We start from the raw sequence: 114862 nt of genomic DNA, 5'->3' as shown, positions 1-114862 counted from the left end.
TGTGGTGGTTGGTGTAGCTGGCCTCGTCGTGTACCTCCGCCATTACCACCAGATCCCGGTCCCGGTCGGCGTTTTCGAGTGCGTTGATGTCTCTCGTTAATTGGTCGCCGAGGATCAGAATCAGGTTGGCCATGGTGAGGAATTCTCCAGTCAGTATGCTGCGGGCTATGCCCACAAAGGGGTAAACCAAGTACGCCAAGAGCCCAAGGGTGGTTCAGTAACCGGACTGGTAAACTGAAACCATCAGTCACCTGACCCGAATCAAAAAACCAGTCAAAGGATTGCCCTAAAATGCCGGCAAATCCTGGATGCCCCCGTTTTACCCCAGAGCGCCTATTATGACCTCCACACCCGCACTCAAAGCCCAAGACTCAACACTGCCAGAATTCATCTGGGATGACGCCCTGATTCGCCGCTACGACCTCAGCGGCCCGAGGTACACCTCCTACCCCACGGCCGTGGAGTTCAACCAGAACTACCCCATTGAAGACATGGTCAAAGCTGCGGCTCGCAGCAAGGCCAGTGGCCGGCCGTTGTCGCTCTACACCCACCTGCCATTCTGCGCGCACCTTTGCTACTACTGCGCCTGCAACAAGGTCATCACCAAAAAGCGTGACAAGGCGATGCCCTATGTTGAGCGGGTGCTGAAAGAGGCGGCTATCCAGTCAAAACTGTTCGGGGCCGACCGGCCGGTGACACAGCTGCATTGGGGTGGCGGTACCCCCACGTTTTTGCCTAAAGATGTGATGGAACACCTGATGGCGGGATACGGGGAGCTGTTCAACCTGCAAACCGGCGATGAGCGGGATTACAGTGTAGAGATCGACCCGCGGGAAGTGGACCAGGATACCCTGCCAACCCTGTGGAACCTGGGCTTCAACCGGATCAGTCTGGGGGTACAGGATGTAAACCCGGAGGTTCAGAAAGCAGTGAACCGTATCCAGCCCCGGGCCATGACCGAAGCGGTGCTCAACGAGGCACGGCGCATCGGCTTCCGGTCCATCAACCTGGACCTGATTTACGGCCTGCCATACCAGACGCCGGAAAGCTTTGCCGAGACCCTGGAAGCGGTGATCGAGATGTCGCCGGACCGGCTGTCAGTGTTCAGCTATGCCCACCTGCCGGACCGTTTCTATCCGCAGACCCGGATTCAGGGCGACACCCTGCCCAGTCCGCAGCAGAAGCTGACCATCCTGCATAACACCATCAACCGTTTGCTGGACGCCGGGTACGAATACATTGGCATGGACCACTTCGCCAAGCCGGACGACAGCCTGGCGGTGGCGCAACGAGAAGGCCGTCTGCACCGGAATTTCCAGGGTTACACCACCCATTCCGAATGCGATCTGGTTTCCCTCGGCGTTTCCGCAATTGGTCAGACGGACGATGCCTATTTCCAGAACAATCACGACCTGCCTTCCTGGGAAGCATCCATTGATGCCGGCCAACTGGCCATCACCAAAGGCGTCAACCTGACCCGGGACGACCGAATCCGCCGCTGGGTGATCGGCCAGCTGATTTGCCAGTTCCGGCTGGACCGTCAGCTGTTTGCAGATGTCTGGCAGGAAGATCTGAACCGCTATTTTGCCGATGAGCTCAGCCGTTTGAAGCCCATGGTTCAGGATGAACTGATTGCCGATGACGGTAACGCGCTTCAGGTTCAGCCTGCAGGGCGGTTGCTGATCCGGGCGATCTGCCAGATTTTTGATTTGTACCGCAAAGAGGGCGCCAGCCAGCGGTTCTCGCGGATTATCTGATAGTAGCGGCATGGTCGGGGTCAGAAGAGTGCTTGCTTCTGACCCCATGTTCATTTGCAGAGCCAAAAAAGGGGCTGTCCGTTTCCGGAGAGCCCCTTTTGCGTCTTGCTAGTATCAGCTGTAGGCCGGCACCTTGAACTCGTTGGCAAGGTCCTGAAGGACCCTGGCCAGCCGTGCCTGCTCGCCGGTCACCTGGGTGATTTCCTGGGAGCCGGTCAGCGTCAGTATGGCGGCTTCACTGACTGATTCCATGCTGCCCGCCAGCTCCCGGGTAACCGCCACCTGCTCTTCAGAGGCGGTCGCAATCTGGCCGGCCATATCGGAGATGCTGTTCACGTCGGTCAGGATATCCGCGAAGGTCTGCTCCAGCTCGGACGCCTGCTCACTGGTGGCGTTAGCCAACTTATGGCTTTCGACAATCGAGCGGCTGGCATTGTCTGTAATGCTCTGAAAGCTGGTGATAATCTCCTCGATCTGGGTGGTGGATTCATGGGTCTGTTGCGCCAGAGTGCGGACTTCGTCGGCGACCACCGCAAACCCTCGACCATGCTCGCCGGCGCGGGCGGCTTCAATAGCCGCGTTCAGCGCCAGCAGGTTGGTCTGGTCGGCAACCTTCCGGATCACATCGACCACATCGGCGATGGTTGAGCTGCGGCTTTCCAGCTCTTCGATCACCTCGTTCACCTTCTGAACCGACCTGGCCAGCGACCGGATGCTCCTCACGCTTCCGTGCAATACCTGCTCGCCACTCCGGCTTTTTTCCATGGCACTGCGTGCGGCATCAGCAACCTGCTGGGTGTTCCGTGAGATTTCCTCGGAGGTGGCGGACATTTCTTCGGTCGCCGCCGCCACTTGCTCAATCTGTTGCTGCTGGTTCTTCACCTGGCTGGCGTTCTGACCGGCCGTAGAGCTGGTCTCTTCCGTGGCAGTGGCCAGCTGGACGCTGGATTTGTCGATGTGGAGCAGGGCATTGCCAAAGCGTCCGAACAGCTCGTTAATGGCCTTGCCAATGGTGCCCACCTCATCATGGCTGGAGATTTCAATCTCGCGGGTCAGGTCCTTGTTGTCCATGGCGAACCGGACAGCACTCAGCAGGCTGCCAACCTGTTGGTTGATGGCCCTGATAATGAACAGCATCAGTACCAGAACGATAAGGATTGAACCTGCGGCAATTCCCGACGCAGCGACCAGATCATTACGGGCATCGGTAACACCGTGTTCCACCAGTGAGCTTAGCTCTTCCAGTATGGACTGACGGATCCCGTTCAGACCCTCAATTCGATCGGTTGTGGTTGTAAACCACTCGGAAGCCTCCAGGGCATACATGCCCGATGGGCTGCTGAAAAGGGTTTGGCGCTTCTCTTCCAGCGATTGGCTTGCGAGTGTGTTCAATCCTTTTTTCAGGTTTTCGCGCAGTTCTGAGCCGGAAGCAAACATGGCGAGTGCCTGATTGAAGTAGCCCTCCTGCTGCCCGGCGAGGCCTGCGATTCGGCGCAGAGTTGGCAAGTCAAAATCGCCACTGCGAATCAGTGAGGCGCCGATTGCACGCTCCCGACCCGCCATCTCGGCCACTTCGGCGAGTGCATAGTAGGCATTAACTTCCCGGGTCAGTTCGGGATCGGTGGAACCGCGGATAATAAGCGGAATTCGATCCACCAGTCCCATGATCAGAGTGGTGTAGCGGGTGGCTGAATCACCCGCCGCGATACTACGGCTATCCACCGCGCGGCGCAGGGAATCGAGATTATCCAGGCCCTGGCGGACAGATTGTATGCTCGCTTCCACGCTGCTCTCAAAGCTGGCATCTGCCATGAGCGAGTTGATCCCCTGGTGATAGGCAGAGATACGGGCGTCGGTTTGGCGCCGTTGCTCGGCCAGATCCCTTTCAGCTTGTCGGGCAGCATCGGTTCCCGGTTCACTGGCAAAGAAGATCGCAGACCGGCCACGCTCTTTTTGCAGCGTTTCGGTGAGGGGATCGCCGGTTTCCGTGAGTTCCACCATGGAGTGCAATTGGCGCATGTCGTGCAGTTCGCCGTAGTTCAGAACTATGCTTTCAACCGCAAAATAGAGAATAACGAGCAGGGCCGGAACCACCAGAGTGGTCAGTTTGCCCCGCATGGAGAGGTTGTTGATGAGGTTCATAGCGGTGCCTTATTTGTCTGGTTATTGCATTCATTATCCTCGGCTATGCGGTGTGCTTTATATCGCCGTGAGGGGGTAGCTGAAGGGGTAGTTTCGGGCGTGTAAGTTGTTGTTATTGTTTGTTAACAACCTGATATGGATGACAAAAAACGGTGGTAAGTAAGAGTACGCAGAGTACTACTCACTAGGTAGTTTTCCTCGCTGGCCTGTCTGTGACAGCGCGTGGAGACAACTCCGGGTACGTTTTATACAAAAAGCCATTCCGACCTGTGCTGACAATGGTCAAGGCAGTTGCTGCGTAAGTGACGGTAAGGTAAAGGCATTCTTGCAGTGGAGGATGTCATGGAACTCGTGTGCCCCGCCGGCAGCCTGCCGGCACTGAAAACCGCAGTTGATAAAGGTGCCAACGCCGTGTATTTCGGTTTTAAAGACAGCACCAACGCTCGTCAGTTTGCCGGCCTGAACTTCAACGACAAGCGTGCTGCCGAAGGGATTGAGTACGCTCATCTCCGGGGCGCGAGAGTTTTTTGTGCCATCAATACCTACCCGCAGCCAGACGGTTGGGAGCAGTGGAAAGGAGCGGTGGATCGCGCAGCCAGTCTCGGCGTAGACGCCATCATCCTGGCCGATATGGGCCTGCTGGATTATGCCGCCAACCGATATCCGCATATCCCCCGGCATCTGTCGGTTCAGGGGTCTGCCACCAGCCACGAAGCGCTCTCCTTTTATAAGGACAACTTCGATATTCGCCGGGCCGTGCTGCCCCGGGTTCTGTCGCTGGACCAAGTGCGTGGTGTGGCCAAACACAGCCCGGTGGAACTGGAAGTGTTTGCCTTCGGTAGCCTGTGCATCATGGCTGAGGGCCGCTGCTACCTGTCTTCCTACCTGACCGATGAGTCCCCGAATACCCGGGGCGCCTGTTCCCCGGCCAAAGCTGTGCGTTGGCAGGAAACCCCGCAGGGGCTTGAGTCCCGCCTCAACGATGTCCTGATTGACCGTTATGGGCAGGGCGAATCCGCCGGCTACCCGACGCTGTGCAAAGGCCGTTTTGAGGTTGAGGGTCATGTTTACCACGCCATTGAGGAGCCGGTTAGCCTGAACACCCTGGACCTGTTGCCGGAGCTTCAGGCGCTGGGTATCAGTGCCGTGAAGATTGAGGGGCGCCAACGAAGCCCGGCCTACATCGCAGACGTAGCCAGAACCTGGCGCCATGCCCTGGACAATCTTGAAGCCGACACCGACGGCTTTACTGTTGAACCTCAATGGCAGCAGACACTGGCGGGGCTTTCCGAGGGCGGCCTGACAACGCTGGGCGCCTACCATCGCAAATGGAAATAAGGTTTCACCATCCATGCTGAAGTTATCCCTGGGGCCGATCCTGTGGTTCTGGTCCAGGCAGACCGTTTTCGATTTCTATGTCAATGCCGCCGAGTGGCCGGTGGATACCATCTATCTGGGCGAAGTGGTGTGTTCCCGCCGGCGGGAACTGAAACCGGATGACTGGCTGGATCTGGCCCGTGATCTGAAAGCCTGTGGCAAGAATGTGGTGCTCTCCACGCTCACGCTGATTGAGTCGGAGGCCGATTTGCGTCGCCTGCGCCGGTTCTGTGAGCAGAATGAATTCCTGGTAGAGGCCAACGATCAGAGCGCCCTGCAGGTGGCCATCCGGAACAGGATTCCGTTTGTCACCGGCCCGTCCATGAACATCTACAATACCGCTACCCTGAAAATCCTGGCAAAGCAGGGCTTGCAGGGCTGGAATCTGCCAGTGGAGCTGGGCAAGGAAACCCTCGAGCAACTCATCAAGGAGCTGAAAGGCGAGGAACTGGATTTGCCCGCTGAGGTGTTTTCCTGGGGCTTCCTGCCCCTGGCCTGGTCCTCCCGTTGCTTTACCGCCCGCCATTACAACCTGCCCAAAGACAACTGCGAGTTCCGCTGCCTGCAGCACCCGGACGGCATGGAGTTGCGCTCCCGGGAAAGCCAGGAGCTGTTCCGCATCAACGGCATTTCCACCTTGTCTGGCTCCCGTTACGACCTGATGCGGGAGTTGCCGGATATGGAGCGTATGGGGGTAAGCACCGTGCGCCTGAGCCCGGAGCATCAGGGCATGGAGGAAGTGGTCAGACGCTTTGATCAGATACGCCGGGGTGAATTGCCGGCCACCGATCCGCTGAATTTGGTGGAGGCGCCCCCCTGCAACGGGTACTGGTATGGCAAGCCGGGGATGGATCTGGTCCCGACTTGATCCAGATAAACCCGCTGCTGCGAAAGTTGCCGGCAATTTGTTAGCGTAATACAGCGGAATTGGTCGATATCCGGAATTCTATGATCTGGAACTTCCATGCGGAGAGCGCTGATGGATATTCGCCTGAAACGTGCCTATGAACAACCCGCCCGCTCAGACGGGCAGCGGGTACTGGTTGATCGTATCTGGCCTAGAGGGGTGGCCAAAGAAAATGCGCATATAGCCCATTGGCTGAAAGGATTGGCGCCGTCAACTGAACTGCGGAAGTGGTTCGGTCATGATCCGGGAAAATGGCCGGAGTTTCGGGAGCGGTACCTTGATGAGCTGACATCAGGTGATGCCAGCGAGGATCTTGAGGCATTCAGGAAACTGCTTGAGCAACATGACCGCATAACGCTTGTGTTTGCCGCGAAGGATACCGAGCACAACAATGCTGTGGCGCTCCGGGATTATATTTTGAACGACCAACTCTGAATAGTTAGAGGGTGGCGGACCTCGCCTTCCAGGCCGCCCAGATTGTTGAGAACGCTCGCCCCTTCTTGATCTGTTCGCGAACCTTATTCCTTGCTTAGCGCTTCCTGCGCCCACTGCCAGGCCGCTACCGTTGCCGGAAAGCCTATTGAATTCATACCCAGCACCAACGCGTGCTCAATTTCCTTGCGTGTGATGCCCAGTTCCAGACTCCGACGAATGTGGGACTTCAACGCGGATTCGCGACCTGCACCCACGCATACGCCGAGCTTGACCAGGGCACGCGACTTTTCATCCAGAGGGCCGGCATCGGCGAGGACTTTGCCAAGCTGCTGGTGCGCATCTTGAAGTTCTGGAAATCGATCGCTGAAAGCAACAAAGGTTTTGGGGAGTTCAGTCTTTTCTCTACTCATCAGATTATCCTCGATATTGGGTTTAACTTGCGTGCGTTAGTGCTGTTAGAAGACAGGCTCAATCGGGGCGGGTTCTCTGAGTGGCCGATTCCGCTGCCTCAACCCGGTCTCGACCATTGGTCTTGGCTCTGAATAAAGCCTTGTCCGCCCGAATCAACGCGTGGTGGGGCAGTTCTTCTGGTGAAACTTCTGCAACGCCAAGGCTAATTGTCAGGTGGCCTACCAGAGGAAAGGATGCTTCCTTGACTCTCTCGCGAAGGGCATCGGCCAATAGCAGCGCCCCTTCCAATGAAGTTTGCGGAAGTAGCAGTACAAATTCTTCTCCGCCCCATCGTGCCAGCCGGTCTGCCTGCCTCAGGCGCTGCTGTAGCTCGTCGGTCAAGATCTGTAAGGTTACATCCCCTGCGTCATGGCCGAATTGATCGTTGACCCTCTTAAAGTGGTCAATGTCGACAAGCACAAGGGAGTAGGGCTGGCTGTACCGGATTGCTTCTTCGTGAGTTTCCAGCAGCGATTGTTCGAAACGTCGCCGGTTCCATAGTCCGGTCAGGGGGTCGTGGAAGGCCTCGTGCTCAAGCTTGGCCATGGTCTTTTTGTGGTCGGTTATGTCCCAGTACTGCCAGAGGTGGCCAACGTAAGTCTGCTCATTGAAGACGGGGATATAGGTACGCTCCAGGATCCGTCCATCGGACAGATGCAGCTCATCTGTTTTCGTTTGCCTGGCAAGTAATGCGGCTTCAATACCTGCGATAAAAGAGTCTGGGTCGCGGAAGAAAGTCTTGCTCTGCTCTGCGGCGGCCGCACAGTCCATTCCATGAAGTGATTCCGGTGGCACAGGAATGCTGAAAATGTCACAGAAGCTCTGGTTGGCAAGCAGCATTTTTCGGTTTTCATCTTCCACCACAATCCCTCCCCGAAGGCTCTGCAGCAGAGCAGCTAATCGTTCGCGGGCGTTGATCAGGGCCGTTTCGCTTTCCATTCGGGCGGTTATGTCTATCTCACTGGCTAGTATGACGCGCTCACCTGTCGCAGGGTCGAGAGTACGTCGAAAATCCACCCGGTGCCAACGTTCCCCGGCGCTTGTCTGAACTGGTGCTTCCAGCGAGTAGCTTTCTGCATCGCTTTCCGCCCAGAGGCGCACGTCTTTCTTGTCTGACTGACGAGCGAAGCTGCTGGTTAAATCTGCGTCAGCCGACAGAATGGTCATAGCCGACGGATTACGGGTGAGCAAGTTGCCCTGCATATCAAAGGCGGACATAAGCGTTGGGGTATGACGCAGAGCTTCCTGGGCGCGAAGGGCCTGAATGTCTGGCTCTGTAACAGGCTGCGCCTCTACCAGCATTCCCTGGCCATTCTGCAGGGGAAAGCTGGAGCAGACGCAACGCATGGGCACAGGCTCACCGTTGGGGTAGAGGGTCCAGGTCTCGAGCACCGTTTCGCCGGCCTTGAATCGGGCCAGATAGTCTAGGAGGCGGGCTCGGGCGGAAACCGAAATTTCAGTAGCGAAATCCCTCGAAAGCAGTTCTTCCAGATTTTTGGCGCCCCATATCCTTACGCCGGCAGCGTTGGCCCAGCACATACCGAGGTTTTCAATATCGAAAACCCAGACAGGGGTTTTTAGACGGTCAGCAACGGCAAACGGTTCTGCTGAAAAAGGTGGAGCGCTGTTCATGGGATCTGGCGAATTTGCGTTGGAAAAATCATCGTTTGATTTTCACCCATTGCTGCGGAAGGCGCCATACCCAGGAAAGGCCTACCCCATCGGGAGTAGTTGCAGATTGCACTTGGTGGTTATGCCATTATTTTTAACTGTTTACTGTTCACTTTGCGCTACTCTCTCATTTTCGCCCCGTCCCGATGGCAGAATAACCAATAAGTCTGAAACATCATCGCATCAGCAGATAACGAAGGTGGAAACGCCATTCGATACTGTCCAATAGATTCTTGAGCGACAACCCCAGTTCGGTGTCGCCTTCAATGACCAGCCGACGCTGGAAAAACAACTGATCGGGATCCTGCCTGCGTTCCGCGAGCGTTCTGAAAGCAGCCAGTGAGCCGCGGATGGTTGCCTCGCCAGGGCCGTCGACCACCCTGAGGCGCGCGGCCCAGAAGCCAATGGTGATACCGGGTTGTCCGCCATGCACCTCGAGGCGAATACGCCGCCCTTCGAAGTCATCAAATTCTCCGTCTTCGATTGCCCGGGCAAAAATGCGATTAAGCGGCGCTTCTACGGCCAGCTGCTTCAGGGGCACCGGGACTCGGCGATCAATGGCGCCCAGCATGGGCACGGGGGAGGGCAGGTATTCCCGAAAGACCGAAAACGTTTGCTCCACGAGGGGAGAGTCCAGGGAGGTGATGGAAGCTAGTGGAAAAGCCATGCTTTACTCCGGGCGGTCAGTAACCGGCCTAGAGTAAAGCAAAGTTCTCCGGAAGGATTTGATATAACTCAGCCCTTGTGAAGGCCTTCCTCTACCGCCCAGACGGCCACTTCCACCCGGGAGCGCAGGTTGAGTTTCTTCAGCAGGTGCTTCACGTGCACCTTGACCGTTCCGTCACTGATGTCGAGTTTGCGGCCAATCATCTTGTTGGATAGTCCCTCGGCGATCAGGCGCAGGATATCCTTTTCCCTTGGGGTCAGGCTGTCAAAATCCGGGCGTGATGCCTGCTGGGGCTTGTGGGAGCGCAGGGCTTCGGCCAGCAGCGTGGTGAGTCGGTCGCTGATGACCATTTTGCCGACCGCCGCCTGATGGAGCTGGGTGATCATGTCTTCCGGCTCCATGTCCTTCAGCAGGTAACCGTCAGCGCCGGCCCGGAGAGCCGCTACCACGTCGTCTTCCTGATCAGAGACTGTGAACATGACAATGCGGGAACTGATGTTTTGTTCCCGCAACTTCTTGAGGGCTTCAATGCCGTCCATCTCCGGCATGTTCAGGTCCATCAGGATCAGGTCTGGCTCCAGCTCGGTTGCCAGCCGGATGCCGTCGGCAGCGTTGCTGGCCTCGCCAGCCACGACCATATCGTCTTCCATGTCGATCAGCTGTTTGATGCCCTGGCGAAGAAGCGGGTGATCATCGATCAGCAGAACACTTGCGGGTGACTCAGACATCAGGTTCTCTCTTGTTGTCAGGCATTTGATGCTTCTGTAGGAATCAGATTACGGCTTTTGGGGACGTAGCCCAGGGTGACTTCCACACCCCCTTCCTCCCGGTTGCTTACTTCGACTTTGCCGCCCAGCGTTCGGGCACGATCCTGCATGATGATCAGGCCGTAGTGATTGACGGGCTGATCACTGCCGGGCAGCCCCTTGCCATTGTCCCGAATCCGAACCCGCACCTGCGGTGATTCGAACAGGACATCCACGGTTATGTCTGTGGCATCCGCATGTTTAACCGCGTTGGCCAGACCTTCCCTCACGATCTGAAGGGTATGGATCTCCTCGTTTGGGGACAAGGTTTGCGGTGGCAGATTGTAGTGCAGCTCAACCGGTTTACCCAACCGCTCCGAGAACTCTTCAATGGTCTTTTGGAGGGCAGTAAACAGGTCCGGCGTATCAAGCTTCAGGCGGAAGGTAGCCAGCAGCTCCCTGAGCTGCCGGTAAGCACTGTTCAGGCCGTTACTCAGTTCATCGAGAATGGCCTCGTGAATCTCTTGCTTCTCGCCCTCAATATTGAGGCGGCGCAATCGGGCCACCTGCATTTTCAGGTATGAGAGCGACTGGGCCAGAGAATCATGAAGCTCCCGCGCGATCACGGTGCGCTCCTCGGCGAGGGTCTGCTGCTGCTCCTCGGTGATCTGACGTTCCAGAAAAATGGCGGTGGCCAGCTGGTCGCTGAGGGTTTCCAGCAGGCGGCGGTTGGTTTTTGACAGGCCTTCCTTGGCCGGGTACCAGACTTCCAAAGTACCCAGTAATTGCCCTGGGGTGCGAATTGGAAGCAGGAGTCTGCGACCGTCGTTGGCTTCCACGGGAAGCTCGTCATACGCCTCTGGTGTCACCAGGCAGGCATTGCAATGATGATCGCGGCAGTAGAAAGGGCGTTCCCGGGTGGCTGTCGTGATGGCTTCCACCGGTTCCGAGGACTGCTTGTCATGGAGAAAGAGGCGGATCGGCCCGATGCCCAGAAGCTGCTCAAGTTCCTGAAGCATGGGGATCGCCCCGTGACACAGATCGTGCTTGGCGAACAGGTCGCGGCTTGCCGAGTGCAGCAGCTGGAGGGCCGTGTGGCTTTTTTCGAGCTCTTCCGTTTTCAGGCGCGCCCGTTCCTCCAGCTCGTGGTAAGTCAATGCCAGCTCGCTGGTCATCTGGTCGAAGGCCTGGCCCAGTTGCGCGAGCTCGTCAGAGCCGGCCAGGTCGGCTCGGCGGGAGAAATCCTGTTCGCCAACGGCGTTGGCAATGCTCACCAGCTTGCGCAATGGCCGCAGAATCCGGTTTTTCAGGTCAATGAACAGCGCGACGATGATCAGGATTGAAAAGGCCAGACTGATGATCTGGATCAGGTGCAGCAGGTCAATGCGCGCCTCGGTGCGTTGTTCCAGCATCTTGACCAGCTGGTCCACGCGATCAACGTATTGTTGCGTTGAGGCGAGCATATTCACGGTTATGGGCGTGCCCTGATCGTGATTCTGCATGGCCGGCCGGAGCATGGTTTGCCAGGATTCCAGAATCATCTGGTACTGAATGGCAAGCGGATGCTCCCGGCTCTCGGGGATCGCATGGGTAATGCTCGAATCGGCCAGCTTGGCCTCGTAACGGTCGAGCATCTGCACGATGGAGTCTAACCCCGATGCCGGCGCTTCCGGGCCGGCACTCCGGGCCAGTAACTGGAATGCCCCCATGCGCAAGGCACCTGCCAGATTGATGGCAGTGGCATTGCCTTCAATGCTTTTGGAAACCGCAAGCGTGGTCGCCATGCTGACAATGGCTGTCAGCACCACGGCGCCAACAACGATGGCGATTCGGGTTACAAGCGGGCTTCTGGGTGTCATTGACTCTTTTGCGCATCGGTGTATTTGGCGGGACGGACTGAATTATGCCCGGCCCGGACAGTCCCTGATACCTCCTTGAGGATAGTCAATTACCCCAATGGTTGGTAACCCATCATAATCTTTGACCCTTTTATGATCAAAAGATGAAACTGAAAAGCAGGTTTTTAGCAGAGCAAAAGCAATGAAGTCCGAAAGGGATGGTGCAGAGGACCGGCTGGCGTCACTGGCGGTGGTACTGCCGCTGGCGATGGCGGGCTTCGTTGTTGCTGCCGGATGCTGGACCCTGTTCGCGGTAGCCGGAGTCCACCTGCGCCTGGAACTGGATCTCAGCGACATCCAGTTTGGCTTCCTGCTGGCGATGCCGATGGCGGTTGGGGCAGCACTCGCCGTTCCGGCAGGGATTGCTGCACAGAAATTCGGTGCCCGTCGGATCATGCTGATCTGTCTGGCCGGACTTGCCGCCTGCATGCTGATACTTTTAATCACCGACACCTTTCCAGGCTACCTGATCGCCGCTGGCGGATTGGGGCTGGCGGGCGGATTCTACAGTGCCGGGTTACAGTTCGTGACGGGACACTGTGAATCTCCACGCCTGGGCCTTGTCCTGGGGGTATTCGGTGCCGGAGTCACCGGCGCCGGATTCAACTACTACCTCGTGCCTCTATTTCATGAAGCTTTTTCCTGGCACGGGGTGCCGCTGGCGTACCTCATCGTCCTGGTGCTGGTTCTTGCCTTGCTGGTCATGCTGACCGATCCGGAAGACGCGGCGGCGGACCCGAGCGCTGAAACGTCAGTCAGGATTTTGTTGCGCCAGATGCAGTCAAAGAGAGCCGGTCAGCTCTGCGGCTATTTTGGCATTGTTGCCGGTAGTTTCTTTGCCCTGGCGCTGTGGCTGCCGGATTATCTGTCGTCACAGTTCGAGCTGCCGGTGGATTCCGGTGCCCGGCTGGCGCAATGGTTTGTTATTCCGGGAGCCCTGGCCCAGATCGCTGGCGGAGGTTTTTCCGATCGGTTCGGCAGTGCAAGAGTTGTCAGCCGGGCTCTGGTTGTCTGCCTGATTGCGCTGTTTGTTCTGTCCTACCCACCCATGACGCTCTTCATCCAGGGCGTCGACGCCATGATCCGTGTTGAATTTGCCCTGCCCATGCAGGTCGAGAGCGTGTTTGTGGTGACTCTCGGGCTGGCCATGGGTTGCACCATGGGGAGTCTCCAGCGGCTGGTCATTATCGAAAATCGGCCTGTGGCGGCCTTTGTTGCCGGGCTGCTTCTGGTTAGCGCCTGTTCCGTGGCGTTTCTTCTACCAGTGATCTTCAGCAGTGTGAACCACTGGCTGGGCATCCGCAGTGCGGTCTTCATGATTCTCTTCCTCTTACTTGTGGGCTGCCTGTTCCTGTTTGCCCGGGAAAGTCGCCGGCACGAGCGCGAGCACCTTCTCCACCCGGGGATATAGGCCGCCTACCCCCTGGGTGGTAGAAGCGGGTTATGAGGTAGTAACCACGCAGATTTCGCGGTTTTTCTCACACACAATGGTCTCAAATCGGAGCAACGATCCAGCAGACGGGTTGATGGAGAAAGAGACCATGAGTCATTTGATCGATAAACTGAATTACTTCAGGAAGAAGCGCGAGCCGTTCGCCAACGGCCATGGCGAAACCCACGAAGTCAGTCGCGAGTGGGAAGACAGCTACCGCCAGCGCTGGCAGCACGACAAGATCGTGCGTTCCACCCACGGCGTCAACTGCACCGGTTCCTGCAGCTGGAAAATCTACGTCAAGAACGGCCTGGTGACCTGGGAAACCCAGCAGACCGATTACCCCCGTACCCGTCCGGATCTGCCCAACCATGAACCCCGCGGTTGCCCACGTGGTGCCAGCTACTCCTGGTACATGTACAGCGCCAACCGCCTGAAGTACCCGTTGATGCGCAAGCACCTGATGAAGCTCTGGCGCGCGGCGAAAGTTGAGCACAAGGATCCGGTGGATGCCTGGGCGTCCATTGTTGAAGATCCCAAGAAAACGGCGGAGTACAAGCCGCGCCGGGGTATGGGCGGCTTCGTGCGTTCCAGCTGGGACGAAGTCAACGAGCTGATTGGCGCCTCCAACGTCTACACCGCCAAGAAGTATGGCCCGGACCGCATCATCGGCTTCTCGCCCATTCCTGCCATGTCCATGGTCTCCTACGCGGCTGGTAGCCGCTACCTGTCGATGATTGGCGGCGTTTGCATGAGCTTCTACGACTGGTACTGCGATCTGCCGCCGGCCTCCCCGCAAACCTGGGGCGAGCAGACCGACGTGCCTGAATCCGCGGACTGGTACAACTCCGGCTACATCATTGCCTGGGGCTCCAACGTGCCCCAGACCCGTACCCCCGATGCTCACTTCTTCACCGAAGTGCGCTACAAAGGCACCAAGACCGTTGCCATCACGCCGGACTACGCCGAAGTTTCCAAGCTGTCCGACGAGTGGATGAATCCGAAGCAGGGCACAGACGCCGCCCTGGGCATGGCCATGGGCCACGTCATCCTGAAAGAGTTCCACGTCGACAAGCCCAGTGAGTACTTCACCGACTACGTGCGTCGCTACACCGACATGCCTTACCTGGTCATGCTGGAAGAAAAGGACGACGGCAGCTTCGTGCCGGGCCGGTTCCTGCGCGCCAGTGACCTGGTAGACGGTCTGGGTGAAGAGAACAACCCCGAGTGGAAAACCATCGCCATTGATGAAGCCTCCGGTGAGCTGACGGCTCCCAATGGTTCCATTGGCTACCGCTGGGGTGAAAAGGGCAAGTGGAACCTGAAGCAGACCGCCAAAGGCTCCGACGTCAACCTGCAGCTGTCCATGGTCGAGAAGCACGATGAAGTTGTGGACGTCGCCTTCCCGTACTTCGGTGGTATCGAGCATGATCACTTCAAACACGTGGAAATCAAGGACATCCTCAAGCACAAGCTGGGTACCCGCAAAGTGCAGCTTGCGGACGGCTCCGAAGGACGTGTGGTTACCGTCTATGACCTGATGGTCGCCAACTACGGCATTAGCCGTGGCCTGGGCGAGGATGACGGTGCCACTTCCTATGACGAAGTTAAGCCTTACACCCCGGCCTGGCAGGAAAAGATCACCGGCGTCCCCGCCGAGAAAGTGATCCGCATTGCCCGTGAGTTCGCCGATAACGCCGACAAGACCAAGGGCCGTTCCATGGTCATCGTCGGTGCCGGTATGAACCACTGGTACCACATGGACATGAACTACCGCGGCCTGATCAACATGCTGATCATGTGTGGCTGCATCGGCCAGAGCGGTGGCGGTTGGGCTCACTACGTAGGCCAGGAAAAACTGCGTCCGCAGACCGGCTGGCAGCCCCTGGCCTTTGGTCTGGACTGGCAGCGTCCGCCCCGGCATATGAACTCCACCTCCTTCTTCTACGCCCATTCTGGCCAGTGGCGTTACGAGAAGCTGGGTGTCGACGAGATCCTGTCGCCGCTGGCGGACAAGTCCAAATTCGGCGGTAGCCTGATTGACTACAACGTGCGCGCCGAGCGCATGGGCTGGCTGCCGTCTGCCCCACAGCTCAACCGCAACCCGTTGGGTATTGCTGCTGAGGCAGAAAAAGCCGGAATGGAAGTGTCGGACTATGTGGCGCAGTCCATGAAAGACGGCTCCCTGGCGTTTGCCAGTGAGGATCCGGAAGCGCCCCAGAACCATCCGCGCAATATGTTTATCTGGCGATCCAACCTGCTGGGGTCCTCCGGTAAGGGCCACGAGTACATGCTCAAGTACCTGCTGGGTACCAAGAGCGGCCTGCAGGGCAAGGATCTGGGCCACGAAGGTGGCGCCAAGCCGAAAGAGGTCAAATGGCATGACGAAGCGCCGGAAGGCAAACTCGACCTGCTGGTGACCCTTGACTTCCGCATGTCCACCACCTGTCTGTATTCCGACATCGTTCTGCCGACGGCCACCTGGTACGAGAAGAACGATCTGAATACCTCCGACATGCACCCGTTCATCCACCCGCTGACCGCCGCTACCGATCCGGCCTGGGAAGCGCGCAGTGACTGGGAGATCTACAAGGGCATCGCCAAGGCGTTCTCCAAAGCCACCGAAGGCCACCTGGGTGTCGAGAAAGACGTGGTTACCCTGCCGCTGCTGCACGACGCTCCGGCCGAGCTGGGCCAGCCGTTCGATGTGAAGGATTGGAAGCGGGGCGAGTGCGACCTGATCCCGGGCAAGACCGCGCCCAACTTCATCACCGTTGAGCGGGACTACCCGAACACCTACGCGCGCTTCACTTCGCTTGGTCCTTTGATGGACAAGCTGGGTAACGGTGGCAAGGGCATCAACTGGAACACCGAGAAAGAAGTGACGTTCCTGGGTGACCTGAACTACAAGCACATCGACGGAGCCAACGCCGGCCGTCCGAAGATTGAAAGCGCCATTGATGCCGCGGAAGTGATCCTGACCCTGGCCCCGGAAACCAACGGCCAGGTTGCGGTGAAAGCCTGGGCTGCGTTGTCAGAAATGACCGGTCTGGACCACACCCATCTGGCGAAGAACAAGGAAGAGGAGAAGATCCGCTTCCGGGACATCGTGGCGCAGCCGCGCAAGATCATCTCCAGCCCAACCTGGTCTGGTCTTGAAGACGAGCATGTCTCCTACAACGCGGGTTACACCAACGTCCATGAGCTGATCCCCTGGCGCACCCTGACTGGTCGTCAGCAGTTCTACCAGGACCACGAGTGGATGCGCGCCTTCGGCGAGAGCCTGCTTGTGTATCGCCCGCCGATCAACACCAAGACGGTCAGCAGCATGATCAACCAGCGCAGCAACGGCAACGCCGAGAAAGCGCTGAACTGGATCACGCCGCACCAGAAGTGGGGTATCCACAGCACCTACAGCGACAACCTGTTGATGCTCACCCTGTCCCGCGGTGGCCCGATTGTGTGGCTGAGTGAGGACGACGCCAAAGAACTGGCCATTGAGGACAACGACTGGATCGAGCTGTTCAACGCCAATGGCGCCATTGCAGCCCGGGCGGTTGTGAGTCAGCGGGTGATGCCCGGCATGGTGATGATGTACCACGCCCAGGAGCGGATCGTGAACATTCCGGGCTCGGAAATCACCGGTACCCGTGGCGGTATCCACAACTCGGTCACCCGGGTGTGCCCGAAGCCGACCCACATGATCGGCGGCTACGCCCAGTATTCCTACGGCTTCAACTACTACGGAACCGTAGGTTCCAACCGCGACGAATTCGTGGTGGTTCGCAAGATGCACAACGTCGACTGGCTCGACGGTGAAGGCAATGACACTGTTCAGGAGGCTGTAAAATGAAGATCCGTTCCCAAGTCGGCATGGTGCTGAACCTGGACAAGTGCATCGGTTGCCACACCTGTTCAGTCACCTGCAAAAACGTATGGACCAGCCGTGAAGGCATGGAATACGCCTGGTTCAACAACGTCGAGACCAAGCCCGGTATCGGCTACCCGAAAGAGTGGGAGAACCAGGACAAGTGGAAGGGCGGCTGGATGCGTGACAGCTCCGGCAAGATCCGCCCGAAGATCGGTGGCCGTTTCCGGGTACTGGCGAACATCTTCGCCAACCCGGACCTGCCCCAGATTGACGACTACTACGAGCCGTTCGATTTCGACTACCAGCACCTGCACACCGCTGGCGACAGCAAGCACCAGCCGGTTGCCCGGCCGCGCTCGCTGATCTCCGGCCAGCGCATGCAGAAAATCGAATGGGGTCCGAACTGGGAGGAAATCCTCGGTACCGAATTCGCCAAGCGCCGCAAGGACAAGAACTTTGACCAGGTGCAGGCGGACATCTACGGCCAGTTCGAAAACACCTTCATGATGTACCTGCCGCGCCTGTGCGAGCACTGCCTGAACCCGGCGTGTGTTGCCAGCTGCCCGAGTGGTGCCATTTACAAGCGTGAGGAAGACGGCATCGTCTTGATCGACCAGGACAAGTGCCGTGGCTGGCGGATGTGTGTCTCCGGCTGCCCGTACAAGAAGATCTACTTCAACTGGAAAACCGGCAAGTCCGAGAAGTGCATTTTCTGCTACCCGCGGATCGAAGCCGGCATGCCCACCGTGTGCTCCGAGACCTGTGTTGGCCGGATTCGCTACCTCGGTGTGCTGCTGTACGACGCAGACCGCATCGAGGAAGTGGCCAGCGCCCCGGGCGAGCATGAACTCTATGAAAAGCAGCTGGAAATCTTCCTGGACCCGTTCGACCCGAAAGTGATCGAGCAGGCGAAGAAAGATGGCATCCCGATGAACGTGATCGAAGCCGCCCAGCAGAGCCCGGTGTACAAGATGGCGGTGGACTGGAAACTGGCCCTGCCGCTGCACCCGGAATACCGCACCCTGCCCATGGTCTGGTACGTGCCGCCCCTGAGCCCGATCCAGTCCGCGGCGGAAGCCGGCAAGGTCGAATTCGACGGCATACTGCCGAAGATCGAAAGCTTGCGGATCCCGGTGAAGTATCTGGCCAACCTGCTTACAGCTGGTGACGAGAAGCCGATTGTCCGGGCTCTCAAGCGGATCATGGCCATGCGTCTGTACAAGCGTGCCGAGACCGTTGAAGGCAAGGAAGACCTGCGCGCCCTTGAAGAAGCCGGTCTGACCAAGGCCCAGGCGGACGAGATGTACCGCTACCTGGCCATCGCCAACTACGAGGACCGCTTCGTGATTCCCACCAGCCACCGCGAGCTGGCGAAAGAAGCCTTCCCCGATGCCACCGCCCATGGCGAGCGCAACGGTTGCGGCTTCAGCTTCGGTGAAGGCTGCAACGGCGACAGCAAGTTCAACATGTTCGGTGGCCGCAAACAGACCACCAGCATGGTCCAGAAGCTGTCGACCGTGAAGCAGGTTGACCCGAAACAGCTGCAGGAATAAGGAGGCCAAGATGCAACTCTTAAAAGTACTGGCCCGGGTGCTCGAGTACCCGACCGAAGAACTCCAGGCCTCCAAAGATGCCCTGATTGCCGCTGTCCTTGAGGACAGCCGGCTGCCGAGGCAGAACAAGGAGCAACTGCTGCGCTGCGTGGAAATGGTCTGCGATGGCGACCTTCTGGACATGCAGGAGAACTACGTGGGTATGTTCGACAAGGGCCGGGCCACGTCCCTGCTGCTGTTCGAGCACGTGCACGGGGAATCCCGCGACCGTGGCCAGGCCATGGTGGACCTGATGGAAGAATATCGCAGCAACGGTCTGGAAATCGACGCCAGGGAACTGCCGGACTACCTGCCACTGTTCCTGGAATACCTCTCAACCCGACCCTGGGACGAGATCCGGAACTGGTTGGAGGACATCCACCACATCCTGGGCTTGCTGGGTGAGCGTCTGTACCAGCGGGAAAGCTTCTATCACGTGGTGATGGACTCGCTGCTGACCCTCTCCGGGCGTGCGGCAAACCGCCAGGAGCTGGCCCGGATCGTCGCCTCGGAAGAGCGCGACGACACCCCGGAGGCTCTGGACAAGGTCTGGGAAGAGGAAATGGTGAAGTTTGTTGATGATCAGGGCAGCTCCTGCAGTACCGGCAGTGTTGTAGGCCAACGCCGCCGGGAACTGGAACAGACCCAGACCATTCACCTGAGTGATCAGCTGATGACGGACGCAACACCCCGTCAGGCAGGGCGCGCCTGAGGGCGCAGGAGGAAACGGAAATGATGTCCTATCTCAATACACTACTGTTCGGGGTTTATCCCTACATTGCTATCGCGATCCTCGTGATCGGCACCTGGGCCCGTTACGACCAGGGCCAGTTCACCTGGAAAGCCCATTCCAGCCAGATGTTGCGCAAGAAAAACATGGTGATGGCCAGCGTGCTGTTCCACGTCGGCGTACTGGTGATCTTCTTCGGCCATCTGGTGGGCCTGCTGACACCGCACGCGTTCTACGAGCCGTTCATGACACCCGGCACCAAGCAGATCATGGCGATCGTGGTGGGTGGTATTGCCGGCATCATGGCTATCATTGGCGGCGGCATGCTCGCCTGGCGTCGTCTGACTGATCCACGTATCAAGGCCAGCAGCACCTTTGCGGACAACATGATCATCGTCATCCTTGTCATTCAGCTGGCACTCGGCCTGCTGACCATTCTGCCCACCATGGGTCACCTGGATGGCAGCACCATGCTCAAGTTCTCTGCCTGGGCCCAGGGCATTGTCACCCTCCAGGGCGGCGTGGCCGGCTACATTGCCGACGTGCACTGGATCTACAAGACCCACATCTTCCTGGGCCTGACCATCTTCGTACTCTTCCCGTTTACCCGACTGGTGCACATGCTCAGTGTGCCGGTGGAGTATTTCGGACGGAAGTACCAGGTGGTTCGCAAGCGCGCTTGATGCAAATGAAAACGGGGTCAGATGAAAGCGTTCGTCTGACCCCATGTTTACCGAGGTTATTGCTATGCAACTCATCCCCGTCGGCGACGCCGAAAAGCCCAGAAACCAGTTCCCGCCGGTCACCGTGGGTGAAACCCTCATCGGCGAAGACGACATCGCCCGGGAAATGCAGCACCACCCGGCCGAAGAAGTGGCCGAAGCCTGGCACGACGCTGCCAGAAGCCTCGTCATCCGCGAGCTCCTCCTGCAACAGGCCAGCCGCCTCAAGCTCGACGACATTGCCGACGAAGAAGACCGCATTGTCCGTGTCCTGGAACTCGAACTCAACGTACCGGACCCAACCGAAGAGGACTGCGAACGCTTCTACAAGGCCAATCCGGCCCGCTTCCGCAGCCCCACACTGATGGCCGTCAGCCACATCCTTCTTGCCGCCGCCCCGGACGACGTCCAGGAACGCATCCGCCAGGAAGAAGCCGGCCAACAGTTGCTGTCGTCCCTCATCAACGGCCGCTCCCAGTTCGCCGAACTGGCCAAACAATACTCCGCCTGCGAGTCCCGCCATCAGGGCGGCAGCCTCGGCCAGATCAGCAAGGGCCAGACAGTGGAAGAATTCGAGCGCCCCGTCCTGTCCCTGGAAGAAGGCCTCAACCCGGAACTGATCGAAACCCGCTACGGCTGGCACATCGTCCGCGTCGACCAGCGAATCGACGGCCAGCAGCTCCCGTATGAGCACGTCAAACCCCAGATCCGACAGTATCTGAGCGAGAGTGTAACCAGACGGGCATTCCGTCAGTACCTGCAGGTTCTGGCAGCGGAAACCGGGGTAGAAGGAGTAGATCTCGAGCTGCCCGACTCGCCACTAATGCAGTAAGCAGGATGATCTGAAGGTTAACTCTTCGGTTTGGAGGATGGTGGGCCGATTAGCTTTCCAAAACTGTGCGGAGCCATGGATGGCGGAGCCCAAGCGTCACAGGGATGTGCCGCAAGGAGCGTGTTTTGGAAAGCTAATCGGCCCACCATCCTGTGCTCCCAAGTCTAAGTTTTAGCCTCCGAATAGATAGCAACAAAACACATTGAGTTAGATCAATTACTCCCGAATAACCCCCCCAACTACCCCCATGGGGGGAGCGATTTTCACCGAGTATCCTTCTACTATTTAAAACATGATTTAGCATGCATGAATATGCAGAGAGGATACACCAATGGCACTGACCCAAACGGCCGAAACCCGCTACACCAAACCCGTGCTCGTCGCCGTCAACAAACCCTTTGACGACGAAGACGGCCTCCAGGCCCTGCGCAGCCATCCACTGTTCTCGGAACTCAATGGCAAAGACCTGCAGCACCTGATCCAGCAATCTCGAAGAATCCGCCTTGGCCATCACCAGCTGCTCTATCGCCAGGACATGCCGGCGCACCATTTCTTCTTCGTGATCTCCGGCCGCTTGCGTCTTTACCGCCTGGACTCCTCCGGCATCGACCGAACCCTCGACAGCATCGCCCCTGGCGACTGCTTCGCCGAAGTCATGATCTATGCCGATCCGCCCCGGTATGCCTGCTACGCCGAGGCCCTGAAATCCAGCGAGGTTCTGATGATCCCCGTGAAAGCCTACCAGGACATGCTGGAAAGCAACCCGAAATACGCCCAGGCAGCCCTGCGGCATTACGCCAAACGCGCGGTTTCCCGGTTCCACGACCTGGAAATCATGACCGTACAGAACGCCCGTGACCGCCTGATCCGCTACCTGATCGACCTGCTGCCCAATGGCGCAGATGAGGGTGGAGAAGTCGAGTTGCCGCTACCCAAGTGCCTGGTGGCCTCCAGGCTGGCCATGCAGCCGGAGACTTTCTCCCGGATTCTGGCGGACCTGAAAGCCAACGGCCTGGTGCGGGTCAACCGCAGCCGACTGTTCATCTCGGATCCGCAGCGTCTGATTGAGATCAGCCAGTAACGGATCACATTCAAACCTCCAGGCTTTTTGGAAAGGGGGACAAGTGACATCGAGAAAGCAACGTCCACTGATTTACTCATGTTCCGGCTGCTCTGATGTGGCGCAGCTGGCCAACAATGTGGCGGTAAGGCTCGATCATGCCGGTGAGTTCGAAATGTCCTGCATCTCCGGCGTCGGCGGCAAGGTGCCGTCCCTGGTGAAAACAGCCAGGTCCGGTCGCCCGATCACCGTTATTGATGGCTGCCCATTGCACTGTGCCCGGGCCTGCCTCGAGAACATCGGTGTTGAGCCCGATGAGCATGTCCGGCTCTACGAATTCGGCTTCAAGAAACATTATGGACAGAGCTACGGCGAAGATGCCGTGGAAGAAGTGTGCGACGAAGTCCGCAGGCTAACCTCGTCCGACCAGCTCATTGCCCGCCAGGCGTAAATCGCAGCGGCCCGGTACCAGTAAGGATTCACCAAAATGATCAGCAGTTACAGTGACCTGATTCAGGCCTCCTATAGCCAGCAGGAACCCCAGCGTCTGCTATTCGTGTTCTGTCGGGCGGAGTTGCCGGATGAGGCCTCCCCGGAGGAAAAAGCCGCTTTTGAACGCGGCGAAGGCGGCGCCCTGACGCCGGTGGTCTGCGTCGATAAAACCCCTGATGAAGCACCGGATTTCGATGTCCTGCATGAAGAATCCCGTGCCACCGGCCAAGCCTGGGATGTGGTGTTCGTTGCCGCCATGTCCGGCCGGGGAGGCACGCCTCCATCCAGTGATGAAGCGCAGCAGCCACTGACCATGATGGTGGAGTCTATCCGCCTCGGCCATATCAGTAATTACCTCCCGCTCGATTCAAACGGAAACGCTGTCAGCCTGGGCTGACAGCGGGTATCTGATCGATTCGTCAGCCAGGTGTATTCAATAAGAGGTATTTGATTTTCCTCTAATTTGCCTAGGCTTAAGCAATAAGGCGCTTTTTTTCAGGGAGTCTTCAGTGTCCGTTTTTTCCCGCTTCGTTTTTCTCTTTTTCGCATTGATCATGGCCATGGCCCTGAATGCAGCGCCTTTGGCCAAGTATGAGCCCGTTGCCGGTCGTCAGGTTATCAAGCAGGCGTTTCCGGATGTCACCCGGGTCATTCCCCGCAAAGGCAATCGAGCGATCCAGGAGCTCTATGCCCGCAAGGAACTGGTGGGCTATGCCTATCAGTCCCTGGATTTTGTCCAGACGCCCGCCTACTCAGGAAAGCCGGTCAATGCCATGGTGGTGCTGGATATCGAAGGCACCATCAAGGCTGCCAAGGTCATCCACCATGACGAACCCATTCTTCTGGTGGGTATACCTGAAAGTAAGATGCACGCCTTTACCAATCAGTACACGGGCCTCAAAGCCGACCAGCGGGTAACCGTGGGCGGAACCTCTTCGGAACGAAAGGTGGCCGTTGACGGATTGTCCGGGGCCACTGTGACCGTGATGGTGATCAATGAAGTGATCATGCGCACTGCCCACCGGGTGGGAGTGGAACTGGGCATGGTTGAAGGCGAGGATGGAACCCGTCCGCCTCTGGCGACCGTCGACAAACAGGCCTTTGAACAGAAAACCTGGCAGGAACTGACCGGTGACGGCTCGGTGCGCCGGTTAATGCTTACCAAGGGCCAGGTGGATGATTCCTTCAAGGGGACGGAAGCCGAAGGCGTTGATACCGCGGGCCCGGAGGAACGCAAAGAGCCGCTGATTGATCTGTATGCCGCTTACCTGGATGCGCCCACCATCGGCCGGAATCTGCTGGGCGAGAGCCAGTACCAGTGGCTGACATCCGAGCTGGAGGAGGGCGAGCATGCCATTGCCGTGATGGCCAACGGTGAATACTCCTTCAAAGGATCGGGTTACGTTCGCGGCGGCATCTTCGACCGTATCCAGATTCGCCAGTTTGGTGACACCTTTAACTTCCGTGACCTGGACTTCTACCGGCTGAGTGATGTCTATGCCGAGGGCATGCCGGAGTTCACCGAGATGGCGATCTTCATCATTCGCCAGCAGTACAACTTCGATCCCGGTACACCCTGGACACTCGAACTCACTGTGAAGCGCCAGACCGGCCCGCTGGACAGCGAATTCCAGGTCTTTCCCCTTGAGTATCAGTTGCCCGAGCAGTATTACACCCGTCCAGAGCCCATGCTGACCGAGGAAGAGTGGCTGGAAAGCCAGCCCATGTGGGTGCAGGTGTGGTATCAGCGGGAGTTCCAGATTGTGGTGCTCGGCATCGGTATCGGCGTGCTGATGTTTATCCTGTTTTTCCAGGATTGGCTGGTGAAAAAGCCGAAGATGATGCGTTGGATTCGTCATGCCTTCCTGACTTATACCCTGTTCTTCATCGGCTGGTACGCCATGGGGCAGCTTTCCATCGTCAACGTGCTTACGTTCGTAAACAGCCTGATCAGTGGCTTCAGCTGGCAGACCTTCCTGATCGATCCCGTGATTTTTATTCTCTGGGCTGTAGTCGCTGGCATCATCCTTCTTTGGGGGCGGGCCGTCTACTGTGGCTGGCTGTGTCCGTTCGGGGCGCTGCAGGAGTTGCTTAACGAGATCGCCCGCAAGTTGAAGGTTCCCCAGTACACCGTGCCGTTTGCCGTCCACGAGCGGCTTTGGGCCATCAAATACATCATCCTGCTGGTGCTGTTCGGTGTGTCCCTGGACTCCATGGCAACCGCCGAGCGCCTGGCCGAGGTGGAGCCGTTCAAGACCGCGATCACGCTCAAGTTTGATCGTAGCTGGCCCTTCGTGACCTACGCCGTCCTGCTGCTGGTGGTCAACCTGTTCACCCGCAAAGTGTTCTGCCGCTATATGTGCCCGCTGGGTGCGGCTTTGGCACTGCCGACCAAACTGCGAGTGTTCGACTGGCTCAAACGGCGCAAGGAGTGTGGCAATCCCTGCCGGTTGTGTGATCACGAGTGTGAAGTCCAGGCGATCCACCCGGACGGCCACATCAACTACATGGAATGCCATTACTGCCTCGATTGCCAGATGACCTATTTCGATGACCACAAGTGTCCGCCGCTGATCGTCAAGCGACGCGGCAAGCGCCGGGGTCATAACGCACCGGGCCACCCGGAGGAAATACCCGTGGTTCAGGTGTCTTGAGTAGTCCGATAAAAAGAAAGCATGAGAAGTAAAACCGCCATTACCAATAACGGAGTTGGATGTTATGAAAAAAAGAGATGATCTGACCAAAGACCTGCCGGAGCTTCCGGAAAGCGGCCAGAGCCGCCGTCGGTTTATGGGGGCTGCTGCGCTTGCGGGAGTCGCCGGTGCAGCCGGCCTGGGTACTGCCGTGATGTCGCGGGAGTCCTTTGCGGCTGCCGCCGAGGAGGCCCGTAACAAGTTCGTGGTGCATCCCGGCGAGCTCGACGAATACTACGGGTTCTGGAGTGGTGGTCACTCCGGTGAAGTACGGGTTCTGGGTGTACCGTCCATGAGGGAACTGATGCGCATCCCCGTGTTCAATGTGGATTCTGCCACCGGTTGGGGGATCAGCAATGAAAGCAAGGACGTGCTGGGCCATGACAATACCCACCTGAACGGCGATTCCCATCACCCCCACATTTCCATGACGGATGGTCGTTATGACGGCAAATACCTGTTCATTAACGACAAGGCCAACACTCGTGTAGCCCGGATCCGCCTGGACATCATGAAGTGCGACAAGATCACCACCATTCCGAATGTTCAGGCCATTCACGGCCTGCGTCTTCAGAAGGTTCCCAAGACCAAGTACGTGTTCTGTAACGCCGAGTATGTCATCCCCCATCCGAACGATGGCAGCGACACCAGCCTTGAAAGCAGCTTCACCATGTTCAACGCGGTGGACGCGGAAACCATGGAAGTGGCCTTCCAGGTGATTGTGGATGGCAACCTGGACAACACCGATGCCGACTACACCGGCAAATACGCCTGTGCCACCTGCTACAACTCGGAGAAGGCACTGGATCTGGCCGGCACCATGCGCAACGATCGGGATTGGGCCGTCGTGTTCAACATCGAGCGCATCGAGAAGGCAGTCCGGGACGGTAACTACAAGACCTTGGGCGACTCCAAGGTGCCTGTGGTAGACGGTCGTGCAGGCTCGGACCTGACCCGCTACATCCCGGTTCCCAAGAACCCGCATGGCCTGAATACCTCCCCGGACGGCAAGTACTTTATTGCCAATGGCAAGTTGTCGCCAACGGTCACCATTATTTCGATCGAGAAGCTGGATGACCTGTTCGACGGAGCGATTGAGCCCCGTGATACCGTGGTGGGTGAGCCAGAGCTGGGTCTTGGGCCCCTGCACACCACATACGACGGTCGGGGTAACGCCTACACCACTCTGTTTATCGACAGCCAGGTGTGCAAGTGGAACATTGCCGATGCCATCAGGCACTACAACGGCGAGGACGTGAACTACATCCGCCAGAAGCTGGATGTGCATTATCAGCCGGGCCACAACCACGCGTCTCTGACCGAATCCCGGGATGCCGATGGCAAGTGGCTGGTGGTGCTGTCGAAGTTCTCCAAGGACCGGTTCCTGCCGGTTGGACCTTTGCATGCGGAGAACGACCAGCTGATCGATATCTCCGGTGAGGAAATGAAGCTGGTTCATGATGGCCCGACCTTCGCCGAGCCTCACGATTGCATTCTGGTGCGTCGTGATCAGATCAAGACCAAGAAGATCTACGACCGTGACGATCCGTTCTTTGCCTCTGCCGTTGAGCAGGCCAAGAAAGATGGCGTGACTCTGGAAGCCGACAACAAGGTTATCCGCGATGGCAACAAGGTTCGTGTTTACATGACCTCAATTGCGCCGCAGTACGGGATGACGGAGTTCAAGGTGAAGCAGGGTGATGAGGTGACGGTGTACGTGACCAACCTGGACACCATTGAGGATGTGACCCACGGTTTCTGTATGGTGAACCATGGTGTCAGCATGGAGGTCAGTCCGCAGCAGACCTCTTCTGTGACCTTCAAGGCAGATCGTCCCGGGGTGCACTGGTACTACTGCAACTGGTTCTGTCATGCGCTGCATATGGAGATGCGGGGTCGCATGATTGTAGAGAAAGCCTGATCCACTGAGGTTCTTGCCGGGGTTCATTAATGGGCCCTGGCAAGGCCGCAGGCTTGGGTGTGGCAAACCGATGGTAAAGGGCTTTCCGAAACACGCCCGCGAGTACGTCCCTGTAGGGCTCGAATCGGGCCATCCATGGCCCTCAACGGTTTCGGAAAGCCCTTTACCATCGATTTGCACCAAACTCGGTGCAGTCCTCCTTCATCCTGACTTTTGAGAAAACATTGATGTATCGAATCATGCGTTATGGAGTGGCCCTGACCGTCGCTCTGTTATCGCTGACCGCGCAAGCGGAGCTGCAAGAACAGCTTGATGCCCTGGAACCGGGCGCGAGCTTTGAGCTTCCCCCTGAGCAGATTTCGTCTCTGGCAATCCGGGTGCCCGGGGTGTCTGTGTCTTGCCATGCCGAGACGGTGATTGACCCGGGCGGTCAGGGCAATGCGGTGGATATCATCGCCGAGGGGGTGACGTTTTCCGGCTGTACCGTTCGTAACTGGGGCAGCAATCTGAATGAGCTGGATGCTGGGGTTTTTGTGGCCCGGGAGGCCAGGGGCGCCGTGGTTAAGAACAACCGTTTGCAGGGGCCGGCGTTCGGGGTGTGGCTGGACGCAACGCCGGATGCGACGGTCCGCGATAATAGGATTCGCGGTGATGACAGTCTGCGTCCGAATGACCGGGGCAATGGGATTCATCTGTTCAATACCACCGGCGCGCTGATTGAGGGCAATGACATCCGTCGGACGCGGGATGCGATTTATATCGAGACGGCGAATAACAATACGATCCGGGGCAATGAGATGGCGGATCTGCGTTATGGCATTCATTACATGTACTCGATGAATAATCTGCTGGAGAACAATGTCACCCGTAACACGCGAACCGGTTATGCGCTGATGCAGAGCAAGCGTCTGACGGTGATTAACAACCGGTCGGTGAATGATGAGAACTACGGGATTCTGATGAATTTCATTACCCAGTCGGAGCTGCGGGGCAATGTGGTGACGGGTGTGTCCCAGGGGCAGACCGCCGGTGTTGCCATTGAGGGGGCTGAAGGCAAGGCGGTGTTTATCTACAACTCGCTGTACAACACCTTTGAAGGCAATGTCTTTGCCGACAGTAATATCGGCATTCATCTGACCGCGGGCTCGGAAGACAACGAGGTTTTTGACAACGCGTTCGTGAATAATCAGCGCCAGGTCAAGTATGTCGCCACCCGCACCCAGGAGTGGTCAAAAGGGAAGAAGGGCAATTACTGGAGTGATTATCTGGGCTGGGACCGGAATCAGGACGGCGTTGGCGATGTGCCCTATGAGCCCAATGACAACGTGGACCGGCTACTTTGGAAATACCCGGAAGCGAAGGTTCTGATGTTCAGCCCGGCGGTGGATACTCTGCGCTGGGTGCAGGATGCGTTTCCGGTGGTCAAGTCCGCCGGTGTGACCGATTCCCATCCCCTGATGCGGATGCCCGCAGAGCTTCAACCGGAGAACCGATGAGCTGTTTTCACCTTGATAATGTGAGTTACCGGTACGATAAGAGCCCGGTCCTTACGGGGATCGACCTGACTCTGGAGCCGGGGGAAATTCTTGGGTTGTTCGGCCATAACGGGGCCGGTAAGACAACCTGTATCAAGCTGATCCTGGGGCTTATGACCCCTAACCAGGGATCGGTTTCCGTGCTTGGTGGTCACGCCGGTGATCCGCAGGTAACCCAGCATATCGGTTACCTGCCGGAGAATGTGATGTTCTATCCGCAGCTGACCGGTCGGGAGATTCTGAACCATTTCGCACGGCTGAAGGGCGCCTCCCTGCAACAGGTGCCTCAACTGCTGGAACAGGTTGGCCTTGGCGATGCCATGGATGCTCGTACGAAGACATACTCGAAAGGCATGCGTCAGCGTCTTGGTCTGGCGCAGGCGCTGTTGGGCAAGCCGAAGCTGCTGATGCTGGACGAGCCTACCGTTGGTCTGGATCCGGTCGCCACGGCAGATCTGTACCGGCTGCTCCGGGAACTGTGTGAGGGAGGCACCGGCATTGTGCTGTGTTCCCATGTCCTGCCCGGTGTCGAACCTTATATTGACCGTGCAGCCATTCTCACCGATGGCGCACTGAAGGCTGCCGGCGATCTGGCGGCATTAAGGCGACAGGCCAATATGCCGGTAACCCTGTCTCTGGATCCCGCCAACAGTATCTCGGCGCTGGAACATGTGATCGACAGCGCTTCGAGCAGCAGTGGCCTGATCATCAAGTCCGATAGCGGGCGCCTGCGGGTGGATGTGCAGCCAAGGGATAAAATGGCCTTGCTGCATGCAGTGATGGCGTCGGGTGAAGTGGCAGATATCAGCATTCATCAACCCAGCCTGGAAGACATCTACGTGCACTTTATCGGTTCGGGTGGCCTGGCCCACCGGGGAGGCAGCCAATGAACAGTATCTGGACCATTGCCCGCAAGGAACTCAGTGACAGCCTGCGCAACCGCTGGCTGATGGCCATTTCCCTGGTTTTCGCCACCCTGGCTTTGGGCATCGCCTGGTTTGGCGCCGCCGCCTCAGGGCAGGTGGGATATGCCTCCACGCCGGCCACCATTGCCAGCCTTGCGAGCCTTGGAATCTTCCTGATCCCGTTGATTGCACTGTTGCTGGCCTACGATGCCATCGTCGGGGAAGAAGAGGGTGGAACCCTGCTGTTACTGTTGACCTACCCTCTCAGCCGCAGCCAGTTGCTGCTCGGCAAGTTCCTGGGCCATGGCCTGACCCTGGCTTTCGCCACTGTGATTGGCTTCGGCGTCGCCGGCGTGGCCATTGCGGTGCTGGTGGAAAACGTTGCCATTGCCAGTCTCGCAGCAGCCATGCTGCGGTTTATTGGCTCCACCGTGCTTCTGGGGTGGGGCTTCATTGCCCTTGCCTACGTGATCAGTGTCCGGGTCAGCGAAAAGCCCATCGCCGCCGGCCTGGCCCTGGCGATCTGGTTCTTCTTCGTGCTGATCTTCGATCTGATGCTGCTGGGTACCCTCGTGGCGAGTGAAGGCCAGTTCAGCGCGGAACTGTTGCCCTGGCTGTTGATGCTCAATCCCACGGATATCTACCGCCTGCTCAATATCGTTGCCTTCGGCGACAGCGCCCAGCTCAGTGGCGTCCTCAGCCTCGGTGCCGATCTGCCCATCGGCGCCGCTGGCCTCTGGATTGGTCTGGTGCTGTGGTTCGCTATCCCGCTGGCGGGTGCCTTGTTACTTTTCCGAAACCGTCGTATCTGAACGGAGTTATCCCGATGAACAGAAGTAAACTCAACTGGCTCCTCGCCGCTCTGGCAGCCATAACCCTCACCGCCTGTTCGGGCAATGAGGAGCAGACCATGGCCAAACCCGAACCGGTGCATTTCGAAAGCGGCGATGAATGCCACGTCTGCGGCATGGTGATCTCCAATTTCCCGGGCCCCAAGGGTGAGGCCATAACCGAGAAAGAGCAGCACGTCCGTAAGTTCTGCTCCACCAAGGACATGTTCGCCTGGATGCTCCAGCCGGAGAATGAAAACCGTGATCACACCCTCTACGTCCACGACATGACCCAGACCGAGTGGGAGCATCCGGACGACACCGCCCTGATCGACGCCCGGGACGCTTTCTTCGTGGTTGGCTCTGACCGCTCGGGCGCCATGGGGCCGACGCTTGCCTCCTTTGCGACCGAGGAAGCCGCCCACGGGTTCATGATGGAACATGGCGGTGAGGTTCTGAAATACAGTTCGATCACCATGGAGCATCTGAATACCGGCATGGCGAAGCATGGTATGGATGGTATGGACGGAATGGACCACTAGAAATGAAAAAGGGTCAGATGAAAGCTTTCATCTGACCCTTTTGTTGTGCTGGTTGCTGTGCCGGCCGCTTAGCCGCCGGTCATGTTCATGAACCGGAGGATCTGCACATCCCCGTTGCTGGAGAAGTGATGCCGCTCCGGCTTCAGATCCATGGCATTGATAATGGTTTCCCGCAACTTGTCATCAGTCACCGGATTGCCCCGTAGCACCCTGCGCAGATCCACCGAGTGCTCGTTACCCAGGCACAGCAGCAGCCGACCTTCGACGGTCACCCGCACCCGATTACAGGTAGAACAGAAGTTGTGGGAATGGGGAGAAATGAAACCGACCCGGGTCTCGCTGTCTTCCATGCGGTAATAACGGGCGGGACCGCCGGAATCCTCGGTAGCGGGCACCAGCTCGTGATGCTTGCGGATGATGTCCCGAACTTCTTCGCTGGTGCAAAGCGCCAGGCCCCGATCGTGTTCGGAAATCTCACCCAACGGCATCTCTTCGATAAAGCTGATATCCACCTTTTTCTTGCGGGCGAACTCGATCAGCTCCGGGATCTCCTCGTCGTTGCGGCCCTTCATCACCACTGTATTGATCTTGATGCCCCGGAAGCCAGCTTCCCGGGCAGCATCAATACCGTCCAGCACATGTGACAGTTTGCCGGTGCGGGTGATGTTGCGGAATTTGTCGGCGTCCAGGGAATCCAGGCTGATGTTCAGGCGATGCATCCCCGCCTTGCGCAGAGGCTCGGCCATGGTGGTGAGCTGGCTTCCATTGGTGGTCATGGCAAAGTCGCGCAGACCGTAAGTGCCAATCTCCTTTACCAGCTCCAGGATATCCTTGCGTATCAGCGGCTCGCCGCCGGTCAGACGAATTTTTTCGGTACCCAGGTCAACGAAGTTGCGGGCAACGCGGGCGATTTCTTCCAGGGTGAGAACCTGCTGGCGGGGCAGGAAAGTCATGTCCTCGGCCATACAGTACACGCAGCGGAAATCGCACCGGTCAGTGACGGACAGACGCACGTAGTTGACGGTGCGACCAAAACGGTCTGTCAGCTTGTTCTGGGGCATCGGGTTGGTCCTGTTGCCGATTGTTTTTTAACCTGAGTATAGACCAAGTATTGCAGATCGGATCACCAATTCCGATACCCCTCGGGAGGTAAGCCTGCTGTCAGGTAATTCAGAGTGGGCCGTCCCTGGCCCGGGCTCTTTTTTTCAGGCGCTGAGCTCGCTGGTTGCGCCGCTTTCATCGGTTTCGAGGGCAACCGGCTCCAGATCCGGGAAGAAAACGCCCTTCACGATTTGCCAGGTGACGGCGAGGGCGCCGACGATGAAGACCACGTCGCCAATGGTTCTCACCCAGCGCAGGGTTTGCAGGATATCGCTCTGCATGAAGGCTTCGCTGCGTGCGTACCACAGGCCCTCGCTGGCGCTGGCAATGAACTGGATGATGCCGACGGGCAACAGGCTGGTGAACAGCATCAGCACCAGCCAGAACACGATGCCGAGGAACTTGCCAATCTGCCAGAGGCGGCCAAGGTCTACATACTCGTAACCCTGGTGGCCCAGCATGACCTGGAAGGTGAACAGGCCAACCACCAGCAAAAGGTATTTGCCCAGTGCTTTTTGCGAAGGCGTCAGCCCAACCTCGCTGAGCGGGTCCTTGAGTGGGGCCTGTGGTTCTTCATCTTCTTTGCGAAGGAAGGCCCAGGCCCAGACCAGGCAGTCCAGAAGAAAAACTCGGTCATCCGCTCGCGCCGCTCGGCGCTGGGCAGGGTGTTTTCCTTCATGGCGTAGTTTTCGCGGGTTGACTGCAGTTCCGGAGCGTCGCTGAACAGTCGGCTGTAGTAGTCGGCTGTTCTGGCAATAGCTTCGCTCCTGCGCTCGGAAAGGTGCAGAGTGCTGGTAGCGGCGTCGTAGGTATTGGTGCGGTACTCGGTTTTCAGGTCGTACTGCAGGGCGTTCTGCTGCTGCCCGCTGAGGCTGTGCCATTCCTGCCCGTACTCTTCCTGGGCTGCGATTTCCAGCCAGGTTTCCAGTTCACGGTGCAGCCAGTCGGCGGTCCAGTCCGGTGCCTGGTAGGCACCGTGGCCCCAGATCGAGCCAAGCTGCATGCCTCCGACGGACTGCCAGGCAGTTTGTCCATCAAGAATGCTTTCCTCGGTCATCAGGGTGTCGCCGTCGGCGGACACAACGCGATCCGGGATGGGCGGTGCTTCGCGGTACACCTCGGCACCGAAATACCCCAGGAGCGTGAAGGTTACTGCCAGGATTCCGATCAGCAAAAACCAGAGGCGGCGGTACTTAGCCATGGTGCGCTCCTCCCAGTCGGGTCGGGTAGGCGTCTTTCTGTTTCATAACACTGTCTCCTCATTAAACATTTATTTAAGATAAATCTTTATGCAGGAATTTTGATTTGATGCATTTAAGGTGTCAAATTTATTTTGTGGGTATATCGGAAGTCGTAGATGGGCAAGGGAAGGTTTTTAGGTGGGTGACTTTCTACGGTTTGATTTTTTTCTGGTGCCGGCTTAGCATTAAGATGTATTTATAGTAAATGTTATAGGTGGATTCATGAGTGAATACGAAAAGTGGCTTTTCACAGCAAACAGCACCCTGGGACTGTCAGTGTTGGGTTTGATGGTTACAATTCTGCTTGCATACCCGTTGGCGGGCGCGCTTGCACTGTCTGTGCAAATTGCTGCCCATATCGGAACCCTGGTTTTTGCGGTCGGTATCAAGGTGGCCTATGTGGCGCGTCTGGTTTTTCTCAGCCGTTTGGGCAGACCTGTCCATTGAATCCCGGTAGAATAGATGCAGTTATGAACCTTGGTGAGAACCCCGTGATGGGCGATCGTTTTGGGAAAACCGGATTTCGTATTCTTGCGTATATCTCGATTACGCTGGCTGCTGCAGGAGTGGTTCTGCCGTTGTTGCCCACAACACCCTTCGTTCTGCTGGCCGCATTTTTTGCCAGCAAGGGGTCTCCGGCTTTTGCTCAGTGGCTTGAAGACCATCCCAGGTTTGGTCCTGCCATTGATCAGTGGCGTACACGCAGGGCAGTGCCGGCACGGGCGAAGGTGCTGGCGTGCAGCATGATGGCCCTGAGTTGGGGGATGCTGTTTGCGTTGGGAGCGTCAGCGATGGTGTTGGGCATTTCTGGCGTATTTTTGTGCGGCACCGCCTGTTATCTGGTAACCCGACCTTCTTATTGAACGATTGCACACACGACTGGAGTATTGAATGCACATCACCCGTTACACGGATTACTCACTTCGCGTACTGATCTATCTGGCAGTGCAGGGTGATCGTCTGGCGACCATTCAGGAAATCGCCGATAGCTATGATATCTCCAAAAACCACCTTATGAAGGTGGTGCATCAGCTGAACAAAAAGGGCTACATCGAAACCATCCGGGGTAAGAAGGGCGGGATGCGTCTGCATCGTGCGCCGTCGGATATTAACGTCGGTATCCTGGTACGGGAAACCGAGCAGGACCTGAGCATCGTGGAGTGCTTTTCCTCCAAGAACGCCTGCAAGATAACCCCCGTGTGTGGCCTGAAATCGATGTTCGGTGAGGCGTTGAAGGCCTTCCTGGAAGTGCTGGATAAGTACACCCTGGCCGATGTTATCCAGGATCAGCACAGGCCCCAGCTCTTGAGATTACTTCAGATAGCCTGACGCGGCCAGGCGCGCCCTTGGCGCCTGGCCGCTCCAGCCCTGTCAGGCCGCTCTGGCCATTCCCATCAACTTCTCCGGCAGTGAATGTCGGAGTATGCGTTTGACTACCGTGCCGTACTGCTTGGCAAAACTGCCGGTGTTGTAGTGAATGCCGTGCTTTCGACACACCGCCTGTACCTTCCCGGAAATCTCCGGATACCGGTGGGCGGGCAGGTCCGGGAACACGTGGTGTTCCACCTGGTAGCTAAGATGGCCGCTCAGAATATGAAGCCAGCGGCCCCCGGTGAAGTTTGAGGACCCCGTGAGCTGGCGCAAATACCAGTGGCCCTTGCTCTCGCCCTCGCATTCCTCCTCTGTGAAGGTTTCCGCATCCTGGGTAAAGTGGCCACAAAAAATCACCGTGGATGACCAGAGATTACGGATCAGGTTGGCGCCCACATTCCCCGCCAGAACAATCGGAGCCACCGGAAAGGTAAGCAGCGGGAAGAAAACGTAGTCCTTGAAGGCCTGGCGGCCACCCTTGCGGGCGAATTGCTTCAGGAACGGCAGTTTTTCCCGCCAGCTTATTTCCCGGCTTCGCAGCTTCTCGGTTTCAAGTTCGTGCAGGCCCACGCCCCATTGGAAGAACACGCTCAGCAGAATGTAATTGATGAACTGCAGCGTGTGCCAGGGTTTCCAGGGCTCGTCATCGGTCAGTCGTAAGACGGCGTAGCCGTAGTCACGGTCCTTGCCGATGATGTTGGTGTAGGTGTGATGTTCATAGTTATGGGTACGGCGCCAGGAGTCACCTGTGCAGACCGTATCCCACTCGTAGGTCTGGGAATTCAGGCTCGGGTCGTTCATCCAGTCATACTGGCCGTGCATGACATTGTGACCGATCTCCATATTTTCCAGGATCTTGGCAATGCCGAGGGTTGCCGTGGCAGCAACGAACACCGGCGGAAGGAAGCCGAATGGCATCATGATCCGGCCACCGGCCTCAAGACTCCGGTGCAGCCGGATCATTCTCCGGATGTAACGTGCGTCCCGTTCTCCGAGGTCCGCCAGAACCTCCTCCCGGATCGCGTTCAGATCGGTTTCAAGTTCTGCGAGTTGCGCTTCGGTCATCTTTTTCATGGTCATACTCCCTGCGGTGCGCTCAGGCCCCGCAATAAAATCGGATGTGGGTTCTTAAAGGTCGAGTGAGACCGGGCCGCGGGGAACGGAGATACAAAGTTGGACAGTCTCCTCGCCGGGGCCGGAAGTTTGGCCGGTCAGACGGTTGATGACGGTACCCGTGGTTTTCCGGCAACTGCACTGGTGGCAGATGCCCATGCGGCATCCGTGGCGCGGTGTCAGTCCGGCGGCCTCGGCGATTTCCAGCAGGGTGGCATCGCCCTCGGAACCGACCATCATCTGGCTGCTCTCAAACTGAACCTCACCACCGAGTGTTTCGTTTCCAAGGTTGGCACTTGGCACTGAAAAGAACGTGCTGTGGATATCCGCGTCAGCAAAGCCTCTCTCGGAGAGGAGGCCTTGGGCCAGATCCATCAGGCCTTTGGGGCCGCAGAGATAGACCTGCCGAGCCTTGATGCCTGGCACTGTGTCCAGATCCTGGCCACGCAGGTAGCGGGGTTCCCTGGACTCGTTGGTGGCGATGATATTAAGCGTGAGGGCGCTATAGCGTGCCTTCAGGGCCAACAGTTTCTCCCGGGCAATAACGTCATCACGGGTTCTGACGAAATACAGCAGAGTCACCGGTGCCCGGTAATCCTGGGCCGCCATGGTCTCAAGCTGGCTCAACACTGGCGTGATGCCGCTGCCACCGGCAATAAACAGCACCGGTTGGGCCGGTTCTGGTATCAGAAAATCACCAAAGGCTTCGCCCAGACCGATTACCGCCCCAGTTTGCAGGTGATCGTGAAGCCAGTTGGTCACCAGACCGCCGGGAAGGCGTTTGATGGTCAGGGTGACCAATCCCTGTTCCCGCCAGAGCAGGGGTGAACTCGAGAGGCTGAATGTGCGGTTGCGGCGGACTCCATCAACTTCAACACAGATGTGCACATGTTGGCCGGCACTGAAGCCGGACCAGCGTCGGGCTGGTTTCAGAACCAGGGTTTTGGTGTCATGGGTTTCAGAGAGAACCTGCTCCACTCGAGCCGGTGTGTACTCTTGTACCCACATTGGATTGATGTGCTCGAGCAGAGGATCGAAAAATGCCTCTGGATCGTTCCGGTTGAACAGCTGCCTGCCGAGCCATTGCAGTGCTTTGTGCTGGGTGTTTCTCACTAACATGCTGACTGCCTCCCTGAGGCTTTCGGTTATTCATGTGTACAAGTGTTCACTAATGTGTACGACTGTACACACGGAGAATTAAAGTGACAACGGATCAGCTGGTAATGGCTCGAAATGACAAGCATTCTGTACTTTTATTTTTTCGGATGTGTACACTTGTGAACCATTCGTTGACGGCAGGCGGTACGGACAAAAGATGGCGGAAAAACAACGCAGAAAGCCCGGTGAAACCCGCGAGAAACTGATGACCGCGGCATTGACCCTGGTCGGCAAGGGGCGGCATTTCGCCAGCTTGGGTATCCGGGAAGTGACCCGTCAGGCGGGCGTGGTACCAACCTCGTTTTACCGGCATTTCCGCAATATGGACGATCTGGGGCTTCAGTTGGTGGATGAGCTGGGACTGGTGTTGCGCAGGATGATGCGAGAAGCCCGCGCGAATGTGTTGCAGGCGGACAAACTGATTGAAGAATCGGTGGCCATCTTTATCAGCCACGCGCAGGCCAACCGGAGTTTCTTTCTGTTCATGGCCCAGGGGCTGGCCGGTGAGAGCAGGGCAGTGCAGGAAGGTATCCGGAGCGAGATGCGTTTCTTTGCCAGTGAGCTTGCGAATGATCTGCGCAGGTTGAGGCTGGTAGACCATCTGACCGATCAGGATCTGGACATGACCTGTGACCTGGTGGTTCGCAGTGTCGCCTTCAGCCTGACTGATCTGCTCGGCGTATCCGCCGACGACGACTACCAGATCGAGCAGATCAGGAAGCGGACCACCCGCTTCCTGCAACTGATTTTCGTGGGCGCCGCTCACTGGCAAAGCGCGGGCTGATTGTCCGTTGTATCAGTCCGCTTTACTCTTTTTCGTTGGCTGTTTGCGTGGCGCACTGGGCTTGGCCACAGCTTTCGGTTTGGCCTTTGGCGGAAGAATCAGGCTTTCCAGTTCGTCCAGTGCTTCACCCGTGTAAACCGCAAGTCTCTGCATGCTTGGCAGGGTATCCCTGCAGCCCGTATAGCCGAAGTTCAGTGAACCGTCATAGCTCAGGCAGGTGATGTTCAAAGCGCCACCGTGAGTAATCAGCGAGACAGGGTACATGGCTTCCAGTTTCGCGCCCTCGTAGTAAAGCGTTCTCTGGGGCCCCGGCACATTGGAGATCGTAACGTTAAATACCGGCCGCATGCGACCGCCAAGGCCGGACATCAGCTGCAGTATATAAGGCGACATCAGGAGCATGGTGTACTGGGTGAGCGCGCTTTTGGGCAGCTTCTGCAAATGCTCTTTGGCCCTTCGCGTTGACGCCTTGATGTTTTGCAGGCGGGTCAGCGGATCGGCTTCGTCGGTCGCAAGCGAAGAGATCATGAAACTGATCTGGGTGCCTGTCCCTTCGTCATCGGACGGCCGGATGTTGACCGGTATGCCGGCGGTGAGGGGAGCGTCCGGCAGTTCATTCTGTTCCAGCAGAAAACGCCTGAGGGCAGTTCCGCACAGGTACAGAACGATATCGTTGAGGGAAGCGCCGGAAACGTGGGCAAGTTCCTTGATCCTGTCGAGCTGATAATGCTGGGTGGCAAACCGGCGCTGGCCGGTGACCCGATGATTGATCTTGGAGACGGGCCCGGTGAACGGCGCCGTCAGACCGTCCTCGGGGTGGCGGACCGAATGCACCAGCCGGTTGCCCGCCTGCAGCAGACGCGGTGCCATATCTGCCTGCAGTTTCAGGGCATCCATGGCCTGTGAAACCGCACCGGGCACGCTGGCCTCGGAATCGGATTTGCTGCCGCGACGGCGCTCCGGCCGAACCGACCAGGGTGGCGGCATGTCCCGTTTGTCGGGATCGGTTGTCAGTACCCGTTGCATCAGGCGTACACCACTGATGCCATCAATCATGGAATGATGCATCTTGGTGTAGAGCGCAAAACGGTTGTTCTCGAGGCCCTCGATAACGTGGCATTCCCAGAGTGGGCGGGCAAAATCCAGGGGGTTGGAGTGCAGGCGCGATACCAGTATGCCCAGTTCCCGTTCACCGCCGGGGCGCGGGAGTGCCGAGTGACGCACGTGGTAATCCAGATCGATTTTCTTGTCGACTTTCCAGCCCGGCGCCAGTACCCGACCCAACAGCCCGGACCAGGCAAGCTTTAAACCCCAGGGGGGCGCGACATCGCCGGTTTCCTTCATGCGGGTCACCATGTCCCGGAGGAAGGTTTCAGGGGCGCCCTCCGGTAGCGAAAAGATCTGCAGGTTGCCCACATGCATGGGGGTGTCTTCAGATTCTACGGCCAGCCAAGAGGCATCCAGCGTTCCCAGGCGTTTCATTCCTTGTGCGTCTCCACCAGTATCCACGTATTTTAGTTATCTGCTGCAAGTATACTTGCAACTGCTTCGTGACACGATGTTTCAGGTCATAAAGTTCCCCGGTTTTGCAGTGCTTTATCGCCTCAAACGTTTGCCGTTTTAGTCTCCCGAAAGAGGCGAGTGTGTGCTACTTTTCATCGGTTGGTTGCAGTAAAAACAAAAACATCCGGAGGCGTTGTGGAATCCAGCCCGCTTATCTCGGCAGGTCTGCCGATTGCTCTGTTCATCATAATGATCGGTATCGGCATGACCCTGACGATACGAGACTTCCGCCAGGTGGCGGTGTATCCGAAAGGGATGATCGTCGGCACCATTGCCCAGATTCTCGTCATGCCCCTCATCGCCTTCATGCTGGCCACGTTGCTGGCGGTTCCGCCGGCCATAGCGGTCGGACTGGTGATCATCGCTGCCTGCCCTGGAGGCACCACCTCGAATCTGTTTGTGCTGCTCTCGCGGGGGAACATTGCCCTCTCCATAGTACTGACCGTCAGCGCCAGCCTGATCACCATTCTTACCCTGCCGCTGTTTACCAATATTGCCCTTCAGTACTACATGGGAACCGAGGAAGACATTGTGCTGCCGGTCTGGAAAACCGTGGGCATGCTGATTGGCATCGTGCTCTTCCCGGTCGCCATCGGGATGGTGGTTCGTACCCGCAAGCCGGAGGTTGCCCGCAAGGCAGAAAGCATTGTGAGTATCTTCGGCGGTATCGTGCTGGCGGTGCTGATCGTGGCGCTGGTGTACGGTGTTCGCGACCAGATCTGGGAGCTCCTGAAGCAGGCGGGGCCGGCAACCATCCTGTTGAATCTGGCCGGTATTGGTCTCGGCCTGGCGGCCGGCCGGATGGCGGGTCTGACCCAGCGGGAATCCCTGGCAGTGGCGGTGGAGCTGGGTGTAAAGAACGGCACCATTGCCCTCATGGTCACTCTGACTCTGCTGGAATCCAGCGCCATGTCGATCCCGGCTGCGGTCTACGGGGTGCTGATGTTCCCCATCGGCTTTGTTCTCGCCATGTATGGTCGAAGCATCATTCCCATTTCGACGGTACAGAGCAAAAACTGACTGGAGTCCTGCGTTATGCAGTTCCTGAACGGCATTACCCTTCTGCTTGTCTACCAGTTGATAGGGGAGATTACAGTTCGCTTGCTCGGTGTTCCCATCCCCGGGCCCGTACTTGGCATGGTGATGCTGTTCGTAACTTTGATGATACGGGGCAAGGCGCCGGAGTCTGTCGATCAGGCGTCCACGGCCTTGCTCAGTCATCTCTCGCTTCTTTTCGTTCCGGCGGGCGTGGGCATGATGGCGCATTTTGGCCGCATCGCCGACGAGTGGGTCCCCATAACCCTGGCGCTGCTGTTAAGTACCGTGATAACCATGGTCGCCACCGCGCTGATCATGCAGGTGACCACCCGCTGGTTTGCAAAGCCGCTGGCCGAAAAGGAGGGCGGCGATGAATGAGCCGGGTCTGAAAGACATCTGGGTCTACCTTTCGACGTCCCCGCTCCTCGGACTGACCATTACCCTGGTGGCCTATGGTCTGGCCTACCGGCTGTACCTGAAAACCAACTCCAATCCGCTGGCCAATCCGGTGGTCACATCGGTGGCCATGCTCATCATCCTGTTGCTGGCCACCGGCACCTCCTACAGTGACTATTTTGAAGGCGGTCAGTTCGTTCACTTTCTGCTGGGACCGGCGACGGTGGCGTTGGCCGTTCCCCTGTATCAGCAGTTTTCCAGGCTTCGACAACTCTGGTTGCCGGTAACGATTTCGCTCTTTTGCGGCGTTGTCATCGCCGCAGGCAGCTCTATCGGCCTGGCCCGGCTTCTGGGTGGGTCTACGGAGATCCAGATGTCCCTGGCCCCGAAATCGGCAACGGCGCCGGTGGCCATGGGGATTTCCGAAAAAATTGGCGGCCTTCCGTCGCTGACTGCCGTATTGGTTGTTATCACGGGCATCACCGGCGCCGTTCTGGGCACCAAGCTCTTTGAGTGGATCCGGGTTCGCGATGACACCGCCAGGGGCATTGCCATGGGTGTTGCAGCACACGGTATCGGGACCGCCCGGGCGTTTCAGGTAAGTTCGCAGATGGGTGCTTTTTCCGGGCTTGCGATGGCGCTTTCCGCCTTCGCTACCGCCTTGCTCGTGCCCTGGCTGGTCGATCTGCTTGAAGCCTGGATCCCCGCCTGAGCCGGCTCTTCCGATGGATTCAATGGGATAACTCCATTTCCCCATCGCTGGCGTACCCGTTATCAAGAGAAACCTTGATAAGCGAACCCTGAGGAGGCCCCTTGAGCAGGAATAACTACCTGGCAGTGCTTGTTCTGTCACCGGTGTGGATGTCGAGCTCGCTTCCGGCGATTGCACAGTCGTCATTGGACAACGATGAGGAGCTGGTGCTTCAAGTAACGTCACCAAGACTGGTTCGGGATCTGTACGAAACGCCCGCGGCAGTCTCGGTCATCAACGCACCCGATATCCGTGAGGGTCAGCAGCGTCTGCAACTGGATGAATCCCTCAATACCGTTCCGGGCCTGTTTTTTCAGAACCGCTACAACTTCGCCCAGAATCTCAGATTGTCTACTCGCGGATTTGGTGCCAGAGCGCCCTTCGGTATTCGGGGTATCCGGATTCAGGTGGATGGTATCCCCTACACGCTGCCCGATGGCCAGTCCCAGATCGATGCCATTGATCTGGATTCCGCCCAGCGAATCGAGGTCATTCGGGGGCCTGCCTCCGTTCAGTATGGGAATGCCGCGGGCGGTGTGATCGATATTTCCACTGCGTTGGGTGATGAGCTGCCCCAGGGCGGTCGGCTGCGGCTCGATGGCGGCAGTGACGACTATCGCAAGGCCGCGATACAGGGAAATGGCGTTGATGGTGATACCAGCGGCATAGCAACGCTTTCCTGGCTGACCTTTGATGGCCACCGGGAGCAGAGCAAGGCAGAGAAAGCACTGTTCAACGCCCGTGTGGCACGGGATCTGGATTCTGGACGGCGGATAACCGCCACATTCAACGCGCTGCATAACCCCAAATCCGAAGATCCGGGTGGGCTCACCCTGGCCCAGGCCGAAGAAGATCCGGAGCAGGCCACCGCATTGGCCAAGAGGCTGGACAGCAGCCAGACCGTGAACCAGCAGACCCTGGGTGTAAGATTTGAAGACTCGGGCGTCCTTCCCGGCCAACTCACCCTCGATACCTTCTACACTCACCGGGATTTCGCACAGCAGTTGCCGTTTCCCGGAAGCAGCCGCATAGCCTACGACCGGCACTTTTACGGCATCAGTTCCCAGTATCAGCAGGAATCGACGCTGGCCGGATTGCCTCTGGTGTGGGTAACCGGCCTGGATGTTCACCATCAGTCCGACGACCGGCGCCGCTATTCGGTGTCTATCGATGGCGATATCACCGGCCAGACCCAGGCGGAAAACCAGAGTGCTACCAATGTGGCGGTGTTTGGCCAGGGCGACCTGGCGCTGAGCGACGCACTCAACGTCTCCCTTGGCGTGCGGTTCGACCGGTTGCGTCTGGCCATTGACGACGACTGGCTGCAAGACGGTAACGATGATTCGGGCAACCGGACTTTCCGGGAATACAGTGGCGTTGCCGGTATCAGCTACAAGCTGGCACCGGCGCACCAGGTATACGCCACCCTCGGTACGGCGTTCGAGTCACCCACCTTTACCGAGTTTGCCAATCCGAATGGCGGCGGCTTCAATCCCGAGCTGGAGCCGCAGCAGGCATTGAATCGCGAGATGGGTATGCGCGGCATGCTTGGCCGTGGCCTCAGCTATGACATGGCCCTGTTCTCCATCCGGGTGGAGGACGAGATCCTGCCCTTTAACGTGGGCGATCAGACCTTCTACGAAAACGCCGGCGAAACCCGTCGCAATGGTTTTGAACTGGGTCTGGCCTGGGACCTTTCGTACGCCTGGCGGGTAACCAGCGCGCTGACCCTGGCGGATTACGAGCTAAGGGACTTTGTGGATGAGCAGGGCAACGACGCCAGCGGCAACGCTATTCCAGGTCTGCCGGAGCAACTCTGGGTGAGCGAGCTGGAGTGGCGCGGTGCAGCCGGTCGTTTCGCGGCTCTGGAGTGGCAGTATGTGGGCGAGTTCTACGCCGAAAACAGCAACCAGACCCTGGTGAGTGACTATTGGCTGGTCGGTATGCGTGCCGGCGATTCAGTACGGATGGCGGATCAGACCCTGAACCTGTATGCCGGAATCCGCAATCTGCTGGATCAGGACTACTTCAGTAACGTGCGGATAAATGCCAACGCGAACCGCCCTGTGGAAGACCGGGGCTATTTCGAACCCGCCCCGGGAAGAACTTTTTATGCGGGCCTGGAATGGGTATTCTGAGGGGCGATAACAACACAAACAGTAGGGATTTTTAATTCATGCAAACCAAGTTCCTTCTCGAAGAAAGCCAGATGCCGAAATACTGGTACAACCTGCAGGCGGATCTGCCTGAGCCGTTGCCCGCCGTGCTGCACCCGGGCACCCAGCAACCAGTGGGCCCGTCCGATCTTGAGCCGTTATTTCCGATGGCCTTGATTGAACAGGAAGTGACCACTGAGCGGGAAATCGAGATCCCTGAGCCGGTACGTGACGTTTACAACCTCTGGCGGCCGGCGCCTCTGTACCGGGCCCATCGTCTCGAGAAGGCCCTCGGCACACCGGCAAAGATCTTCTACAAATACGAAGGCGTCAGCCCGGCGGGCAGTCACAAACCGAATACTGCAATTCCCCAGGCTTTCTACAATCGTGAAGCGGGCATTCGCACCCTCACTACCGAAACCGGTGCAGGGCAGTGGGGCACATCGCTGTCCTTTGCCGGCTCTCTGTTCGATATCGACGTTACGGTGTTCCAGGTTAGGGTTTCCTACAACCAGAAGCCCTATCGCCGAGCGGTCATGGAAACCTACGGCGCCAAATGTGTGGCTTCGCCCTCGGAGCTGACCGAGTTTGGCCGCAAGGTGCTGGCAGAGACTCCGGACCACAATGGTAGTCTGGGCATCGCCATCTCCGAAGCGGTGGAACTGGCGGTCAAGGACCCGAACACCAAGTATGCCCTGGGCTCGGTTCTCAACCACGTATTGCTGCACCAGAGCATCATCGGCCTGGAAGCCATGCAGCAGATGGAAATGGCGAACTGCTGGCCCGATGTGATTGTGGGTTGTACTGGCGGTGGTTCCAACTTTGCCGGAATTGCTTTCCCGTTTATGGGGCACGCCCTGAGAGGCGGCGAGAAATCCCGGATTGTGGCGGTAGAGCCCTCGGCCTGTCCCACGCTGACCCGGGGCAAGTACGCCTACGATTACGGTGATACTGCCCACATGACCCCGCTGACCAAGATGCATACCCTGGGCTCCGGCTTTACACCGCCGGGCTTCCACGCCGGCGGTCTGCGGTACCACGGTATGGCACCCCTGGTTTCACATGCCAAGGAGCTGGGGCTGTTTGATGCGGTGTCCTACACTCAGCGGGAGTGCTTCGAGGCCGGCGTTCTGTTTGCGAGGAACGAAGGTATCGTGCCGGCTCCGGAGGCCAACCATGCGGTCAAGGGTGCCATTGACGAAGCCCTGCGCTGCAAGCGGGAAGGCAAGGATGAGGTGATCCTGTTCAACCTCTGCGGTCATGGCCATTTTGATATGGCAGCCTACACCTCCTACTTCGCCGGTGAACTGAGCGACCACGAGTACGACGAACAGGAACTGGCCATGGCCCTGTCCGGGCTGCCCTCGGTCAACGCCTGATCAGTCGTCTTTCGCCCGCTGTTTGAAAATCGTACCCCCGCCGCCGGCATCCAGTTGTCGGATGGCGGTGGGTGCGCCCTCGTCATCCAGTCGCACGTCTCCGATGCCCGCGCCGTTCCACAGCCGCTCGCCGGCCTCGCGGCCCTCGGGTAGCCTGGGGGAAATCCACATGCGCCGTCTCTTGGTGAACCAGTTAAGGGGCGACCAGGGTGCGAACAGCCAGCGATTGAGCCGGTCCAGCCATTCCAGCAGGGCGTTGGGGAATTCGTTCTTGATGCCGCTACTGGTGATCTGCCAGACGCGGGGACCGTTCTGTTTGTGGCGCACCCTCACATCGTAGGCAAACGAATAGTGAACATCGCCTGAGAGAATCACGAAGTGTCTGGGCGTTCGGGGGTGGCCGAAGATATTCAGTAGCACACTGGCCGCGCCCCGATGCGCCATCCAGTTTTCAGCATCCACCAACAGCGGCTTGCCAAAGAAGGTAAACACCCGCTGGATCATCTCGATGAGCTTTACCCCGAACATTGGCGCCGGCGAAACCACCACGACGGCATCCTCGCCCATGATTTCGTGTTGAAAATCGGTCAGTGATTCCCAGTCCATCAGTCCGGAGGGGTGACTGCGCCGGATTTCGCTCCGCCAGCGATGGGTGCGGGTGTCCAGCACCACCAGTCTGGGTGATGTTGGCAGGCTGAAGTGCCAGTGTTGAAAGTGGAACAGCTGGTCGATCAGATCATCCTGAATGGCCGTATCCAGCTCGTGTTGCCCGTTGCTGGACTCGAACAGCCTCTGACACTGTTCGATCAGTTGGCCGAAATTGCCAGGCTGGTTGCCCCAGCCCTGGCACAAAAGATAGCCCAGCAGGGCATTGCCAATAATGCGCCGGGAAAAGGGGTGTTCGTAAGCGGTGGTTTCCCAGAGCGCGGAGAGATTCCAGTCGTCCGTCACGTCATGATCGTCAAAGATCATATAGACGGACACGTTGGCCATGGCCCGCGCTGCCTGCGGAAGGCTCTTGCGGAACTCGTCGATGGCGGCCTGTTCTTTCCGATAGCGTGCCAGCTCGTCCGGGTCATCGACCGGCTCAGCACTGGTCACAAAAGCCCAGGGTTCCGGCGACCAGACCAGCAGATACATGGCCATAACCTCGGCAAAGGAAATCAGGTGATTGCCGGCATTGGCGGTGGTGAACACTGGTTTGCGGACGCCACCGAAGAAGCGCTCGGTCAGGTCTTCATTGAATTCGGATTCCGGCAGCAGTTCATCCCGGTGGTAATAGGCATTCGCCACCGAAGTCAGTTCCTTGCTGTGCGACAGCGAGGCGCCTTCCAGTACCTCCTGGTAAAGGCCCAGTTGGTGAATGACACACTGGATGGCATGTAACATCGGGCCGGCCACATCATCGGCGTAAACCTGGTCGCCGGTCATCAGGAGCAGAGACGGAACGTCCTCAAGCTTCTTTGCCTTCTGCAGCTCTTCATCCACTCGAACCAGCCCGTCAGGAGAGGGGTGGTGGGGTCTTCGGCAGGAGCCGTGGAGTATTCGGTCCAGCCTGGATTTCAGGGTAAAGCCCGGCCTCTCCCGGCCCTCGGGGCAGAGATGTGGAGCCCACGTCCGGATCCACTGGCAAGCCTCTGAGCCTTCGGCGGTGAGCCCCAGGTCGTATTCCAGCCGGGTGTCCTTTGGGAGAGTAGCCTCAGGCGTAATGGTCAGCAGGTTCAGCCAGGCTCGGGTACCAATTCTGAGTCGTGAAAACTCTGAATCGGCTAACGGACGATCCAGCAGGAGCTCTGTGCCTTTGAATACCTGAATTGCGAACTCTGACTGTTCGCTGGTTACCAGCCACAGAACAATAGAGTCCGGCGCGGCATGACGTAGAACCGGGCCGGCCAGTACCGGCCCGAATTTGTCACCAGGCTCCAGATTCAGTCCTCCTCAAATTCCCGGGGCGGGCAGTGGTGGTCTTCCACAACCGTGCCATCCTCTACGCTTTCCAGGTGCACATCAAAGCCCCACAGCCGGTGTACGTGACGCAGGACTTCGTCGGTTTCCTTGCCCAGGGGCACGCGGTCCACGGGAATGTGTCGAAGGGTCAGGGAGCGGTCGCCCCGCACATCCACATTCCACACCTGGATGTTGGGTTCCCGATAACTGAGATTGTACTGCCGCGCCAGTTTCTCGCGCAGATCCCGGTAGCCCGGCTCGTCGTGGATGGCGGTCACCCGGTAGACGTCTTCCTGATCGTCGTTCTGGATCGCGAAGAGTTTCAGATCCCGCATTACCTTGGGAGAGAGAAACTGCTGGATAAAGCTCTCGTCCTTGAAGTTCTTCATCGCGAAATGCAGGGTTTCCAGCCAGTCGCTGCCGGCGATGTCGGGGAACCATTCGCGGTCCTCGTCAGTAGGGTTCTCGCAGATCCTGCGCAGGTCCGTGAAGATCGAGAATCCGAGGGTGTAGGGGTTGAGGCCCGAATACCAGGGGCTGTTGAACGGCGGCTGATACACCACGGCTGAGTGACTCTGAAGAAACTCCAGCATGAAACCGTCGGTCACCAGACCCTTGTCGTACAAGCGGTGCAGCAGGGTGTAGTGCCAGAAGCTGGCCCAGCCCTCGTTCATCACCTGGGTCTGGCGCTGAGGATAGAAGTACTGGCCGAGCTTCCGAACGATGCGGATGATTTCCCGCTGCCAGGTTTCCAGCAAGGGGGCGTTCTTCTCAATGAAATAGAGAATGTTCTCCTGGGGCTCTTCCGGATAGCGTTTGCCGCGTCTTACCGGGTCATCGTCGTCGTCCGGTTTCGGAATGGTGCGCCAGAGATCGTTGATGCGCCGTTGCTGGTAATCTTCACGCTCTTTCTGGCGACGCATTTCTTCCGACGCCGATATCGGAGCCGGCCGCTTGTACCGGTCCACACCATAGTTCATCAGGGCATGGCAGGAATCCAGGATTTCCTCCACCGCATCGACGCCGTAGCGCTCCTCACACTCCGCCACGTAATGGCGGGCAAACACCAGGTAATCAATGATCGCACTGGCGTCGGTCCAGGTGCGGAACAGGTAGTTGCCCTTGAAGAATGAGTTGTGGCCGTAGGACGCGTGGGCAATGACCAGCGCCTGCATCGGCAGGGTGTTCTCCTCCATCAGATAGGCGATGCAGGGATTGGAGTTGATCACGATTTCGTAGGCCAGGCCCATCTGCCCGCGCTGATAGCCCTTGGATGTGCTGAGAAACTGCTTGCCGAAGGACCAGTGATGGTAGCCAACGGGCATGCCCACGGAGCTGTAGGCGTCCATCATCTGCTCGGCGCTGATCACCTCGATCTGGTTCGGGTAGGTGTCCAGACCGAACTCAGCGGCGCACTTGGCAATCTCGTCATCGTATTCCTGGATCAGCTCGAAGGTCCACTCAGAGCCTGTGGAGATTGGCTCCCGGGCCCTGGGCTGATCACTTCCCGGCATATTGGGGCGGTCCATGAGGTTGGTCATGCGGCTTTCCTCTCGAACAGCTGGCGGAATACCGGGTAGATTTCACCGGGGTCGGCGATCTGCTGCAGGGCAAAGCTCTGGGGGAATTGCTCCTGAATCTTCTCGTATTCATACCAGAGCATCTGGTGGTCCTGCGGCGTGATTTCCACATAGGCAAAGTACTGAACCAGCGGCAGGATATTGTCGGCCAGGATCTTGCCGCATACCGGGGAATCGTCGTTCCAGTTATCCCCGTCTGACGCCTGCGCTGCGTAGATGTTCCATTCTGCCGGGGAATAACGGGACTCAATAATCTTGTGCATCAGCTTGAGGGCGCTGGAGACGATCGTGCCCCCGGTTTCCCGCGAATAGAAGAACTCTTCCTCGTCCACTTCCTTGGCGCTGGTGTGATGTCGGATGAAGACCACTTCGATCTTCTTGTAGTTTTTCTTGAGGAACAGGTACAGCAGGATGAAAAACCGCTTGGCGATGTCCTTGTGCATCTGGGTCATGGATCCGGATACATCCATCAGGCAAAACATCACGGCGCTGGTGGCCGGCTGCGGTTTTTTCAGGTGCTGGCGATAGCGCAGGTCGATTTCATCAATGAAGGGAATGCGGCGAACGTTTGCTTTCAGTCGCGCGATTTCCTCCTCGAGTACCTGGATCTGATCCTCATGGCTGAACGCCGGGTCCAGATCTTCTGGCGCCGATTTCAGCGCTTCAAGCTGCTTTTCCAGATCCCGGATCTTCTTCTTGCGCGCCCCTCCCAGGCCCAGCCTGCGCGCGTGGGCCCCGCGCAATGAGCGCACTACATCAAGCTTGGCCGGCACCCCATCGGTGCTGAAGCCAGAGCGGACATATTTGAAGGCTTCGGTATCCTTGAGTTTCTTGCGGGCCAGGTTCGGCAGTTCGAGATCGTCGAACAGAAAATCCAGGAATTCTTCCTGGGTAATCTGGAAAGCGAACTCATCCATGCCTTCGCCGTCCGGGCTGGCCTGCCCCTGCCCGGAGCCCTGGCCCCCACCACCATCGGGCTTGGGAATGGTGTCACCGGCCACAAACTCCTGGTTGCCCGGATGCACCATCTCCCGCTTGCCGCCCTGGCCATGGTGAAAGATGGGTTCTTCAATGTCGCGAGACGGAATACTGACTTTCTCGCCCCGCTCTATATCGGTGATCGAGCGTTTCTGAACAGCATCCGACACCGCACGTTTGATGTGGTGTCGGTAACGGCGCAGGAACCGTTCACGGTTCACTGCGCTCTTGTTCTTACCGTTCAGTCGCCGGTCGACTATGTGGGTCATTCCCATGGCGTTACTCCAGCTCAGTGAATGGTCACTGACTTAGTGAGACTTGCGAACCCGCAGGTACCATTCAGCCAACAGCCGCACCTGCTTCTCCGTGTAGCCTCGGTCGACCATACGCTCGACGAACTGCTTGTGCTTGTTCTGATCTTCCTGACTCGCTTTCGGGTTGAAAGAAATCACAGGCAACAGATCCTCGGTGTTCGAGAACATTTTCTTCTCGATCACGGCGCGCAGTTTCTCGTAGCTGAGCCAGGACGGATTCTTGCCACCGTTGTTCGCCCGGGCCCGCAGGACGAAGTTGACCACTTCGTTGCGGAAATCCTTCGGGTTGGAAATGCCCGCCGGTTTCTCGATTTTTTCCAGCTCTTCGTTGATTGAGGAGCGGTCGAGGATCTCGCCGGTATCCGGATCCCGGTATTCCTGATCCTGAATCCAGAAATCGGCATAGGTGACATAACGGTCGAACAGGTTCTGGCCGTATTCGCTGTAGCTCTCGAGGTATGCGGTCTGGATTTCCTTGCCGATAAACTGCACATAGTGCGGTGCCAGGAATTCCTTGATGAACCGGAGATACTTCTCATGAGTTTCAGCAGGGAACTGCTCCTGTTCGATCTGTTTTTCAAGAACGTAGAGCAGATGCACCGGGTTGGCGGCCACTTCAGTGGTGTCGAAATTGAACACCTTGGACAGGATCTTGAAGGCGAAACGTGTGGAGAGCCCATCCATACCTTCCATCACGCCGGCGGCGTCACGGTACTCCTGGATCGATTTGGCTTTCGGGTCGGTGTCCTTGATGTTCTGGCCGTCATAAACTCGCATCTTGGAGAAGATGCTGGAGTTTTCCGGCTCCTTGATGCGCGACAATACCGAGAACTGGGCCAGCATATCCAAAGTGTCGGGCGCGCAGGGAGCACCTTCCAGGGAGCTGTTGCTCAGCAGTTTCTTGTAGATCTCGATTTCTTCCGTCACCCGAACACAGTAGGGCACCTTGACGATATAGACCCGGTCAAGGAACGCCTCGTTGTGTTTGTTGTTGCGGAAGGTCTGCCACTCTGATTCGTTGGAGTGGGCCAGGATCACGCCATCAAAGGGCACCGAGCCCATGCCTTCGGTGGTGTTGTAGTTGCCTTCCTGGGTCGCTGTCAGCAACGGATGCAGGACTTTGATGGGAGCCTTGAACATCTCCACGAACTCCATCAGGCCCTGGTTGGCCTTACACAGGCCACCGCTGAAGCTGTAGGCATCCGGATCATCCTGGGAGAAATCCTCCAGCATGCGGATGTTGACCTTGCCCACGAGGGCGGAAATGTCCTGGTTGTTGTCGTCCCCGGGTTCGGTCTTGGAGACAGCAACCTGGTCGAGTACCGACGGATACATCTTTACAACGCGGAACTGGCTGATGTCGCCGCCGAATTCGTGCAGCCGTTTAACGGCCCAGGGCGACATGATGTTTTTCAGGTAGCGAGCGGGGATGCCGTATTCTTCTTCCAGAATCTGGGCGTCTTCGGCCGGATCGAACAGGCCAAGTGGAGATTCGTTCACTGGCGAGCCCTTGATGGCGTAGAAGGGCACTTTTTGCATCAGTGACTTGAGCTTTTCCGCGAGGGACGATTTACCACCGCCCACGGGACCAAGCAGGTAAAGAATCTGTTTCTTTTCTTCCAGGCCCTGGGCAGCATGGCGGAAGAAGGAGACGATGTTTTCTACGGCGTCTTCCATGCCATAGAACTCGGAAAACTCGGGGTACCGCTTGATGACCTTGTTGGAAAATATCCTTGAAAGCCTCTGATCTTTCGAGGTGTCGACGAACTCTGGTTCGCCGATGGCAATTAACATTCTCTCAGCGGCCGTGGCGTAGGCCGTTGGGTCCTTTTTGCAGATCTCCAGGTATTCCTCAAGACTGTATTCTTCTTCCTGAGTACTCTCATACCGGTCTTTGAAGTGCTGCAGTATGCTCATAGATCGCCCTCGCTCGCTGTATCTTCAGCTTTCAGTTCACGCAATTTCCCCGTTGCAGTCAGTTCCGCCCGTCCGGGCGGTTTATTTAGTTATGGGTGGAAGGAATGGATACTTACAAGCCTGTGCACGATCTTGTCGAGGTCGGCTTGCTTACTGTGAGCTTAGTTCACGGTTCGGGAGTTGGACAGTGGGTGAGTGGTTAAGGTTCATTAAATTATGTTAGGCGGGTGTGTTGGTTTTGTAGCTTGCCGGGTTTGTGGGGGGACCGTGTGAGGGGGCTGGAGTGCACCGGGTGGCTTTCTGACAACGAATTGGCAACTCGCTTCGCTCAGACATCAAATTCGTTGTCAGAAAGCCACCCGATACACTCCGATCAGGCCTCCGGGGGGATGCCCCGGGAAGCTAGAGTTTGGTTAAACGGAAGACGCTTTCAGATGCGTTTTCCAGGCCTTTTCTCTTTGTAAACGGATGATCCTTGGCCAGGGTATTGGTCAGGATGTGCTCGATTTTATAGTCGTCCTGGTAAAGTTCCCGCACTTCCTCGTCACTGACGTTGAACGGCGGGCCCTTGATTTCGGTGTCGTAGTCCAGGGTGATGAGCAGGATTCTGGTGCCGTCGGGGATTATGGCGGTAAGGTGGTTTACGTAGTCTCTGCGCATGTGGGGCGGCAGGGCGATCAGGGCGGCCCGGTCGTAGACCAGTCGAACGTGTTTGAGGTCTTCCGGAACCAGTTGGAAGAAGTCGCCGCACCAGAGCTGCAGGTTGTCGTGTTTGAAGGTTATGAAGGGTTCGCCGGGGTGAACTTTGGCTTTCTCGCCGGCTTCTTCGAAGAAGTCCTTGCAGGCCAGTTCGCTCAGCTCTACACCGATGATCGGATGGCCGCGGTCGTGGAGCCACCACATGTCGTGGGCTTTGCCGCAGAGGGGCACGAAAACGGCGTCGGTGCCTTTGCCAGCCAGTTCCGGCCAATGGTCGTGGAGATACTGGTTAACCGTGCCCTCGTGGAAACCGATTTCTTTTTTGGCCCAGCGTTCGTGCCAGAATTCATGTTCCATGGTTCATACCCTGTTCGTGCTTGGACATGTTGAGTTTTGGACGTTTAACCAAGTCTACCCTAATCTGTGGCCATCTGGATTCAGGAGAAAAGTATGAAAGCTGTGTTTCTTGATGCCAAAACTCTTGGCGACGATGTGGATCTCTCGCCCATCGAGTCGGTGACCGGCGGGTTGGAAAAGTATGATCGGACCACGCCGGATCAGATCCTGGAACGCATCCGGGGGTTCGATACCGTGCTGGTCAATAAAGTAGTGCTCACCCGTGAGCATTTCGAGGCCTGCCCCGAACTCAAGACCATCGCCGTGGTGGCGACCGGATTGAATAACATCGATCAGGCGGCGGCGAAGGATCACGGCATCAAGGTCATGAACGTGACCAACTACGGCCGCTCAACGGTGGCGCAGCACACCATGGCGTTGATGCTGGCACTGGCCACTCGGCTTCTGGATTACACCCGCGATGTCCAGGCAGGGCGATGGGGCAAAAGTGACATGTTCTGCCTGATGGATCATCCGATCATGGAACTGGAGGGGCGCACTCTTGGTATTGTCGGTTACGGTGATCTGGGGCAGGGCGTGGCGGAGCGGGCTGCGGCCTTTGGTATGAAGGTTCTTCTTGGAGCTCGGCCCGGGCAGGAACCGGGTGTGGTCGATGGCTATTCGCGAATTCCACTGGACGAATTGCTACCCCAGGCAGACGTGCTCTCGCTGCACTGCCTGCTGACCGACGAGACCCGGGATCTGATCGGTGCCCGCGAACTGAAAATGATGAAGCCCGACTCGTTGCTCATCAACACCAGCCGCGGAGGCCTGGTAAACGAACAGGCGCTTGCGGACGCGCTGCGCGCCGGTGAGATCGGCGGTGCCGGTTTCGATGTGTTGACCGAGGAACCGCCCCGCAACGGCAACCCTTTGCTGGCGGACGATATTCCCAATCTGATTATGACCCCGCACTCGGCCTGGGCCAGTCGGGAAGCGCGGCAGAGGATCGTCGGCATCACCGCTGTCAATCTGAAATCTGTGCTGTAACAGGAAAGCCCCGGAAGATCCGGGGCTTTGCAGACTGGCCTTGGGAGATCAGTATTTCCAGCCCACGCTCACCGAGGCACCCAGCTGGTACATTTCCAGATCAATGGTCTGGTTCGGTGCCAGTGGGTTGGGTCCGGTCACTGTCTTGGCCGGGGAGTAAAAGGCCATGCCAGAGACATCGAGGTTTTCGGTGAAGCTGTGGGTGAATCCGCCAGTCAAGTGCCACTCCTGAACGCCCGGCGCCAGGATGTTGAACAGCACATCTTCGTCGGAGATAGGATTCTCTCCATAGCTGATGCCGGCCCGCCAGGCATGCGCCGGTGTTTGCTGCCACTGCCAACCCAGCTTGACGATGGTCATGTCGTCCCAGCCAAAGCCTGCGCCGTTATCATCGCCAAGCTGTGCGGTCTGCAGATTGGGCAGCAGCGGGTTGCCCACGCTGTTGATCTCGCTGTAACGGATGTGTTGGATATCCAGCAGGAACCAGTGGTTTTCAAGTCCGGACCAGGCGATGCCCGCGTTGAACATCTGGCGAATGTCGAAGTCGCCCTGTTCCGCAAAAAGGCCGCGGTATTTGTCGAATTCGTTCATCTTCAGAATGTTGCGCCAGCTCAGGCCGCCGCGGAGGGTGTCGGTGATTTCACCTTGCCAGCCGATCTGGTAACCGTAGCCCCAGGCATCGTCGGTGCCGTTGTTGGAAAGCGCGCCCGGGTCTGATGAGAATGGCGCGAAGCTCTGCAGGCCTTCAGCTTCGAAGCGCTGGTAGGCAATGACTGGTGAAATGCCGAAGGCCTGGTTGTCGGAGAACTCCCAGGACCAGGTCGGGGCAATAAAAAGCTGTTCGAGGTTTACGCCGGTACGGCCTGCATAGAAAGGCCCGCCACTTTCACCAGAGTAGTCGGTGTTCATGCCACGATTGGCATACACTGAAACCCCGAAACGTGTGGTGTCGGAAAGTTCCCGATTAAAGCCCAGGTGGGGGATAACGAAACCGTTGCGGCTGCTTTTGTATGTGCCCGGCTGCAATGAGAACGCAGGGGGAGGAGAGACTGGACCCTCTACGGTGTATTCCCGCCGGGGCGAAAAAACTTCGAACCCACCGTCAATCCGGTTCCCGACAAAAGCCATACCGGCCGGGTTGGTTGGCGCTGCAATGCTGTCCTGGGACAGCGCAGTGCCTGCGCCGGCCATGCCTTTGCTGATGGTGCCGTAGCCGTGACTGAAATAGCCGTTGGTGGCCAGGGCAGTCATCGGTGAGAAGGCGGTAAGTGCAGCAACGCCCAGAGCAAGTTTGATTCGCATAAGAAAATACCTGGTCAGAAAATACCATTTCTTGAATAGCGGCCTTTTTACAGAAGATCTGTTATAAGAGGAGGTAATAAATGATGATATGGTTATATTGGATGTGTGTCCCTCGCAAACTGCCGTTAATCGGCCATACTCTGGTTACACCGGATATCTGACTGATAATCTGAACAAAACATGGAACGACAGGACCTAAAGTGGCTTCATTCCAATTAAAAGACCGGCTTCAGGCAGCTGAGCGCTGGATTCTGGCGAATCCCAATCCGCCCCAGAGTTGGCCCTGGACCTGGTTGTACAAGGTCGGCCGCACTGCCTATGCGATGGCCCGGGATGTTCTCAGTGGACAATTGACTCTCCATGCCATGAGTCTTGTGTACACAACCCTGCTGAGTATCGTGCCTCTGCTTGCCCTTAGCTTCTCGGTGTTGAAGGCGCTGGGAGTGCATCAGCGAATGGAGCCGTTCCTGTTCCAGTTCTTTGAACCGCTGGGACCCCAGGGGATAGAGCTCGCCGAGCAGATTCTCGGATTCGTCGATAACATGAAAGTCGGAGTGCTCGGTTCTGTGGGGCTGGCGTTGTTGGTCTACACGGTGGTTTCCCTGCTGCAGAAAATAGAACGCTCCTTCAACATGATCTGGCGCGTCCCGGATATGCGCTCCATGGCGCAGCGCTTCAGTAACTACCTGAGCGTGATCATGGTGGGACCACTGCTGATGGTTTCGGCCATTGGCGTCAGCGCCACCATTTTTTCCTCAACCATTGTTCAGAAGCTCATAGAAATTGAGCCGTTTGGTTCGGTAATTCTTGTTGCCAGCCGTTTCACCCCATTTTTCCTGGTGGTTGGCGCATTCACGTTCGTTTACGTGTTCATGCCCAATACCCGGGTCAAGTTGCGTTATGCGGCCATCGGCGGTCTGGTGGCTGGTGTTTCCTGGCAGGCAGGCGGAATGCTGTTTGCCTCCTTTGTGGCGGGCTCTGCCAAGTACGCAGCAATCTATTCCAGTTTCGCCATCGGCATCATCCTGCTGATCTGGATCTATCTGAACTGGATGATCCTGCTTCTGGGTGCCAGCCTGGCGTTCTATCTGCAGAATCCGGGATCAGTGGCCAAGCGCCGGCAAGTGCAATTGGCGCCGGAACTGCAGGAGAATGTAGCGTTAGCGACCATGTGGCTGGTGGCCAAACCCTTCAGCGAGGGTAAGCCTGCACCCCAGCAGGAATTACTGGAATACCAGCTGAGGGTGCCGGGTGAGGTAACCCGGGCTCTCAGTGACAAACTGATCCGTGCCGGTTTACTGAGCCTGGCCGGGAGTCAGGGCGATCGACTGGTGCCCGGGCGGGCGCTGGATCTGATAACGATCGGAGACGTTCTCAGGGTTGTTCGCCATGACGAGGATCGGATTGTTGATCGGCTCCCGAAAGTGATTCCTGCCGAATTGGTGGGAGTCCGCAAGGTGGAGGAAACACGAACCTTTGCGGAGTTGTTGCGCGGCGACGAGGCAAAGGAAAAACCAGGAGCTGTGATGGAGAGCGAGCATGTCTCAACTTCTGACAGTTGAACGGCCGCCTTCCCGAAGCATCTTCTGCAGTGCGTTGCGAATGTTGCTGATCTGATCCGGGGTCAAGCGCACCACTTTCGGCAGGTCCTCTTCTGCGAGGTTGCGTTGATGGGCGTGCCTGAGTACTTCCCGTGTGCCAATAACCATGCCGTCCGTCAGCGGAGTGTGCTTCTGTTTTGGGGCTGGCCGTTCCGCGGCCAGCAGGTAGGCATGGTACTTGGGGGGAAGGTTCCATTCGTTCGCCAGGAGCTGGCAGGTAGCCCACTGGTATCTGGCCAGAGCATGCCGAATAAGCGCTGGCTCCGGTTCGCCGATTGCTGTGCGCGACCGGCAGATTCGCTGAAGTTCACGGCGGATCGTGATGTACGCCAGTGAGGGCAGCAGGCCTACCATAAAGTGTGCACTGGTGTCTTCGCCCTGGGTTCTGGCGATCAGTTCCGCCGCCCGGGCACAGGTCAGCCCCCAGCGCCAGCCACGCTGACCAAACAGCGCTTCCCGGCTGTTCCTTGCGGCCATCATGGGGCGCATAACTGCCGCGGAAATCACGTTCCGGATGCCATCTACCCCCAGTACAAATACCGCCTGGTCCACCGATTCAATGGCGTGGTCGCTGGTCCGGAAGTAGGGGCTGTTGGCAATCTGAAGCAATTGATCGGTCAACGAGGGATCACCAAGAATGATCTCCGTGAGCCGCTGGCGGTCTGTGGACTCGTCGGACAGGGCCCGCATGAGCATGGGCAGGCTCATGGGTTGGCGGGGCAGTTCCTCCATTTTGTTGCTGGTGAGCCGCTGATAAAGCTCCTTCAGCACTTCCTCGTAGGAAGAAAGATCAACACGCAGGGCTGCCGGCTCGGCATCCAGCAGCCAGCAGAACAGATGTTCCTCAAGCTGTTGGGCAAGCTCCGGGCTGGTGTCAGGGGTGTCGGTAGCCGGCTTCTCCGGGGATGGATTGAACAGCCGCGCTTCCGGAGCGGGTGGTGCAGATTGTTTGCTTGGGAATAATCCTGAAATCCAGGAGAGAAAACCTGGCATCCGTTGCCTCCGGGTCGAACCTGTTCGAAGTAATGAACCTCCGTTTCCGAGAGTATAGATGTACGACGCATCCTTGCACAGGTTTTAAGCCGGTGAATTATTGCAGGAATTTACAGGAACGACTCCCCGAACACGAACACCAGTTGGCATATGCCGGCGCCAAAGCCGAGGAATGCGCCCACCAGGATCAGTTTGATTTCATCCTCCTGGAAACAGGGCCGTAGCAAGTCCTGAAACTCTTCGGAAGACAGTGCAATCATCCGCTCGACCATGATCGATTCGACGGCTCTGGCCCGGTCCTTCTCGAACACCGGGTTGTTGAACGATGTCTGTGATATTTCGATGGCCTTCTCGCCAACCTTGTTCTTGAGCGTTGCAAAGCCAGTGGGTCCGAAGGCCATCTGGGTCAGCGCCTTGCCCATGCCGGCGGTTTCATCCACCAGCGGTTTGATGTGCTTCTTGACCATGTTGCGGGCGCGATCACCCTTGGGCCCATCAAGAATCGCGTTGATGATGTTGCCAACGGTGAGAATCTCGTGGGTCACGATGTGGCAGAATGACTCAGCCACGGCCGGCTGGCGTTTCAGGAAAAGACCCTGAATCCGGAAGGGGCCGACTTTTTTGGCGTGCAGCGGCCGGAAAATCACATTCAGGGCAATCCAGTTGGTTGCCCAACCCACCAGAAGACCGAAGAACGGCAGCACCCACCAGCTCGGATAGACATACCAGACTGCCATCTGGATCAGGCCGAACAAAAAGCCGAAGTAGAGCCCAGAGTTGATGATGAACCGGAATTCCACCTCACCGCACTCGATAAAGATCCGGTTCAGCAGCTCCTTGTCGCTGGCCAGGCGCTCAATGACCATGCCCTTGATATCCAGCAGGTCTTCAATGTTGTCGGAGACATCTTCCACCAGGTTGTCCACGAGCTGGGGCGTGGATTTGCGGACGCGATCGTAGACCATCTTCCTGGCCGAGGCCGGCAGGTTTTCCCAGAAGGTGGGGTATTCCTTGAGCATCATTTCGTCCACGTATTCCTCGATGCGGGGTTCGACGGAGTGAACGATATGGGTGGCGAGAACTTTCGGATCGATCTGCTGAAAGATCTCCCGAACGGTTCCGATCTTGGAAATCGTGGCATCGACACTGATGGCCGCCATTTTACGGGCCTTCGAGGGAATAATGCCTTGCCAGCCAAGCAGCGGTGGTTTGCCGATGAATTCCAGCGGGTAGAAGGTCATCTTGATGGCCAGCCAGTTGGTGGTCCAGCCAATCAGGGCGGCAATGACCGGGATACTGAGGTATTGCCAGAATTCTTGGGTGCTTAGCAGGCTTGTCATCCCGTTACTCGCGTGTGATCGTTTTTTTGCTTTCGGAGTCGACAGGGATAATGTTGTTGGCACCCCTTCATGTCAATGACTTGCGTGCCGACATGAGACGGCGGCACGGTCGGGATGGGTCAGCTGCCTATGTCACCCCAAAGCCATTGGCAAAGCGCCATGGCCGCAACTGGGGCGGTTTCCGTTCGCAGTACCCGGGGGCCGAGGGCCACCGGCAGGAAACCTTCTTTTTCCGCCTGGGCGATTTCCTCGGGGGAGAGGCCGCCTTCCGGGCCGATCATGAGAGCCACCCGTTCTGGGGGGATGATGGACTTCAGGGCGTGTTCGGTGCGGTGGTGGAGAACCAGGCGGACTTCGCAATCGCGGCTGTGTTCCAGCCACTCGGAAACCGTCATCACCGGCAGGATCTCTGGCACCCGGGCGCGCCCGCACTGCTCGGCGGCGCTGATGGCAACGGATTGCCAGTGGCGCAGGCGCTTGTCTTCCCGGTCGCCCTTCAGTTTTACGTCGCATCGTTCGGTGGTTAATGGCACGATGCGGGAAACACCCATTTCCACCGCTTTTTGCACTGCGTAGTCCATGCGGTCACCCTTGGAGAGGGTCTGGCCGAGAACGATTTCCAGTGGGGATTCGGTGGTGTTGGCTTCCGGGGTACCAACCTGGACTTCCACGTTCTTCTTGCTGGCACTGGAAATGGTGGCGGGGTAGTCGTTGCCATCACCGTTGAAAAGCAGCAGCTCCTGTCCCGGCTGCATGCGCAATACCCGGCCCACATGTTGTGCGGCGTTGTCATCAAGTGCTGCGGTGCCGCCCTCGGTGAGGGCGGAATCGGTGTAGATGCGGGGTATGCGCATGAGCTGGTCTCTCAGATTCCGGGCGGCTGTCAGTCGCGAACTGCGATCTCAATGCCTTCCGTCGCAACCTGGCCCAGATGGCGGATCTGTTCTTCGGTGATCACGTAAGGCGGCATGAAGTAAACCACATTACCCAGGGGGCGAAGCAAGGCCTGGCGGGTTAATGCATGCTGGTAAACACGAATGCCACGGCGCTCCTGCCAGGGGAAGGGCGTTTTCGACGCTTTATCTTTCACCATTTCCACCGCCATGGTCATGCCATGCTGGCGAATGTCGCCGACATTGGGGTGCTCCGCAAGATGGGCGACGGATTTGGCCATGCACGTGGAGAGCGCGCGGTTGCTCTCAATCACATTGTCATCCCGGAAGATGTCCAGGGTCGCCAACGCCACGGCGCAGCCAATGGGGTTGCCCGTGTAGCTGTGGCTGTGCAGAAACGCCTTGAGGGTCTCATAGTCGTCGTAGAAGGCGTTGTAGACATCATCGGTGGTCAGTACCACCGACAGAGGCAGGTAGCCGGCGGTGAGCCCCTTGGACAGGCACATGAAATCCGGAGTGATGCCCGACTGCTCACAGGCAAACAGGGTGCCGGTGCGGCCAAAACCAACGGCAATCTCATCGGCAATCAGGTGCACGCCATAACGGTCGCAGGCTTCCCGCAGTTTGGTGTGGTAGATGGGATGGTGCATGCGCATGCCGCCGGCGCACTGGATCAGCGGCTCCACCACCACGGCGCAGATTTCGTCGTGCTTCTCGGCCAGCAGCTTTTCCATGGCCTCAAACTGGCGCAATGCATAGGCTTCGTCGGTCTCACCCGGCTCCTTGTTGAAGGCGTCCGGTGAGGGGGCTGTCAGAACTTCCATCAGTAGCGGCTGATAGGTGTCCTTGTAAAGCGATACATCGCCGAGTGCGAGGGCGCCCAGGGTTTCACCGTGGTAGCTGTTGCTCAGGTTCACGAAGTTCTTCTTGCCCGGTTTGCCGTGGTTCTTCCAGTAGTGGAAGCTCATCTTCAGGGCCGCTTCGATGGCCGAGGAGCCGTTGTCGGCGTAAAAGACTTTGTTCAGGCCGGGTGGAGTAACCTCGATGAGTCGCTCGGACAGATTGACCACCGGCTCGTGGGTAAAACCCGCGAGGATGACGTGTTCCAACTCGCCAATCTGCTTCTGGATCGCTGCGTTGATTCTCGGATTGGCGTGGCCAAAGAGATTGACCCACCAGGAGCTGACGGCATCGATGAAGCGATTGCCTTCAAAGTCTTCCAGCCAGACACCCTCGCCCCGCTTGATGGGCACCAGGGGCACGGCGCCTTCGTGGTCTTTCATCTGGGTGCAGGGGTGCCACACGGACTTGAGGCCACGGGTGACGAGGTCAGCATTGCGCATGATAATTCTCCGTCAGACGGTCTGATTCTGGGTTGTCGCTGTTAACCTGTGCGGATATTACAGTTAACAGCGAATATCGGCCACCCGGATTTCGGGTCGACCTGGCCCTCTATGGTCTGGCGTTTTCCAACGGCTTGATCGCATCACAATCTGGGGTCGAACGATTTGGCCGGAAGAGTGCTTCAGTATAAACTGCCGGGTCACCCGCAACGGGCCAGGATGGCCCGGCAAATAACGCAAAGGACGCGACATGAGTAAAGCGATTGTTCTGCTCGGAGACCTCGGCTCCGATCACGAAGGTTTCCCGCCCACGCCGGTGATTGCCGGTTCCCCCGATGTGCTGATTGATGGCAGGCCCGTTGCCCGGGTAGGCGACCCGCTGGCACCCCATTCCAAACCCAAGCATCCACCCCATCCCCGCACCATCACCGGTGGTTCGTCCACCGTGATGATCAACGGCAAACCGGCGGCGGTGACAGGCGGGGCGATTTCGTGTGGCGGTGTGACTATTGGGTCGGGGTCGGTGGTTATTGGTGATACTCACACGCCGGCGTCATTTTCGGGAGTATCCAGCGCCCCTGCGAAGTTAGGCAGGATTTTTGATGCTGCAGAATCCAAGAGTGGAGTTGAGGGTCTTTTGGATGCAGAAATGAAGACTGGGCCATCTCAATTGCGAGACGGTAGTCGTGCCGATGACGCCGATTTGAAGCATAGTCAAGATTAGATTCTTACTCGTCCTAACAAGCGAGAGAAAGCTGGAAATTCGCTGAGAATAGGCATCTTCTTCGATGGAACTGCCAACCACAAAGACAACGACAAACACCTGCCAGATAGGGATATTACCAATGTCGCGAAGTTGTTTGATCTCTACGAGTCTGGAGCAAATTCAGAGCGGATTTACATCCCCGGGCCAGGAACGATTGCCGGGCATATCGCGCCAGACGGCTTTGACGCTCGCGAAGACATAATTGGTTTGGCCTTGGGGGTAGGTCCCGAAGGGGGCCACAAACGGATTCAGACAGCGATCACTGCACTCAACGACATTCTGGACGAAAGTAAGCCTGATGTAGTTGTGTTGGATGTATTCGGGTTTAGCAGGGGAGCCGCGCTGGCCCGGCATTTCGTGAATCTCGTTAATGAGTGGCCCGCCTCAATAATTTTGCCAGAGATAAATGAGCCGAGCCTGTCAACGTCGGTAGTTAGCTTTCGTAAGTTAAATGCGTTTCCTCGCGATATCACTGCAAGAGTCGGATTTATAGGATTATTCGATACTGTAGGAAGCTTCTATCTTCCCGGAAATCAAAATAACCTGGATTTTAATGTCAATCTCAGGCCGGACAGTGCCGACAGGATTGTTCATCTGACCGCTCATCATGAGATCCGTAGAAACTTCCCCCTTTCGAGTATCCGGGAACCTGCTGGACTTCCATCCAATTTCTCAGAGATAGCATTGCCGGGTGTCCACTCGGATGTTGGTGGGGGTTATGAAAATCCGGTTGGAGGTATCCAGAATCACGAAATCTTCACTGTCAGAGTCTTTTCTGGTCACGGTATGAATTATCGGACAATCCAGAGTGCCCAGAAAAAAATTGAAGCGCTTAACCGAAATGATCACCGCAACATCCAGGCTCGCGTTGAGGGCACGGATGTAATCGCGGAGGAGAGGCGAGCAACTCGAAAGGAATTGGCGATTCATGCTCTTCACCTTATGTATGAGGTGGCGGTATCAGAGGGCCTGCCCATGTCGCCTATGGATTTGTCAAACGCCAACCACAGAATCCCCGATGACCTTAAGAAAGCTATTGACGCTTGGCAGGAAGCTGGAGCCAACCTCTTTGCTGCTAGGAAGTATTTGGGGAAATACATGCATACCTCACATCGAGAGGATGTATTGCCTCACCTTCCTGAGAACTCTGGTAAGAGAAGGATCTTCTATAACAGGCCCTCGTTAGCCGTCCAACAACAAGAGGTCACTGCACGACCATGACAAAGCACGTTGCAAATTGTCTCGCCATCAGCCGCCAGATGGTGTTGTTGGTGTTGATCACTGGCCTTGTTGCCTGCTCTTCGGAGAGAAAAACCTATGAATACACCGTCATCGTCTCCGGGGGGCCATCCGGGTGGCCGGTCTGGGTTGAAGAGGTAACACTGAACGGCGACCGCAGAATACCCGGTGGAGCAATCAGTTACGGGTATGATCAAACGCCTCCAACTGGCGGCCGAATTGTTATAGACCCGGCACCAGTTCCGGAACGGGTCGAAGCCCGCTGGTTTTCGCACAGGGAGCAGAAATTTTACGAGGTCTCGCTACCCATGCCCGAGGAATTCAGTGAGACCGTTGCCGAGTGGTTCGAAGATTATCCGACGCCGAAGTATGGGCATTACTTTATCGTTGGCTTCTCAGGCAAAGGCCAGGCTCTGGCGTGGTGGCGAGCATCGTGTCGGGATTGCGCGGGTGACGAAGATTCAGGTTTTGCCGCCCCGGTAATCGACGAATTACGTGCTGAAGCTGCAAATGGTGACCCCTCCGGCTATCAAGCGCAGGTGCAGCATTACATTGACAAAGGGGTCATCCCTGCGCCCGCCAGGTAGGACGTTGAGCTGTCGTTACGCAAAAGAGAAATGCGTAGTGAAGGTGACTCCATGATGGGCACCAATATCACTTAGGTCATTGCTGATGATCGAGGCACTCACAGTTATTTCAGCGTTCTTGGGGATTGCCTCCATGATAGGCGGCTTACTGGGAATACTGTTTACAGTGACAGTAGCGTTTTCGAGGATACGCGTGGTAGAGGCCAAGATTGCCGCGCCCGGCGCCTACCTGGATATGACAAAAATTCTGTGGGGCGATGGCCCCTGGGGAAGGTGGATTCGTGCCATGAACGTCTGGGCCTTTTTCACCTACAGGAATCTCCCTGTGATCGGTAGCAAAGTTGCGTTGCGAATGGGTACAGAGGATAAGGCGACTCCCAGGAATTTAAAGCTGTGGGCGCTTATCCCTGTCAGCTTTACTTTTGTCTGCGCAATGATCTTTGCGTTGTCGGCAATTTTTTTGGTGATTGTTGAGTGAAAAGTCGCCCGCTGTGAACAGCCCCTTTTTTCTCTTACAAAACCGAGCTATGGGGCGAGCAACCGTGAGTGATGAATGGCGAATCTTTCCAGCACATGTGGTGGCTGGAGGCATTCTGCTGAACCTGTTGTTCATCTTTGTGATCGTGACCACGGGGTTTCGTTATGCCAAAAAAATAGAACAACGAGTCGCGACGCATTCTGGCAGTCTTTCCAGTATCAGCCAGATCTGGTCAGAGGCGCTTGTCGGTCGTCTCGTCAGGTGCAGCCATGTCTTTGCGTTCCTTGTTTTCCGTAATTGTTCGTCTCGTTTCTGGCACAGGCGAGCATCGACGTTGGGCGACCCAGATGTTCCGCTGCCAAAGCTCTGGCAAGCGTGGTGTCTCGTTCCTGTTCTGTCAATGTATGGAACGCTCGCCGTTGTTCTGGTGGCAGGTGTATTAATGCAGTCTGAATGAAGCGCTCCCGCCGATGGCAAACTGCTGGGCTTGCCGGCATCTGCCGCAGCGCAAGTGTCTGAGATTTTGAAGTTCTTGAGAACGTGCCAATAAATTAAAAACCAAAAAAGCAAGGAAGCTTAAATATGATCACAAAGACAATTCTCAACTTTACCGGCCTCTACGCCGCTCTCCAGCTCTGCATTATTACGATCGGTGAGGTATTCAACATCGATATGAATTCCGGCGTGCAAATCGGGGCGATGATCGGTGCCGCCTATGGCGCAATGGCCGCATCGGTTTCGGCGTTTGGTAGGGCGCCGACGCTCCGGGAGAACTGGATGATGTCCGTCTCTGTGAACATCAGTGCGCTGGTTGTCTCTTTCATTTCCCTCATCGCTCTGCTGTTCGTTTCAGCCGATGCCCCTGTGATTGATGACCTCATGATAGTTATCTCAGAGCTTCCAATGGGCCTTGTGATGATCGGTTTTGCGGTTGCCGTTCTATTGCAGACCCTCGTGTGCTTGCTGATCTTTGGCAAGGTGGCGCGCCGGTATCTCACGAAGCTCAATCCGGCCTAACTTTTCGATACAGCAAGGTTGTCATATGACAACCTTGCTGTATATGATTTGCCCAAGGAATGGCACGAGTGCCCCGCAAGAGACATGCGAACAAAGATATAGAAGCGGCGCTGGCCTGTGCAGAACTGACTCGCTAACGGAGTTGAAGACCATGAATCGTGAATACGACTTCACGCTTAAATATTCAGTTCCACAAGACTTTGCACATGACCAGCTCGAGAGCTCATTGTCTCAAGCGGGATGCGACGACGCCATCATCGGCCTCGGCCAAAAAGGCCGGCTCGCTCTGAACTTTACACGCGAGGCCGAGTCAGCAGAACAAGCCATGCTGAGCGCGCTGCAGGATGTGCAACGGGCGGTTCCTGAGGCCCGCCTGGTGGAGGCCGGGCCGGATTTTGTGGGTATTTCCGACATGGCGAGCCTGCTGATGTTTTCCCGCCAGAACATGCGAAAGCTCATTCAAACCCATCTGGCCAGTTTTCCAATGCCGGTCCATGAGGGCGCGTCAGCAATCTGGCATCTGTGTGATGTCCTTGCCTGGTTCTCCGAAACACAGAAGCGAGCGATTCCGGCTGATCTAATGGACGTGGCCCGAGTAAGCATGGGCGTGAATATGGTGCGAGAAGCAGGGCGGATCGATCATCGATTGCAGGCGCAGTTAAGACAACAAAGCGCTATCGATTAATGGTATCCAACAACGCCAACATCTCCCGCTGCGGCCAGATCGCGCCTTTGACTCCCTTAACCGTGCAGGGCCTTTCCGCCAGCCACGCGCCAGTTCTGTAGGGTGCAAGATCGCTGATTGAGAGCCGGTTATACCAGATCTGATGCTCAAGATCCTGCCCCATCCGGTTCATGGTCGCCTGCACGGAACGGTCGCACTCCAAGTCGCAAACCAGTTCTGCGAGGGCGCTTTCGGCAGCGTCCATCTGTGCCTGATTCGCGCCGGACTTGAGCAGCGTGTTCATCAATGCATCCTGAAACCACCAGTCCAGCTCCGCGAAGTCCGGTTTTGTCAGGCAGGTTGCCAGCAACGGAAAGCGGGTGCTGTCGTGAACAAAAAACACGCAGTTGCGGCGCTGGATTGTGAGCAGGTTGGCGTGCCAGCCGCTAAGCGGGCTCTCAGGCTCGTCATTAGCGGCATGTGGGATCGGCAGTTTGCGTTTGAGACGAGCGGACGAATCCAGCGGCAGCTTCGTATCAAGTTTCTTTGTGCAGTGGATGCGGATCATGGTTTTCTGGCTATATATTCTATCGAAGTCTTGTTTAGGCCGACTTTGATTTGCGGTGAAATTATAAGTGCATGAAATTACAGTCAGTTATGTATCCTTGTGTGCCGCAATGCGATTACTGATCAAATAAACTTGCCGGTTTATCTGCGCTTCCACAAGAAGAGAATATGGGATACGGTTGGGTCGTTCTACCGTGACCGTCAGCAACAAGATGTACCGTGGTTACTACCGAGAAAAAGGGAATTTCACACCTGTGTCCAGTTTGCCTCCCAATGAAGTCGAGATCGTCGAGGTGTTGCGCCGCTCGGAACACGGCATGACTCTGCCGTTCATCTGCAGGGGCGACGATGGAGAGATTTATTTCGTCAAAGGCAGCGGGGCGGGCAGACAGAGTCAGATTAACGAATGGATCTCTGGCAACCTCGCTCTGGCCATGGGAATTCCCGTAGCTCCGTTCAGACTTGTCGATGTTCCCGACGAGTTAACCGATGTATTATCAGCGGAAGATGCGCTTGCGTTGGGTCGCGGCCCGGCTTTTGGATCCGTGGAGCAGAGGATAACGGAGTTGGCTTTCTCCCAGATTCATGATGTCCCATCGGAAATGCGTGGCTCTCTCCTCGTTTTCGATTGGTGGATATCGAACGTTGATCGTCAATTGACGAAAAACGGCGGAAACGCCAATCTGTTCTGGGATGCGGAAACTCAGCGCCTCGTGGTCATTGACCACAACCAGGCGTTCGACCCTGATTTCGATGCCGACCAATTTTTTCGGTATCACGCCTTCAAGGACAGCGTGCCAGATGTGTTCGATGACTTGATTGAGCGCCAGCACTATACTGAAAGGCTGGAACAGGCTTTGAGGGAGTGGGACGGCATTATCCAGGCCATTCCCGAGGAGTGGTTTTACATAGACTCTGAGATGACGATGAAACTGGACTTTGATCCGGATTCATTCCTGACACACTTGCAGCGTTTTCGTAGCGACAACTTTTGGAACCGGAAATGACCAGGACAGCGTGCCAATACGCCATCGTGCGGTTTATGCCTTATATCGAGACGGGCGAGTTCGCCAACGTCGGTATTTTGCTGTGGGCACCGAAAACCCGCTACCTGGGCTTTAAACTGCTTCGGAAAAAGCATGCCCGTATCACCCAGTTCTTTGAGGAGCTGGACCGGGGACTGTACCTCAAAACCATGGCGAATCTGGATGCTGAGCTGCGCAGAGTACAGGGCATGCTCAAAGACCAGGTCGGCGAGTTTGGTGACAACGACCGGGATTATGGATTTCACAAAGGTCTGTTTCAGGAACTGATCCGACCCCGTGAAACCATCGTTCGTTTCAGCGAGCAGCGGGCAGTGCTGGCGGAGAATCCAGAGCAAACACTGGCTGAGCTCTACGAATATTACGTTGGCCGGAACTTCGTCACCAGGGAATATCAGGAGACCATTCTCGAGAAGGGCATCAAGCAACTCCTGGAACAGCGGGATCTGGCAAAGCGTTTTACCAAGCGTCGGATCGAAGATCAGCTATACGGAGTCACCTTCCCCTTCGTTGAGCAAAAGGACAACGAGGCCATTCGGGTAATCAAGCCCCTGTTCCTGGGGCAGACCGATTCCACGGCCATTATCGAACATGGTGGCAAGTGGAAGCTGAAAGTGGATCAGCTCCGCAAGCGGCATCTGCTGAAAGGCCCCGTGTTATTTCCGGTTAAAGGCCCGGAGCCTGGACAGGTTAATGACCTTCGTGTAGAGGCTTTCGAGGAAACCCTTGCCAACCTGGAGGGCGACGGTATCGAGATAACTCTGCACACTGAAAAAGACAGGATTCTCGAGTTTGCCGGAATGCACGCCCATTAGCGATCTCGGGCTCGTCGGCGGGTATGATTGCGCCTGCCGATTGCCCTCCCGAGGAGCTTGTAATTAATCCTTACAGGTTGCACCCCGAGCGGGTTGCAATTATCGGTACTGCAGGCGATCAGTATGCAGACAGGCTAGGTTACTTCCTCCACTTGCTCTCCCTCCTCCGGAACTTGCAGTTCGCCGGCGGGCATTCAGGAAAAAGCCTCCGCAAGCGGAGGCTTTCAAAGCTGGGTTTGGCTCAGTGCGCCAACACCCGCGAAAGAAACGCCTGGGTGCGCTCGTTCTGAGGGTTGTCGAACACATCGTCCGGTTTACCCTGTTCCACAATCTGGCCCTCGTGGATGTAGATCACGCGGTCGGCCACTTCCCGGGCGAAGCCCATCTCGTGGGTGACGACCATCATGGTCATGCCTTCCTTGGCCAGTTCCCGCATAACGTCCAGCACTTCACCGATCATTTCCGGGTCCAGGGCTGAGGTTGGCTCGTCGAACAGCATCAGGCGCGGTTCCATGGCCAGGGCCCGGGCGATCGCGACCCGCTGTTGCTGGCCGCCGGACAGTTGGCTGGGGTACTTGTCGGCCTGGTTGCCGATGCCTACCCGGTTTAGCAAACGCTCTGCGGTGGCGTTGGCAACGGTTTCCGGAGCATCCTTGACCTTCTTGGGCGCCAGCATGATGTTTCTCTTCACGGTGAGGTGAGGGAACAGGTTGAACTGCTGGAATACCATCCCGACTTCCTTGCGGATTTCAGCCAGAGCTTTCGGGTTGCCGCTCTTGGGCGCGAGCTGCTGGCCGTCCACTTCCAGTGTTCCGGATTCATATTCTTCAAGGCCGTTCACACAGCGAATCAGGGTGGATTTGCCGGAGCCGCTGGCGCCGATAATAACCACCACTTCGCCCTGTTCAACGGTAAGGTCAATATCTTTAAGGACATGCAGTTTCCCGAAGTACTTGTTCATGCCCTTCATTTTTACAATCTGAGTCATGGGTAACGTTCCTTCAGACAGAAGCCAGTCCGCGCCGCTCAACGAAGCGGAGAATGATGGACAGGGACAGGGTGATGGCCAGGTAGAGGATCGCCACCACAAAGTACACCTCAAATGCGGTAAAGGTGTTGGCGATGTAAATCTGACCCTGACGGACCAGTTCACCAACGCCAATCACCGAGAATAGAGATGTGTCCTTGATGCTGACAATGGCCTGGTTACCCAGCGGCGGAATCATCCGGCGGAAGGCCTGGGGCCAGACGACAGACCAGAATGTCTGGTTACGGGACAGCCCCAGGGAAAGCCCGGCTTCGGTCTGGCCCTTGTCGATGGACTGTACGCCACCGCGAACCACCTCGGAAATGTAGGCGCCGGAGTTCAGGGCGATGGCCGCAATACCGGCCGTCAGGGGATCAATGGGGCCACCGATAAGGTCGGGCAGGCCGTAGAAAATGAACAGGACCTGGACCAGGATCGGAGTGCCACGAAAGATTTCGATGTAGGCGGTTGCCGGCCACCGCAGGAACCACTTCTTGTTGATGCTCAGCAGGCCAAAGACAATGCCCAGAGCAAAACCGATAAGAAGACCGCCGAAGGAAATCAGCAGGGTGTAGGGGATCCCTTTTATCAGAAAAGGGATGGAGTCGATGGCTGCCTGCCAGTCGAACTGAAACTGGAATTCCACAGTGAAAGTCTCCGCAGAGTTTTGGAGTCACGAATTGCCGGGGCAATGGTGCCCCGGCACAGGGAATCAGACCACTGGGGTCCGGGAGCCCTTACATGCCCTCGGGCATTGGGCCAAACCACTTCTCGTAGATGGTTTTGTAGGTACCATCTTCCTTCATTGCGGCGAGGGCGTCGTTAACGTCATCAACCCACTCACTGCCATTTTTCAGGGCGATGCCGTATTGCTGGCCTTCATACAGCGGGCCAACGGTTTTTACCTTGCCTTCACCCTTGGTGCGGGCAAAGTAGCCCACGTTCGGGGCATCGTAGAAAACAGCATCGATGGAGCGTGACATCAGCGCCATGTACATATCGGAGCTGCCCGGGTAGGGGGTTACGCCGTCATCGGCTTCCAGGTTCTTGACCAGGTAATCGTAACTGGTGCTGCCGATCTTGGTGCCGATTTTCTTGCCTTCGAGGTCGTCGAATTCGCTGACATCGCCGTTACTCTCGCGAACCAGAATACGGAGACCCGAATCGTAGTACGGGTCTGAGAAATCGACGATCTCTTCACGCTCTTCGGTAATGGTGATGCCGGCAATGGCAATGTCTACATTACCGGTTTGCAGGGCCGGTATGATGCCGTTGAAATCCATGGTATTGAGGTCAATCTCGAAACCGGCACGGTCGGCCACCTCGCGGATGATTTCCATGTCGAAACCGATCATCTCACCGGTCTCCTGGTCCATCATTTCAAACGGAACGAAACTGGGGTCAGTGACGACGCGCAGGGTTTCTGCGCTGACGGTTCCTGCGGCAACGGTCAGTGCCAGACTGGCGCTTACGGTCTTCAGCCACTTCGTGCTCATACATTCTCCTTTTCTTTCTTATGAGGCTCCATTTGCCCGGTAAGGCAAGCCGGACCAATCACTGCTGTTGACTGCGATCTCCGGGGAGCGTTGATGGAACTGCATCACATACACTTTAGACTATTACGCAGATGTGCACAGGAAATCAAATGCTTGGCGGGGAGGTTGGCGGCTCAGGACGGGTGTTGGATTACGGTCCTTCGGACCTAATCCAACCTACGAAGGCTGGTAAGAACCGTAGGTCGATGAGATGGTCTCCTCCCCTCCTAATCGGCGTCGCAATGCGCCAGGATAGGGAAGGAGAATTTTCCTATCAGAAACGAGTGGGAGGAGACCATGAGTAAGGTTACAACGGTTGGCATTGATCTCGCAAAGAACACGTTTGTCCTTTTTGGGCTGGGCCCTAAAGGTCACAGCGGGTGGAAGCGCAAAGTGCGCCGCAAGCAGTTGCTGGAGCAGCTGGTGCGTTTGGAGCCTTGCACAGTCGCTCTTGAGGCGTGTGGGAGCTCGCACTATTGGGCTCGCCAGATACGAGCGTTAGGGCATCAGGTTGAGTTGTTACCGCCTCAACATGTGAAGGGCTATCTTCGAGGTCAGAAAAACGATTACAACGATGCTCAGGCCATTGCGGAGGCCAGTGAACATGGGCGAATTCGCCCGGTGCCGATCAAAGAGGTCGAGCAGCAGGATGATCAGATGCTGCACAAGCTGCGCCAGGGCGTGAGCAAGGATCGGGTACGAATCAGCAATCAGCTTCGAGGATTGCTGGCCGAGTACGGTGTGATCATGCCCCAGGGAATAGCGGCGCTGCGCCGGGAGCTGCCACTGGCACTGGAAGACGCTGACAACGGGTTGAGCGAGCGGGCCCGGCAGTTGTTGCACCGCCAGTATCAGCGTTTTCTGGAAGTAGAGCAGGAACTGGCCTGGTACGACCAACAAGTAAAGCAGAGATCGAGACAGGATGAGACCTGTCGGCGCCTGCAAGCGATACCGGGCGTTGGTGAAGTCGTCGCCAGTCTGCTGAAGGGCTGGATGGGTGATGGCCGCCAATTCCGGCGAGGCCGAGACGCTGGCGCAGCGCTGGGCCTGATCCCCCGTCAGAACAGCACCGGGGGCAAAGACGTCTTACTGGGAATCAGCAAGCGAGGCGACCCGTACGTACGCGCCCAACTGGTTCACGGGGCGAGAGCGGTGGTTGCCCGTGCGGACGGGAAAATGGACCGCCTCAGCCGATGGATCCAGCGACTCAAGGCAGAGCGAGGGTTCAACAAGGCAACCGTCGCATTGGCCAACAAGTTGGTTCGCATTGCCTGGGTGATTATCGCCCGAGGCGAGCACTACCAGCCATCGGAGCAACGGCTGGCGGTATGAATAAGTCAGGGATTGACTGAGCTAAATCACCGACGCGACGTCGGAAAGTAAAGCGGTTACCCTTCCCGCAGGTTGCGAGGGTCACAGCAATCGATGGCATAACAGGTCAGACCGGCCTGCCGAAAACCTGACTAATCCAAGGGCCCCAGAGGCCGTTAGGTCGATAAGGACGGCAGGCGCGGATCTTCCATCAAGGCCAGAGGCGACAAAGCCGCCTCATCAAACAGGCCGGATATACGGGCGCAAACCTGTCCCTGACATTGAGTGCTGAGACCTTGCAAACGGGGAGGAGACCATATACGGATTAGGCCCGAAGGGCCGTAATCCGACACAAAGCCAACCCAGAATCATTGCCGGTTGCCAGGAGTACTGTAGGTCGATGAGATGGTCTCCTCCCCTCCTAATCGGCGTCGCAATGCGCCAGGATAGGGAAGGAGAATTTTCCTATCAGAAACGAGTGGGAGGAGACCATGAGTAAGGTTACAACGGTTGGCATTGATCTCGCAAAGAACACGTTTGTCCTTTTTGGGCTGGGCCCTAAAGGTCACAGCGGGTGGAAGCGCAAAGTGCGCCGCAAGCAGTTGCTGGAGCAGCTGGTGCGTTTGGAGCCTTGCACAGTCGCTCTTGAGGCGTGTGGGAGCTCGCACTATTGGGCTCGCCAGATACGAGCGTTAGGGCATCAGGTTGAGTTGTTACCGCCTCAACATGTGAAGGGCTATCTTCGAGGTCAGAAAAACGATTACAACGATGCTCAGGCCATTGCGGAGGCCAGTGAACATGGGCGAATTCGCCCGGTGCCGATCAAAGAGGTCGAGCAGCAGGATGATCAGATGCTGCACAAGCTGCGCCAGGGCGTGAGCAAGGATCGGGTACGAATCAGCAATCAGCTTCGAGGATTGCTGGCCGAGTACGGTGTGATCATGCCCCAGGGAATAGCGGCGCTGCGCCGGGAGCTGCCACTGGCACTGGAAGACGCTGACAACGGGTTGAGCGAGCGGGCCCGGCAGTTGTTGCACCGCCAGTATCAGCGTTTTCTGGAAGTAGAGCAGGAACTGGCCTGGTACGACCAACAAGTAAAGCAGAGATCGAGACAGGATGAGACCTGTCGGCGCCTGCAAGCGATACCGGGCGTTGGTGAAGTCGTCGCCAGTCTGCTGAAGGGCTGGATGGGTGATGGCCGCCAATTCCGGCGAGGCCGAGACGCTGGCGCAGCGCTGGGCCTGATCCCCCGTCAGAACAGCACCGGGGGCAAAGACGTCTTACTGGGAATCAGCAAGCGAGGCGACCCGTACGTACGCGCCCAACTGGTTCACGGGGCGAGAGCGGTGGTTGCCCGTGCGGACGGGAAAATGGACCGCCTCAGCCGATGGATCCAGCGACTCAAGGCAGAGCGAGGGTTCAACAAGGCAACCGTCGCATTGGCCAACAAGTTGGTTCGCATTGCCTGGGTGATTATCGCCCGAGGCGAGCACTACCAGCCATCGGAGCAACGGCTGGCGGTATGAATAAGTCAGGGATTGACTGAGCTAAATCACCGACGCGACGTCGGAAAGTAAAGCGGTTACCCTTCCCGCAGGTTGCGAGGGTCACAGCAATCGATGGCATAACAGGTCAGACCGGCCTGCCGAAAACCTGACTAATCCAAGGGCCCCAGAGGCCGTTAGGTCGATAAGGACGGCAGGCGCGGATCTTCCATCAAGGCCAGAGGCGACAAAGCCGCCTCATCAAACAGGCCGGATATACGGGCGCAAACCTGTCCCTGACATTGAGTGCTGAGACCTTGCAAACGGGGAGGAGACCATATACGGATTAGGCCCAACGGGCCGTAATCCGACACCAGCAAACTACATCAGAAAGCAATCTTCTCCCGCTCACTGATGCCCAGGTTCTTCCAGATGCTGATACTGGGTTCCACCTGGTTCAGGGTATAGAAATGCAATCCCGGCGCGCCGGCCTTCAACAGCTTCTCGCACATCTCGGTGACCACTTCCTCACCGAACTTGCGGATGGAATCGCTGTCGTCGCCGTAGGCTTCGAGCTGTTTGCGAATCCAGCGAGGAATTTCCGCGCCGCACATGTCCGAGAAACGAACCAGGTTGGAGAAATTGACGATGGGCATGATGCCCGGGACCACCGGAATGGTAACGCCCATTTTCTCCAGCCGGTCGATGAAGTAGAAGTAGCTGTCCGCGTTGAAGAAGTACTGGGTGATGGCGCTGTTGGCACCGGCCTGAACCTTGCGGGCAAAGTTCTTCAGATCTTCTTCGGCGTTGCGGGCCTGAGGATGAAACTCAGGGTACGCGGCTACTTCCAGGTTAAACGTATCGCCGCTGTGCTCACGGATAAACTCCACCAGCTCGTTGGCGTAGCGCAGCTCACCGGCGGCACCCATACCGGAGGGCATGTCGCCCCGTAGGGCGACAATCCGGTTGATTCCGTGCTCCCGGTACAGATCCAGAAGCTCCCCGATTTCCTGGCGGGTGCCCCCGACGCAGGAAAGATGAGGTGCCGTGGAAATGCCCTGGCTATGCAGGTTGAGCACGGTCTCGATGGTGCGGTCCCGGGTGGAACCACCGGCGCCGAAGGTGACGGAGAAAAAGTCCGGATTCACCTCGGCCAGCTGGTTGCGCACGTTCTGCAGCTTTTCCTTGCCCTGGTCGGTCTTGGGCGGGAAAAACTCAAAGCTGAAACGACGCTTGAACTGTTTCTGGGATTGCATCTGTTTACCCGATCAGTACTTGTAGCTTTCTGGCTTGTACGGGCCTTCGACCGGTACACCGATGTATTTCGCCTGCTCCGGAGTCATCTTGGTGATCACGCCACCAAAGCCTTCCACCATGGCCCGGGCCACTTCCTCGTCCAGGTGCTTGGGCAGAACCTGAACGTATACGCCTTTCTCGCGGGCATCTTCCGGCAGATCGGCGAACTTGCGCTCGAACAGGTACATCTGGGCCAGAACCTGGTTGGCAAAGGAGCCATCCATGATCCGTGACGGGTGACCGGTGGCGTTGCCCAGATTCACCAGGCGGCCTTCGGACAGCAGGATCAGGTGGTCGTTGGTGGCCTTGTCGCGGTACACCACGTGCACCTGCGGCTTCACCTCGTCCCATTCCCAGTTCTTGCGCATGTAGGCGGTATCGATCTCGTTGTCGAAGTGACCGATGTTGCACACCACAGCACCGCTTTTCAGGGCTTTGAGCATGTGCGCGTCGCACACGTTCATGTTGCCGGTGGTGGTGACCAGCAGATCGGTGTTCTGCAGCAGGTCGCGGTTCACGGCAGACTCGGTACCGGTGTTCACGCCGTCAATGTACGGAGACACAACTTCGAATCCGTCCATGCAGGCTTGCATGGCACAGATGGGGTCGGCCTCGGTCACTTTTACAATCATGCCTTCCTGGCGCAGGGAAGCAGCAGAGCCCTTGCCTACATCACCATAGCCAATCACCAGGGCTTTCTTGCCTGCCATCAGGTGGTCGGTAGCGCGCTTGATGGCGTCATTCAGGCTGTGGCGACAACCGTATTTGTTGTCGTTCTTGGCCTTGGTGACCGCGTCGTTCACGTTGATGGCCGGCACCTTCAGAGTGCCCTCGCGCAGCATTTCCTGCAGACGATGCACACCGGTGGTGGTTTCTTCGGTCACGCCGTGGCAGTTAGCCAGGATTTCCGGGTACTTCTCATGGAGCAGGGCGGTCAGATCGCCGCCGTCGTCCAGAATCATGTTCGGTTCCCAGCCGTCTACATCGGCTCCGACCGTACGCTCCAGGCACCAGTCGTACTCTTCGTCGGTTTCGCCCTTCCAGGCAAACACGGGAATGCCCTGCGCGGCGATGGCGGCAGCGGCCTGGTCCTGGGTGGAGAAGATGTTGCACGAAGACCAGCGCACGTTCGCACCCAGTTCAATCAGCGTCTCGATCAACACGGCGGTCTGGATGGTCATGTGGATACAGCCCATCACATTGGCGCCTTTCAGCGGCTGCTCGGCTTTGTATTTCTCGCGGAGCTTCATCAGGGCCGGCATTTCGCCTTCAGCGATGTTGATTTCCTTGCGGCCCCAGCCGGCCAGGGAAATATCGCGAACTTTGTAGTCGTCAAAGCTGTTCAGCTTTTCTGCGGGAGTGCTCATGGTGTTCTCCTGTCAGTTCAATCAGTTTGGCTTGGGCGTATGCCTGATGACATACGCCCGAAATCGGTTTAGATACCAGCCGCATCTTTCAGGGCCGCGGCGCGATCGGTCTTCTCCCACGGGAAGGCGGTAAAGGTTTTGCCGCCAACCGTCATTTCATAGGGGTCGCGACCGAAGTGGCCGTAGGCGGCTGTTGCCCGATACATCGGATGCAGCAGATCGAGCATGTTGGTAATTGCGTAGGGCCGCAGGTCGAAGTTGTCGCGCACCAGTTCAATGATCTTGTCGTCGCTGATCTTGCCGGTGCCGAAAGTGTTCAGGGAGATCGACGTCGGCTGCGCCACACCGATGGCGTAGGACACCTGGATCTCACACTTGTCAGCCAGTCCGGCGGCGACGATGTTCTTGGCAACGTAGCGGCCGGCGTAGGCGGCGGAGCGGTCAACCTTGGACGGATCCTTTCCGGAGAAAGCACCGCCACCGTGGCGTGCCATGCCGCCGTACGTGTCTACGATGATCTTGCGGCCCGTCAGACCACAGTCGCCAACGGGGCCACCGATCACGAACTTGCCGGTCGGGTTGATGTGGAACTGGGTGTCCTTGTGCAGCAGTTCAGCTGGCAGCGCGTGCTTGACGATCAGCTCCATCACCGCTTCTTTCAGGTCTTCCTGGGTCACGTCTTCATCGTGCTGGGTGGACAGAACCACTGCGTCGATACCAGCAACCCGGCCGTTTTCGTAGCGGCAGGTAACCTGGCTCTTGGCGTCCGGGCGCAGCCACGGCAGCAGGCCGCTCTTGCGGGCTTCGGCCTGGCGCTGAACCAGACGATGAGAGAAGGTGATTGGCGCCGGCATCAGTACATCGGTTTCGTTGCTGGCATAGCCGAACATCAGGCCCTGGTCGCCGGCGCCCTGGTCTTCCGGCTTCTGGCGGTCGACGCCCTGGGCAATATCGACGGACTGCTTGCCGATAATGTTGATGATGCCGCAGGTGTCGCCGTCGTAGCCCACTTTCGAGGAGGTGTAGCCGATGTCCTTGATGACACCGCGCACCAGGTCTTCCAGATCCACCCAGGCGCTGGTGGTGATCTCACCGCCAACGATGGCCACACCGGTTTTTACCATGGTCTCGCAGGCAACGCGGGCATGGGGATCGTCGGTCAGGATGGCATCCAGCACGGCATCAGAGATCTGGTCTGCCAGTTTGTCCGGATGGCCTTCAGAGACCGATTCGGAAGTGAAGATGTTGTAGTCAGCCATAGCGCATGCTCCTCTGTGAGCGATTCAAATTCAGGCCGGTAAGCGGTTTTCTTAAAGCGCTTTCCGGTATCCGGTTTGTTGGTCTGTGTGAGGATACGTAAAACTACGTATCCGTATATCAAAATTTGTTGATATTGCGATCCAGGTCGTCAAATCTGACCGCTGTGTTTCCAGAATTCCCGAACCTGGATCTGGAACCCGTTCCGCAAGCCGATAAACAGCTGTTCTCCGGCAACCAGGCCGGCGTCCGCGGCCCAGGTGGTGAGCTCTTCCGGCTCAAACCCGAGCCAGAGATCACCGCAGTTTGCTTTTGCCCAGTCCTGGTCGTGACTGCACAGGTCGCTGATTACGAAGCAGCCGCCGTTGTTCATCAACGCCGCGGCATCAAGGAAGATGTCAGCGGGGCTGGGCACGTGATGCAGAACCATATTCGCAACGACCAGGTCGAAGGCGTCGCCCCTGGCCAGCAGGGTGTCGGTAACACCTTCTATCAGGTCGATGTTGTTCAGCCGTTCGTCAATGCAGGTGCGGGTGGCCTTGGCCAGCATGTCCCGGCTGTTATCCAGGGCAACCACATGCCCACAAAGCTCTGCCAGAACCGGTAGGAAGGCACCCTCGCCGGGGCCGATTTCCAGTGCGGCCTGCCATTGATGTTTGCGGGACCGTTTGCGGATCATTTCCGCGACCGGCTCTGCGTAAAGATCAAAAGCGGCGATCAGTTCCTGCTGCTCGCGGAACTGCTCTGCATGCCGGGCGAAGAAAGCCTGGGACTGGTCTGCGCGCTGAGTGCGAATGGCCTCAATGCGCTCCTGCAGATGTGGTGGCAGTGGCACCCGGTCTACCGCTTCAAATATCTGTCGGATGGTCTGGTCGGTTGGCTTGTCGCTGTCCAGGTGCAGCGGGCGGCGATAGAAAATCGCATTGCCTTCACGCTGGGGCTCAAGCAGACCAGCCTTGTTCATTACCTTCAGGTGGTGGCTCATACCGGACTGGCGCATATCAAACAACTGGCTGAGCTCCAGAACTCCGAACGTATCCCGTCTCAACACACGCAGAATCTCCAGCCGCAACGGATCCCCGCCCGCTTTGAAGATCGGGGCCAGTGCGTCCACGGAGGACAGGTTATCGGCGTATGTGTTCATGGATGTCATGGAAACGAAGTGTAGGGGGCTTCGGGTGGTCAATCAATAGGCATATCAAAAAATTTTGATATAGATTTATCGTTCTTTGAAATCAGACCTTTCGGAAATCCACAGGCAAACAATCGTGAAACAGGCACATGCCGATTTGCCCCGGCACACACTAATCGGCGAAAATACGCGCCTCATTTTGATCGCCCTTTAATCACTACGAATTCTTTTCCTGCAAAACACTGGAGAAACGTCAATGCCGTCTCGTAAAGATCTCGCCAACGCCATTCGCGCGCTGAGCATGGATGCGGTTCAGAAAGCCAAGTCCGGCCACCCGGGTGCGCCCATGGGTATGGCGGATATCGCCGAGGTTCTGTGGAACGATTACCTGAGCCACAACCCGGCCAACCCTCAGTGGGCCAACCGGGACCGCTTCGTGCTGTCCAACGGTCACGGCTCCATGCTGCAGTACTCCCTGCTGCACCTGAGCGGTTACGACGTTTCCATCGAAGACATCAAGAACTTCCGTCAGTTGCACTCCAAGACGCCGGGCCACCCCGAGTACGGCTACACCCCGGGTATCGAAACCACCACCGGCCCCCTGGGCCAGGGTATTGCCAACGCCGTTGGTTTCGCCATTGCCGAGAAGTCCCTGGCAGCGCAGTTCAACCGTCCGGGCCACGAGATCGTTGACCACTACACCTACGCGTTCCTCGGCGACGGCTGCCTGATGGAAGGCATCTCTCACGAAGTTGCCTCCCTGGCAGGCACCCTCGGCCTCGGCAAGCTTGTGTTCTTCTATGACGACAACGGCATCTCCATCGATGGCGAAGTGGATGGCTGGTTTACTGATAACACCCCGCAGCGTTTCGAGTCTTACGGCTGGCAGGTGATTCCCGCAGTCGACGGCCATGATGCTGACGCCATTCGCGCCGCGATCGAAGCCGCCCGTGCCAACACCGAACAGCCCACGCTGATCTGCTGCAAGACCATCATCGGCTTTGGTTCCCCGAACAAACAGGGCAAGGAAAGCTGTCACGGTGCCCCCCTGGGTGACGACGAAATCACCCTGACCCGCGAGCAGTTGGGCTGGCAGTACGGTCCGTTCGAAATTCCGGCCGACATCGCCAGTGCCTGGAACGCCCGTGAAAAAGGTGCCGCTGCCCAGTCCGAGTGGGAACAGAAGTTTGCCGCCTACGAAAAAGCGGAGCCGGAACTGGCGGCTGAGTTCAAGCGCCGCATGGCTGGCGACCTGCCCGCCGACTTTGCCGAGAAGGCCCAGGCTTACATCCAGGAATGCCAGGACAAGGCCGAGACTGTGGCTTCCCGCAAGGCGTCCCAGAACACTCTGAACGCTTACGGCCCGCTGCTGCCGGAACTGATGGGCGGCTCTGCCGACCTGGCCGGTTCCAACCTGACTATCTGGTCCGACACCAAGGGTCTGACCAAGGAAGATGCCAGCGGTAACTACATCTATTACGGTGTCCGTGAATTCGGCATGGCTGCGATCATGAACGGCATCGCCCTGCACGGCGGTTTCGTGCCCTACGGCGCGACCTTCCTGATCTTCATGGAATATTGCCGCAACGCCGTGCGCATGGCTGCGCTGATGAAGCAGCGTTCCATCTTCGTGTTCACCCACGACTCCATCGGCCTGGGTGAAGATGGCCCGACTCACCAGCCTATCGAGCAGATGGCCAGTCTGCGCACCACGCCCAACATGAGCATGTGGCGTCCGGCGGATACTGTTGAATCCGCAGTGGCCTGGAAAGCAGCTCTTGAGCGCACCGATGGCCCGACCGCCATGGTCTTCTCCCGTCAGGGGCTGCCGGCACAGCCGCGCGATGCCCAACAGCTGGCGGACGTAGCCAAGGGCGCCTATATCCTGTCAGACAGCGAAGGCACGCCGGACCTGATCCTGATTGCCACCGGCTCCGAAGTCGGCCTGGCGCAGGATGCGGCTGCCCAGCTTCGTGATCAGGGCAAGAACGTGCGCGTGGTTTCCATGCCGTCCACGGACGTGTTCGATGCCCAGAGCGCCGAGTACAAGCAGCAGGTCCTGCCGCTGGATGTCACCAACCGCATCGCCATTGAAGCCGGCATTGCCGATTACTGGTACAAGTACGTTGGCCTGGACGGTCGCATCATCGGCATGACCACCTTTGGTGAGTCCGCCCCGGCCGGTGAGCTGTTCAAGGAATTCGGCTTTACCGTCGACAATGTCCTGGAAGTGGCTGCTGAGCTTCTGGACGCCTGATGACGGACTCTGCGCCTTTTCGTGTCGCCATCAACGGGTACGGCCGAATCGGCCAGTGCGTGTTGCGTGCGCTTTATGAAAACGGCTTCCGCGATCACCTTCAGGTGGTCGCGATCAACGAGTTGTCGGATATCGACACCATTGCCCACCTGACCCGATACGATTCCACCCACGGGCGTTTCCAGGGTGACATTTCGGTATCGGGTCAGGACCTGATGGTCAATGGCGATGCCATCCGCGTGTTGAGTCACGCTGACCCGGCAGAGCTGCCCTGGCGCCTGCTTGATGTCGATCTGGTACTGGAATGTTCCGGCGCCTTCTCGGATCGTGCTACGGCCGAGAAGCACATCGATTCCGGGGCCAGACGCCTGCTCTTCTCGCAGCCGGCCGAGTCCGATGTGGACCGCACCGTTGTCTACGGGGTCAACCACGCTGATCTCACACCGGAAGACGTGATCGTTGCAGCCGCCTCCTGCACCACCAACTGCCTGGTGCCTGTGATCAAGGTGCTGGACGACGCCTTTGGCGTGCAGCAGGGCAGTACCACCACGATTCACGCGGCCATGAATGACCAGCCGGTTATCGATGCCTACCACCACCAGGATTTGCGACGAACCCGCAGCGCCCTGCACAACATCGTTCCGGTGGAAACCGGTCTTGCGAAAGGTATTGAGCGGTTGCTGCCGAGCATGGAAGGCAAGTTCAGTTCGGTCGCCATGCGGGTGCCGACCATGAATGTCTCCGCCATCGACATGGTGGTGAACGTGGGCAAAGCCACCAACGTGGCAGCGGTGAACAACCTGTTAGAAGAGGCCGCCAACGGCCCGTTAAAGAGCATACTCGGCTATACCGACGAACTGCTGGCCAGCTCCGACTTCAACCACGACGCCCACTCCGGCGTGGTGGATGGCGGCCAGACCCGGGTCACCGGGGGCACCATGGTGAAAGTGCTGTGTTGGTTCGATAATGAGTGGGGGTTCGCGAACCGGATGCTCGATGTCAGCAAAAGCTGGTTAACCAAACATTCTTAATCTGAAATTTTGTTGAAGGGACGAACGTTATGGCCATCAAGAGAATGACCGACCTTAACCTCGCCGGTAAGCGAGTGCTGATCCGCGAAGATTTGAACGTGCCGGTCAAGGACGGCAAAGTCTCCAGCGACGCCCGCATCCGCGCCTCACTGCCCACCATCAAGGCTGCTAAAGACGCCGGCGCCAAAGTCATGCTGATGTCCCACCTGGGCCGCCCGGAAGAAGGCGTGTACGACGAAGCCTCCTCCATGAAGCCTGTCGCCGACCACCTGACCAAAGTACTGGGCCAGGAAGTTCGCCTGATCAAGGATTACCTGGATGGCGTTGAAGTGGCCGATGGCGAAGTCGTCCTGTTCGAGAACGTCCGCTTCAACAAAGGCGAAAAGAAAGACAACGAAGACCTCGCAAAGAAGTACGCGGCATTGTGCGACGTCTACGTAATGGACGCCTTCGGCACTGCTCACCGCGCCCAGGCCTCCACCCACGGCGTAGCCAAATTCGCCCCCGAGGCCTGCGCCGGCCCGCTGCTGGCGGCCGAACTCGAAGCCCTGGGCAAAGCCCTGGATAACCCGGCCAAGCCAGTGGTGGCCATTGTTGGCGGCTCCAAAGTCTCCACCAAACTGGACGTGCTCAACGCCCTGGAAAAGGTTTGCGACTCCATCATCGTGGGCGGCGGCATCGCCAACACCTTCCTGGCGGCCGCTGGTCACCCGGTTGGCAAATCCCTGTGCGAACACGACCTGATCGACACCGCCAAAGAAATCGCCAGCCGCGTTGAAATCCCGCTGCCGGTCGACGTGGTGGTTGCCAGCGAATTCGCAGAAACCGCCACCGCAACCACCAAGAACATCGCCGACGTCACCGACGACGACATGATTCTCGATGTGGGCCCAGAGACCGCGGGCGAATTCGCTGAACTGCTGAAAAACGCCAAAACCATCCTCTGGAACGGCCCGGTTGGCGTTTTCGAATTCGACCAGTTCGGCAACGGCACCAAAGCGCTTGCTAATGCCATCGCCGAAAGTGACGCCTTCTCACTCGCCGGCGGTGGTGATACCGTCGCCGCCGTTGACAAGTACGGCGTTGCTGACAAAATCTCGTATATCTCTACCGGTGGTGGCGCGTTCCTGGAATTCGTAGAAGGTAAGACGCTCCCGGCAGTAGCGGTGCTGGAAGAACGCGGCGCGTAACGAGTTACTGAAAGAATCCAACTATCCCCAAAGTCCAAATGAAGGAGACGACCCATGGCCCTGATTTCGATGCGGCAAATGCTGGATCACGCCGCCGAGCATGGTTACGGTGTGCCAGCCTTTAACGTCAACAACCTGGAACAGATGCGCGCCATCATGGAAGCCGCCGACAAAACCGACTCCCCGGTGATTGTCCAGGCTTCCGCCGGTGCCCGCAAATACGCTGGCGCCCCCTTCCTGCGCCACCTGATCCTGGCGGCCATCGAAGAATTCCCGCACATCCCGGTGGTCATGCACCAGGACCACGGCACCAGCCCCTCCGTGTGCCAGCGCTCCATCCAGCTGGGCTTCAGCTCCGTGATGATGGACGGCTCCCTCGGTGAAGACGGTAAAACCCCCACCGACTACGAATACAACGTTGATGTTACCCGTCGCACCGTTGAAATGGCCCACGCCTGCGGTGTCTCCGTAGAAGGCGAGCTGGGTTGCCTGGGTTCTCTCGAAACCGGCCAGGCCGGTGAAGAAGACGGCATCGGTGCCGAAGGTACCCTGGATCACAGCCAGATGCTGACCGACCCGGAAGAAGCGGCGGACTTCGTCAAGAAAACCCACGTTGATGCCCTGGCCATTGCCATCGGCACCAGCCACGGCGCCTACAAGTTCACCCGTCCGCCCACAGGCGACATCCTGGCCATCGACCAGATCAAAGCCATCCACGCTCGCATCCCGGACACCCACCTGGTTATGCACGGCTCCAGCTCCGTACCCCAGGAGTGGCTGAAGATCATCAACGAATACGGTGGCGAGATTCCGGAAACCTATGGTGTGCCGGTCGAAGAAATTGTAGAGGGCATCAAGCACGGCGTGCGCAAGGTCAACATTGATACCGACCTGCGTCTGGCCAGCACTGGCGCCGTTCGTCGCTTCCTGGCTGAGAACCCGGCCGAGTTCGACCCGCGCAAATTCCTCAAGGAAACGATGAAGGCCATGACCGAAGTGTGCATCGCACGCTACGAAGCCTTCGGTTGTGCCGGCAACGCCAGCAAAATCAAGCCGGTGAACCTTGAGCGCATGTTCGAGCGTTACGCCTCCGGTGAGCTGGATCCGAAAGTTAAGTAAGTTATGTTATTCATTTGGGGCGGATCTCCGCCCCAAATGCCTGACCCACCTCAAGTACGAACGACCTTCCCCTTGTAATTTCCCCAATCTCATCAAATATAGTGGTTAGTAAGCGGGCGTACGCCCAGCAGAATAACCAGTGGTGAGGATCCTGATGGACTTCAAAGACTATTACGCCGTGCTCGGTGTGAGTGAGTCTGCCTCCGCCGAGGAGATAAAAAAAGCCTACCGAAAGCTGGCACGGAAATACCATCCGGATGTCAGTAAGGAAGAGGACGCCGACACCAAATTCAAGGAAGTGGGTGAAGCCTACGAAGTACTGAAAGATCCCGAGAAGCGCGCGGAGTACGACCAGCTGCGTAAATACGGCGCCAGGGCGGATGGTTCTTTCGAGCCGCCTCCGGGCTGGCAAAGCGGTGCCGGTTTCGGTGGCGGAGGTTATACCGATGCCGACGCGCGCCAGTTCAGCGACTTCTTCGAGGAGATATTCGGCGGTGGTCGCCAGGGCGGTTTCTCCGGGGGCTACGGTGGTGGCGGTTTCCGCCAGAACATGAGAATGCGCGGTGAGGACGTGCACGCCAGGATTGCGCTGTTCCTGGAAGAAGCGTTTCACGGCTGTGAAAAGCAGGTTTCTTTCGCGGTACATGAGGCCGATGAGCATGGCCGGGTGATGCCGCGGCAAAAGACCCTGAAAGTGAAGATTCCCGCAGGCATGCGCGAGGGCCAGCATATTCGCCTCAAAGGCCAGGGGGCGCCGGGCGCTGGTGGTGGAGAACCGGGCGATCTGTTCATTGAAGTGGAGCTGGCACCCCACCCGCATTTCACGGTGGAGGGCCGGGACGTATTGGTCACGGTTCCGATCGCCCCCTGGGAGGCCGCTCTGGGGGCAACGGTGACCGTGCCAACGATTGGCTCAAAGGTGAATGTGAAGGTGCCGAAGGGCTCCACCAGTGGACGGAAGCTGCGCCTCAAGGGTAAGGGTTTCCCGGGCAAGCACCCGGGCGATCAGATTGTCATCCTGCAGATTGCCATGCCCGAGAAACACAGCGCCGAGGCCGAGAAGCTCTACGAGCAACTGGCCGAGGCAGAGAAAAACTTCAATCCACGCAGCAAGCTTCACGTGTAAGCGGGAGTAAGGTATGAGCAAGCAGGATCATATTTTGACGGTAGAGGTGGTCGACCAGGATGGCAGCACCTTCACCCTGCGTGAAATCTGCGAGCGCGGCGAGTGCCATGCCGAGTTTGTCATAAAACTGGTGGACTACGGGATCATTGCCCCGCTGGAAGATTACCCGGAGGCACGGCAATGGGAGTTCGATGTCGCTGCCCTGAGCCGATTGCGCAAAGCGCAGAGATTACAGAGGGACCTGAAAATGAATCTGCCCGGCCTGGCCATGTCTCTGGAACTGCTCGATGAGGTGGAGGAAATGCGTCGGGAAGTGGCCCGCCTCAATCACCGCATCCGGCAATTGATGGGGGAGTAAACGCTCCCCCCGCTTATTTCTTTTCGTCCAGCGCCTGGATCTCGGCGTAGATCTTTTCTGCCTCCTCCATGAGGGTTCCATGAGTTCTCAGATCGCCATTGCGCTGGGCATCCAGTGCCTTGGCGAGCTTCGCCTCGTATTGTTTCTGCAGTTTTTTCTTCGGATCGCCTTTCAAAAATCCCAACATCGTAATGAACCTGTTTTGGCTGAACGTTCAAAGATTTACGTTTTTTGCTCCATAAAGTTCACAAAATTTTCATGATCAAAAACTGGACAGCCCCAAAAAATGGGATTAAATTCCCAAATACAGATGTGGGAAAAATATCCCAATTTATTATCGGGTGTTAAGACGTGGTCGCCCGGGGACGCAACAACAAGCCTGGAGAAGAACGATGAATCGCAAACCTTTAGCAATAGCAGTGAAACTGGCCATGACCGGCGCTCTTGCTGGCGCACTTGTCGCTTGCGGAGGCGGTGGCTCTGGAGACACCTCAACAAGTGATGCTTCATCGGGGACCAGTGTCGGGGCGGTATCCGGTTTCGGCAGTGTTTACGTGAACGGTACCCGCTTTGAGACCAACGGCAGCGTTAGCAGCGACGATGGCCTGGAACGCGAGGATCAGCTCGAAAAGGGCATGATCCTCAAAGTTGACGGCGATTGGGATGACAGTGGTCAGGGGCGGGCGGACAAAGTCAGTTATGACGATACCCTGCGCGGGCCGATTTCCGGCATGAGCTGGGATGAGGTTACCCGCACCGGAACTCTGACCATGCTTGGCCAGAGCATTGCCCTGGATGGCAAAACCGTCTTCCGCGGCGCAACACCAACGGCTCTTGCCGACAACCCCCAGGGCTATCGTATAAGGGTCAGCGCCTGGCGTCTTGAGGATGGCAGCTTCCGGGCAAGCTTTGTTGGTGCCCGGGCCATTGGCCTGGAATTCGATGACAACAACGAAGTAGAAATCGAAGGCGTTGTTGCCGATCTGGACACAAGCGCCCAGACCTTCACCATCAACGGTTTTATTATCGATTACACCAGTGCGGTAGGAGACGATGATTTCTCCCTCGATGACCTGGCAAACGGAATCGCTGTCGAAGTGGAAGGGACGCTGAACGGCAACACCATCTTGGCCGAGGAAATCGATGATGAGGATGACCTCTTCGACGATGATGACGATGTCGAAATCTCCGGAAGCATTTATGACTATGACGCCGCCAGCGGACAGTTCTCGGTAAATGGGGTGCGCGTCCAGATTGATGGGGGCACCGAGTTCGACGATCTCCGCGAAAGCAGCCTTGCGGATGGCCTGTTCGTGAAAGTGGAAGGGGATTTCCGCAATGGCGTCCTGGTGGCTGAAGAGATCGAAGGCCGGGATTCCGATGCCGAGCTGGATGGTCGCATCGAGTCTCTTGATCTGACCAATGAAACCATGGTCGTCAGTGGCGTCCGGGTTCAGCTGACCGGCAACACCCTGATTGATGACGACGACGATGACGAAGATGGCCTTCGCAGTCGCGTCCAGGATATCCAGAGCCTGCAGGTGGGTGACTATCTCGAAATTGAAGGTCGCCAGCAGAGCAGTGAAGGCGGATTCCTCGAGGCCATCAGCATCGAGCGTGAGGATGACGATGACGATGACGATTTTGAGCTTGAGGCACGGGTGAGTGCCATCGGAGCCGATTCCATCACCATCATGAATCTTGAGGTGCTCCGAAATGGCTACAGCCTGTCCGGCGCCCAGGTTGGTGATGAAGTGGAAATCGAGTATCGCCAGACCAGCGGTGGCGAGTATGAGCTCACCGACAACGTCGAAGTCGATGACGATAGTGACGACGGCAATGGCAGCAATGATGATTGATCAGTGAGCCGAAGGTGCGGGTCGGACAGTTGTCGGCCCGCATCCTGGCTTTCGAAGTCGCTATGGGAATACAATCCCAAACATGAAAAAGCCCAACCCCCTGCATCAAGCGCTGTTTCGCATTCTGCGCCCTCTGGCGAGGTTGCTGTTGCGCAATGGTATTCCTTTTGGTGAGTTCTCCGAGCTGGTTAAACGTGCCTACGTGGAAGCCGCCCTGGAGGACTTCACCGACGACCGGAGAAAGCCCACGGACTCACGGGCTGCAGTCATGACCGGGCTGACCCGCAAGGAAGTCAAACGCCAGCGGGAGATCCTGGCAGGGGAGGATGCTGGGAGCCGCGACGTGCTCCATACCAACCGGGCGTCCCGGGTGGTATCGGGCTGGGTCCACGATGCGGTGTTTCAGGCCAAGGACGGAGAGCCTGCCATGCTGGCTTTCGACGGGCCTGCAAGCTTCAGCGAGCTGGTCAAACGCTACAGCGGCGACATGCCGCCCCGTTCCGTGCTGGATGAACTGCTTCGGGTGGGGGTGGTTTCCGTGGAGGGGGAATCTGGCCGCCTGGTCCTGCAGCAAAGGGCCTTTGTCCCGGCCGGAGACAGCGAGGAAATGCTGCAGATTTTCGGTGAGGACGTATCGGATCTCATCGCAACCATTGATCACAATCTGGTCAGTGACGAGTCCGGGCAGCCACCTCTGTTCCAGAGAACCCTGACCTACAACAATATCCCTCCGGAAGTGATGGAGCGCTGGCGCAGGCATGCAGCCGCCCAGTCGCAGGCACTGCTGGAACAGCTGGACAAGTGGCTTGGTCCTCATGACCGCGATATATCGGGGCAGAACTCTGACAGTGAGTCCGGGGATCCGGTCCGCACCGGCGTGAGCATCTTCTTTTTTGAAGAGCCTGCCGGGAAAGAGCCGAAAGGAGATTGAGTGCTATGAGTCTCAAGAGGCAGCCGAACATTATTCGTCGCTGGGAGCCAACGGAGCTTGCAAGCACCATACTTTCCGCATCGTCCCGGCAGGTTATTCGCTCCTGGATCAGCTCAAGTGAATTTCTCGACGAGCATCATGACCCGGTCATGCTCCTGATGGACAATTACGCAACGGATTCTTTTCGCAGTCTGGTGCAAGCGACCAATCCTGATTTCAGCCCAACGGTGGTTCTGAATGAATTACTTCGTAAGGGTGTGGTCGAACCTCTGGATAGCGGTTACCTCATGCTGAGGAGAAGTATCTATGCGCCCTCACAGCCAGGGCTTCCTCGCGAATCGCGAGTCGACCAGGTTTTTGAGCACGAGGACGAGATTCCCCGCAGGCGCTTTAACGATGCTATATAACAGACACCGGCCAGGAACGCCGGTTATGGAGAACTCGAATATGAAACGGCACATCCGCAATCGTGTTATCGGGCTGGCCGCCGGCACAGTGGCCTTCGGGGTGATTTCCGCCTGTGGCGGAGGCGGCAGTGGCGGAGGCCTGGATGTTGCCGATGGCGGTATACGTGGCACTGGCTCCAGCGTTGGGCCTGTTTCCGGGTTTGGCAGTGTGTTTGTTAATGGGGTGCGGTTCGACACAAGAGATCTCAACGGAGCTGTCGAAAGCAATGATGGCATTGATGCCGAAACTCAGCTCAGTGAAGGAATGATTCTTCGCGTTGATGGTGAGTGGAGTGATAACGGCGAGGGAGTTGCTGAGAGTCTTGAATACGACGACACTTTCCGGGGTGCGGTGTCGGATGTGACTTTGAGCCAAAATAATGAACAGGTAACCTTCACAATATACGGACAAGAGCTGTTTGCCACTACCCAGACTGTGTTCCGGGGCACCACCTTGGCAAATCTGACTAACGATGATTTTGTTCGAGTAAGTGCCTACCGGGGGCCGGATGGGCTTTATCGTGCAAGCTTTGTTGGAACTGCTACTCGCAACGAAAGCGATATTGAGCTTGAGGTTGACCTGTCAAACGCAGAGTTTGATGCAGGCAACAATCAAATTCTCAGCAATGGTTTTACCATTACTTATGCCGACAATGTCTTTGCGAATGGCCTTACAGAGGCTGACCTTGAAGCGGGCGGATTCTTCGAGATTGAAGGAGAGTTGATGGTCCCCAATGAGATTAATGCCATTAGTATCGACAGGGACGATTTCCGCCGTTATCAGCAAGGAGAGGGAGACGATATTGAGCTCACTGGAACTGTCCAGACTCGCTACGTGGCAGACGGTGGTAATCCGCGCCCCGGAGAGTTAACCCTGGCCGGACTTACGATCAGGATTGTCAACGAGACTGAACTCGACGATGGCCTCACGCTCGACAGCCTGCAGCCAGGTCTCCTGATCCAGGTTGAGGGGAAATTCATCGGTGATAGTGTGGTGGAAGCTGAGGAGATTGAGTTACGGGAGCCCGACTCCAAGGTGAAGGGCTCGATTGATGTGAATTCGGTTGATCCTTCAAGCCGTCGTTTCGAAGTTGGCGGCGTTAAGATTCAGGTCACGCCCCTGACGACTCTGACCCGCGATGACGATGGAGAAATTGATTTTGCCCAACTCACCGCCTTTGGAACTAAGGTTGAGGTCGAGGGAATTGAGAGGGGAGCTCCAGACAGCATTTATGTTCAGGCTCTGAAAGTCGAGGTCGAGAGCGAGGAAGACGACGCCAGCAGCTTCGAGTTGGAAGGCCGGTTGCGGTTTATCTCTTTGAATCCGTCGGCGAATGGACTGTCCATCCTCGGAATTACCATGAGTGATCTTGGCGCTGATTACGATGGAGACAACGAGAGCACGGCCAGACAGGAAATCGTTGACGCCTTTGAAGGACCAGAGCCGGTGTTCCTCGAAGTTGAATACTTCAACACATCTTCTGGCTTCGTTGCAGATGAAGTTGAACTCGAGAGCGAAGATGACGATTAACTACAAAACCCGTACATAAAAGCGCGCTATTCAGGCCCGGGTTTTGCTATACATACGGACACGCCAGGCAGGGACGCTGTTGCCGACTGTGCAGGATGCATGAAGCACACATGCTAGCGGAGTCCGTATGTCACTCAGTTTTATCCGGCGGCTGATTTCTAGCCGCCTTCTCAGACCGGTTTTTGTGGTTCTGGTCGTTGCCGGTCTGGTTCAGGTCCTGGTCAGCCAGTGGCTAATTTCCAGCCAGGTGGAGCGCCTTGTCGACACCGCCGGGTCCGCCCTTGAGGCCAGTAGCCAGCAGGTCAGTGCCTCCTTCGGGGATACCCGTGAGGATGTCCGATCCCGCCTGGAGACCATGCGGCAGAAGACCACCGAGGAACTCTCCGCCGAACTCACCCGCCAGCAGACGGCGCAGCAGGAACGCGTTGCCGGCAACGTTCGCACCGCTGTCATGGCGGAAGCCCAGGGGCTGGCTGATGTCCTCGCCGCTGTTGCGGCCCCGCTGATCTGGGATCGGGATGTCCCACGCCTCACCGATCTTGTCGAACTGGCCGACGCCCGTGAATCGGTTCTGTTTGCCGTGTATTACGACCAGTACGGTGATCGGCTGACCCGTTATGTGGACCGCACCGACGACCGGGTGCGCACCTTAATGGAGCAGGGGGAAGGTCGCGGTGCGGCAAATCGGGTCCTGGATGCGGCAAGTCGCGACCCCAACGTGGTCATCATTACGGCCGATATCGCCCCCCAGGGTTCCGCCATTGGTCAGCTGAAGCTGGGGCTGTCGCTCGAAGGCATCAATCAGGACCTGGCGGCTCTGGAGCAGGAGTTCAGCGCTACCATAACCGGCAGCATCGACGCGCTGCATGACACCCTGGAAGCAGAAACCGAACAGGTTAACCGGCGCCTTCAGCAGCAGTTGGCGAGTATGGACGCTGACACTCGCTCCAGAATCCAGAACACTGTGGAGGCGTTGAATACCGAAGCTTCGAGCCTCTCCGCCAATTTGAGCATGCTGGCAATCGGTTCCGTGGTGGTTCTGATCCTGCTGGTGGCCCTGGTGCTCGGCGGAGGCTTGCTGCCCAGAGTTTTCCGTTTGAGCTCGGCGATCTGGGGTATCGCCGATGGCGAGGCCGATCTCACCCGCCGGGTTTCCATGAAAGGCAAGGATGAGCTCACGGAAATGGCGCAAGGCGTGAACCGCTTTATTGGACGAATCCAGGAGCTGGTCTCGGAAGTCAAAGAGTCTGCCGAATCGGCCGCCGGCCAGGCCCAGGCTCAGGGTGACATCAGCCGCAGTGCGGTGGCGGCCGTGAACCGTCAGGAACAGGAAGTGGCGGAGGTGTCCGGCACCATGGATGCCATGTCTCGTAGTATTTCCGAGGTGGCTGAAAACATTCAGGATATCGCAGGCTCGGTCAGCAACGTCAGTTCCGAGAGTGAGGCCACCGCGGGGATTTCCCGGGAAGTTCGGAACCGGTTGGATCAGGTAGTCCGTAATGTTGAACAGGCGGTGGAAGCGGTCAATCAGCTGGACCACCAGAGCAAGGAAATCGGATCGGTGCTGTCGGTGATCGGCGCCATCGCAGAGCAGACCAACCTGCTGGCTCTCAATGCTGCCATCGAGGCTGCTCGCGCCGGAGAATCCGGCCGGGGCTTTGCCGTGGTGGCCGATGAGGTCCGTACTCTGGCGAGCCGGACCCAGGAATCCACCACTGAAATCCAGTCCATCATTGAACGTCTGCAGCAGGGCAGCCGGCAGGCTGTCAGCGCCATTGGCGAGGTGTCAGGGCAGGTTGCGGAGTCGTCGTCGGAGTTCCGTCGGGCTGACGAGCATTTCGACCGGATCAACCAGTTGCTCAGCAGCCTTCAGGATCGGGCCATGGCTATTTCATCCGTGGCGGAAGAGCAGGGCCGGCATGCCAGTGAAGTCAGTGTGAGCGTGAGCGATATTGCAGGCTCATCCCGCCAGACGGTAGAAGCCATTGAGCGCTCCGACGAGGCCAGCGGCCAGATTGCCCGGACACTGACCTCGTTGAAGGATAAAGCCTCACAGTTCCAGGTTTAGGAACCTGTCGATAACAGGCGCTCCCGGGCGTTTCTGTACTCCTCGGACAGACGGCTCACCAGTTCCGGGACGGTGAGCACGTCGTGGATCTGGCTGACGCCCTGGCCGGCCGACCATACGGTTTTCCAGGCCTTGGCTTCATCATCAATGGGCTTCAGCTTTTCCCCGTAGTTGATCTCGCCGGCCTGGTTCAGTTTGTCCATGGGGAAGCCGGCCGCTTCCAGACTCTGGCGCATAAAGCTGGCGGGTACACCGGATACCGCCGGTGTATGGATAATGTCGCCAGACACTGCCTCAATGATCATGTTCCGGTAGGCCTCATCGGCCTGGGACTCGAACGTGTTTATAAAACGGGTACCCAGGTAGGCCAGGTCCGCACCGAGGGCATGGGCCGCCAGCAGATCCTCACCATGGGATAGCCCCCCGGCCAGCAAAATCGTGCCGCCAAAGACTTCCCGGATTTCATGCACCAGAACGAACGGGTTGATCGTGCCCGCATGGCCACCGGCACCCGCTGCCACGGCAATAATGCCGTCCACACCGGCTTCGGCCGCCTTGCGGGCATGCTTCTGGTTGGTCACGTCATGGAACACCACCCCGCCGTAGCTGTGCACCGCCTCCACCACCTGGCTGGCGGCGCCCAGGGAGGTGATGATAATGGGCACCTTGTGTTTAACACACAGTTCCAGGTCTGCCTGCCAGCGCGGATTGGTCCGGTGCACGATCAGGTTCACGGCGTAGGGCGCCGTTTTTGCTTCCGGATTGGCGCTTCGGTAAGCGGCCAGCTCTTCGTTCATCTGGATCAGCCACTCCTCAAAGCCCTCGCTGGTGCGTTGGTTCAAAGCCGGGAAACTGCCAACGATGCCCTGCTTGCAGCAGGCGAGCGCCAGTTCGGGCCCAGAGATCAGAAACATGGGTGCGGCCACCAGGGGCAGTGAGAGAGAGTCTGTCAGGGAAGCGGGCAATGGCATGAGGATTCCTTAATTTTTGTTGGAACTTTTGTAGGATATAAAGGATCTTAGCGTGCCACGCTCGATCTGAAAACGGTCGCGAGCTAATTAATTCCGGAAACCAGAAACACAATAAGGAGTCCCTCCATGGGTGAAGCAAAACGTCGCAAGGAAACCGGTGCGCCGCCGCCCCAAAAAGGAAAATCAAACAAGCTTTTGTATGCGGGTATCGGACTGCTTGCGCTTGCGGCAGTGCTTCTTGGCGTATTTTTCCTGACCGCTCCACCAAAACCCACGTCTGACGGGCTGCCTGTGGCCGCTCCGAATGCCGAGGACTTCCCCGCCCAGTTGGACCAGTTCGGTGTCTCCGTGGGTCCCGACGACGCACCGGTCGTGGTGCGTGAGTTTGCCGACTATCAATGCCCCGCCTGCGGCAACTTTGCCTCTGCCAGCAAGCAGTTGAAGGAAGAGTATGTGGCTGAGGGCAAGGTTCGCTTTGTCTACTTTGATCTGCCATTACAGCAGCATCAGAACGCCATGCCAGCCGCCCAGGCAGCACGCTGTGCCGGGGATCAGGACGCCTACTGGGCCATGCACGAACGCCTTTACGATTCCCAGACCGAATGGAGTGGTTCAAACGATCCGGTTGCCACCTTTACCCGCTACGCCGGTGATCTGGGCCTTGAAGAGCGGCGCTTCCGCCGGTGTATGACCACCGAATTGCACCGGGAAGCTGTCGAGCAGAGCCGCCAGGTGGCCATGCAGCTTCGGGTAACCAGCACACCGACGGTTCTGGTGGATAACATCCGCCTGACCCGTCCCGGCTGGGGGCAGCTCTCTGCCGTAGTTGAACGTGAACTGGCCAACGGGGCGGAGTGACCTGTTGAGCCCCGGGTAACCCCGCACTTGATCGTGAGCCTGAGTTGGTTAAAATTTGCGCCCTCTCAGGCTCCCGCCTCAGATGAACCCCGAAACCATGCTCCGGATTTACGGTCCGGCCCGCAGGAGAACATGATGAGCAACAACGTTGTTGTCTGCGCACTGTACAAGTTCGCAGTCCTGAATGATTATAAAGCCCTCCGCCAGCCGCTGCTGGACCTGATGCTCGAGAAAGACGTGCACGGCACTTTGCTGCTGGCGCGCGAGGGCATCAACGGCACCATTGCCGGCAGCCGCGAAGGCATTGATGCCGTGAAAGACTGGATCGCCAGCGACGAGCGGTTCGACGGCATTGATTACAAAGAGTCCTTTGTGGACATCCAGCCGTTCAAACGCACCAAAGTGAAGTTCAAGAAAGAGATCGTCACCATGGGTGTGGACGGTATTGATCCGAAGCGGATTGTCGGCACGTATGTGGATCCGAAAGAATGGAACAAACTGATTTCCGATCCGGATGTGGTGCTGGTGGATACCCGCAACCAGTACGAAGTGGAAATCGGCACCTTTGAAAATGCCGTCAATCCGGCCACTGATACCTTCCGGGAGTTCCCGGAATACGTGAAACAGAACCTGGATCCTTCGAAGCACAAGAAGGTGGCGATGTTCTGTACCGGCGGTATCCGTTGCGAGAAATCCACCGCGTATCTCAAGGAGCAGGGTTTCGAGGAGGTCTATCACCTGAAGGGCGGCATCCTGAAATACCTGGAGGAGGTCCCGGAAGATCAGAGCCTGTGGCACGGAGAGTGCTTCGTGTTTGATGACCGGGTAACGGTCAACCACCGGCTGGAGCGCGGCGATTACGACCAGTGCCATGCCTGCCGGAGGCCAATCACCGAGGAAGACAAACAGCGCCCCGAGTACGAGCAGGGCGTGAGCTGCCATCAGTGCATCGATTCGCTGACTGAAGAGCAGAAAGCCCGGTTTGCCGAGCGTGAACGTCAGATGCGTCTGGCGGAAGAGCGCGGCGAAGCCCACGTTGGTGGTGAAGCCGCGCGCATCATTGCCGAGCGCAAGGCCCGGAAAAAGGCTGAAAGAGAACGTCAGGCCCGGAAAAGCCTCGATGGCGAGAGGGCGAGGAGCACCGAGGGCGCCTGACCAACCCCCAAAGGAGACTTCATGGATTTACGACAGGCTGTAGCCATTACCGCAGTTGCAATCGCGCCCTTTGCCAGTGCGCAGGAGGCAGACAACTGGAAGGGCGAAACCGAGCTGGGTGTGTTGATCACCTCGGGCACTACCGAAGAGACCAACATCAAGGGTCGCCTGGGGTTGGTCCATGAAGTCGAAACCTGGCGTAACACCGGCGAATTCCGCACCAACTATTCCGAGACTGAAGACGAAACCACTGCCGAGAAATATCAGGCCGCCCTGGAGACCGACTACAAGTTCGCCGAGAACCAGTACTGGTTTCTCCGTGGCTCCTATGAAGACGATCGCTTCTCCGGCTACGACTTCGAATCAACCGTAACCACGGGTTACGGCAACCGGGTCTGGAACTCCGGAGATCGCTCGTTTCTGGACCTCTCAGTAGGCGCCGGTTACCGCTACAACAAGCTGGATATGGTGAATGCGGAAGGCGAGGATACCGAGGAAGAGGCCATCGCCCGCCTTGCTGGCCAGTTTGATTACGCCCTTTCGGAAAATTCCCTGTTCCGTCAGAAGCTCAGTACCGAAGTTGGCCTGGACGAAAACAACACGGTGACCGAATCGGAAACATCGCTGCAGGCGAACGTGGTGGGGAATCTCTCCATGAAGGCTGCTTTCCGGGTCAAGCACGTGTCTGACGCTCCGGCCGGCTCCGAAAACACCGACACCGAAACGTCACTCTCGCTGCTCTACGGTTTCTAACTGCGTGAATTCGGGGTCAGATGAAAATTTCATCTGACCCCAACTTTATCTTCAGACGTTGTTACGCAGCCCCAGCTCATCTGGGTAGGGCGTCAAATACTGCTGGGCATGCAGGTAATCCACCGGCTCCCTTCTCTGGGCCATACGCAGCAGCGTCATGGGAACCACTAGCGGGACCTCGCCTCGATGGTAAGCCTCCATCTGCTCCATCAACACCTTGCGGTCTTCATCGCCCATGGAATCCCTGAGGTAGCCCATCAGATGCTGCATGGCGTTCATGTGTGAACCCCGGCTCACCTTCTTGCTCATGGCTTCCATGAACTGGTGGATATAGCGTTCGGCAATGTCTTCCAACGGCTCGGACTTCAGGTCTCCAAGCATCGGACCAAGCTGGCGGTAGATCTTTTCGGAGTGAGCCAGAAGCTGGAATTTGTGGCGGGTATGGAATTCAATCAGCGCCCTGGCCGAAAGCTTGTCTCCGGCCACGTTCTGCATCCAGTCGTCGTAGGCGAAAACCCTCTCAACGAAATTCTCCCGGATCATGTTGTCGTTCAGTCGGCCTTCCTCCTCCACCGGCATTAGCGGGTAGGCCTTCAACAGCGCCTCGGCAAACATGCCCCGGCCATCCCGGCGGGTTACATTGCCATCCTCGTTATGTACCTTGATCCGCTCCATGCCACAGCTGGGAGACTTGGCCATCAGGATGTAACCACGAAGGTCTGCCAGGGTCGGCATCACCTGTTCGATAAAGCCCTGCATGGCGTCGGTATGGTCCGCCGCGCCCTTGGTCTCGATCAGGCGCAGGCCATCACTGTATTCGCGCAGGTGGATCGCCGGGCGCGGAACGCCCAGGCCCGCTTCCAGCTCCGGGCAGATGGAGCGGAAATCAAAGTGTTTCGAGAGCACCTGGGTGCAGTAGCGGGAATGTTTATGGCCGCCATCATGGCGAACTTCCTTGCCCAGCAGGCAGGTGCTGATTCCGACGGGGATGCCGCTCACGTTAGTCTCCGATAATTAACCAGGTCTGATAGCTAAAACTGTCTTTGTAATACGTGAATTCAGTCTAGCCCGATCAGGCCGCTGCGGAAAACTGTAACCCCACCTATTCAGGATGGATTATCGAGCCTTTTCGTTTCTTCGCGGCCATGGCGAGTGTGGTGGCGTAGATGGTGCGGACGTCTTGGGCGAACTGCTCCACTGAGTAGTCCCTGGCAAATTCCAGGGCCTGTTCGGAGAGTTTTTCACGCAGATCGTCGTCTTCCAGTAGCTTTTTGACTTGCGCCCGCCACTGGTCCTGTTTTTCCGGCGTCTTGAAGCCGTTGAACCCGTGTCGGACAACGTCTTCAATGCCACTGGAGCGAACCGCTACGACCGGCAAACCGGCAGCCATCGCCTCCAGAATTACCATGCCCTGGGTTTCGGAGATGGAGGCGAACAGGAAGGCATCCCCCAGTCGGTACCAGGTGGCCATTTCGTCCGGCGGCACGGCACCAACAAGGGTGAAGTGTTGTTGAAGTCCCAGGTCTTCGATCTTCTTCTGCAAGCGGTCCTTTTGGTGGCCATCGCCGATCATCAGGAACCGGAAGGGCACATGGGTTTCCCGCCGCAGGGCATCAATGGCCTCAATCATGAAGTCGATGTTTTTCTCGTTCGAGAGCCGGGAAACACTGACAAACACTTTCTCATTCCTGAGCTTCAGCTTCTCCCGGAGTTGCTCGACGTCCTTTTCCTGAACCTCCTGGAACTTGTGATATTCAATGCCGGTAGGCTGCACGAAGGTCGGTGTTTTAACCCCGATCATCCGCAGATATTCCTCCGTGGAGTAGGTAGGCACGATCACACCGTCGCACTTGTTGGCAAAGCGTTTGATCAGCGCGTGCGAAATCAGGTTCCGGAACAGCATGCCGGGTAGCGGCACGAAGTGGGCGTAATGCTCCAGGCGGGTATGGTAGGTGTATATGGCCGGGATATTCAGGGTGCGAGCCACGAACAGGCCCAGCGACCCCAGCCAGAACGGATGGTGCAGATGGATGATATCCGGCTTGAACGCCCGAACCCGTTTGCGAATCCGCCCGAGGAAAATATTGGCCAGCCGGAATTCCCGCTTCTCGCCCATGGCCAGTAGCGAGGGCACTCGCAAAACGTGGGATTCGGTTTCCGGCTGCCCCTTGTAGCGGGGCGCCACGACCAGCAGTTTATCGCCAAGCGCTTCCAGGCCCCGGCGCAGGCGTTCAATGGAAATGGGTACCCCGCCGATGAAGGGCAGGTAGTTGTTGGTAAACATGGCCACCCGCATCGGTTTGTCCAGCCAGGGCGAGGGGTCCAGGTCGTAGTCCGGGTAATAATCCTTGCCGATGAAAATGGCGCCGTACAGCTTGATCGCAATGGCCGCAAACACGGCGACGATCAGAATAAAGTTGAGGTAACCGGTGTAGAACAGGGAGTAGATAAAGAACCAGAGACTTTCCAGCCGCTTCAGAACCGGGTGCTGGCCCACTTCCAGTCGCTGCAGACGGTGTGTTACCTCGCCATCTGAGTCTACATTCACCTGCACGTAGTGATAGAAACTGGTGTCGTTGTTCATAACCAGGCCACCGGCGCCACCCGTGGTAACGAAGGTGGTGTCTTCTACCGTCTTTTCCGAATAGAGCGAGAGGTTGGCTGAAAATACCCGGTCAACGTCATGCTCCTCGATGGCCTGTAGAAGGGCGTCCCGGAACTCGGGCGGCGCCAGGTAATCATCCTTCTGGTCGAACGGGGCATTCTCGTCCGGATGAAGGGGAGGGTGCCCGATGAACAAGATCCTCGCCTTCGACGTGTCCTGGGCCAGCAAATCCTTCAGCCAGCGGATCTGCCAGCGCCAGGGAGTTTTACCGGTGCTGTCCAGAAAAATCAGCCGGCTATTGCCCGCTTCGATACTGAAGAAGTGCGGGCCGAAGTGATCGTAGAAACGGAAACTGCCAAAGTCCTCGTACTCGTGGGCACCGAAGGTCAGCAGATAGGGGATCTCCAGGTGGCTCAGAGTGCCGTAGAGTGCCCGGTACTTGTCTTCGCCGCCACCACTGACAGCGTTCCCCGCCGAAACCAGAAAATCCAGCCCGGATCGATTCAGCTCCGGGATGATGCGGTCCTCGAAGATGCCCACCGAATTATTGATATTGCCCACCACCGCGAAACTGAAGGGCTCGCCGGGTTCAAGTGCCTGATAAATCCGTTCTACCTGCTCGGTATGAACCCCCTCGAAATCCTCCGTGAACAGATTCAGGTAGGTTTTGTAGCCAACCAGCAGAAACACCACCAGAAGACAGAGGTAAAACAGCAGCTTGAGTGGGTTTCGGAAGATCATCCGGCTCTCCTGCGATTGGCAACAAGTTCCTTCTGTAGCACCACCAGCCCGATAATCATGCCCAGATAGATGGTCAGCAGACGCCAGCAGACGATGACCAGAATCAGGTGGTTTCCCGAGAGGATATCCCGGAAGAAGCTCCCGAAAACACCCTCCGAGATGCCTGAGGCGCCCGGCGTGGGCGAGAAGTACATCACGAAGGTGGTCACAACCAGCAGGCCCACGGACATCACATAATCAACACTGTAGTCCAGGCTGTGCATCAGCAGCGCCGGGAAGCTGAACAGGCTAAGCAGAAACACGGCGGTGAACAGGATGGACAGCCAGACGAACACCGGAGCACCACGCAGGTAATCACCAAAGCTCCGTGACAGCCGCAGCATTTCCCGGCGTGCCTTGAACTGCCAGCGCCGATGGCGGGGTTCACTGATCAGATGGAGCCGACGCGCGGCCCTCAGCAGCCGGGCCAGGGGGCCGATCAGCCAGCGGGTCCGGAGCAGCAGAACCAGGAAAAAGCCGAGGTACAACACAATCAGAACTGCCAGAGCGGTGCCGATATCGCCAGTGATGGAATTGCCGTCCAGGGGTTTGAGCGTGAGCAGGAATACCGGCGTCAGCGAAAATATGAACAGCACCGCCAGGATCGTCCGGATCGTGGTCGCAGCCGTCGCACGCCCAATCGGAACGCCATGGTGGCTCAGAAACCAGATCTGGGCGAAACCGCCCCCGGTGGCCATCGGCGTGATGTTGGAAAAGAACAGATTGATAAACACCAGCCGCACCATGGCCGGCAGGGGAAGCCGGTGCCCCAGGGCTCTCAGGGTAAAATAGAGCCGAAGGCCATCCGAGATGAAATAAACCAGCAGAAGGCCAGCCACCGATAACAGGGTTCCCGGAGCGATCAGCCTGGTATCGAAGGTAAGGGTGCGTTCGGCGAACAGATGGTAAACGGCATACAGCCCGGCAGCGGTGAGCGCCAGAAACAACAGACTGAACATCGCCAGTCTTTTTCCAGAAGCGCGCTTTGAATAGCTGATTTCAGTGGAGTCAGTCATGGGCTGCCCGTCAGAGTGAGACGGGCAGTTTACAGGGTAGGGTGTGGTCGGTGTCCAGTGTCGGGCTAGTGGCCATACACCATCATGGTGGTGTTGATGATGGCGAAGTCCGTGAACTGAACACTGCCGATACTGGTACCGCCCATCTTGAAGACCGGCATATCAATATCCGCCCGGAACTCAACATCGTGCACCGAAAGCCCGTCGTTGCCCGAAGCAGAACTGGTGCCTCTGGACAGTTTTGCAGTGGCACTGGCCATACCGAAATGGCCCAGCGTGTCATCGCCGCGCCGATTATGAATCTGAAGTCCTTCAATACCGACCGCGGCAAAGTTGAACAGCAGAATCACATCCGCTGCATCCCAGTTCAGACTGCCGTCGGTAATTTCGAAATGGGTATCCAGCTGCAGTTCAGAACCGGACACCTCGTTGCCGTTCGCCAGAGTGCGAGTGGAACTGCCCCCGTTACGAATCACCAGATCCGTCGGCCCGATATGCCCTTGCAGAAGAACGTCCGAGAACAGCGTCGCCGAACCCTCGCTGCCTGAAGTGGTCACACTGTCTACCGCCAGCTCAAAATCCACCGCCTGCAGGTATTCATCCAGACTGGTTGGATCGCCATAATCGGTTGCACCGAGGTGCATCACCAGATCACCGCTGTTGAACTGCTTGCCAAAAGAGCCCGCGACGGAATACTTCGCCAGAGCATCGGCCACATCCGGATTGGTTGGGTCCAACAACCCCGCATCGGCCCGCCGGGCAATCTCCGAAAACCCGTGCTCCAGCACCTCCCCATCGCCGGCAATATCGATCGTCAGCTTCATGTTATCCAGCACCGTATCGTTCTGCCCGGATAACCGCAGCCCGTTCACATTCAACGAACCCTCATCAATCCAGCTGAACCGATCAATGCTGAGCTTGGTCTCCAGCTCAATCGTCACACCCGCCTGCCCGGTCACACCCGACATCGCCCCATCGTCCAACGGCTTGAACTCCGCCATCGCTGGCAATGGCAGCGAGAGGGCGAGCACCCAGAGCGAGAGAGTGGAAGATGTGGTGTTTCGACGACAGGCTAGTGACTGAGTCATGGTGGCCCCAAAAGTCTGGTTTATTGTTTTTTAGCGGTGAGCGCTCAACGCTCCCCGGGCCGCAGGGGGACAGCACAACCTATGCAGCAAAAACTTTGGTTTGTTACAGACTGTTACGATAAGCGGGGGAAGGAGAAAGATCTGTGAGCTCTGTCACAGGGAGGCCACTGGAGAGGATCGGGCAAAGCGGGCGGGAAGTTCTCCCAAAACTGTGCGGAGCCAGGGATGGCGGAGCCAAGCGTACAGGGAAGTATTCACAGCGTGTTTTGGGAGAACTTCCCGCCCGATTTGCGTGCACCCAATGTTCTTGGACTACGAAGCCAAAGCCTGCTGAATAAGAGACTTCTGGTGCTCCGCAAACTCCCGAATCAACGCCTGCGCCTTGACCGAATCCCGCGCCAGCACCGCCTGCGGCAGATTGGCAAAAAACTCACTGGTCTGCGTCAAACCCCTACGATACCGATCGGCACTCAGATAATAGGCCCGACTGACCGCCGGCTTAAAATTCGACAGTGCCTCCGTGAGATACGGATTCCCCACCACCTCACAACAGGCATCCATCACATCAAAACTGGCCTCAACCACCCCGGAGATATCGGCAGAGCCATCGTTTATCTTGTCAACAACCTTGCTCACCGCCCCAAGCACCAGAGGCTTGTCGCGTTCCTGCCAGCGCTCGCACAAACGCACCGCCATCATCATCAGCAAGTGCATATAAACGTCGTAGAGCTCCGACGCGTGTGCCGCATCCAGCCGGGTTGCCGAAGCGCCCTTACGGGGTGTGATCTCCACCAGATGCCAGCGCTCCAGGGTGTACAGGGCTTCCTTCACCGATGCCCGGCTCACCTTCAGTTCACCGGCGAGCGTGGCCTCCTGAATCCGCTCACCCGGGCGAATCTGCCCGGTCATGATTCGTTCTGCCAGGTAATTGGCAATCTGCTCGGCCAGTGTGTTCGGCACCTGAAAATCCATAAAGGCTCTCTGGACAGGTCGTAAAAACCGGTCGGCTGCTGCGGTAAGCCGACCGGCGGAAGAGTGTATGCGCATGAGTTTATCACAGCCTCTGAGTGCCATAGCGACAACGCCTTGATTCGGCGGGGCTTCCTGACAATTGTCAAAAAACCTCGCCAGAAATGTTGACGACTGATGTATTGTAGGACAATAATGCAAAAAACAACAGGTGATCAGAGTTTCACCAACAAGCATTTGATGGAGAGAACCCAATGAGCACAACGCAGTTATCGGTCAATCGCGAGGCCACCCGCCGAAGGATATTGCTGACCCTCAAGAAGTACAGCTACCTGATCGCCATGGTGCCCCTGTTGCTGCCGCCTCTGCTGCTGGCCGCCGGCCAGGCCACTGATCTGGTGAACCTGTTTTCCTGGGGCGTCCCCGTGGTCGTGTTCGGGATCATCCCGGTACTGGACATGCTGCTCGGCAAGGATTCCCTGAACCCGGATGAAGAAACCGACGTGCCGCGGATGGTCGGCGAACGGTTCTATAAAGCCATTACCCTGGGCTGGGTGGCAGGCTTTGCAGCCTTACTGGTCTGGAGCATGCTGGAACTGGCGTCCGGCACCTTCAGCCTGGTGGGCAGTATTGGCTGGATCGTCTCCATCGGCATCGTCGGAGGCCTCGGCATCAACGTCGCCCACGAACTCATCCACAAAGACGAAAAACTCGAAACTCGGGCCGGCGGCTTCCTGCTGTCACTGGTCTGCTACGCCGGTTTCAAAGTCGAACACCTGCGCGGCCACCACGTACACGTCTCCACCCCGGAAGATGCCTCCTCGTCACGCTACAACCAGTCCCTGTATAACTTCTTGCCCCAGGCCTACATGCGCAACTTCCTGAATGCCTGGAAACTGGAAGCCGAACGCCTGCAACGCAAAGGCCACAAAGCCCTCAGCTGGCGCAACGAACTGATCTGGTGGTACAGCATCAGCGCCCTGGCACTGGCTGGTTTCACCATCGCCTTCGGCTGGCTCGGCGCCGTCTTCTTCCTGGGCCAGAGCTTCATCGCATTCACCCTCCTGGAAATCGTCAACTACCTCGAACACTACGGCCTGCACCGGAGAAAACTCGACAACGGCCGCTACGAGCGCACCGGCCCGGAACACAGCTGGAACAGCAACTACTTCCTCACCAACGTCTTCCTGTTCCACCTCCAACGCCACAGCGACCACCACGCCTGGGCCAAACGCCGCTACCAGATCCTCCGCCACCACGAAGTGGCTCCCCAACTACCGGCTGGTTACTCCGCAATGATCGTCCTGGCAATGGTCCCCCCACTCTGGCGGAGAGTCATGAACCCAAGAGTGGAAGCCTATTACCAAGGCGAAGAACACCAGTTGGCCTAGCTCTAAAAAGGCGGGCTGACTCAAAAGTTCGGTCGGCAGGGGTGTGAGGATTCATTTCTGCAGGGAAACGACTGTCTGAGCGAAGCGAGTTCGGCTTCCCGAAAGAAATGAATCCTCGCACCCCTGCCAGCCACAGAAGCTTCAGAGCGTCTCTGAAGAAACGCCGGCCTAAAAAACCGGCCCTCAAGACCCCGGCGGTTAGTCTCTGGCCCCGGGGTCTTTTTTACGCCCTTGAAATCCCCCTGAAACGCACACAGGTATAACCTCTGAATCCTGCGAAAAAAAAGGGAAAACCAACATGCCCAAGCATTTCGAACAGGCCCCTGGCCTATACGAAGAAACCGTTCCCGAAACCGAAGGTTACGTCTTCAACCAGACCATGATGCGCATCAAGGAACCCGAGCGCTCCATGGACTTCTACACCCGAGTGATGGGCATGCGCCTCGTTCGCAAACTGGACTTCCCCGAAATGAAGTTCACCCTGTATTTCCTTGGCTACCTGGATGATCGCCAGGCCGGCCTCGTGCCGCAGGACGATGCCCACCGCACCACCTACACCTTCGGCCGCGAAGCCATGCTTGAGCTCACCCACAACTGGGGCACCGAAGACGACAACGACTTCGGCTACCACAATGGCAACGACGAACCTCAGGGCTTCGGCCACATCGGCGTAGCGGTGCCAGACGTTTACGCCGCCTGCGACCGCTTTGAAAAGCTCGGTGTGGAGTTTGTGAAAAAGCCGGACGACGGCAAGATGAAAGGCCTGGCCTTTATCAAAGACCCGGACGGCTACTGGATTGAAATCCTGCAGCCGGACATGCTTGAGAAACAGCGCAAGGAAGACTGATCTTCCTTACTCCGCACCGGCCTCCTGGCCGGCTGCGGGTTTACGGCCGTAGCGGGAGGCCACCACCACCGCTGCGGTCAGTATCAGTGCCCCCGCAATACCAATCGGCCCCAGAATCTCCTCCAGAAACACCCAGGCCAGCAGCGCCACAAACAGCGGTTCCAGAGTCACAATGATGCTGGAGAGCGTGGCCGGTGTCGTTTTCATGCCAGAGAAAAAGCACACATAGCCAATACAGGTTGGCACCACCCCCACATACACCACCATCAGCCAGTGCCCGATACTGAGAGTTTCCAGCCCCTCGAAACCGCCAGACAGGGCAACCACCGGCAACAGAATCAGCGCCGCAGTGAAGAAGCAGATAAACGCCGTGGTGAACACCGGTGTCCCGGCAGAGCTGTAACGGCTGGTCAGCGTGAAACCGGTGTACACGCAGGCGGCCAGTAACGCCACCAGAATGCCCGCAAGCCGAAGTGTACCGGTGGTGTCCATATCGCTGAGAACCAGCATGCCCGTGCCCGCGATGGCGGCAAACAGCGACAGAACCGTCAAAAGGCTGGGCTTCTCTCCCAGAAGAGGCGCAGCAAGAATTGCCACCAGCACTGGCGGAAGGCAGAGCGCGATCAGGGTGGCGATGCCGGCACCGGTGAGGTCCACGGCCAGAAGGTAGCTGCCCTGGTAGAACGCCTGGAACAGGCCAAGGGCTGCCAGCGGAATCAGGGTCTTGCGTGTGAGGCTCCGTAGGGAACTGCCGGGCACTTTAGCGCCCGGATTGGCTCGCTCAAGGCGTGCCTGCTCCCGTCGCATCAGCAGCCAGAAAAACGGCAAGGCCACCGCCAGTCGCAGGAAGCCCAATGTAATGGCCTGCAGTTCGGTACCGGTAAACAGAAATTTCGCAACAATGCCCGTGGTCGCCCATAGCAGGGCAGCCAGGGCGATCAACAGGGCGCCTTGGATCATTCAATAATCAACACAATCAGCTCTTTGGGACCGTGAACACCGTAGGCAAGGGTTTGCTCGATGTCAGCGGTTTTGGAAGGGCCAGAGATTAGCAGGGCATTGGTCGGCATGCCAGCGGCCCAGTTCTGGGCCTTCATGGCTTCGTGGAAGGTGGTATGGAGCTCCGAGGCCCTGAGTATGGCAACGTGCACCGGCGGCACCAGGCTCATTAGCCGTGGCTCGTCCTCGTTTGGCCACAGGATCAGCGAGCCGGTTTCGGCAATACCGCCGCGGGTGGACGTAATGCTGGCGTCCACCTCGTTGAACAAATGCGACTGCCAGCTTTCGATAGGCTCGTCGTAGATCAACAGTTCCGGCAGATCGTTACGACCGGCAGTGCGAAGTGACTGTCCGATTTCGTGTTGTTTTGGAATCAGCAGATTCCTGGCCCCGCGGGTGTTCAGCACCTCCGCCAGGCGTTCCATCCACATGTCTTCGGTGCAGTGGTGCACCTCGCCGTGGACCGACTCGATCATCTTCTCGAACCGCTCGATACGCTCCTTTGTCGACCAGTCATCCCGTACCAGAACTGAAAAGTCGCACTCCGGCACCGTCAGTTCACCGCCGGTTCGGTTGCGCAGACGCTGAAGAATCGTTTCCCGGGAACTCATTGGCCACGCTCCTTCATTCGCTGGTGCAGGGTTTTGGCCGCCAGTTTGGGGGGCGTGCGGTAATCGGTCCAGGCGCCCGCTTTCGAGGGCTGCAATGCCCTGAATTTGCTGGCGGCACCGGTGCCGAAGCGATAAATGCCGGGGCTGGCGTGCATCCAGGCCCAGCCTTTCCAGATCATCGCTTCCATTGAGCTTCGCTTGGCCCCGTGGCCACGGACCTTGGCCGGGTGGAGCTTGTCGCCATCCACCGATTCCTGGCGCAGTCGCACCAACAGATCGGGAATGGGGATTTTCACCGGGCAGACCTCGCCACAGGCGCCACACAGACTGGAGGCGCTGGGCAGGTGCCGGCCTTCGTCCAGGCCAATCAGGTGCGGCATCAGGATCTTGCCGATCGGGCCCGGATAGGTGGTGCCATAGGCATGGCCGCCTACCCGTGTGTACACCGGGCAGTGGTTCATGCAGGCGCCGCAACGGATGCAGCGCAGGGTGTCCAGCAGCTCGTCGTCCTGGTAGATCGACGAGCGGCCGTTATCCACCAGCACCAGATGCACTTCTTCGGGCCCGTCCAGCTCCTCGGCCTTGCGCGGGCCGGAAATCATGTTGAAGTAGGTGGTGATGTGCTGGCCGGTAGCAGACCGGGTCAGCAGGGCGAGCAGGGCAGAGACGTCCTCCATGCTCGGCACCACCTTTTCTATGCCGGTAACGGCAATATGGCACTTGGGCACCGTGGTGGTCATCCGGCCATTGCCTTCGTTTTCCACCAGGCATAGGGTGCCGGTCTCCGCCACCGCAAAGTTAACCCCCGAAACGCCCACATCGGCATTCATGAACTTTTCCCGCAATTGCAGGCGGGCACTGGCGGTGAGGTATTCCACATCGTTGGACAGATCCGTGCCGGTTTTCTCGTGCAGCAACTGGGAGATCTCTCCAGTGTTCTTGTGAATCGCCGGCATGATAATGTGTGATGGCGTTTCATCCGCCAACTGCACAATGTACTCGCCCAGGTCCGATTCCAGGGCTTCGATCCCCTGTTCCTCCAGGTAATGGTTCAGCTCCATTTCCTCGGAGACCATGGACTTGCCCTTGATCACCGTCTTGGCATCCCGGGCCTTGCAGATGTCCCGCACAATCCGGCAGGCCTCATCGCCATCCACCGCCCAGTGCACCCTGATGCCGTTTTCGATCAGCTTTTTCTCAAGCTGCTCCAGCAAATCTGGCAGGTTGGCCAGGGCGCGGAGGCGAACGTTGGCACCCAGATCCCGGAGGGTTTCCAGATCCCAGCCCTCGAACGCCGTCTTGCGCTTGGACATCAGCCCGTCCATGGCGCTGCGGAAATTCTTGCGGATCTTGGGGTCGTGAATGGCCGCCTGAGCCCGCGGATGGAACTCTTTCACGTCGATGTGATGGCCAGTGTGCTCGGCTGTCTCACTCATGACTGCTGCCCCCTTTGCCCTGGGTGCGCGACCACAGGAAACTGAGAATGTGCTGGCCTTCAACAGGCTTCTGGTTTTTCTCGGCGTAGCCGGCGATGTTCATCAGGCAGCCGCAATCGGTGGTGACAAACTGCCTGGTGCCGGTATCCACCAGTGCGTCCACCTTCTCGCTCACCATGGCGCTGGAAATCTCCGGGTGGCGAACCGCAAAGGTACCGCCAAACCCGCAGCATTCCTCCGGCCGGATCTGCTCTACCAGGTTCACGTTTTTGAGCTGGCCCAGCAGTTTTGGTCCAACCTCGGCCACGCCCATTTCCCGGCGGGCGGAGCAGGAGGTATGCATGGCCACGGTGGTGGGTTCACCCAGGTCTTCCAGTTTGATGTGGCAGACATTGAGCAGGAAATCCGTCAGCTCCCAGACCCGGCCCGCAACCTCAGCGGCTTTCACCTCATCCGTGGTGTCCTTGAACAGGTCGGGGTAGTGCTTGCGCATCATCCCGCCACAGGAGCCGGATGGCACCACAATGGGCCAGTCGCCGGGGAACAGGTCGAGCTGCGCCCTGGCTACTGATCGGGCCTCGTCGTGATAACCAGAGGTGTAGGCTGGCTGGCCACAGCAGGTCTGGTTCTGGGGAAACAGCACCTCAATGCCTTCACGCTCCAGAAGTTCCACGCCGGCAATGCCCGCATCGGGGTAAAACATGTCCACCAGACAGGTGCCGTAGAAATAGACTTTCGCGGGTTTTGCAGGATAAACCTTGATCGGATCAACCATGTGCGGATGCTCAACGGTTTTTGAATTGTTATCCAGCAATAATAGGGTGGCGAGCGCGGTGTTGCCAGACGACTTTATGGGTAGCCGGAAAGAGGGAGGAAAGGGATTCAGAAAGAGGAAGGGCAGCGGCAGCGCGCCACTGCCCGGGGTATTACTTCACGGTGAGGCGAGCGGCATTTTTCTCGATGGTACGTTCGCCAATGCCCTTCACATTTGCCAGGTCTGCGGTAACTGCAAAAGGACCATTCGCTTCGCGATAGGCAACGATGGCTTCGGCCTTGCTCTGGCCAATGCCGTTCAGGCTGGCGAGGGTAGCCACATCGGCCGTGTTGATATTGATAGCGGCGTCCTGGGCGTAGGCAAAACCGGTAACCAGGCTGAACAGCAGAACGAGTGTTGCGAAAAGCGGTGTGCGTTTCATAGATACGAGCTCCTGAAGCTGTGTTGCGTTTTTTGGTTTTGTGCCAGGGCGCAAAGCAGCAGAAGCGAAATGTAAAGAAGAGAGCAGAAATGTCTGTGGGTACGGGGAGTGCACGGACGGGACCACATTCCTTGTGATCCCCGATTCCGTGGCTGACCCCTGCCTGTTCCCTCAGGCGTGCGACTCATCCTGAGCGCGTCTTCCCTGTGATCATCCCTGTAAGCCCTGATCCCTCGGGCAACTCCCGATCCGTGGAGTTCTCGTCCTTGAGCCAACGTTCCTTGCTGGCTTGTCATCCCTGACACTGATCATTCTACTGTGTATCGAATTCCTACCTATCGGAGAATCGCTCCATGGTTTGTGCGATATATCTTACGAATCTGTAAGCGTTTCGGCGGGTTCAATTATGAACCTGGGTTCAGTATTTTCGGGGCCTGAGAGGCAATTTATTGCTCACTGCGGTGGGCGGCAGCCGCCTCGCGGATTCGCTCCATGGTGATTTCCCGCACGGCCTTCTGGCTGGCACGGATATGACGGGTGAGACGATCCGCCGCCTCGCTTGCCTGCCCGTTGCGCAGTGCCTCCAGAATCGCGGCATGCTCCACGTAAGTGGCATCAATACGCTCGTCCCGGCTGAAGTCCAGGCGCCGCACAATTCTCAGCCTGTCGGTGATCTCACGATGAATTCGTGTCATCTCCCGGTTTCCGGCAGCGGCCACCAGATCGCAGTGAAAGCTCTCGTCCAGCATCCTGACGGTGCTGCCGACCGCACGTTCGGATGGGTGGTCCGGGTTCCAGAGGGCTACCAGGGTTCGCAGTGCTGCAGGCTCGTCAGGCAGGTTGCAGATCTTGTGCACGGCCGCCCGCTCAAGGGTGATGCGCAGGTCATAGAGTTCCTCCACCTGTTGGAAATCGAATGGCTTTACCTGCCAGCCACTGCGGAACAGAACCTCCACATGGCCCTCCCGCTGCAAGCGGTAAAGCGCCTCCCGCACCGGTGTCCGGCTGGCGTTCAGGCGGGTTCCGACATCCCCCTCGCTGAACCGGTCGCCGGGGATCAGGCGGAACTCGAAGATGTCCTCTTTCAGGGCCTCATAGACCCTGTCGGCTACGGACTCTTTTCGTCTAGGGTTTGCCATTGGCACCGTTTCCCCTCGTGGAGCGCCAGATTGCCCCGGTATGGTCAGGCTCTGGAGGCGATATACGCGCGCCAGCCACCGAACTCTGTTACGTCCTCTGCACCCTCGAAGCCGTAGCCCTCACAAACAAAACCGTTTACCCACCGGCCATCAGCCAGCTCGACGTTGCCTATGCCCAGAGGCGCAGGAATCAGGTCCACAAAGGAGCCAAAAGCCGAGGCGGGCATTTCCCAGACTTCCACAATGATTTCCCTGCCTTCGCCAGGGGCCGCCCGTTTCAGCCCGGGCTTCGGCGGTGTGGTGTTTGGCAGGGCGAACAGCCGGTAGTTTGCGGACGTTGTGGTTTGCTCAAGCAGAACCGAGTAGCGCTCACTGAGCTGGGTGTTCAGGGGCATGCCACTGAGGTGGGCACCAACAACGGCCACCTTGATGGTGGGGGTCGAGATGGCGGCCCCGGGGGCTTCTTCGGGGCGGTCGTTGCCTGTAGTGCCCAAAGGGGTCGGGTGGGCATTCAGCCACTGGCACGCCAGGCGTTGCAGCTCGGTGTCTTTCCAGGCGCCACTGATCAGGGTTAAGCCAAAAGGCAGGCCGTCGTCCCGGAAACCGGCAGGAACAGCAAGTGCGCTCATGTCGGCCAGGTTAACGAAATTGGTGTAGGTGCCGAGTTGGCTGTTCAGTGTAACCGGGTCCGCGTTTACCGCTTCGATGGTGGGAGCCGTCGGAGCCGTGGGCACCAGCAGGGCATCCACATCGGCTAACAGTTCATCGATCTGGCGCTGCAGCTCTTCCTTGCGGTACTGGGCCTTGAAGGTATCCGTGGCGCTGAAATTCCCGGCCTTGCTGATAATACCTTTGACCACCGGGTTCATGTCATCGCCGTGGCTGGCCATGAACGATTCCACCGCCGCGTGGCGTTCAGCCACCCAGGGGCCTTCGTAAAGCAGTGCAGCCAGTTCCAGCATGGGGCTGAAATCAAGCGGCACCAGTTCCACATTCTGTTGTCGCCACTGGCTGATGGCGGTATTCCAGGCCGCTTCTGCCTGCTGATCACCAAACCATTGCGGGTGGTCGGGAATCGCCAGTCGTTGAATGGGGCCGGGCCGCCGAAGGGCCGGGCCATCCAAGGGCAGCGCATAGGGAGCCTTGCGAGAAAACGCATCATCGGCATCGAAGCCCGCCATGGTATCCGACACCAGGCCGGCGTCATTCACGGTCAGCGCAAAAATGGACACGCAATCCAGTGAACGGCAGGCCGGCACCACGCCGCGAATGCTGAACAGCCCTTTGGTTGGCTTCAGCCCCACCAGATTATTCAGCCCGGCAGGCACCCGGCCGGAACCGGCGGTGTCGGTACCCAGGGCAAAAGGCACCAGGCCTCTTGCAACCACAGAAGCCGAACCGGAGCTGGAGCCGCCGCTCACCACGTCCGGTTTGAAGCTGTTGGGCACGGCGCCATAGGGAGAGCGGGTGCCCACCAGGCCGGTTGCGAACTGGTCCAGGTTGGTTTTGCCGATGACGATGGCGCCGGCGGCCTTGAGCCTGGCCACGGTGGTGGCGTCTTCTTCCGGAGTATAGGCAAAGGCCGGGCAGGCCGCTGTTGTCTCAAATCCTGCCGCATCAATATTGTCTTTGGCGGCAAAGGGAATGCCGTAGAGCGGCAGGTTGTCGATCTCTCCGCCGGCGTCCTGGAGTTTCTGTTTCAACCCGGCAAGTGCCTCATCCAGGCCTTTTTGATCCAGAAGCGAAATCCAGGCAACGTCTGTTTTGTCCAGGCGGGTCAGTAACTCACCTAGCAATGATTCGGGCGTAGCGCCCTCTTTATAAGCAGTCTGCCAATCTCTGATGGTCCATCCGAGCATTGAAGGCATTGGTCATCCTCATGTGCGTAATCAACTTGTATACATGTGGAATGGCAATGCTTGTGCCATTTGCCAATTTTTCTTGATAGTGACCAGAAAACATAAGGTTATGAGTATTTTTGAGGCACAAGACGGTTCAGGTCTGCCCATATCAGGTGCGGCCGCACCAAAAACGCTCAAGAATGCTGCACTCCGGAGGCGTATTCAGGAGCGCGGATGCCTCTGGTTTGCCTTGTATACTAGATAAGCCTCTGTTTTTAATGGAGATATAAGGGTTATGGAACAGCAGATGCAAAGGCCCTGCTGCGTTTGAAGACGAACTGCATACCCAACTAAGAAAAGGACGCCTGAAATGAACCTCAAAAAACACGTGAAACTTGGCCTCTCTGCGCTCGCTCTCTCCATCTCTTTTAACTCCGTTGCAGCGGAAGATCCCATCAAGGTGGGCATCCTGCACTCACTGTCCGGCACCATGGCCATCAGTGAAACCGTTCTGAAAGACACCGTTGAAATGCTGATCGAACAACAGAACGCCAAGGGCGGTGTGCTCGGTCGTCAGATGGAAGCGGTTGTTGTAGACCCGGCCTCCAACTGGCCGCTGTTTGCTGAAAAAGCCCGCGAGCTTCTGGCCCAGGAAGAAGTCGACGTGATTTTCGGTAACTGGACCTCGGTTTCCCGTAAATCCGTACTGCCGGTGGTGGAAGAGCTGAACGGCCTTCTGTTTTACCCGGTTCAGTACGAGGGTGAGGAATCCTCCGAAAACGTCTTCTACACCGGCGCTGCGCCCAACCAGCAGGCGATTCCTGCGGTTAACTATCTGATGAACGAAATCGGCGTGGAGCGCTGGGTTCTGGCAGGTACCGACTACGTCTACCCGCGCACCACCAACAAGATCCTTGAGACCTACCTGATGGACATGGGTGTGGCCAAGGAAGACATCATGATCAACTACACGCCTTTCGGTCACTCCGACTGGCAGAACATCGTGTCTGATATCAAGCGTTTTGGTTCCGCCGGCAAGAAGACCGCCGTGGTCTCCACCATCAATGGCGACGCCAACGTGCCCTTCTACCGTGAACTGGGTAACCAGGGCATCGCGGCCTCCGACATCCCGGTTGTTGCCTTCTCCGTGGGTGAGCAGGAACTCTCCGGTATCGACACCGGCCCGCTGGTTGGCCACCTGGCTGCGTGGAACTACTTCATGAGCGTGGACAACGACGCCAACTACGACTTCATCGACCAGTGGATCGAGCACACCGGTAATGATGAAGCGGTCACCAACGACCCGATGGAAGCGCACTACATCGGCTTCAACATGTATGTGGAAGCGGTCAAGAAGGCCGGCACCACAGATGTTGATGCGGTAAAAGACGCCATCATCGGTGTGACTGTACCCAACCTCACCGGTGGCTACGCCGCCATGATGCCCAACCACCACATCACCAAGCCGGTGCTGATCGGCGAGATCCAGGACAACGGCCAGTTCTCCGTCGTCTGGGAAACCTCTGGTCTGGTCGCGGGCGATGCCTGGTCTGACTACCTGCCTGGTTCGCGGGACATGATTGCAGATTGGCGCAAGCCGTTGTTCTGCGGCACGTTCAACACCGCAACCGGCACCTGTGGCGCGTCTGCGGGCGAAATGGCGGCTGAAGCCGAGTAAGGCTCAGACGGTAAAGCACCATCGACAGCCGGGGGTAGTTACGCCTCCGGTTGTTGCCCCGCAACACGCTTGAAACAGACAGGACACTCTCATGAGCATCTGCCGATCGCTCACATTGCTGCTTATCGCCCTGTTTTCCCTGCTATCGCTGCCTGCAACGGCGCAGGAAGAGGATCCTGGCAAGGCTCTGCTGATCAATCTCGCAGAGGCGCCGGCCAGTAAAGTGGAAGAGGCGGTGAACGCCATCGTCAGCAGTGGTGATGAAAGAGCCAGGGGCTGGCTCGAAGCCTACGGAAATAATCGCCTGAGCCGGGTAAAAGACACCGGGCAGGTTGTACTGGTACTGAACAACCGGGGCAGGGACTGGGAAATTGCCGATCCGCTGACCGGAGAGAATATGGGTGAAATGTCCCGCCGTGAGCTGGACAGAGTCGCCATCAATAACCGCATACGGGGCCAGCTTGAAGGCATACTGGC

Annotated in this window: 104 protein-coding genes (2 of these 104 cut by a window edge); 59 read left to right on the top strand and 45 right to left on the bottom strand. The window is 57.6% G+C overall.

Going from position 1 to position 114862, the window contains the following annotated elements:
* A protein-coding gene (locus ACP86_RS05125; protein ID WP_053112962.1) for a cryptochrome/photolyase family protein crosses the window boundary here: on the bottom strand, positions 1-133 show its 5' portion. Its footprint begins 1400 nt before the window's first position; the window shows 133 of its 1533 coding nt (coding positions 1-133); it begins with the start codon at positions 131-133; the stop codon falls past the left edge of the window.
* A 205-nt stretch (positions 134-338) separates the two neighbouring features.
* Between ACP86_RS05125 and hemN the strand changes: the two genes are divergently transcribed.
* A complete protein-coding gene (gene hemN, locus ACP86_RS05120; RefSeq protein WP_094182510.1) occupies positions 339-1757 on the top strand; it encodes an oxygen-independent coproporphyrinogen III oxidase in 1419 nt (472 codons plus the stop codon).
* Between the two features lie 114 nt (positions 1758-1871).
* On the opposite strand, the gene ACP86_RS05115 is transcribed toward hemN, so the two are convergent.
* Complete coding sequence (locus ACP86_RS05115; RefSeq protein ID WP_053112960.1) at positions 1872-3899, bottom strand: methyl-accepting chemotaxis protein; 2028 nt, start codon at positions 3897-3899, stop codon at positions 1872-1874.
* A gap of 342 nt (positions 3900-4241) precedes the next feature.
* Here ACP86_RS05115 and ubiU point away from each other — a divergent pair, with 342 nt between their 5' ends.
* The 3 genes from ubiU to ACP86_RS05100 all read left to right on the top strand — a co-directional run bounded on the left by ubiU (position 4242) and on the right by ACP86_RS05100 (position 6618).
* A complete protein-coding gene (ubiU, locus tag ACP86_RS05110; RefSeq protein ID WP_053112959.1) occupies positions 4242-5237 on the top strand; it encodes a ubiquinone anaerobic biosynthesis protein UbiU in 996 nt (331 codons plus the stop codon).
* A gap of 13 nt (positions 5238-5250) precedes the next feature.
* On the top strand, positions 5251-6144 hold the full coding sequence (locus ACP86_RS05105; protein WP_053112958.1) for a U32 family peptidase: 894 nt from the start codon (positions 5251-5253) through the stop codon (positions 6142-6144).
* Between the two features lie 111 nt (positions 6145-6255).
* The gene (locus ACP86_RS05100) at positions 6256-6618 is read left to right on the top strand and encodes a DUF488 domain-containing protein (RefSeq protein ID WP_053115463.1); all 363 of its coding nucleotides are present in this window, start codon (positions 6256-6258) and stop codon (positions 6616-6618) included.
* 83 nt (positions 6619-6701) lie between these two features.
* On the opposite strand, the gene ACP86_RS05095 is transcribed toward ACP86_RS05100, so the two are convergent.
* The 5 genes from ACP86_RS05095 to ACP86_RS05075 form a co-directional block, all read right to left on the bottom strand.
* Positions 6702-7028, bottom strand: coding sequence for a carboxymuconolactone decarboxylase family protein (locus ACP86_RS05095; RefSeq protein ID WP_053112957.1), 327 nt, complete (start codon positions 7026-7028; stop codon positions 6702-6704).
* 58 nt (positions 7029-7086) lie between these two features.
* Positions 7087-8700 (bottom strand): diguanylate cyclase, encoded by a 1614-nt coding sequence (locus ACP86_RS05090; RefSeq protein WP_053112956.1) that lies wholly within the window; start codon positions 8698-8700, stop codon positions 7087-7089.
* A 214-nt stretch (positions 8701-8914) separates the two neighbouring features.
* Positions 8915-9406 carry a ubiquinone anaerobic biosynthesis accessory factor UbiT gene (gene ubiT / locus ACP86_RS05085; RefSeq protein WP_227507822.1) on the bottom strand — a complete coding sequence of 164 codons (492 nt, stop codon included), beginning with the start codon at positions 9404-9406 and terminating at the stop codon, positions 8915-8917.
* Between the two features lie 68 nt (positions 9407-9474).
* Positions 9475-10134 (bottom strand): two-component system response regulator NarL, encoded by a 660-nt coding sequence (gene narL, locus ACP86_RS05080; RefSeq protein WP_053112955.1) that lies wholly within the window; start codon positions 10132-10134, stop codon positions 9475-9477.
* Between the two features lie 17 nt (positions 10135-10151).
* The gene (locus ACP86_RS05075) at positions 10152-12011 is read right to left on the bottom strand and encodes a HAMP domain-containing protein (RefSeq protein ID WP_053112954.1); all 1860 of its coding nucleotides are present in this window, start codon (positions 12009-12011) and stop codon (positions 10152-10154) included.
* Positions 12012-12192: 181 nt separating this feature from the next.
* Here ACP86_RS05075 and ACP86_RS05070 point away from each other — a divergent pair, with 181 nt between their 5' ends.
* The 15 genes from ACP86_RS05070 to ACP86_RS05000 all read left to right on the top strand — a co-directional run bounded on the left by ACP86_RS05070 (position 12193) and on the right by ACP86_RS05000 (position 31207).
* Positions 12193-13461, top strand: a complete 1269-nt coding sequence (locus tag ACP86_RS05070; protein WP_053112953.1) for an MFS transporter — start codon at positions 12193-12195, stop codon at positions 13459-13461.
* 130 nt (positions 13462-13591) lie between these two features.
* Positions 13592-17335, top strand: coding sequence for a nitrate reductase subunit alpha (locus tag ACP86_RS05065; RefSeq protein ID WP_053115461.1), 3744 nt, complete (start codon positions 13592-13594; stop codon positions 17333-17335).
* A complete protein-coding gene (gene narH, locus ACP86_RS05060) occupies positions 17332-18906 on the top strand; it encodes a nitrate reductase subunit beta (protein ID WP_008175403.1) in 1575 nt (524 codons plus the stop codon). Before ACP86_RS05065 ends, narH begins: the two co-directional genes overlap by 4 nt.
* A 10-nt stretch (positions 18907-18916) precedes the next feature.
* The gene (narJ, locus tag ACP86_RS05055; protein ID WP_008175401.1) at positions 18917-19657 is read left to right on the top strand and encodes a nitrate reductase molybdenum cofactor assembly chaperone; all 741 of its coding nucleotides are present in this window, start codon (positions 18917-18919) and stop codon (positions 19655-19657) included.
* 23 nt (positions 19658-19680) lie between these two features.
* Positions 19681-20358, top strand: a complete 678-nt coding sequence (gene narI, locus ACP86_RS05050) for a respiratory nitrate reductase subunit gamma (protein ID WP_039882107.1) — start codon at positions 19681-19683, stop codon at positions 20356-20358.
* Positions 20359-20422: 64 nt separating this feature from the next.
* Positions 20423-21229, top strand: a complete 807-nt coding sequence (locus ACP86_RS05045; protein ID WP_053115460.1) for a peptidylprolyl isomerase — start codon at positions 20423-20425, stop codon at positions 21227-21229.
* 331 nt (positions 21230-21560) lie between these two features.
* Entirely contained in the window at positions 21561-22310 is a 750-nt protein-coding gene (locus ACP86_RS05040) for a Crp/Fnr family transcriptional regulator (protein ID WP_008175395.1), read from the top strand.
* 43 nt (positions 22311-22353) lie between these two features.
* Positions 22354-22740, top strand: a complete 387-nt coding sequence (locus tag ACP86_RS05035; protein WP_053112952.1) for a putative zinc-binding protein — start codon at positions 22354-22356, stop codon at positions 22738-22740.
* A gap of 36 nt (positions 22741-22776) precedes the next feature.
* Positions 22777-23178, top strand: a complete 402-nt coding sequence (locus ACP86_RS05030) for a hypothetical protein (RefSeq protein WP_053112951.1) — start codon at positions 22777-22779, stop codon at positions 23176-23178.
* A gap of 157 nt (positions 23179-23335) precedes the next feature.
* Positions 23336-25435: a transcriptional regulator NosR gene (gene nosR / locus ACP86_RS05025; protein ID WP_053115459.1), complete on the top strand. Its 2100-nt coding sequence runs from the start codon at positions 23336-23338 to the stop codon at positions 25433-25435.
* A gap of 64 nt (positions 25436-25499) precedes the next feature.
* Positions 25500-27395 (top strand): TAT-dependent nitrous-oxide reductase, encoded by a 1896-nt coding sequence (nosZ, locus tag ACP86_RS05020; RefSeq protein ID WP_053112950.1) that lies wholly within the window; start codon positions 25500-25502, stop codon positions 27393-27395.
* Between the two features lie 227 nt (positions 27396-27622).
* On the top strand, positions 27623-28891 hold the full coding sequence (locus tag ACP86_RS05015) for a nitrous oxide reductase family maturation protein NosD (protein WP_053115458.1): 1269 nt from the start codon (positions 27623-27625) through the stop codon (positions 28889-28891).
* Positions 28888-29820, top strand: a complete 933-nt coding sequence (locus tag ACP86_RS05010) for an ATP-binding cassette domain-containing protein (RefSeq protein ID WP_053112949.1) — start codon at positions 28888-28890, stop codon at positions 29818-29820. Before ACP86_RS05015 ends, ACP86_RS05010 begins: the two co-directional genes overlap by 4 nt.
* Positions 29817-30647, top strand: coding sequence for an ABC transporter permease (locus ACP86_RS05005; protein ID WP_053112948.1), 831 nt, complete (start codon positions 29817-29819; stop codon positions 30645-30647). The genes ACP86_RS05010 and ACP86_RS05005 overlap by 4 nt, the downstream gene beginning before the upstream one ends.
* A gap of 14 nt (positions 30648-30661) precedes the next feature.
* Positions 30662-31207 (top strand): nitrous oxide reductase accessory protein NosL, encoded by a 546-nt coding sequence (locus ACP86_RS05000; protein WP_053112947.1) that lies wholly within the window; start codon positions 30662-30664, stop codon positions 31205-31207.
* Between the two features lie 68 nt (positions 31208-31275).
* On the opposite strand, the gene moaA is transcribed toward ACP86_RS05000, so the two are convergent.
* From moaA to ACP86_RS23155, 3 genes are all read right to left on the bottom strand, one after another.
* Entirely contained in the window at positions 31276-32268 is a 993-nt protein-coding gene (gene moaA / locus ACP86_RS04995; RefSeq protein WP_008175373.1) for a GTP 3',8-cyclase MoaA, read from the bottom strand.
* A gap of 144 nt (positions 32269-32412) precedes the next feature.
* On the bottom strand, positions 32413-32802 hold the full coding sequence (locus ACP86_RS23160) for a hypothetical protein (RefSeq protein WP_039882091.1): 390 nt from the start codon (positions 32800-32802) through the stop codon (positions 32413-32415).
* Between the two features lie 32 nt (positions 32803-32834).
* Positions 32835-33509 carry a hypothetical protein gene (locus ACP86_RS23155; protein WP_039882090.1) on the bottom strand — a complete coding sequence of 225 codons (675 nt, stop codon included), beginning with the start codon at positions 33507-33509 and terminating at the stop codon, positions 32835-32837.
* Between the two features lie 262 nt (positions 33510-33771).
* Here ACP86_RS23155 and ACP86_RS04980 point away from each other — a divergent pair, with 262 nt between their 5' ends.
* Genes ACP86_RS04980 through ACP86_RS04970 form a run of 3 tightly spaced genes read left to right on the top strand, consistent with a single transcriptional unit; the run spans position 33772 to position 34878 of the window.
* Positions 33772-33996, top strand: a complete 225-nt coding sequence (locus tag ACP86_RS04980) for a hypothetical protein (RefSeq protein ID WP_008175371.1) — start codon at positions 33772-33774, stop codon at positions 33994-33996.
* A 23-nt stretch (positions 33997-34019) separates the two neighbouring features.
* Positions 34020-34412 (top strand): YbaN family protein, encoded by a 393-nt coding sequence (locus ACP86_RS04975; protein WP_008175367.1) that lies wholly within the window; start codon positions 34020-34022, stop codon positions 34410-34412.
* Between the two features lie 28 nt (positions 34413-34440).
* Complete coding sequence (locus ACP86_RS04970) at positions 34441-34878, top strand: RrF2 family transcriptional regulator (RefSeq protein ID WP_008175365.1); 438 nt, start codon at positions 34441-34443, stop codon at positions 34876-34878.
* Positions 34879-34920: 42 nt separating this feature from the next.
* Here ACP86_RS04970 and ACP86_RS04965 read toward each other — a convergent pair whose 3' ends face one another.
* Both ACP86_RS04965 and ACP86_RS04960 read right to left on the bottom strand, forming a co-directional pair.
* Positions 34921-35994, bottom strand: a complete 1074-nt coding sequence (locus ACP86_RS04965) for a fatty acid desaturase family protein (protein WP_008175363.1) — start codon at positions 35992-35994, stop codon at positions 34921-34923.
* A gap of 54 nt (positions 35995-36048) precedes the next feature.
* Positions 36049-37152: a ferredoxin reductase gene (locus tag ACP86_RS04960; protein WP_008175362.1), complete on the bottom strand. Its 1104-nt coding sequence runs from the start codon at positions 37150-37152 to the stop codon at positions 36049-36051.
* Between the two features lie 196 nt (positions 37153-37348).
* Here ACP86_RS04960 and ACP86_RS04955 point away from each other — a divergent pair, with 196 nt between their 5' ends.
* Complete coding sequence (locus tag ACP86_RS04955; RefSeq protein WP_014578194.1) at positions 37349-37975, top strand: TetR family transcriptional regulator; 627 nt, start codon at positions 37349-37351, stop codon at positions 37973-37975.
* Positions 37976-37987: 12 nt separating this feature from the next.
* Here the strand turns inward: ACP86_RS04955 and ACP86_RS04950 are convergent, their stop codons facing one another.
* On the bottom strand, positions 37988-39457 hold the full coding sequence (locus ACP86_RS04950) for a WS/DGAT/MGAT family O-acyltransferase (protein ID WP_008175360.1): 1470 nt from the start codon (positions 39455-39457) through the stop codon (positions 37988-37990).
* Positions 39458-39673: 216 nt separating this feature from the next.
* On the opposite strand from ACP86_RS04950, the gene ACP86_RS04945 reads away from it, so the two are divergent.
* The 5 genes from ACP86_RS04945 to ACP86_RS04925 all read left to right on the top strand — a co-directional run bounded on the left by ACP86_RS04945 (position 39674) and on the right by ACP86_RS04925 (position 45258).
* On the top strand, positions 39674-40558 hold the full coding sequence (locus ACP86_RS04945; RefSeq protein ID WP_008175359.1) for a bile acid:sodium symporter family protein: 885 nt from the start codon (positions 39674-39676) through the stop codon (positions 40556-40558).
* 15 nt (positions 40559-40573) lie between these two features.
* On the top strand, positions 40574-40954 hold the full coding sequence (locus ACP86_RS04940) for a CidA/LrgA family protein (protein WP_008175358.1): 381 nt from the start codon (positions 40574-40576) through the stop codon (positions 40952-40954).
* On the top strand, positions 40947-41684 hold the full coding sequence (locus ACP86_RS04935) for an LrgB family protein (RefSeq protein WP_053112946.1): 738 nt from the start codon (positions 40947-40949) through the stop codon (positions 41682-41684). The genes ACP86_RS04940 and ACP86_RS04935 overlap by 8 nt, the downstream gene beginning before the upstream one ends.
* Before the next feature lie 101 nt (positions 41685-41785).
* Entirely contained in the window at positions 41786-43861 is a 2076-nt protein-coding gene (locus ACP86_RS04930; protein WP_008175356.1) for a TonB-dependent receptor family protein, read from the top strand.
* Between the two features lie 38 nt (positions 43862-43899).
* Positions 43900-45258 carry a TrpB-like pyridoxal phosphate-dependent enzyme gene (locus ACP86_RS04925; protein ID WP_008175355.1) on the top strand — a complete coding sequence of 453 codons (1359 nt, stop codon included), beginning with the start codon at positions 43900-43902 and terminating at the stop codon, positions 45256-45258.
* Here the strand turns inward: ACP86_RS04925 and ACP86_RS04920 are convergent, their stop codons facing one another.
* The 5 genes from ACP86_RS04920 to tmpT all read right to left on the bottom strand — a co-directional run bounded on the left by ACP86_RS04920 (position 45259) and on the right by tmpT (position 53050).
* Positions 45259-47190: an alkaline phosphatase D family protein gene (locus ACP86_RS04920; RefSeq protein ID WP_039882089.1), complete on the bottom strand. Its 1932-nt coding sequence runs from the start codon at positions 47188-47190 to the stop codon at positions 45259-45261. It lies immediately after the preceding gene.
* Positions 47187-48746 carry a SpoVR family protein gene (locus tag ACP86_RS04915; protein ID WP_008175351.1) on the bottom strand — a complete coding sequence of 520 codons (1560 nt, stop codon included), beginning with the start codon at positions 48744-48746 and terminating at the stop codon, positions 47187-47189. The genes ACP86_RS04920 and ACP86_RS04915 overlap by 4 nt, the downstream gene beginning before the upstream one ends.
* Positions 48743-50032, bottom strand: coding sequence for a YeaH/YhbH family protein (locus tag ACP86_RS04910; protein WP_206748289.1), 1290 nt, complete (start codon positions 50030-50032; stop codon positions 48743-48745). Before ACP86_RS04910 ends, ACP86_RS04915 begins: the two co-directional genes overlap by 4 nt.
* A 39-nt stretch (positions 50033-50071) precedes the next feature.
* On the bottom strand, positions 50072-51994 hold the full coding sequence (locus ACP86_RS04905) for a PrkA family serine protein kinase (RefSeq protein ID WP_053112944.1): 1923 nt from the start codon (positions 51992-51994) through the stop codon (positions 50072-50074).
* Positions 51995-52396: 402 nt separating this feature from the next.
* Positions 52397-53050, bottom strand: a complete 654-nt coding sequence (gene tmpT / locus ACP86_RS04900; RefSeq protein WP_008175346.1) for a thiopurine S-methyltransferase — start codon at positions 53048-53050, stop codon at positions 52397-52399.
* A gap of 93 nt (positions 53051-53143) precedes the next feature.
* Here tmpT and ACP86_RS04895 point away from each other — a divergent pair, with 93 nt between their 5' ends.
* The gene (locus tag ACP86_RS04895) at positions 53144-54079 is read left to right on the top strand and encodes a D-2-hydroxyacid dehydrogenase (protein ID WP_008175345.1); all 936 of its coding nucleotides are present in this window, start codon (positions 53144-53146) and stop codon (positions 54077-54079) included.
* A gap of 48 nt (positions 54080-54127) precedes the next feature.
* On the opposite strand, the gene ACP86_RS04890 is transcribed toward ACP86_RS04895, so the two are convergent.
* Positions 54128-55381: an OmpP1/FadL family transporter gene (locus ACP86_RS04890; RefSeq protein ID WP_053112943.1), complete on the bottom strand. Its 1254-nt coding sequence runs from the start codon at positions 55379-55381 to the stop codon at positions 54128-54130.
* A 200-nt stretch (positions 55382-55581) separates the two neighbouring features.
* Here ACP86_RS04890 and ACP86_RS04885 point away from each other — a divergent pair, with 200 nt between their 5' ends.
* Positions 55582-56943, top strand: coding sequence for a YihY/virulence factor BrkB family protein (locus ACP86_RS04885; RefSeq protein ID WP_053112942.1), 1362 nt, complete (start codon positions 55582-55584; stop codon positions 56941-56943).
* Here the strand turns inward: ACP86_RS04885 and ACP86_RS04880 are convergent.
* From ACP86_RS04880 to ACP86_RS04865, 4 genes are all read right to left on the bottom strand, one after another.
* A complete protein-coding gene (locus ACP86_RS04880) occupies positions 56926-57975 on the bottom strand; it encodes an HDOD domain-containing protein (protein WP_053112941.1) in 1050 nt (349 codons plus the stop codon). The genes ACP86_RS04885 and ACP86_RS04880 overlap by 18 nt on opposite strands.
* Positions 57976-58085: 110 nt before the next feature.
* Positions 58086-59315 carry a DUF445 domain-containing protein gene (locus ACP86_RS04875; protein ID WP_014578176.1) on the bottom strand — a complete coding sequence of 410 codons (1230 nt, stop codon included), beginning with the start codon at positions 59313-59315 and terminating at the stop codon, positions 58086-58088.
* Between the two features lie 119 nt (positions 59316-59434).
* Entirely contained in the window at positions 59435-60169 is a 735-nt protein-coding gene (locus ACP86_RS04870) for a 16S rRNA (uracil(1498)-N(3))-methyltransferase (protein WP_053112940.1), read from the bottom strand.
* 29 nt (positions 60170-60198) lie between these two features.
* The gene (locus tag ACP86_RS04865) at positions 60199-61551 is read right to left on the bottom strand and encodes an adenosylmethionine--8-amino-7-oxononanoate transaminase (RefSeq protein WP_053112939.1); all 1353 of its coding nucleotides are present in this window, start codon (positions 61549-61551) and stop codon (positions 60199-60201) included.
* 250 nt (positions 61552-61801) lie between these two features.
* Here ACP86_RS04865 and ACP86_RS23150 point away from each other — a divergent pair, with 250 nt between their 5' ends.
* The 7 genes from ACP86_RS23150 to ACP86_RS04835 all read left to right on the top strand — a co-directional run bounded on the left by ACP86_RS23150 (position 61802) and on the right by ACP86_RS04835 (position 66323).
* The gene (locus ACP86_RS23150) at positions 61802-62275 is read left to right on the top strand and encodes a type VI secretion system PAAR protein (RefSeq protein ID WP_082220541.1); all 474 of its coding nucleotides are present in this window, start codon (positions 61802-61804) and stop codon (positions 62273-62275) included.
* Complete coding sequence (locus tag ACP86_RS04855; protein WP_200905093.1) at positions 62276-63538, top strand: T6SS phospholipase effector Tle1-like catalytic domain-containing protein; 1263 nt, start codon at positions 62276-62278, stop codon at positions 63536-63538. It abuts the gene before it with no gap.
* A complete protein-coding gene (locus tag ACP86_RS04850; RefSeq protein WP_053112937.1) occupies positions 63535-64143 on the top strand; it encodes a DUF2931 family protein in 609 nt (202 codons plus the stop codon). Before ACP86_RS04855 ends, ACP86_RS04850 begins: the two co-directional genes overlap by 4 nt.
* Positions 64144-64228: 85 nt before the next feature.
* Complete coding sequence (locus tag ACP86_RS04845; protein ID WP_053112936.1) at positions 64229-64621, top strand: hypothetical protein; 393 nt, start codon at positions 64229-64231, stop codon at positions 64619-64621.
* Between the two features lie 64 nt (positions 64622-64685).
* Entirely contained in the window at positions 64686-65078 is a 393-nt protein-coding gene (locus tag ACP86_RS22595; RefSeq protein ID WP_141201836.1) for a hypothetical protein, read from the top strand.
* Between the two features lie 125 nt (positions 65079-65203).
* Positions 65204-65638, top strand: coding sequence for an ABZJ_00895 family protein (locus ACP86_RS04840; protein ID WP_053112935.1), 435 nt, complete (start codon positions 65204-65206; stop codon positions 65636-65638).
* 151 nt (positions 65639-65789) lie between these two features.
* Positions 65790-66323, top strand: coding sequence for a hypothetical protein (locus tag ACP86_RS04835; protein WP_053112934.1), 534 nt, complete (start codon positions 65790-65792; stop codon positions 66321-66323).
* On the opposite strand, the gene ACP86_RS04830 is transcribed toward ACP86_RS04835, so the two are convergent.
* Entirely contained in the window at positions 66313-66870 is a 558-nt protein-coding gene (locus ACP86_RS04830; RefSeq protein ID WP_053112933.1) for a DUF6933 domain-containing protein, read from the bottom strand. The two genes, ACP86_RS04835 and ACP86_RS04830, sit on opposite strands and share 11 nt — an antisense overlap.
* A gap of 193 nt (positions 66871-67063) precedes the next feature.
* Here ACP86_RS04830 and ACP86_RS04825 point away from each other — a divergent pair, with 193 nt between their 5' ends.
* Both ACP86_RS04825 and ACP86_RS04820 read left to right on the top strand, forming a co-directional pair.
* The gene (locus ACP86_RS04825) at positions 67064-67876 is read left to right on the top strand and encodes a HipA domain-containing protein (RefSeq protein ID WP_227507821.1); all 813 of its coding nucleotides are present in this window, start codon (positions 67064-67066) and stop codon (positions 67874-67876) included.
* Complete coding sequence (locus ACP86_RS04820; protein WP_075267582.1) at positions 67873-68727, top strand: DUF3037 domain-containing protein; 855 nt, start codon at positions 67873-67875, stop codon at positions 68725-68727. The genes ACP86_RS04825 and ACP86_RS04820 overlap by 4 nt, the downstream gene beginning before the upstream one ends.
* Positions 68728-68968: 241 nt before the next feature.
* On the opposite strand, the gene ACP86_RS04815 is transcribed toward ACP86_RS04820, so the two are convergent.
* The 3 genes from ACP86_RS04815 to ACP86_RS04805 all read right to left on the bottom strand — a co-directional run bounded on the left by ACP86_RS04815 (position 68969) and on the right by ACP86_RS04805 (position 71250).
* Positions 68969-69715, bottom strand: coding sequence for an amino acid ABC transporter ATP-binding protein (locus tag ACP86_RS04815; protein ID WP_053112931.1), 747 nt, complete (start codon positions 69713-69715; stop codon positions 68969-68971).
* A 13-nt stretch (positions 69716-69728) separates the two neighbouring features.
* Positions 69729-70400 carry an amino acid ABC transporter permease gene (locus tag ACP86_RS04810; RefSeq protein ID WP_053112930.1) on the bottom strand — a complete coding sequence of 224 codons (672 nt, stop codon included), beginning with the start codon at positions 70398-70400 and terminating at the stop codon, positions 69729-69731.
* Positions 70401-70491: 91 nt separating this feature from the next.
* Positions 70492-71250, bottom strand: coding sequence for a transporter substrate-binding domain-containing protein (locus ACP86_RS04805; protein WP_053112929.1), 759 nt, complete (start codon positions 71248-71250; stop codon positions 70492-70494).
* A 336-nt stretch (positions 71251-71586) separates the two neighbouring features.
* Between ACP86_RS04805 and ACP86_RS04795 the strand changes: the two genes are divergently transcribed.
* Positions 71587-72621, top strand: a complete 1035-nt coding sequence (locus ACP86_RS04795) for an IS110 family transposase (RefSeq protein WP_008172057.1) — start codon at positions 71587-71589, stop codon at positions 72619-72621.
* Positions 72622-73091: 470 nt separating this feature from the next.
* Positions 73092-74126 (top strand): IS110 family transposase, encoded by a 1035-nt coding sequence (locus tag ACP86_RS04790; RefSeq protein WP_008172057.1) that lies wholly within the window; start codon positions 73092-73094, stop codon positions 74124-74126.
* A gap of 344 nt (positions 74127-74470) precedes the next feature.
* Here the strand turns inward: ACP86_RS04790 and metF are convergent, their stop codons facing one another.
* From metF to ACP86_RS04770, 4 genes are all read right to left on the bottom strand, one after another.
* On the bottom strand, positions 74471-75340 hold the full coding sequence (gene metF, locus ACP86_RS04785; RefSeq protein WP_053112927.1) for a methylenetetrahydrofolate reductase [NAD(P)H]: 870 nt from the start codon (positions 75338-75340) through the stop codon (positions 74471-74473).
* 12 nt (positions 75341-75352) lie between these two features.
* Complete coding sequence (ahcY, locus tag ACP86_RS04780; protein ID WP_008175303.1) at positions 75353-76747, bottom strand: adenosylhomocysteinase; 1395 nt, start codon at positions 76745-76747, stop codon at positions 75353-75355.
* A 68-nt stretch (positions 76748-76815) separates the two neighbouring features.
* The gene (metK, locus tag ACP86_RS04775) at positions 76816-78006 is read right to left on the bottom strand and encodes a methionine adenosyltransferase (protein ID WP_053112926.1); all 1191 of its coding nucleotides are present in this window, start codon (positions 78004-78006) and stop codon (positions 76816-76818) included.
* Positions 78007-78155: 149 nt separating this feature from the next.
* Positions 78156-79157 (bottom strand): ArsR/SmtB family transcription factor, encoded by a 1002-nt coding sequence (locus tag ACP86_RS04770; protein WP_039882088.1) that lies wholly within the window; start codon positions 79155-79157, stop codon positions 78156-78158.
* Between the two features lie 235 nt (positions 79158-79392).
* Here ACP86_RS04770 and tkt point away from each other — a divergent pair, with 235 nt between their 5' ends.
* The 6 genes from tkt (at position 79393) to ACP86_RS04740 (ending at position 86217) form a co-directional block, all read left to right on the top strand.
* Positions 79393-81393, top strand: coding sequence for a transketolase (gene tkt, locus ACP86_RS04765; RefSeq protein ID WP_053112925.1), 2001 nt, complete (start codon positions 79393-79395; stop codon positions 81391-81393).
* Positions 81393-82424, top strand: coding sequence for a type I glyceraldehyde-3-phosphate dehydrogenase (gap, locus tag ACP86_RS04760; protein WP_008175297.1), 1032 nt, complete (start codon positions 81393-81395; stop codon positions 82422-82424). The genes tkt and gap overlap by 1 nt, the downstream gene beginning before the upstream one ends.
* A gap of 29 nt (positions 82425-82453) precedes the next feature.
* A complete protein-coding gene (locus tag ACP86_RS04755) occupies positions 82454-83614 on the top strand; it encodes a phosphoglycerate kinase (protein WP_053112924.1) in 1161 nt (386 codons plus the stop codon).
* 54 nt (positions 83615-83668) lie between these two features.
* Complete coding sequence (gene fba, locus ACP86_RS04750; protein ID WP_048496096.1) at positions 83669-84733, top strand: class II fructose-bisphosphate aldolase; 1065 nt, start codon at positions 83669-83671, stop codon at positions 84731-84733.
* 154 nt (positions 84734-84887) lie between these two features.
* A complete protein-coding gene (locus tag ACP86_RS04745; protein ID WP_053112923.1) occupies positions 84888-85859 on the top strand; it encodes a DnaJ C-terminal domain-containing protein in 972 nt (323 codons plus the stop codon).
* A 13-nt stretch (positions 85860-85872) separates the two neighbouring features.
* Positions 85873-86217, top strand: a complete 345-nt coding sequence (locus tag ACP86_RS04740) for a chaperone modulator CbpM (protein WP_053112922.1) — start codon at positions 85873-85875, stop codon at positions 86215-86217.
* Positions 86218-86230: 13 nt separating this feature from the next.
* Here ACP86_RS04740 and ACP86_RS22590 read toward each other — a convergent pair whose 3' ends face one another.
* A complete protein-coding gene (locus ACP86_RS22590) occupies positions 86231-86404 on the bottom strand; it encodes a DUF6435 family protein (RefSeq protein ID WP_008175274.1) in 174 nt (57 codons plus the stop codon).
* Between the two features lie 205 nt (positions 86405-86609).
* On the opposite strand from ACP86_RS22590, the gene ACP86_RS04735 reads away from it, so the two are divergent.
* The 5 genes from ACP86_RS04735 (at position 86610) to ACP86_RS04715 (ending at position 93052) form a co-directional block, all read left to right on the top strand.
* Positions 86610-88076 carry a DUF5666 domain-containing protein gene (locus ACP86_RS04735; protein ID WP_053112921.1) on the top strand — a complete coding sequence of 489 codons (1467 nt, stop codon included), beginning with the start codon at positions 86610-86612 and terminating at the stop codon, positions 88074-88076.
* Between the two features lie 82 nt (positions 88077-88158).
* Positions 88159-89007, top strand: a complete 849-nt coding sequence (locus ACP86_RS04730) for a DUF6502 family protein (protein WP_053112920.1) — start codon at positions 88159-88161, stop codon at positions 89005-89007.
* A 5-nt stretch (positions 89008-89012) separates the two neighbouring features.
* Positions 89013-89414 carry a hypothetical protein gene (locus ACP86_RS04725; RefSeq protein ID WP_053112919.1) on the top strand — a complete coding sequence of 134 codons (402 nt, stop codon included), beginning with the start codon at positions 89013-89015 and terminating at the stop codon, positions 89412-89414.
* Positions 89415-89514: 100 nt separating this feature from the next.
* Positions 89515-90984 carry a DUF5666 domain-containing protein gene (locus ACP86_RS04720; RefSeq protein WP_227507820.1) on the top strand — a complete coding sequence of 490 codons (1470 nt, stop codon included), beginning with the start codon at positions 89515-89517 and terminating at the stop codon, positions 90982-90984.
* A 127-nt stretch (positions 90985-91111) separates the two neighbouring features.
* Positions 91112-93052, top strand: a complete 1941-nt coding sequence (locus ACP86_RS04715; RefSeq protein WP_053112918.1) for a methyl-accepting chemotaxis protein — start codon at positions 91112-91114, stop codon at positions 93050-93052.
* On the opposite strand, the gene ACP86_RS04710 is transcribed toward ACP86_RS04715, so the two are convergent.
* The gene (locus ACP86_RS04710; RefSeq protein ID WP_053112917.1) at positions 93049-94023 is read right to left on the bottom strand and encodes an NAD(P)H-dependent flavin oxidoreductase; all 975 of its coding nucleotides are present in this window, start codon (positions 94021-94023) and stop codon (positions 93049-93051) included. The two genes, ACP86_RS04715 and ACP86_RS04710, sit on opposite strands and share 4 nt — an antisense overlap.
* 126 nt (positions 94024-94149) lie before the next feature.
* Here ACP86_RS04710 and ACP86_RS04705 point away from each other — a divergent pair, with 126 nt between their 5' ends.
* From ACP86_RS04705 to ACP86_RS04695, 3 genes are all read left to right on the top strand, one after another.
* Positions 94150-94881: a DsbA family protein gene (locus ACP86_RS04705; protein ID WP_053112916.1), complete on the top strand. Its 732-nt coding sequence runs from the start codon at positions 94150-94152 to the stop codon at positions 94879-94881.
* A 135-nt stretch (positions 94882-95016) separates the two neighbouring features.
* Positions 95017-96036, top strand: a complete 1020-nt coding sequence (locus tag ACP86_RS04700) for a rhodanese-related sulfurtransferase (RefSeq protein WP_053112915.1) — start codon at positions 95017-95019, stop codon at positions 96034-96036.
* Between the two features lie 21 nt (positions 96037-96057).
* On the top strand, positions 96058-96789 hold the full coding sequence (locus ACP86_RS04695) for a YdiY family protein (protein ID WP_053112914.1): 732 nt from the start codon (positions 96058-96060) through the stop codon (positions 96787-96789).
* A 51-nt stretch (positions 96790-96840) separates the two neighbouring features.
* Here ACP86_RS04695 and ACP86_RS04690 read toward each other — a convergent pair whose 3' ends face one another.
* The 5 genes from ACP86_RS04690 to ACP86_RS04670 all read right to left on the bottom strand — a co-directional run bounded on the left by ACP86_RS04690 (position 96841) and on the right by ACP86_RS04670 (position 103250).
* A complete protein-coding gene (locus ACP86_RS04690) occupies positions 96841-97788 on the bottom strand; it encodes a YbgA family protein (protein ID WP_008175265.1) in 948 nt (315 codons plus the stop codon).
* A 103-nt stretch (positions 97789-97891) separates the two neighbouring features.
* Positions 97892-100135, bottom strand: coding sequence for a glycosyltransferase (locus ACP86_RS04685; protein WP_008175264.1), 2244 nt, complete (start codon positions 100133-100135; stop codon positions 97892-97894).
* Positions 100132-101190, bottom strand: a complete 1059-nt coding sequence (locus ACP86_RS04680) for a lysylphosphatidylglycerol synthase transmembrane domain-containing protein (RefSeq protein WP_053112913.1) — start codon at positions 101188-101190, stop codon at positions 100132-100134. Before ACP86_RS04680 ends, ACP86_RS04685 begins: the two co-directional genes overlap by 4 nt.
* A gap of 65 nt (positions 101191-101255) precedes the next feature.
* Positions 101256-102278: a DUF6160 family protein gene (locus tag ACP86_RS04675; protein ID WP_053112912.1), complete on the bottom strand. Its 1023-nt coding sequence runs from the start codon at positions 102276-102278 to the stop codon at positions 101256-101258.
* Positions 102279-102590: 312 nt separating this feature from the next.
* Positions 102591-103250 carry a GntR family transcriptional regulator gene (locus ACP86_RS04670; protein WP_053112911.1) on the bottom strand — a complete coding sequence of 220 codons (660 nt, stop codon included), beginning with the start codon at positions 103248-103250 and terminating at the stop codon, positions 102591-102593.
* Positions 103251-103501: 251 nt separating this feature from the next.
* Between ACP86_RS04670 and ACP86_RS04665 the strand changes: the two genes are divergently transcribed.
* A complete protein-coding gene (locus ACP86_RS04665) occupies positions 103502-104638 on the top strand; it encodes an alkane 1-monooxygenase (RefSeq protein ID WP_053112910.1) in 1137 nt (378 codons plus the stop codon).
* Positions 104639-104936: 298 nt separating this feature from the next.
* On the top strand, positions 104937-105485 hold the full coding sequence (gene gloA / locus ACP86_RS04660) for a lactoylglutathione lyase (RefSeq protein WP_008175256.1): 549 nt from the start codon (positions 104937-104939) through the stop codon (positions 105483-105485).
* 6 nt (positions 105486-105491) lie between these two features.
* On the opposite strand, the gene ACP86_RS04655 is transcribed toward gloA, so the two are convergent.
* The 7 genes from ACP86_RS04655 to atzF all read right to left on the bottom strand — a co-directional run bounded on the left by ACP86_RS04655 (position 105492) and on the right by atzF (position 112725).
* Entirely contained in the window at positions 105492-106445 is a 954-nt protein-coding gene (locus ACP86_RS04655; protein ID WP_053112909.1) for a DMT family transporter, read from the bottom strand.
* Positions 106442-107095: a LutC/YkgG family protein gene (locus ACP86_RS04650; RefSeq protein ID WP_053112908.1), complete on the bottom strand. Its 654-nt coding sequence runs from the start codon at positions 107093-107095 to the stop codon at positions 106442-106444. The genes ACP86_RS04655 and ACP86_RS04650 overlap by 4 nt, the downstream gene beginning before the upstream one ends.
* Positions 107092-108531 (bottom strand): LutB/LldF family L-lactate oxidation iron-sulfur protein, encoded by a 1440-nt coding sequence (locus tag ACP86_RS04645; RefSeq protein ID WP_008175234.1) that lies wholly within the window; start codon positions 108529-108531, stop codon positions 107092-107094. Before ACP86_RS04645 ends, ACP86_RS04650 begins: the two co-directional genes overlap by 4 nt.
* Positions 108524-109306: a (Fe-S)-binding protein gene (locus ACP86_RS04640; RefSeq protein ID WP_008175233.1), complete on the bottom strand. Its 783-nt coding sequence runs from the start codon at positions 109304-109306 to the stop codon at positions 108524-108526. Before ACP86_RS04640 ends, ACP86_RS04645 begins: the two co-directional genes overlap by 8 nt.
* Before the next feature lie 151 nt (positions 109307-109457).
* Positions 109458-109727, bottom strand: a complete 270-nt coding sequence (locus ACP86_RS04635; RefSeq protein ID WP_008175232.1) for a ComEA family DNA-binding protein — start codon at positions 109725-109727, stop codon at positions 109458-109460.
* A gap of 446 nt (positions 109728-110173) precedes the next feature.
* On the bottom strand, positions 110174-110866 hold the full coding sequence (locus tag ACP86_RS04630) for a GntR family transcriptional regulator (protein ID WP_053112907.1): 693 nt from the start codon (positions 110864-110866) through the stop codon (positions 110174-110176).
* Between the two features lie 44 nt (positions 110867-110910).
* A complete protein-coding gene (atzF, locus tag ACP86_RS04625; protein ID WP_053115455.1) occupies positions 110911-112725 on the bottom strand; it encodes an allophanate hydrolase in 1815 nt (604 codons plus the stop codon).
* A gap of 352 nt (positions 112726-113077) precedes the next feature.
* On the opposite strand from atzF, the gene urtA reads away from it, so the two are divergent.
* On the top strand, positions 113078-114385 hold the full coding sequence (urtA, locus tag ACP86_RS04620; protein WP_008175225.1) for an urea ABC transporter substrate-binding protein: 1308 nt from the start codon (positions 113078-113080) through the stop codon (positions 114383-114385).
* 91 nt (positions 114386-114476) lie between these two features.
* Positions 114477-114862 carry the 5' portion of an urea ABC transporter permease subunit UrtB gene (gene urtB / locus ACP86_RS04615; protein ID WP_053112906.1) on the top strand. It continues 1213 nt past the right edge of the window, so 386 of the gene's 1599 nt are visible here — the first part of the coding sequence; the start codon lies at positions 114477-114479; its stop codon lies beyond the right edge, outside the window.

The organism is Marinobacter sp. CP1 (assembly GCF_001266795.1).
Classification (GTDB): domain Bacteria; phylum Pseudomonadota; class Gammaproteobacteria; order Pseudomonadales; family Oleiphilaceae; genus Marinobacter; species Marinobacter flavimaris.
Note: the sequence above shows the minus strand (reverse complement) of the source record. Positions and strands in the feature narration are given on the sequence as shown.

Bases quoted from the DNA above. Each gene is read 5' to 3' on its own strand.
- hemN (WP_094182510.1), top strand. From the start codon at position 339: ATGACCTCCACACCCGCACTCAAAGCCCAAGACTCAACACTGCCAGAA.
- ACP86_RS05115 (WP_053112960.1), bottom strand. From the start codon at position 3,899: ATGAACCTCATCAACAACCTCTCCATGCGGGGCAAACTGACCACTCTG.
- ubiU (WP_053112959.1), top strand. From the start codon at position 4,242: ATGGAACTCGTGTGCCCCGCCGGCAGCCTGCCGGCACTGAAAACCGCA.
- ACP86_RS05105 (WP_053112958.1), top strand. From the start codon at position 5,251: ATGCTGAAGTTATCCCTGGGGCCGATCCTGTGGTTCTGGTCCAGGCAG.
- ACP86_RS05100 (WP_053115463.1), top strand. From the start codon at position 6,256: ATGGATATTCGCCTGAAACGTGCCTATGAACAACCCGCCCGCTCAGAC.
- ACP86_RS05095 (WP_053112957.1), bottom strand. From the start codon at position 7,028: ATGAGTAGAGAAAAGACTGAACTCCCCAAAACCTTTGTTGCTTTCAGC.
- ACP86_RS05090 (WP_053112956.1), bottom strand. From the start codon at position 8,700: ATGAACAGCGCTCCACCTTTTTCAGCAGAACCGTTTGCCGTTGCTGAC.
- ubiT (WP_227507822.1), bottom strand. From the start codon at position 9,406: ATGGCTTTTCCACTAGCTTCCATCACCTCCCTGGACTCTCCCCTCGTG.
- narL (WP_053112955.1), bottom strand. From the start codon at position 10,134: ATGTCTGAGTCACCCGCAAGTGTTCTGCTGATCGATGATCACCCGCTT.
- ACP86_RS05075 (WP_053112954.1), bottom strand. From the start codon at position 12,011: ATGACACCCAGAAGCCCGCTTGTAACCCGAATCGCCATCGTTGTTGGC.
- ACP86_RS05070 (WP_053112953.1), top strand. From the start codon at position 12,193: ATGAAGTCCGAAAGGGATGGTGCAGAGGACCGGCTGGCGTCACTGGCG.
- ACP86_RS05065 (WP_053115461.1), top strand. From the start codon at position 13,592: ATGAGTCATTTGATCGATAAACTGAATTACTTCAGGAAGAAGCGCGAG.
- narH (WP_008175403.1), top strand. From the start codon at position 17,332: ATGAAGATCCGTTCCCAAGTCGGCATGGTGCTGAACCTGGACAAGTGC.
- narJ (WP_008175401.1), top strand. From the start codon at position 18,917: ATGCAACTCTTAAAAGTACTGGCCCGGGTGCTCGAGTACCCGACCGAA.
- narI (WP_039882107.1), top strand. From the start codon at position 19,681: ATGTCCTATCTCAATACACTACTGTTCGGGGTTTATCCCTACATTGCT.
- ACP86_RS05045 (WP_053115460.1), top strand. From the start codon at position 20,423: ATGCAACTCATCCCCGTCGGCGACGCCGAAAAGCCCAGAAACCAGTTC.
- ACP86_RS05040 (WP_008175395.1), top strand. From the start codon at position 21,561: ATGGCACTGACCCAAACGGCCGAAACCCGCTACACCAAACCCGTGCTC.
- ACP86_RS05030 (WP_053112951.1), top strand. From the start codon at position 22,777: ATGATCAGCAGTTACAGTGACCTGATTCAGGCCTCCTATAGCCAGCAG.
- nosR (WP_053115459.1), top strand. From the start codon at position 23,336: ATGGCCATGGCCCTGAATGCAGCGCCTTTGGCCAAGTATGAGCCCGTT.
- nosZ (WP_053112950.1), top strand. From the start codon at position 25,500: ATGAAAAAAAGAGATGATCTGACCAAAGACCTGCCGGAGCTTCCGGAA.
- ACP86_RS05015 (WP_053115458.1), top strand. From the start codon at position 27,623: ATGTATCGAATCATGCGTTATGGAGTGGCCCTGACCGTCGCTCTGTTA.
- ACP86_RS05010 (WP_053112949.1), top strand. From the start codon at position 28,888: ATGAGCTGTTTTCACCTTGATAATGTGAGTTACCGGTACGATAAGAGC.
- ACP86_RS05005 (WP_053112948.1), top strand. From the start codon at position 29,817: ATGAACAGTATCTGGACCATTGCCCGCAAGGAACTCAGTGACAGCCTG.
- ACP86_RS05000 (WP_053112947.1), top strand. From the start codon at position 30,662: ATGAACAGAAGTAAACTCAACTGGCTCCTCGCCGCTCTGGCAGCCATA.
- moaA (WP_008175373.1), bottom strand. From the start codon at position 32,268: ATGCCCCAGAACAAGCTGACAGACCGTTTTGGTCGCACCGTCAACTAC.
- ACP86_RS23155 (WP_039882090.1), bottom strand. From the start codon at position 33,509: ATGGCTAAGTACCGCCGCCTCTGGTTTTTGCTGATCGGAATCCTGGCA.
- ACP86_RS04980 (WP_008175371.1), top strand. From the start codon at position 33,772: ATGAGTGAATACGAAAAGTGGCTTTTCACAGCAAACAGCACCCTGGGA.
- ACP86_RS04975 (WP_008175367.1), top strand. From the start codon at position 34,020: ATGAACCTTGGTGAGAACCCCGTGATGGGCGATCGTTTTGGGAAAACC.
- ACP86_RS04970 (WP_008175365.1), top strand. From the start codon at position 34,441: ATGCACATCACCCGTTACACGGATTACTCACTTCGCGTACTGATCTAT.
- ACP86_RS04965 (WP_008175363.1), bottom strand. From the start codon at position 35,994: ATGAAAAAGATGACCGAAGCGCAACTCGCAGAACTTGAAACCGATCTG.
- ACP86_RS04960 (WP_008175362.1), bottom strand. From the start codon at position 37,152: ATGTTAGTGAGAAACACCCAGCACAAAGCACTGCAATGGCTCGGCAGG.
- ACP86_RS04955 (WP_014578194.1), top strand. From the start codon at position 37,349: ATGGCGGAAAAACAACGCAGAAAGCCCGGTGAAACCCGCGAGAAACTG.
- ACP86_RS04950 (WP_008175360.1), bottom strand. From the start codon at position 39,457: ATGAAACGCCTGGGAACGCTGGATGCCTCTTGGCTGGCCGTAGAATCT.
- ACP86_RS04940 (WP_008175358.1), top strand. From the start codon at position 40,574: ATGCAGTTCCTGAACGGCATTACCCTTCTGCTTGTCTACCAGTTGATA.
- ACP86_RS04935 (WP_053112946.1), top strand. From the start codon at position 40,947: ATGAATGAGCCGGGTCTGAAAGACATCTGGGTCTACCTTTCGACGTCC.
- ACP86_RS04925 (WP_008175355.1), top strand. From the start codon at position 43,900: ATGCAAACCAAGTTCCTTCTCGAAGAAAGCCAGATGCCGAAATACTGG.
- ACP86_RS04915 (WP_008175351.1), bottom strand. From the start codon at position 48,746: ATGACCAACCTCATGGACCGCCCCAATATGCCGGGAAGTGATCAGCCC.
- ACP86_RS04910 (WP_206748289.1), bottom strand. From the start codon at position 50,032: ATGACCCACATAGTCGACCGGCGACTGAACGGTAAGAACAAGAGCGCA.
- ACP86_RS04905 (WP_053112944.1), bottom strand. From the start codon at position 51,994: ATGAGCATACTGCAGCACTTCAAAGACCGGTATGAGAGTACTCAGGAA.
- tmpT (WP_008175346.1), bottom strand. From the start codon at position 53,050: ATGGAACATGAATTCTGGCACGAACGCTGGGCCAAAAAAGAAATCGGT.
- ACP86_RS04895 (WP_008175345.1), top strand. From the start codon at position 53,144: ATGAAAGCTGTGTTTCTTGATGCCAAAACTCTTGGCGACGATGTGGAT.
- ACP86_RS04890 (WP_053112943.1), bottom strand. From the start codon at position 55,381: ATGCGAATCAAACTTGCTCTGGGCGTTGCTGCACTTACCGCCTTCTCA.
- ACP86_RS04880 (WP_053112941.1), bottom strand. From the start codon at position 57,975: ATGCCAGGTTTTCTCTCCTGGATTTCAGGATTATTCCCAAGCAAACAA.
- ACP86_RS04875 (WP_014578176.1), bottom strand. From the start codon at position 59,315: ATGACAAGCCTGCTAAGCACCCAAGAATTCTGGCAATACCTCAGTATC.
- ACP86_RS04870 (WP_053112940.1), bottom strand. From the start codon at position 60,169: ATGCGCATACCCCGCATCTACACCGATTCCGCCCTCACCGAGGGCGGC.
- ACP86_RS04865 (WP_053112939.1), bottom strand. From the start codon at position 61,551: ATGCGCAATGCTGACCTCGTCACCCGTGGCCTCAAGTCCGTGTGGCAC.
- ACP86_RS23150 (WP_082220541.1), top strand. From the start codon at position 61,802: ATGAGTAAAGCGATTGTTCTGCTCGGAGACCTCGGCTCCGATCACGAA.
- ACP86_RS04850 (WP_053112937.1), top strand. From the start codon at position 63,535: ATGACAAAGCACGTTGCAAATTGTCTCGCCATCAGCCGCCAGATGGTG.
- ACP86_RS04845 (WP_053112936.1), top strand. From the start codon at position 64,229: ATGATCGAGGCACTCACAGTTATTTCAGCGTTCTTGGGGATTGCCTCC.
- ACP86_RS04840 (WP_053112935.1), top strand. From the start codon at position 65,204: ATGATCACAAAGACAATTCTCAACTTTACCGGCCTCTACGCCGCTCTC.
- ACP86_RS04835 (WP_053112934.1), top strand. From the start codon at position 65,790: ATGAATCGTGAATACGACTTCACGCTTAAATATTCAGTTCCACAAGAC.
- ACP86_RS04830 (WP_053112933.1), bottom strand. From the start codon at position 66,870: ATGATCCGCATCCACTGCACAAAGAAACTTGATACGAAGCTGCCGCTG.
- ACP86_RS04820 (WP_075267582.1), top strand. From the start codon at position 67,873: ATGACCAGGACAGCGTGCCAATACGCCATCGTGCGGTTTATGCCTTAT.
- ACP86_RS04815 (WP_053112931.1), bottom strand. From the start codon at position 69,715: ATGACTCAGATTGTAAAAATGAAGGGCATGAACAAGTACTTCGGGAAA.
- ACP86_RS04805 (WP_053112929.1), bottom strand. From the start codon at position 71,250: ATGAGCACGAAGTGGCTGAAGACCGTAAGCGCCAGTCTGGCACTGACC.
- ACP86_RS04795 (WP_008172057.1), top strand. From the start codon at position 71,587: ATGAGTAAGGTTACAACGGTTGGCATTGATCTCGCAAAGAACACGTTT.
- ACP86_RS04790 (WP_008172057.1), top strand. From the start codon at position 73,092: ATGAGTAAGGTTACAACGGTTGGCATTGATCTCGCAAAGAACACGTTT.
- metF (WP_053112927.1), bottom strand. From the start codon at position 75,340: ATGCAATCCCAGAAACAGTTCAAGCGTCGTTTCAGCTTTGAGTTTTTC.
- ahcY (WP_008175303.1), bottom strand. From the start codon at position 76,747: ATGAGCACTCCCGCAGAAAAGCTGAACAGCTTTGACGACTACAAAGTT.
- metK (WP_053112926.1), bottom strand. From the start codon at position 78,006: ATGGCTGACTACAACATCTTCACTTCCGAATCGGTCTCTGAAGGCCAT.
- ACP86_RS04770 (WP_039882088.1), bottom strand. From the start codon at position 79,157: ATGACATCCATGAACACATACGCCGATAACCTGTCCTCCGTGGACGCA.
- tkt (WP_053112925.1), top strand. From the start codon at position 79,393: ATGCCGTCTCGTAAAGATCTCGCCAACGCCATTCGCGCGCTGAGCATG.
- gap (WP_008175297.1), top strand. From the start codon at position 81,393: ATGACGGACTCTGCGCCTTTTCGTGTCGCCATCAACGGGTACGGCCGA.
- ACP86_RS04755 (WP_053112924.1), top strand. From the start codon at position 82,454: ATGGCCATCAAGAGAATGACCGACCTTAACCTCGCCGGTAAGCGAGTG.
- fba (WP_048496096.1), top strand. From the start codon at position 83,669: ATGGCCCTGATTTCGATGCGGCAAATGCTGGATCACGCCGCCGAGCAT.
- ACP86_RS04745 (WP_053112923.1), top strand. From the start codon at position 84,888: ATGGACTTCAAAGACTATTACGCCGTGCTCGGTGTGAGTGAGTCTGCC.
- ACP86_RS04740 (WP_053112922.1), top strand. From the start codon at position 85,873: ATGAGCAAGCAGGATCATATTTTGACGGTAGAGGTGGTCGACCAGGAT.
- ACP86_RS22590 (WP_008175274.1), bottom strand. From the start codon at position 86,404: ATGTTGGGATTTTTGAAAGGCGATCCGAAGAAAAAACTGCAGAAACAA.
- ACP86_RS04735 (WP_053112921.1), top strand. From the start codon at position 86,610: ATGAATCGCAAACCTTTAGCAATAGCAGTGAAACTGGCCATGACCGGC.
- ACP86_RS04730 (WP_053112920.1), top strand. From the start codon at position 88,159: ATGAAAAAGCCCAACCCCCTGCATCAAGCGCTGTTTCGCATTCTGCGC.
- ACP86_RS04725 (WP_053112919.1), top strand. From the start codon at position 89,013: ATGAGTCTCAAGAGGCAGCCGAACATTATTCGTCGCTGGGAGCCAACG.
- ACP86_RS04715 (WP_053112918.1), top strand. From the start codon at position 91,112: ATGTCACTCAGTTTTATCCGGCGGCTGATTTCTAGCCGCCTTCTCAGA.
- ACP86_RS04710 (WP_053112917.1), bottom strand. From the start codon at position 94,023: ATGCCATTGCCCGCTTCCCTGACAGACTCTCTCTCACTGCCCCTGGTG.
- ACP86_RS04705 (WP_053112916.1), top strand. From the start codon at position 94,150: ATGGGTGAAGCAAAACGTCGCAAGGAAACCGGTGCGCCGCCGCCCCAA.
- ACP86_RS04700 (WP_053112915.1), top strand. From the start codon at position 95,017: ATGAGCAACAACGTTGTTGTCTGCGCACTGTACAAGTTCGCAGTCCTG.
- ACP86_RS04695 (WP_053112914.1), top strand. From the start codon at position 96,058: ATGGATTTACGACAGGCTGTAGCCATTACCGCAGTTGCAATCGCGCCC.
- ACP86_RS04685 (WP_008175264.1), bottom strand. From the start codon at position 100,135: ATGATCTTCCGAAACCCACTCAAGCTGCTGTTTTACCTCTGTCTTCTG.
- ACP86_RS04680 (WP_053112913.1), bottom strand. From the start codon at position 101,190: ATGACTGACTCCACTGAAATCAGCTATTCAAAGCGCGCTTCTGGAAAA.
- ACP86_RS04675 (WP_053112912.1), bottom strand. From the start codon at position 102,278: ATGACTCAGTCACTAGCCTGTCGTCGAAACACCACATCTTCCACTCTC.
- ACP86_RS04670 (WP_053112911.1), bottom strand. From the start codon at position 103,250: ATGGATTTTCAGGTGCCGAACACACTGGCCGAGCAGATTGCCAATTAC.
- ACP86_RS04665 (WP_053112910.1), top strand. From the start codon at position 103,502: ATGAGCACAACGCAGTTATCGGTCAATCGCGAGGCCACCCGCCGAAGG.
- gloA (WP_008175256.1), top strand. From the start codon at position 104,937: ATGCCCAAGCATTTCGAACAGGCCCCTGGCCTATACGAAGAAACCGTT.
- ACP86_RS04655 (WP_053112909.1), bottom strand. From the start codon at position 106,445: ATGATCCAAGGCGCCCTGTTGATCGCCCTGGCTGCCCTGCTATGGGCG.
- ACP86_RS04650 (WP_053112908.1), bottom strand. From the start codon at position 107,095: ATGAGTTCCCGGGAAACGATTCTTCAGCGTCTGCGCAACCGAACCGGC.
- ACP86_RS04645 (WP_008175234.1), bottom strand. From the start codon at position 108,531: ATGAGTGAGACAGCCGAGCACACTGGCCATCACATCGACGTGAAAGAG.
- ACP86_RS04640 (WP_008175233.1), bottom strand. From the start codon at position 109,306: ATGGTTGATCCGATCAAGGTTTATCCTGCAAAACCCGCGAAAGTCTAT.
- ACP86_RS04635 (WP_008175232.1), bottom strand. From the start codon at position 109,727: ATGAAACGCACACCGCTTTTCGCAACACTCGTTCTGCTGTTCAGCCTG.
- ACP86_RS04630 (WP_053112907.1), bottom strand. From the start codon at position 110,866: ATGGCAAACCCTAGACGAAAAGAGTCCGTAGCCGACAGGGTCTATGAG.
- atzF (WP_053115455.1), bottom strand. From the start codon at position 112,725: ATGCTCGGATGGACCATCAGAGATTGGCAGACTGCTTATAAAGAGGGC.
- urtA (WP_008175225.1), top strand. From the start codon at position 113,078: ATGAACCTCAAAAAACACGTGAAACTTGGCCTCTCTGCGCTCGCTCTC.